Genomic DNA, 115,343 nt, shown 5'->3' with positions numbered 1-115,343 from the left:
CCAATAGCAGCCAAAGCCGTTCCAAGATTAATAGCCGTTGTGGTTTTACCCACACCCCCCTTTTGATTTGCAACCGTGATAACACGGGGGCTTTTGACTTTCGTCGACATAACCCGACTCCTTCATCGCTCACCTTGAGCAAGCTTACTATTGATATTGCTAACTTCTAAAATAATGCCGTCTGATGGAGCCTGCTTAGAGGCCCATACAGAATGTTTTACCAAATTAAAATCCCAGTTGTTAGCTGCTTCTTCAATCTCGGCATCGATATCCCGACCTTTATGAAAATAACAGCGCGCGCCACGGTCAGTTTGAGGCTTTGATAAAGCAAGAAGGCTATCCAATGAAGCAAGAGCACGCGCGGAGATATGCGTTGCTGAGATTTCTTCTCGCTGAACGGCAACCTCTATGCGCTCATTATAAACCTTGGCATGAAGCTCTGCCTCCCTAATGACACTACGCAAGAAAGAAGCTTTTCTCGTATTGCTCTCGACCAAATGAACACAAGGCTCGAAGCTCTCTCCAGCCGATCCAGATTGCAAAATAGCCGTCACCAAGCCAGGAAGTCCAGCGCCGCTGCCCAAATCAAGCCATCGAGCAGGCTCTTGAACAATCATTGAAAGCCTTGCGCTATCACAAATATGTCTAAGCCAAATGGAGTCAATTGTTTCACGTGAAACAAGATTTTGGACTTTTTGCCACTTAATCAAAAGCGACACATAAGCTTTCAGTTTTTCTAAGCAATCATCAGAAACATTTAATTCATCCCGAAGGATAGAAAGACCAAGCGCACTATCACTATTACTCATACTAAGCTGCAAGCGCGTTGCGACGTAGATAGGCAAGCAGTATACCAAGAGCTGCGGGTGTCACACCGTCAATCCGACCAGCCTGCGCAATCGTCGCTGGCTTTATGGCATCAAGCTTTTGTTTCATCTCGTTTGAAAGCCCTTCAATTGCCTGATAATCTATATTATCAGGCAATATAACAGCCTCATCCCTTACCAAAGCAGCAATATCTGCTTTTTGACGATCCAGATAAACAGCATATTTAGCTTCTATGCCCAGTTGCTCTAAGAGAGCTGGATCATCGTGTATAATTTCAGGCCAATGTTCTTGAATATCCGAAACAGCAATATCTGGATAAGATAACAAATCAAATAGCGACCTCTTAACGCCATCCTGATTAAGGGGAAGTCCCTTTTTCCTCGCCTCATTGGGTGTCGTGATAATCGACTTAGCAAGATTGATTAAACGATCCAGTTCAGCTTTTTTAGATGCAAAGGCTTTATTGCGTTCATTCGTGACGCATCCGAATCGGATACCTAGTGGTGTCAATCTTTGGTCCGCATTATCTGATCGAAGCGATAACCGATATTCAGCGCGCGATGTAAACATACGATAAGGTTCACTAATCCCTTTTGTAACAAGATCATCAATCAAAACCCCAATATAGGCTTCTGATCGGGACAAAATAGCAGCATCCGCATCGCCTGACCGTCGCGCGGCATTAAGACCCGCCATCAAACCTTGTGCACCCGCTTCTTCATAACCAGTGGTTCCATTAATCTGACCAGCAAGGAATAATCCTTTGATCTTCTTTGTCTCCAATGAAGGCTTAAGTTCTCTTGGGTCAACATAATCATATTCAATTGCATAACCAGGTTGCAAAATACGAACATTCTCCAGTCCTGGAATTGTTCTTATAAAGGCATCTTGCACATCTTCAGGCAACGATGTTGATATTCCGTTTGGATAAACCGTGTCATCATTCAAACCTTCTGGCTCAAGAAAAATTTGGTGGCGGTCTCTATCTTTAAAACGAACAATCTTATCTTCTATAGAAGGGCAATAACGCGGCCCTACTCCATCAATCTGTCCGGAGTACATCGCAGATTGACCAATATTATCCGCAACAATCTTATGGGTTTCTTTTGTTGTATGCGTAATATGACAAGCAATTTGCGGCACGGTAATTTCATTGTTTAAAAAAGAAAACGGAACAGGTGGATTATCCGCCTCCTGACTTTCTAAAATACCCCAATTTATAGTTTTGCCATCGAGACGCGCCGGCGTACCAGTTTTCAAGCGCCCAAGAGAAAAGCCAACACCCATTAAAGTGTCTGAGAGTGCTATCGACGGCTTATCGCCAACGCGACCAGCAGGGATTTTTTTTGACCCTATATGGATAAGACCTCGCAAAAAAGTACCCGTTGTTAAAACAACGCTACCCGTCTTCAGCACACTTCCATCACCAAGAAGAACGGACTGTATCTCCTCTTCAGTAATATCAAAATCTTGGGCTTCACCCTCAATAAGTGTTAAACCGTCTAAATCTTCAAGCTCACGGCGCATAGCATTCCGATAAAGTTCACGGTCAGCCTGCGCACGCGGACCACGAACTGCTGGTCCTTTTCTGCGATTTAAAACTCGAAACTGAATACCTGATTGATCAATAACCCGACCCATAAGCCCATCAAGCGCATCTATTTCGCGCACAAGATGTCCTTTACCCAATCCACCTATTGCCGGATTACAAGACATCACGCCGATTGTATCGATCTTATGTGTTACAAGCGCAGTATTAGCCCCATAGCGCGCAGCAGCAGCAGCAGCCTCGCAGCCAGCATGCCCACCACCAATAACAACAACATCAAAAAGTCGATCCATAACAATCTTGCCTATATCTAAACTTAGATTTATCTAAGCCATCACACATAGAACAGCAAGAAATACATTCATTCAGAAGCTTAAAGCGACTTATACTGCCTCAAAAGAACAGATGTCAGCGACGTGTTTTGAGCAATGTTTCACGTGAAACACTCAAACACTATTTACCAATACAAAATTCTCGAAAGACGACATCAAGCATATCTTCAACATCAATACGCCCAGTCACCCGCCCAAGAACATCAGCTCCTAATCGCAAATCTTCGGCTCGCAATTCTAAAACTTTTTTGTCAGATAGGCTTTCTTCAATATAATCTAAAGCGCCAACTATCGCTTCGCGATGACGAGACCTAATGGCAATAAGAGAATCTACATCACAAACAAGCTCTTTTGCCATACCTGCAAGAGTTTCTATGAGTATATCAATTCCTGCACCCGTTTTAGTAGAAATCAAAACATCATATCGTTGTCGAATCGAATTAAGTTCATCATCACTGGCTAAATCACTTTTTGTTCCAAGCTTTATCGTGGCATCAGATTTTTCATTATTGAGCGAGCTCGATTCAGTTTCATTTATATCATCAAGAAAAAGAATAATGTCTGCCTCATCAATACGTTCAGTCGCTTTTTTTATACCCATAGATTCAACTTCATCATGGCTATCCCGAAGACCCGCCGTATCCCAAAGCCTTACCGGTACACCTTTTAGATCTAGATGCACTTCAATTACATCCCGCGTCGTGCCAGCCTGAGAACTAACAATCGCAACATCCCGCCCGGCTAATGCGTTTAAAAGACTGGATTTCCCAGCATTAGGAGCGCCAGCCAAGACAACTGAAATACCCTCGCGAATACGCTCAGCCACCTCTACATGTTGGAGAGCAGCTTTCATTTCATCAATGAGCCCTTTGACTTCCAGCCAAACCTGATCAGAGACAGATCCCGGCACATCCTCCTCATCAGGAAAATCTAGTTCAGCCTCTATCAATGCTCTTGCTCTAATCAATCGACTGCGCCAACCGTCATAAATTAAACTAACATCGCCTCTCGTTTGTAGTTGAGCTAGCTTACGCTGCATTTGTGTTTCAGCTGCGATGAGATCAGCTAGACCCTCAACGCCGACGAAATCCATTTTGTTATTTTGAAACGCTTGCCTTGTGAATTCACCGCGCTCAGCCATACGCAATCCATCAAGGCTACTTAACGCTCGCAAAATTGTATCAACGACCGCCCTGCCACCATGACAGTGCAACTCGAGAACATCTTCGCCAGTAAAACTTGAGGGCCCAGGAAACCATAAAACCAAGCCGTCATCCATAATTGAACCATCTTGCGGATCGCAAAAGGAGACATAGCGTGCTTGGCGAGGCTCTAGTTCAGATTTGCATATTGTTTCGATAACGAATCGACATTGTGGGCCAGAAATACGGATTATCGCGACACCTGAAGGAAGCAAACCCGATGAGAGCGCATAAATTGTATCATCACGCATCTTTATCATGAAAACGCCCTCTTAATTGGAAGTCGCGCCAAGCATAATTCATCAACTCATTAGTATCAGCAGCAAGTTAAACTATTAAATGCCAATAATTTCGTAGCCGAATCAAATGCTAGGTATTCATTGATTCAAAGAACTCATCATTGTCTTTAGTCTGTTTCAATTTATCGATCAGGAATTCAACAGCATCCACAGAGCCCATTGGATTCAAAATCCTACGCAGAACATAAATTTTCTTCAGTTGATCCTTGTCGATCAAAAGCTCTTCTTTACGTGTGCCAGAGCGCTGAATATCAATAGCAGGGAAAATTCGCCTATCAGAGGCTTTACGATCAAGGATAATCTCAGAGTTACCAGTCCCTTTGAATTCTTCAAAGATAACCTCGTCCATGCGGCTACCCGTTTCAATCAATGCCGTCGCGATAATCGTCAGCGATCCGCCTTCTTCAATATTACGAGCCGCACCAAAAAATCTTTTTGGTCTTTGTAATGCATTGGCATCAACACCGCCGGTCAAAACCTTACCAGAAGATGGCACCACCGTATTATATGCACGACCTAATCTCGTTATAGAATCCAGTAAGATTACAACATCACGGCCATGTTCAACCAGTCGTTTTGCTTTCTCAATCACCATTTCAGCAACCTGTACATGGCGTACTGCAGGTTCATCAAAGGTTGAGGAAACAACCTCACCTTTTACTGTACGCTGCATATCGGTAACTTCTTCAGGACGCTCATCAATCAAAAGGACAATCAAATAGCATTCTGGATGGTTAGCAGTTATCGATTTTGCAACATTTTGCAAAAACACAGTTTTACCTGTACGTGGCGGAGCGGTAATTAGACCCCGTTGTCCTTTACCTAAAGGAGCTGCAATATCAATCACTCGAGCAGAAAGATCTTTGACGGTTGGATCCGCCACTTCCATCTTCAAGCGCTCTTCAGGATAAAGCGGTGTTAAATTATCAAAATGAACTTTATGTCGAGCTGCTTCCGGGTCTTCGAAATTAATCGTATTAACTTTTAAAAGTGCAAAATACCGCTCACCCTCTTTTGGGCTTCTTATTTCACCCTCAACCGTATCTCCCGTGCGTAGAGAAAATTTGCGAATTTGTGAAGGAGATACATAAATATCATCTGGTCCTGGCAAATAATTGGCATCCGGGGATCGTAAAAAACCAAAACCATCTAAAAGAACCTCAACAACACCCTGCCCGATGATTTCAACATCACGTTCAGCCAGCTCTTTTAAAATAGCGAACATCAATTCTTGCTTGCGCATGATGCTTGCATTTTCAACTTTATGTTCTTCCGCAAAACTAAGGAGTTCTGTTGGAGATTTCTTTTTTAAATCTTGTAGTTTCATCTCGAGCATAAGAGATAATCCATTTTATATTTTAGGAAACGTCAGAACCAAAGCAGGGCAATTCACAATAAGAAGGGGCTAGGAGAACTGAGCATTGAAAGGAAGGACTTATCCGCTAACCCATAGAACCCTAAAATACAAGTAAAAACATGATTAAAACAAATCTATGAAGCAAACCCTTCGCTATTTAAAATGGCTTAACAACCACTAAAATAACAATAAACACCATCAAAACCGTCGGTATTTCATTTACAATACGAAAAAATCGAGCTGTACGAACATTCTTATCTGATGAAAAATCTTTAAGCCATTTTGCACAAAACATATGAAAAGCACTCATTAAAACAACCAAGAATAGTTTTGAATGGAACCAGCCTGTTATGTGATGAGAACCTAATATCATCAACCAAAATCCAAAACCCCATGTTGCTAACATTGCAGGTGTCATTATTGCTTTTAAAAGCCTGCGTTCCATCACTTTAAATGTTTCAGATTGTACTGATCCAGATTCAGCATCTACATGATAAACAAACAGTCTTGGGAGATAAAAGATACCTGCCATCCACGAGATCACAGATATAATATGACCAACTAAAACCCACTCATACATTGAAACCTCCTCACCTATTTGTAGGCACGTACTGTCTCTATCATCAGTTCGACATTTTCAATTGGTGTTGGTGGTGTGATCCCATGACCTAAATTAAAAATATGCGGACCACCTTTTAAAGTTTCACAAATCATCTGCACTTGATCGCGCAGTTTATTACCACCACCAATCAATAATAAAGGATCCAGATTCCCCTGGACACAAGCAATAGGTTGGATTTCATCGCGAATAAAAGCCAAAGGCGTTGTCCAATCAATGCCAATAGCATCAACACCTGTTTCTTGGATATAAGATACAGTCTTTACACCCGCGCCTTTTGGGAAGCCTATAATTTTAACATCAGGATATTGCGCTTTAACCGCTGCTATAATTTTTTTAACAGGCGTAACACAGAAATCTTTGAAATCTTGCTCGCCTAATACACCAGACCAAGTATCAAAAATTTGAAGACAGTCAGCCCCAGCTTTTACTTGTTCAATCAAATATTGGCTCGATGCTTCAACTAATATATCGATTAAACGTTGAAAAGCCTCGGGTTCTTTCATTGAAAACACCCGTGCAGGCGCTTGATCTGGTGTTCCATGACCGGCAATCATATAAGTTGCTACTGTCCATGGTGCACCACAAAAACCAATTAGTGTTTTTTCATCTGAAAGCTCAGAACGAATACCAGAAACAGCCTCAAAAACAGGTTTAAGGTGCTCAAGAAAATGATCGATTTTGAATGTTTTGATTTTTTCTGCATCTACAGGTTCTAAAACAGGGCCTTTGCCTTCTTGAAAATCAACATTTTGTCCTAAGGCATCAGGAATAACTAATATATCAGAGAATAGAATTGCTGCATCAAAATCAAAACGTCGAATAGGCTGCATCGTCACTTCAACAGCCAGTTCAGGTGAATAGCAAAGATCCAGAAAGCTTCCAGCGTCTTTCCTTACTTTTTTATACTCCGGTAAATATCTCCCAGCCTGCCTCATCATCCAAATAGGAGGTGGAAAGGATGATTCACCTTTGAGAGATTTCAGAATTATTTTCATATTAGATACCGAGATAATTTATAAATTTGATTCATTTCACTGCGCTACTATCAACTTGTTTTTCTAAGATTGAAACTAATAAAAAGATTCTTTTTATATGACTATTATTACTATTGGCGTTGATAGTGGTAATTCAATCTCTTCCACAAACACTATCAACGAATGGGCTAAGTTAAATCGTATAGTTTATGAAAAATTCTTATTCTATTATATCCGAAATAATATGATTTAATTCAATTAATACAGTAGCTTATCTGATATTGTGTTGTGTATAACTATCAAGAAAAATACAGTAAAATTAAGAACAATAAATTTTCCCCATAGAATAACCTGTTGGCAATAATAATCCACAGCGGACAAACCTGTTAACCAAATCTTAATGTATTGGGTGTGTTTTAATCGCCCCTTTTCAGAGGGAAAGTTTATAAACATTTAGCCCACAGCCAACGGTGAAATATTAGGGTAATCGAAAAAAATGATTGCCTATTTGTAATTGTACCAATTATCAGCGATATCTTTGGTTTAGTTTTCTATTTAGCTCCTTAAATTGGCGGATTACACTACTATGGCACAGCTTATTTTAGCGTCGCAATCGATGGTGAGAACCATGTTATTGGAAAAGGCGGGCCTTACCTTTTTGAAGAAAAGTGCACAGATTGATGAGCGCGCTATTGAGGCTCCGCTTGTCAACTCGGGCTTTGGTCCAGCAGACATTGCTGATATCTTGGCTGAAGCAAAAGCTGTTGATGTAAGCAATGCGCATCCAGATGCTTATGTCATTGGTGCCGACCAGACGATGAGCTTTGAAAAAAATGGCGTGCTTAATCGAGGTCACAAGCCAGCTAATATGGAAGAGGCTCGCAAGCAACTTCTTGCAATGCGCGGAAAACCTCACACTCTCCATGCTGCAGTTTGCTGTGTAAGGAATGGGGAAACTCTTTTTCGTTATAGCGATAATGCTACTCTAACCATGCGTGACTTTTCACCGGCCTTCGTTGGGCGTTATCTATCATCGGTTGGTGACAAGGTGCTGACGAGTGTGGGTTGCTATCAATTAGAGGGCATGGGCATTCAATTGTTTGATAAAGTGGATGGTAATTATTTCACCATTCTTGGCTTGCCACTCTTGCCACTGCTTGATTTCCTGCGCGAAAAGGGTGTTGTTGAGAAATAAACCCAAAACTAGGGCGCACATATAATGGTAAGTTCCATAAAAACAGGTGTTATCGGATGGCCGATCAATCATTCTCGTTCGCCTCTTATTCATGGTTATTGGCTGAAAACCCATAATATTCACGGGTCATATGAAGCTATTTCTCTGGCCCCAGAAAAGGCGGAACTTTTTTTCAAGGACTTTGCTAAAGGCGATTACATCGGTGCAAATATAACAATCCCCCATAAAGAAGCGGTTATTCCCTACCTCGACGTTATGGAAGACGCTGCTAAAGCAATAGGCGCCGTGAATACGATTTGGGTTGAAGACGGTAAGCTTCATGGCACAAATACAGATTGGCTGGGGTTTTTGGGCAATCTTGATGCCGGCTGTACTGGTTGGGATAAAACGGCCAAAATAGCATTGGTTTTAGGTGCTGGTGGTGCGGCGCGCGGTATAATTTATGCCTTGATACAGCGCGGCTTTCAGCAAATTCATGTAGCAAATCGAACCATTGCACGTGCACAAGAGATGCAAGCTCATTTTGGCAGCGCAGTATTGCCCCATGCGCTAAAGGATGCTGATAAATTAGTGGGTGAATGCGATCTTATCGTCAACACGACAAGTCTTGGAATGGAAAAGAACCCGCCGCTTACTCTGTCGCTTGAAACAATCCGCCCTCATTGTCTGGTGACAGATATTGTATATACGCCGCTCGAAACACCCCTTTTGAAGCGCGCAAAAGATAAAGGCGTCAAAACAGTTGATGGTCTTGGCATGTTATTGCACCAAGCAGCCCCTGGTTTTGAGCGGTGGTTTGGTGTTTACCCCACTGTCGATGATGAATTAAGGCAGCTTATTTTAAAAGATATGAGACGAGCCCAATGATAATATTAGGCCTTACAGGTTCGATCGGTATGGGAAAGTCTACGACTGCCCAGATGTTTCGTGCTTGTGGCGTGCCGGTTTATGATGCGGATCAAACGGTCCATGATCTTTATGAAGGTGAGCTTTTGCCTGTTCTTGAGGCAGCTTTTCCTGGTGTGATTATTGAAGGAAAAATAGAAAGACAGCGGCTATCTGCAAAAGTGGTTGGAAACAGCGCCGCCATGAAAAAATTGGAGAGTATTGTTCATCCAGCGGTTCGGTTAAAAGAGCACGCATTTTTGAAAACTCATAAAGAAGCAAACACTCGCCTAGTTATACTCGATATTCCGCTTTTATTTGAAACGGGCGGTGATGAGCGAGTGGATAAAATCATTGTGGTAACAGCCCCAGCTTCCATTCAGCGAGAGCGAGTATTATCGCGCCCAGATATGACTTTAGAAAAATTTGAAAAAATTCTGTCCCGACAAATGCAAGATGGAGAAAAACGCGAACGTGCAGATTTTATCATTGATACGAGCTTGGGCATGGAAGCGGCACATGAAGCGGTTGTCCAAATTATCGAGACGGTAAAGTCTGCATAACATGCAAATTTTCAAAATTTGCGCAGTTTTATGATGAAAAACGCGCTAAAATTTAATCCAGTTTACATCGATGAGGGTGAACAATGCGCGAGATTATATTTGATACAGAAACGACAGGCTTTGATCCATCAACCGGCGACCGCGTTGTGGAAATTGGCTGTGTTGAAATGGTCAATCAGGTGCTTACGGGTGAAATTTATCATGTATATATCAATCCAGAGCGCGATATGCCGCAATCAGCTTTCGATGTTCATGGTCTTTCATCAGAATTTTTGAGCGATAAGCCAAAATTTGCTGAAATTGCCGAAGATTTTATGAAATTTATTGGCGATGACAGTCAGCTTGTTGCGCATAATGCAAGTTTCGATATGAAATTCGTCAATGCCGAATTATCGCTATTGTCGCACCCCGCCTATCCAACAAGCCGCGTTGTCGACACGTTGATGTTGGCACGGCGGAAACATCCAATGGGGCCAAATAGTTTGGATGCTCTGTGCTCACGCTACAATATTGATAATTCAAAACGCGAAAAGCACGGCGCATTGCTGGATGCAGAACTTCTAGCAGATGTTTATATCGAACTGCTTGGCGGCAAACAGCGCGGGCTAGATTTAAATATGGAAAGCGCCGCAGAACAATCGTCGCGATTAGGCAAGCGTAAAGCTGCTAAAATAAGACCTGCGCCATTGCCATCTCGCCTAAATGAAGCTGATATCGAAGCTCATACAGCTTTCGTTGAAAGCCTTGGTGAAGATACGCAATGGCATAAAATATGGTCAGCAAATAGCAGCCACAAATAAATAAACTAATTAGTTCTTTTTTGCAGCGTCTTTGCCTTGTTGTTCTTGTGCTTCCATCAAGCGTTGACGATAAAGGGCAGTAAAATCAACAGGATCAACCATTAATGGTGGGAAGCCTCCATCACGCGTCGCTTCAGCAATTATTTGTCGTGCAAAAGGGAACAACAGGCGAGGACATTCGATCAAGACAACAGGATGCACGTTTTCTTCGGACACACCAGTAATGCGGAAAATACCAGCATACAAAAGCTCTACATTGAATAAAATGCCATCCGGTACTTTCGCGTTTGCTTCTATCTTAAGTGCAACTTCATATTCAGTTTCACCCAGTGGGGAAGCATTTACATTAATAGCAATGTTAATTTCCGGCTGTTGCTGCTGACCTTGAAGGGACATAGGCGCGCGCGGATTTTCAAAAGAAAGATCTTTGATGTACTGCGCTAAAGTATTGAGAGTGACTTGCGTAGATTCTTCTTTTGTAGCGCCATTTTCTTCGGCCTTGGTAGCCTTAGTTGATTTCTTAGCCATAATATTCCCCATAGGTTTAATCGCGGTCGTGCTAACACGGCCATTGAATAGAGACAAGCTTTGCAAGACACCTATTTTTTATTCCAAGGCGAATTTGGGTCCGTTGGACCAAATTCTGTGGCATCAAGATCAATGGTTGGGCCGCGTCTTTCATCACCTGTTGCTTGATGGGGTGTCTTTGGCGTCAAAACTTCAAAATTCATATTATTCTTGAAAAAGCGCCAAATTGTATCGCGTATTGGCGGAAAAAATAATAAAAATCCGCATGTATCGGTGACAAATCCTGGTGTTAGCAAAAGAATACCTGCAACAAGAAGCATAACGCCATGCACAAGAGCGCGGCCGGGTATTTCACCGGCATCTGTTTTGGTGCGAATCTCTGATAAAAGCTGAAAACCTTGATGGCGTAGAAGCAATGTGCCCAAAAAAGCGGTAACGACAATCATGCCGAGGGTTGGCCAAAGCCCTATTTGGTTTCCTACAACAATAAAAACTGCAATTTCCATAATTGGAATGATTAATAACGCAAATGGTATAAATGCGAGGCGCATTAGGGCTCCATGGACTAATGTTGTGAAAATTTATGCTTTGCTAACTCACAAGCAGATGTCATAAATGTATAGATATGCAATCTAGGCGTTGAATCAACACAATACCAGCGCATATAATGATGATAACAATCTGATTGATGTAAATCAGCCAGCTGATAATATAGCAAAGAATAATTTTACATCAGTCAGAAACCTTAAAACCAGAGAATCTATTTTATGAACCTCGATATATATTCAATCATCGCTATTATCATTTGTATTGTGGTGTTTTTCCAGCTTCGAAGTGTTCTGGGAAAGCGTACAGGAAGTGAGAGGCCACCTTTTGATCCTTATTCTTCAAAAGAAGAAAGTAAGTTGGAAAAAGGTGATGCGGATAATGTTGTTGCTATGCCTAAACGCAATGGTGCTAAAGGAGCGGTATTGAATCCGCATCTTGAGGAAGATGATTCTGTAACGGCGGTTATTGATCGGTTGGCCGAAACTGGAACAGCTTTGAATGATGGGCTGCGAAAAATTGTTGATGTAGATTCTAATTTTGATCCAGATGGTTTTTTGGACGGCGCCCGCTCAGCTTATGAATATATTGTAACCGCATTTGCGGCCGGTGATCGCAACACATTAGAAGGTCTTTTATCTAGTGATGTTTTCGAAGGGTTTGAAGGCGCGATAAAAGATCGTGAAGAGGGCAAAGAAACGATAGATTTCTCCTTTGTTGGCATTAACAAATCTAGTATTGTCAGTGCAGATTTGATCGGATCAATGGCACGCGTTCAAGTGGACTTCAGAAGCGAGCTTATACAGGCTATTATGGATGAAGAAGGTCGCATTGTTGATGGTGATCCTAATGCGATTAATGAGGTTACGGATATTTGGACCTTTGAGCGTGATACAGCGATCAAAGACCCCAATTGGCGGCTTGTTGCAACTGAAACTCCTGATTAATTTTCCAGATCGGATGCATCGTTCATGCTGGGCGATATTTTAAACTATAATCAATTGCCTGGCTGGGATGATGATGATCATGCAGCCGCGCTGTCTGCTTTTTTAAAAAGTGCGCGCGTGATGCTTGAAAAAACACCTAAATCACGTGGCTTATCTATAAGCGGTGAGGCGTTAAGTGATATTTCTGATTGGCTTTTTCACCTTGATGAGGGGATACTTGGTGATGAAGCGCGGATTTTCTTTGAAACCCATTTTGTGCCGCGCGCAATCAAACCCAATGATAATCCAGAGCCGTTAGAGCGTGGATTTGTGACAGGGTATTTTGAGCCAGAAGTTCTTGGATCTCGCCAGAAAAGTGAGAGATTTTCCACACCCTTGTTAAGACGGCCTCTTGATCTTGTGCGCGTTGTGGATGTTGCAGAAGAATTTGTACCAGAAAACTGGGACAAAGAAATTCGCTTTGCCAAACGAGGTGAGGACGGCCATATCGAGCCTTATATGGACCGTGGGGATATCTTGAATGGTGGACTGGATGGTCAGGGACTAGAACTTGTTTTCCTTGAAAGCCCGATTGATGCCTTTTTTATCCATATTCAAGGGTCAGCCCGTATCCGATTAGAAGATAATTCTTTCATGCGCGTGTCCTATGCCGCAAAAACTGGTCATGATTACACGCCGATTGGCCGCCTCCTGATTGAGCGAAATGAGATCTCGCGCGAAGAAATGTCAATGGAGGCTATACGATCATGGCTCACGGAGCATGATGATCAACAAAATGAGGTCATGTCGCATAATAGGTCTTATATCTTTTTTTCTGAAGTGATGGGGCTTAACCCTGAGGATGGACCGGTTGGCGCGGGTGGGGTGCCCTTGAGCGCTCGCCGCAGTCTTGCCGTTGATAGAATTTTGCACACCTTTGGCACGCCAATTTTTATTAATGCTGAATTAGATGAATCTTTTCAGCACCTCATGATTGCTCAAGACACAGGCTCTGCCATTGTTGGTCCTGCACGGGGGGATATATATTTTGGTGGTGGGCCAGACGCGGAACGTGAAGCGGGTGCTATTCAGCATGCGGCGGACTTTTATCTTTTATGGCCAAAACATCAGCCAATTTGAGTGAGCGCGTCAAATCATGGCTAAAAAACCACCTAAAAATATGACATCTGAAGACCGTTATCTTTGGAAAAAAGTGACGGACACGGTCAAGCCACGCAAGAAAAGCTCAGTTGATTCAGCGCTTTTCACAGATGAGGATCTTTTTGCCAACGCGATCAAAAATACCGAAATATTCAAGGGTAGTAAAAGGCTATTTGAAAAAAATAAATCGCTTAAAAAAGCAGTAGCGCCAAAATCATTAGCTATACATCGAGCCCCACCTGAACTCCCACCTGTGCTGCATATGGATCGAAAGGCTAAATCGAGATTGTCGCGTGGCCTTCGTAATATTGATGGGCGCATTGATTTACATGGCATGAGCCAGCAGCAGGCCTATGAGGCATTGATGACATTTATTGGGCGGTCGCGGGCTTCTGGTTGGAAAACTGTGCTGGTGATCACCGGTAAAGGAGCTCAATCCCTTAAGGAAGATCAATCAACCTATTATGAAATGGGTCGTGAAGCGCCGGGGGTTTTGCGTCGTAAGGTGCCGCAGTGGCTATCTCAACCACAAATGAGACAATTTGTTATTGGTTACGACATCGCTGCGCCTAATCATGGTGGTAACGGAGCGTATTATGTCCGAATTAGAAAAAATAAATAAAAATAGGTTGTTAAATCTTTAATCGATCACCACATATTCGCCACATAAAAAAATTATTGAACGACGACTGAATTATTAATATTTTGGGCTGGCCACTAAATGACACCATTTGGTAGTAAATTGCGTCAATTGCGGAAAGCAAAAGGCGTTAAATTAAAAGACATGTCTGAAGGTGTTGGAGTTTCCAGTGCCTATCTATCCGCCCTCGAGCATGGCAAACGAGGTACGCCCACATGGGCTATGGTTCAACGCATCATTTCTTTTTTTAATGTAATTTGGGATGATGCAGAAGAATTGCAGCGTCTAGCGGAAATCTCCGATCCTCGTATTGTTGTTGATACTGCCGGCATGGATCCAAAAGCAACGGAGCTTGCCAACCGGTTAGCGCTGGATATTGGCAAGCTAGATTCAAAATCCCTTGATGAATTATTGATTTCTCTGAGCAGAGCCATAGCAACATCTAAGTGATTATTGCTTAGAGGATATAGCGACTTAAATCGGCATTTTTGGCTAGATCACCGATCTGATTGTGAACAAACTCAGCATTAATAGTGATTGCTTCGCCAGATCGATCTGTTGCTGTAAAGCTGATATCATCAAGGGTGCGTTCAATTACGGTCTGAAGGCGACGCGCGCCGATATTTTCAACACTTGCATTAATAGAAACAGCTAAATCGGCGATAGCGTCTATTGCATCTTCCGTGAACGTAAGCGTTACTTCTTCTGTTCCCATTAAAGCAACTGATTGCTTGATAAGGCTCGCTTCTGTTTCTGTTAAAATTCGGACGAAATCTTCTTTTGTAAGAGCGGATAATTCAACTCGAATAGGCAGGCGCCCTTGTAACTCGGGCAAGAGATCTGATGGCTTGGATACATGAAATGCACCGGAGGCGACGAATAAAATATGGTCTGTTTTGATGGGCCCATATTTTGTCGAAACCGTTGTGCCTTCGACGAGAGGCAGAAGGTCGCGCTGTACGCCTTCGCGTGAAACATCGCCCCCACGCGCACCATCGCGCACCGCAATTTTGTCAATCTCATCAAGAAAAACAATGCCGTTATTTTCGACAGATTCCATAGCCTCAGTGATCACCTGATCATCATCAAGCAATTTGTCAGACTCTTCATTAATCAGCTGGTCATATGAATCTTTTACCGGCAGCTTTTTTGTTTTTGTACGCCCACCCAGAGCTTTACCAAACATATCATTGAGGTTCATAACGCCGATTGAGGCGCCGGGCATGCCTGGAATATCCATATTGGGCATACCGCTGCTGTTATCACTTACCTCGATTTCAATTTCCTTATCGTCCAATTGCCCTTCGCGAAGTTTTTTGCGGAAACTGTCGCGCGTGGCCGGACTGGCAGTGTCACCCACAAGTGCATCAAGCACACGTTCTTCGGCTTGTTGGTGCGCTTTTGCTTGAACATCTTTGCGACGCTTTTCGCGGGTCAAACCAATGCCGACTTCCACGAGATCACGGATCATTTGTTCTACATCGCGGCCCACATAGCCAACTTCGGTAAATTTTGTGGCTTCAACTTTTATGAAGGGCGCACCTGCTAATTTTGCCAAGCGGCGTGCAATCTCGGTTTTGCCAACACCTGTGGGGCCGATCATGAGAATATTTTTCGGCATCACTTCTTCGCGCATGGTGCCTTCAAGCTGCTGTCGGCGCCAACGGTTGCGCAATGCAATGGCGACAGCCCGTTTAGCGTCTTTCTGGCCAATAATATAGCGATCCAGTTCAGAAACGATTTCGCGGGGGGTAAAATTAGTCATGATATTAGGCCTTCAAATCAGATTCAGGAAGCATCGATCCTGCGTAGACCGGCGGTACGCGGTCTATCAGGGCGGTAAAGGGAATAAGCGATATGATAAAACGGCGGATCGGGGACCAACCAAGCCCTAGCAATACGACCAAAAGACCGATGATGCCCATAGGCACATAAAATTTTAAGTCGTCATCAATATTGAGTGCAGTGATAATTTGATAAAATGCAATCGAAAGATAGGCGAGGGACGAAACAAGCACCGCGCGCCGATCGATGATGAGTGCAACCAATGTGATGAAAGCAAAAGCGCTGAAAATAACGATTGGATCGAAGGCTTCATTTTTCGCCAAGGCAGCATGGATCATCATCGGTGCTGCCAGAAGATGAAGCCAGAAACCGCATTCGGAAAAGCGGGTAATACGAAGACGATCACGCATATCAAAATGCATGGCGGCTAGAAAAATAATAAAGCCGAGGGCACCAATAAGAAAGCGAATATTGTTTTCGAAAAACTCAGGTGACAAAGCATTAACAAGGGCTGCCAAGAATCCGGCAAGCGTTGCGGCAATAACAAGCATGATAAAGGGCAAACGATAGCGCAGATAAAAGAAGCTGATGCCGATAAAGGCGCTTAATGAAAAACCAATAGAGACAATATTGATGACATCATTATCTGGCACCTTTTTGAGCAGACCAGTGAGCCCCAAAAGACCAATCCCTAGCACCCCAAACCATGCTGCTGTGATGATGCTTAAATAGAGGCTGGCTAAGGGCAGACGCAGACGTCTGGTGATTATTTCTGCAAGGGTAATGCCTAAAAAGAGAAGTAAAATACTGCCAATTAGGAGGCTAAAAAAGCTTGAAGGAGCGTTACGACCTAAATTATTGAAAGAACTCATGTGTTCTTTAATAAAATACAAAACAATCGCTGTTGCCCCGATGCTTAAAAATATAACGCCAATGGTAATGAAAATATCCCGAAACCCGCGCAGCAACCGGAACGGCTCATCGCGTGTTTCAAATTCTTGTAACAGTGGGTTGTCGTCATTTGAGCGGGTTCGCTTTGAAAAAGCTTTTAACTGTTCCGCCTGACTAGAAGAAAGAATGCCATCGTTCACAGCATTGGCAAGGTCGGTGTTATTTAACATCCAACGTCTCCACGACAAGATTCTCATTAGTGTAAACACAAATATCAGATGCAATTTTCATGGATTTTCTAGCAATTTCTTCCGCGCTCAGTTCCATATCAGCCAAGGCACGGGCTGCTGCCAAGGCATAATTACCACCAGAACCGATAGCAGCAATGCCGCCTTCGGGTTCAAAAACATCACCAGCGCCTGAAATCATCAAGCTTATATCTTTGTCAGCAACTAAAAGCAGGGCTTCTAGATTGCGCAGATATTTATCTGTGCGCCAGTCTTTAGCCAATTCCACGGCTGCGCGCATTAAATTCAGCGGATATTGTTCAAGCTTGGTCTCAAGCCGCTCCAAAAGCGTGAAAGCATCGGCGGTCGAGCCCGCAAAGCCTGCAATTACATCGCCATTGCCGATGCGACGTACCTTGCGGGAGTTAGATTTAACCACGGTATCACCCATAGAGGCCTGCCCGTCGCCAGCAATTACAACCTTGCCATCTTTTTTGATCATCACAATTGTTGTCGCATGTACCGGCCCAAAGCCGTGATGAGGATCTGTTGGCATTTAGTATTCTCCTGCGGTCTCGCTGAAATAAGCAGAGGCGTTAATCTTGCTTCTATTTAATGGTCTCTAGCATTTTTGCAAATTTTGCGTGTTGTGATAATGCCTGTTAAACCGCTCTTCATCAAAATTAGATATAAAGACAGCTCGATAAAGTTGTTAGGATTAAGGTCATGCGTAAGGCGAAGGTCACAAGAACCACAAATGAAACAGATATTTCCGTTGAGATAAACCTCGATGGAACTGGCATTTATGATGTTGAGTCAGGGATTGGGTTTTTCGACCATATGCTTGAGCAGCTTTCTCGCCACTCTTTGATGGACGTGAAAGTGCGGGCCAAAGGAGACTTACACATTGATGCGCACCACACCTCAGAAGATGTTGGTATTGCGCTTGGTCAGGCGTTCAATCAAGCTTTGGGCGATATGAAAGGCATCACGCGCTATGCCTCTATTGATTTACCGATGGATGAAACATTGACGCGCGCGGCAGTTGATGTCTCCGGCCGCCCTTATCTTATTTGGAAAGTTATCTTTACCCGTGACAAAGTCGGTGACTATGACACGGAGCTTTTCCGTGAGTTTTTCTTAGCCTTTGCTCAAAATGCGGGCATCACGCTGCATATTGAAAACCTTTATGGTGAGAACAATCACCACATTGCCGAAACCTGCTTTAAGGCGGTTGCGCGTGCCTTACGGTCGGCGGTCACAGTTGATCCGCGTGCGGCGGATGCTTTGCCGACAACCAAAGGCAAGCTTGGCGGTTGATTTTGATCTTGCACTTTAGCTGAAAATTAGCGACAAGTGCGTGACCTTATCGGCAATAACAAAGGCCCTTTTTAAACATGGCCAGCTATCGTGTTTTCGAGCTTCCCCATGCGCTGCCACAGGAGAGAGCAGCCGGTGAAGACGTGCGCTTTATTCGAGATTGTTTTTTGTTCTCAGCATTGATTTTTCCCGCAGTCTGGTTGTTATGGCATCGTCTTTGGATAAGTTTTGCGGTTTTTATCCTGCTAATGACTTCCTTCATTTTTATCGCGGACACAATAAACCCTGCACTTGTGGTTTTTTTAAATGCACTGGTTGGGCTTTACCTCGGCTTTGAAGGCGCCAATTTGAAAGCAATAAAGCTGAAAAATTCTGGTTGGCATGAAGTGGGTGTTGTTATTGCAAATGATGAGGAAGAAGCTGAAATGCGATTTTTCTCAAAGAGGGCGAATGAGAGCGCGATGGAAGATGTTGTCTCGATCCAGCCCACAAAACCAAAAAGGCCTATTCGTGTGCCCCATACTTCTCAAAAACCGCATCCGATCATTGGTGGGTTTCCAACGCGACCGGCTGGATCACGCTCATGAAAGTTGCTATCATTGATTATGGCTCAGGCAATCTTGCTTCAGCCAGCAAGGCCTTTGAACGCGCCGCCGACGAAAGTGGTTTAAACGCTGAAATTTCTCTGACAAATAAACCTGAAGAAGTGGCTGTTGCTGATCGTGTTGTTCTTCCTGGTGTTGGTGCATTCGCTGATTGTAAACAGGGGCTGGATAATATTGACGGTATGATTGACGCCTTGGAAGAGGCTGTCCGCATAAAGGCGCGCCCGTTTTTAGGCATCTGCGTTGGGCACCAGCTTATGGCGGCACGCGGGCTTGAGAAGGTAACAACCAAGGGCCTTGATTGGATTTCTGGTGACGTGCTGGAAATTAAGCCGCGCGATCCAAACCTCAAAGTTCCGCATATGGGCTGGAATACACTTGATGTGAAAAATAACCATCCGCTTTTTGACAATATTGAAACCGGCGAAAAGGGGTTGCATGCCTATTTTGTGCATTCTTTCCACATGATGCCAGATGATCAAGGCGTAGTACTTGCCAGCTGTGATTATAGTGGCCCAATAACTGCGATGGTTGCAAAAGACAATATGGTGGGCACACAGTTTCACCCAGAAAAGAGCCAGACCCTTGGTCTGGCCTTGATTGCTAATTTTTTGAAATGGACAGCCTGACGATGATTATATTTCCCGCGATCGACCTAAAAGATGGCCAATGTGTGCGCCTGAAACTGGGTGATATGGATCAGGCAACTGTGTTCAATGATGATCCGGGGGCACAGGCGAGGGCCTTTCAGGATCAAGGTTTCGAATGGTTGCACGTGGTTGATCTCAACGGTGCCTTTGCTGGAAAGCCTGTGAATGGCGATGCGGTGGATTCTATTTTAAAGAGCACGACAAACCCCGTGCAATTGGGCGGCGGTATTCGTGATCTCAAGCAAATCGAGACGTGGCTTGATAAAGGCATCAAACGGGTGATCCTCGGCACGGTCGCCGTGCGCAATCCTGAGTTGGTGAAAGAAGCCTGCCGTTTGTTTCCAGATCAAGTGGCCGTCGGCATTGATGCTAAAGGCGGCTATGTAGCGGTCGAAGGATGGGATGAAACGTCAGAACTCACCACGATTGATTTAGCGAAAAAGTTTGAAGATGTAGGTGTCTCAGCGGTGATTTTTACAGATATTGACCGCGATGGAATTCTAAAGGGACTGAACTTTCCCTCCACGATTGCGCTTGCAGAAGCCGTATCCATTCCCGTGATTGCTTCAGGGGGTTTGGCGTCTATTGATGATGTAAAACGCCTGATGCAGCCTGATTGCGCCAAATTAGAAGGCGCTATTTCAGGGCGTGCGCTTTATGACGGGCGGCTTGATCCGGCAGAAGCTATGGCGCTTGTAAAAGGAAAGGCTGCATGACCCTTAAATCCCGCGTCATCCCTTGTCTTGATGTAAAAGACGGCCGCGTTGTCAAAGGTGTCAATTTCGTTGATCTGATTGATGCGGGTGATCCCGTTGAAGCGGCAAAGGCTTATGACGCTGCAGGAGCGGATGAGCTGACCTTTCTTGATATCACCGCCTCATCGGATAATCGTGAGACGATTTTTGATGTGGTGCGTGAGACAGCAGAACATTGTTTCATGCCGCTCACTGTGGGCGGCGGTGTACGCAAAGTGGATGATATCCGCAAACTACTGCTCGCAGGCGCTGATAAAGTGTCTATCAATACCGCAGCAGTGAAAAATCGAGATTTTGTGAATGAAGCAGCTCATAAGTTTGGCAACCAGTGTATCGTGGTTGCGATTGACGCTAAGCGCGTGAGTGGTGAGGGCGAGGTTGATCGTTGGGAAATATTCACCCATGGCGGACGCGAAACTACCGGCATTGATGCGGTTGAATTTGCCAAAGACATGGCGGCGCGTGGGGCAGGGGAAATATTGCTCACCTCCATGGATCGCGATGGAACGAAGTCGGGTTTTGACAATACACTCACCCGGGCAGTCTCAGCAGCCATCCCCATTCCGGTGGTGGCATCAGGCGGTGTTGGCACGCTTGATGATTTTGTTGATGGTGTGAGAGAAGGGGGCGCTAGTGCTGTTTTGGCCGCATCGGTTTTTCATTTTGGCACCTTTTCTATTGGCGAGGTGAAGCGCCATATGGCCAGCGCGGGACTAGACATGCGACTTGACGAGCTTCCATAAAGTGTTCTTAACAAGCAGTACTGAAATTCGAATAGAAACATCATAACTCATGACACAATTTACCCTTGAACAGTTGAATGAAATTATTGAAAGCCGGGCGGCCAGCATTGATGGTTCATCTTATACGGCGAGCCTGATTTCTAAGGGTGTGAATAAATGTGCGGAAAAACTGGGTGAAGAGGCGACCGAGGCAGTTATTGCTGCGGTAAGTGGAAATGGCCCAGAACTCACCAAAGAAGCTGCAGATGTGCTCTATCATTTGCTTGTGCTGTTAAAGGTTTCCGATATATCGCTTAATGATGTTATGAAGGAGCTTGAAAATCGAACAGCGCGTACGGGCTTAGAAGAAAAAGCCTCTCGCAAAACGGGTGATTAAAAAGTTGGATTGTCTTTGGACTTAGCTGTTGATGATAATATAACGCCGCACCGTGTTTTCACCAAGGAGACATGGTCCAAACTGCACGCCGATCAACCATTGCCGCTCTCTCTTCATGACCTTAGAAGATTGCGATCGTTAAATGATCCGATCTCATTGGAAGAGGTTGAGCAAATTTACATGCCAATCTCACGGCTTTTGTCTTTTCACGTGGAAGCAGCAAAAACGCTTTATGAGCGGCGCATGAAGTTCCTCAATTTGCAAGTCGCTGAAAAAACACCCTTTGTCATTGGCATTGCTGGATCGGTTGCTGTAGGCAAATCAACAACAGCGCGCATACTTCAGGCACTTTTGTCTAGGTGGCCGAGCTCACCCAAAGTAGATTTGATCACCACTGATGGTTTTCTTCTAAGCAATCGGGTGCTGGAAGCTGAGAAATTAATGCACCGCAAAGGATTTCCGGAAAGCTATGATTTGCCGCTTTTATTGCGCTTTTTATCAGATATAAAAACTGGCAAACCTAGCGTCGAGGCGCCCGTTTATTCCCATTTCACCTATGACGTTATTCCGAATGAAACAATCGCTGTTGAAAAGCCAGACATTCTCATCCTTGAAGGCCTCAATGTACTTCAAACCCGTGCATTGCCAAAGGATGGCGCAGCGGTCCCTTTTGTTTCGGACTATTTTGATTTTTCCATCTATATAGACGCAGATGAAGAGATGATCTCCCAGTGGTATTTAGAGCGTTTTATGAAATTGCGTGACACATACTTTCAAAATGAAACGTCGTATTTTCATCATGTTTCTAAAATGGATAAAGATGAGGCAGAAACGATGGGTTTGCGTCTTTGGAACACAATAAATCGAGTGAATCTACGCGAGAATATTAGGCCAACGCGACCACGCGCCAACCTCATTCTTCACAAAGGGATGAACCATCTTGTTGATACAGTTAGCTTGAGACGGCTTTAGTTGGCTCTAAAGCAGAAGAAAGATCAAAAGAAGCTTGATTTTTGCAAAGAAAACACAAATATCCGCAACAACACTAATTTTGATCATATGGGGTATCCATGTCTGTAGAGATAACATCACAATCTGACGAGCGAGACAGTCACACAGGAAGTGATCCCGATGAGCTGTTTGATGATCCAGCAGCGGAACTCGATGATGATCATGAAGATGATTATGAAGATGAGGCAAATGAGCGTGAAAAACCACCTCGCGACCCCGCAGAAGTATTACTGGCGTTAAATGAAGAAAACACAGAGCTCAAGAACAAGGTAATGTCTGTTCTTGCTGATATGGAAAATCTGCGTCGCCGCACAGAGCGCGAAGTAAAAGATGCGCGCCAATATGCTGTGGCAAATTTTGCTAGAGATATCTTGAGTGTCAGTGACAATCTTGTGCGCGCTATACAGGCTATTCCCGAGGACGCGCGTGCTGATGCTGATGATGTATTGAAAACCCTTCTTGAGGGTGTTGAGATGACGGATCGGGACCTGCAAAATCAATTAAGCAAAAACGGTGTTCTGAAGCTTGAGCCTGAAGGTGAAAAGTTTGATCCAAATTTCCATCAAGCTATGTTTGAAGTGCCTAATACTGAAATTGTTAATGGGACAGTGGTTCAGGTGATGCAGGCTGGCTATAAAATTGGCGAACGTATGTTGCGCCCTGCGATGGTTGGTGTGTCTAAGGGCGGACCAAAAATTGCTATTGTTCCAGATGAACCTGATATGGGTGAAGCAGCACCAGAACCAGGTGCGACAGTCGATAAATCAGTTTAAATTTAGCCCTTTAATACGAGCGGCAGTCCGGCGGTTATGAGAATAACTTTTTGGGCGGCCTGTGCTATGTGTTGATTGGCAAGTCCTTGAATATCTCGAAACTGTCGGGCAAGTTTATTGTCCGGCACGATGCCAAGACCCACTTCATTCGAGACCATGACAATTTCACCTTTTGCGCCCTTTAAAAGGGAGCATAGTTGCTCTATCGCTTCATCTGTGTTGGCCTCTTTGAGAAGAAGATTGGAGAGCCATAACGTGAGACAGTCGACTAATATAAATTTATCATTGGCCATCTCTGCTGCAAGCACTTGCGTTAGATTTTCTGGTTCTTCAATGGTGCGCCAGTTACTGCCGCGCTGTATTTTATGTTGTTTCACTTTGGTGCGCATTTCATCATCATAAATTTGCGCGGTTGCCAAATATAGTCGCTCTCTATTTGGATGCTCGGCAAGCCATCGATCTGCCTCTTGTTCTGCAAAGCGGCTCTTGCCTGATCGCGCACCACCTAAAACCAACGTTACCATCACTCGGTGTCCGTCGAAGAGGGTGAATTTTGGGCAGGCAAACGCGCGATAAAATGACCACGCATTTCATCTGGCCATTCGCGAAACGGCACTTGGCCGGTTTTGTTTTCGCCATGTTTGTCAAACCACTGAACGATAGCTTCTGCCGCCTCACGCTTGGGCTCAAAGCGGCCTGCAAGATAAGAAAACCGCTTGCTATCTGACATCAATACATTGCAATGATCAGAACAGGCCCATAGGCAATCTTGTTTTTGGATGACTAAATCCTCACGCTCTCCCAACACATCTTCCAGATGTTTGGTGAGAATTTCTCCACCGGCAAGCCCTTCATCATTAAGTTTAGCCTCTTGTGAAAACTTGCAAGTTTGGCAAACAATAATGGTGCGGGTCATGATGGTTCCTTTCCTGATGAAATAGCGTGATACGCCAAACAGCATCAGGATCAAACCAATAATTGTAAAGTTAATAGACTTATTGTGCTTTTGCCTGCTCTTTAGCACGCAGCGCTGCAGAGGCAGTGGAACGGTTTGAAATAACATCGCGCGGTTCTGGCCCAAAATAGCCGCCTTCGTTGATAAAAGGGCGAGGCTGTAAAATAACTGAGCGGATACGCTGGGAAATGGCTTTAGCAGATAAGGGCTTGCTTAACACTTCATGCACCCCTAGCTGTCGAGCCTCCATGATGCGTTTGCGTTCGGCATAGGCTGTTACCATGATCACCGGGACATAGGCCATAGGGTGCTCGGGCTGGCGGATCATGCGCATGACATCGGAGCCATCAAGTACTGGCATCACCCAGTCAAGCAACACAATATCGGGCATCACGCGCTCAATCAGCTCAAGGGCGGCGGCCCCATCTTCAGCTTCATGTATTTTTCGACAACCAAAACCTTGCAGCATGTTTCGAATGATGGTGCGCATATAGGCTCCATCCTCAGCAACGACAAAAGAAAGTTCAGAAAAATCGACATCAGTCACGGTGTTGCGCCTTTACTCATTACATTGGCATTTACACGAGAGTGGCTCCATTAAATGGGAGCTGGCTCTAGGTGATAGTTTATCACCTCAGCCCTAACGAGCCGTTAAGCATGAGCGAATCATATCAATCAAGAATGAGCGTGAATCTATTTTCAAACAGCAGGCAAATAAAAAGCCCCGACAAAGTCGAGGCTTTTCTTTTCAATCGTATGATTGACTTATTTTTTCAGAAGATCACGGATCTCTGTAAGAAGAACTTCCTGTGCAGGCGGAGCTGCTGGTGCTTCTTCTTCTTTCTTCTTGGCTGAATTAACACCCTTGATGACCAAGAATAGAGCAAAGGCAACAATGATGAATTTAATGATCGCATTGATGAAGAGGCCAATGTTCATCGTAGCAACACCGGCTTCTTTTGCCTGATCTATAGTTGCAAATGTACCTTCGCCAAGCACAATAAAGAGATTTGAGAAGTCGAGACCGCCCAATAGCAAGCCAATTACTGGCATGAACACATCATCAACAAGCGATGATATCACAACTCCAAATGCGGCGCCGATGATTATACCGACAGCCATGTCTACCATATTGCCTTTCATGGCAAACTCTTTGAATTCTTTAAGCATTTAATTACTCCCCTATGTCCGACACCATGTTAGGTTCGGTGTTTTTTAATTTGTAAGCACTTCATGTCTACGACAAATACTCAGCTATATAGTGCTACGAGAGATTTTATATCAAAGTTATTTACTTAAAGGAAGATAAACTTTTGCGAGTATCCACTTAAAGTTGCAACTCGTTGCATATCAATTGATAGCCAGTATTAAAATCTATGTTATTCTTATAGAAGGCAGCTATTTGTATCTTACAAAAAATTGCCGGAATAATGATGGAGTTTGTATAGAGTATGGGCGAAATTTTTTCCGCTCTCGGGACAACAATTTGGAATAGCGGGCTTGGTATTGTTGCCATTGCGCTCGTTTATATGGGCTTTTTGTTTGTGGTTGCTACCTATGGCGACCGGCAAGCTGGTTCAGCGCGCTGGATTGCATGGCGGCCAACCGTTTATGCACTTTCAATTGCTGTATACTGCACATCTTGGACATTCTTTGGTTCTGTGGGCGTTGCGGCCCGTTCAGGGTTTGATTTTTTAGCAATCTATATATGCCCTGTTCTTTTGGTCACCATCGGCTATCCCCTGTTGAAGCGGATCATTCGACTTGCCAAAGAAGAGCGTATTACTTCTGTCGCTGACTTTTTGGCGGCCCGTTATGGTAAGCGTCAAACGGTAGCTGTGGTAGCAACGCTGATTGCTGTTATCGGAACCGTTCCTTATATAGCCTTGCAGCTTAAGGCGCTTTCAACATCAGTCACGATTATGGTGGGTGATAATACGTTTCAAAGCGGCAGCAGTTTTCCATTTTTCAGCGACTTACCTTTTTTGATCGCTATCTCAATGGCAGCTTTTGCCATTTTGTTTGGCGCGCGCCACACAGATGCGACAGAGCACCAAAATGGTTTGATGCTGGCCATTGCGGCAGAGTCCGTTATTAAGCTGGTCGCTTTTTTGGTTGTCGGCATCTATGTGACATGGGTGATGTTTGACGGCCCGGTTGATCTTTATACAAAAGGTGAAGCGGCAGGGCTTTTATCAAAATCGCTGTTTCAGGAAAACGGCGATGAGCTTTGGATAAGCTTTGCTATTTTGAGTTTCTTTGCATTTTTTCTATTGCCGCGTCAGTTTCATGTCATGGTGGTGGAAAGCAATGGTGGCAATGAGACGCGCCGTGCAATTTGGCTTTTTCCGCTTTATCTCATTTTGATTAATTTGTTTGTAGCGCCTATCGCTCTTGCCGGACTTTTGTCTTTTGATAGTGGGGTGAGTGAGGATTCTTTTGTTCTCGCTTTGCCTATTTTAGCGGGTGCTGATTTTATATCGTTGATTGCTTTTTTAGGTGGCTTATCAGCGGCTACCGCGATGGTGATTGTGGCAACTGTAGCTCTTGCAATCATGGTTTCAAATGACATCGTAGTGCCGATGTTGGTGCGCCGTTCATCAAAGCGCATTGAGCCTTATACCGACATGTATGGGCTTATATTAAACATCAGGCGTTGCGCCATTTTAGTCATTATTCTGCTGGCTTATGTTTATTATCGTATTGCAGGCGACACGGCGGCACTTGTCTCTATCGGCATTTTATCTTTCGCTGCTGCGGCCCAGCTTGCACCCGCCTTTTTCGGTGGGTTGTTCTGGAAGCGGGCAACCTCCCATGGGGCGGTTGCGGCCATGGCTGTTGGTTTCATCATGTGGTTCTACACATTGATCATACCAACTTTTGTTGATTCAGGCCTGCTTCCTATATCGCTTTTAAGTGAGGGACCTTTTGGTATTGCAGCTCTTAAACCACAGGCGCTTTTAGGCACAGAGTTTTCCTCACTGATGCATGGCACCCTGTGGTCACTAGGAACTAATGCCATCTTGTTCGTGGTTGTGTCTTTAATGACCGAGCAGTCACCGGTGGAACGACTGCAGGCTGATACATTCACAGCGCGCAACTTTACTCCATCTCATGTTTATCGCCGCTGGCATTCACCCGTTAAAGTATCTGTTTTACGCTCAACTGTCGGCAATTATCTTGGCAAGGAGCGTGCTCTACGTTCTTTCGACCGTTATGAGCGTGAGAATGGTTTGAAATTTGAGCAAGAAGGAGTGGCCGATGTTCCTCTTTTGCGCTTTGCTGAACAGCTGCTGGCCTCTGCGATTGGGGCAGCGTCGGCCCGACTTGTGATGACACTGCTTATCCGTCGTCAAGATGCCGCCACAGAAGATACTATTTTGCTTCTTGATGAGGCCACAGCCGCCATCCAATATAATCGGGAATTGCTTCAAGTTGCGATTGATGAAGTGGAGCAGGGGATCGGGGTTTTTGATAGCGATCTTAGATTGACATGCTGGAATCGCAATTTTCGCACGCTACTCGATTTACCAGTAGAACTAGGTGAAGTTGGAATATCTCTTGGCAAAATATTGAGATATATGGCTGAGCGCGGTGAGTTTGGGCTTGGTTCTATTGAATCGGCAATTGCTAACCGCATATCCTCTTACAGTGATAGCTCTGATTTAATCGTTGAACGGTTAGCAATAAGCCGCCGGGCAATGGAAGTACGTACCCGACCCATGCCGGAGGGCGGCTTTGTTTTATCCCTTCATGATATTACAAACCGAATTTTAACGGAGGAAGCACTAACCCGCTCCAATGAAACACTTGAAGCGCGTGTGCGCACGAGAACGGAAGAACTGACATATTTAAACCAGCAGCTTACACAGGCGAAGGCTGAAGCAGATGACGCTAACCTTGGCAAAACGCGTTTTCTCGCGGCCGCTGGGCACGATATTTTGCAGCCTTTGAATGCGGCACGTCTTTATGCAACTACCTTATCAGATAAGGCACATAGCGAAGAAGATCCAGCGACCATACAGTATATTCAAAAAATCAGCATGTCGCTTGAAAGCGTGGAGGATATTCTAGGCGCGGTTCTTGATATTGGTAGGCTTGATGCAGGGGCATTAAAAGCCTGTGTTAGTACTTTTGCGCTGCAAGATGTATTTGACCAGCTGAGTATAGAATTTATGCCTCAAGCGAAAGAAAATGGGTTGGAATTAAAAATCATTCCAACAACGCATTTTGTGATGTCGGATGAGCGTCTTTTACGACGTCTTTTGCAAAACTTATTATCGAATGCGATAAAATATACGAAGTCGGGCAAAGTATTATTTGGAGTGCGCCAAGGGCCTAACGGCCTTCGAGTTGAAGTTCTTGATACTGGACAGGGCATTCCTGAAGCCCGAAAAACTGAGATTTTCCGTGAATTTCATCGCTTAGAAGAAGGCGCGCGTGTTGCATCTGGATTGGGGCTTGGTCTTTCAATTGTGGAGCGTATTTCGCGCGTGTTGCATCATCCAATTCATGTCGAATCTATTCTTGGGAGGGGTTCACGGTTTACCGTTGTAGTTAAGCGCAGTGAGAGACCTAATGTATTATCGCGTCCTGTAAAAGAGGAGACATCATTAGTTTCTACAAATGGTGGATTAACCGGTTTATTGGTTTTATGTGTCGATAATGAACCAGAAATACTGAAAGGGATGGAGGCTATGTTAACTGGTTGGGGCTGCCATGTCTTAACAGCGGCCACCTTGGAGGAGGTGATTGACTTGATAGATAAACAAGGGCGCACTCCCGATGGTATAATTGCTGATTATCATCTTGATAGCGGTACGGGCATTGATGTAATTGAAGAATGCCGAAAACTGTGTAATGCAGATTTACATAGTATAATAGCCACGGCAGATAGATCGCGCTCAGTGCAGACTTTCGCCGAGGAGCGCAACATTCATATTTTGAGAAAACCGCTAAAACCAGCAGCATTGCGTGCACTTCTATCTCAATGGCGCGCCAGACAGGTTGCTGCAGAATAATGCGCATCGCCCATAAGTGGTTCACCGGTTATGGGGTGAAATCTAGGTTGATTTATCGTTCGTCTATATTCGCAATGCGAGAAGCAACAATCACCGCTTGTGTTCTGCTGTTTACGTCGAGCTTTTGTAATATAGCGGAAACATGGGCTTTGACAGTGGCCTCGGAAACAGAGAGTTCATAGGCGATTTGCTTATTCAAAAGCCCTTCTTTCAGCATCATTAAAACGCGCATTTGCTGGGGTGTAAGCGTCGCAAGACGAGAGGCAATTTCGAGTAATTCATCATCTCGCTCAGTGCCATCGAGGACGGCTTTATCGGGAACCCACAGGCCACCATCAAGCACCACTTGAATCGCAGCCTTCATTTCATCAGTACAACTTGATTTTGGAATGAAGCCAGAGGCGCCAAGTGAAATAGAACGACGAATTGTATCGGTGTTATCATTAGCTGAAACGATAACAATGGGTATTGTGGGATATTGTCCACGTAGAAAAATTAAACCAGAAAAGCCCTGAACGCCGGGCATATTCAAATCAAGCAAAACGAGATCCGTATCGGATGATTCTTCTAACGCTGCAATGGTAGAAGTTAAATCACTCGCGGTTACGACTGTTGCGCCGGGAAAACCGTTTGACACGGTACCCTCAAGCGCATCGCGAAATAACGGATGGTCGTCTGCTACTATGATAACAGGTGAATTACTCAAGTCGTCTGCCCCCCAATGGCTCCTCATAGGCACTTTAATTGTATTATAACATAAATCTATCAATCAATCCTGAGAGCTTTATGAGAATTTTCTCATAATTTTCTCAAACCGTATAACAAACCAAAGTGCCGACCAGATATTACCTAGAAAGAACAATGGCACAATCCACATAAAGGCTATGCTACTCTCGCGCTCGATAATGGCTATAAAGATCGCAATCAGAATAAAGCCCAGATATAGATCCAGTAAAGTAACCCAACCCCATAAGTCCTGCGTTATCCTTAAAAAGCTTTCGTTTATTGGGGCCTCAAGGGCTGCAAGTACGACCATAATAGTAAGCACCAAGCCAAGCATGGCAATTAGAATTTGGGCGATTTTCATGCGTTGGTCGCTTTATAGGCCGCTTTGATTTCATCGACCATATCGAACAGACGTTTTGTAACGTTAGCAAAAAAAGTAGAACTATTTGCCTGAAAGTCTGCTGAGAAGAATTTATTAAAATAATATGCCAACGTTTTTACTTGGGGTTTAGAGGTATCAAGTTGTTCTTGTTGAGCTGATGGTTGCTCTCTTGAGGCTGGATCGCAGACAAGTTCATCGCCAAATTTTGTGCAAACAGAAAGAGCACTGGTTTCTTTGTTAAGCAAAATATAGCCATTATCAATTTCGCTTAATGTAAAGTGTGTTTGAGCCGCGGCCATCTGAGCTGAAATGAGCAGAGCGGCAAATAGGGCGGACGTAAAGAGTGATTTTGAATGTGCTATAAACATGATGAAATCAATATAGCGCAATCATGACGCATTGACAAAATTATTACAGTGCGACAAATCACTGTAAATGAGAGAGTGCGATGACGTTAATTTATAAGATTTGCCCAAAATCGTTATGGAGCGATGCAAAAGCCAAGGGTGTTTTTGAAGGCGCGCCTGTCGATATTGCGGATGGCTATATTCATTTTTCCAGCGCTGAGCAATTGAGAGAAACCGCTAATAAGCATTTTGCTGGGCTAGAAGATTTGCTGCTTATCGCGGTTGATAGTTCAAAACTGGGGCCAGCGCTTAAATGGGAGCCTTCGCGTGGCGGTGCTTTATTTCCTCATTTGTATGATGCGTTGGATCTCGCAAATGCCTCCTGGATTAAGCCATTATCGCTTGGTAGTGATGGTGCCCATGAATTTCCACCTTTGGATTAAGTTATGAGTTTTATTGAAAATCTTGCCCGCATTGGTCTGTTAAAATTAGATGCAGAAAAAGCCCATATGGCGGGTATCAAAGCCCTTAAGCGCGGGGCTATTAAGCCGTCAAAGCGGGTTGATAGCCCGTCATTACGTGTTGAGGTGGCCGGGCTTAAGTTTCCCAACCCCTTAGGCATTGCGGCGGGTTTTGATAAAAACGCTGAGGTGCCCGACGCGCTTTTAAAGCGGGGTATGGGGTTTGCAGAGATAGGCACAGTTACCCCGCGTGCCCAAGAAGGAAACCCGAAACCGCGAGTTTTTCGACTGCCAAAAGAAAAAGCAGTTATTAATCGGCTTGGCTTCAATAATGAGGGCCATGATGCAGCTCACCGCCGTCTTGTCATGCGAAGCATGAAGGGTGGCATTGTTGGTGTTAATATTGGCGCGAATAAAGATTCATCAGATTTTATTGCGGACTACGTTGCGGGCATAAAATGTTTTGCGGATGTGGCCACTTATTTTACAGCCAATATTTCATCTCCGAATACGCCTGGTTTGCGTGATCTACAAGGAGTGGATGCATTGCGTGTGTTGTTGGCGGCTGTGCGTGATACGCGTGATGAGGCCGCGATTGAAACAGGTTATAAACCGCCTATCTTCCTTAAAATTGCACCAGATATTTCGACTATTGAGATTGAAAGTATCGCTGGTGAGGTTCTCGATAGTGGTATTGAAGGAATGATTATTTCCAATACGACCGTGTTGCGAGATAAAGTCAAAGATCACCCTCTTGCGGGTGAAGCGGGGGGTCTATCAGGTGCGCCGCTTTTCGATGCGTCAACATTAGTGCTAGCCAGAATGAGAAAACTGGTGGGTCCGAATTTTCCTCTCATTGGTGTTGGCGGTATCACCGATGGCGCCACGGCTCTTGCTAAAATGCGAGCTGGCGCCAATTTATTACAAGTGTATACCGGCTTGATCTATGGCGGCTTTACGTTGATTGACGAGGTGAAGGTCGTGTTGGAGACGGCAGTTCGCAAAGAAAAGGTGAAAGATGTTTCAGGTCTTGTTGGCCTTGATGTTGATCAGCTTTTATCAGCGCGCTAGCTGGTTGATCCTGGCGCAAAAAGATTCTTCTCTCGTTTTTTCAATAAAATATAAAGCGTCAAAGCCCTTAGGCCAAGGAAGATAGAAAGCGCAAGCCACAGCCCGTGATTTCCTATCAAAGGAAAAAAGACATAGTAACACGCGATCATGAGAATAAGCGATGTGAGCATAGAATTGCGCATGTCTTTCGACCATGTGGCGCCAATAAAAATACCGTCCATTTGAAAAGCAGCAACGCCGATCACGGGTGTTAAGGCGGCCCATAACATGAATCCGCGAGCGGTTATACGTATCTCATCGTTAGGGGTCATAAATTCGACCATCCATGTGCCAAAAATAAGAAAGATAATACTTAAAGCTAAGGCTTGCGCAAAGTTCCAAACACTGGTCACACGGATTGCGCGTTGGAAAGTATCTCGACTGCGCGCACCGATCGCTCGACCTATAAATTGCTCTACGGCAACGGCAAAACCGTCGAGAAAATAACCAGCGATCATAAAGAAATGCAATAATATTTCATTGGCAGCTAGGATCGCGTCTGATTGCTGAGCGGATTGGCGTGTGAAAAAAGCAAAGGCAGCAAAAAGGCAGAATGAGCGCATCATGATATCGGAGTTAAGCAGCATCATTCTTTTTAGTTTCGCGGCATTAAATGTGATTGCCACAAGGTGGGGGCGCTGGGCAAGAACAGGCTTTATGACAAAGAAAAGAGTAAGGGCTACAGTTCCAATCTCAGCAATCACAGTGCCCAATGCCGCACCTTTAATGCCCATGTCGAGCATAAGCACTAGATAGTAGCTCAAGATAATATTGGTGATATTTAAAAAGCTTTGCAGCAGAAAGCTTAATATTGGGCGCCCTGTGCCAAGTGCCCAAGCAAAAAATACGAAATTTAAAAGTGTGAAGGGCGCAGCAAGAATGCGAATGAGAAAATAATCACTAGCAGCAGAACTAACTGCATCACTTGGCTGCATTACCCAAAGACCAAAGGATAAAAGCGGTTGGGCAATCAAAATGGTGCAAACGCCAGCAATTACGGCAATCAGGCAAGAGCGTAGTAAAACGCCGACAACATCGACGCTATCGCCGCGACCAACTGCCTGCGCGATGAGGGCAGATGTTGCAAAGCGCAGAAAATTAAGGGTGGTTAAAAGGAGGCCGACAAAGACCGCCGCCACGGCCACACCGCCAATAAGCGATGCGCTGCCAAGCTGGCCTACAATAGCCGTATCGGCAATGCCAACCAGCGGGGTCGTCAAATAGCCAAGCGCCATAGGGATGGCGATGGCCAAAACCGCTTTATTGGTAACTTGCAGGGTGCCTGTATCGCTTTGCATCGATAATCTTTAAGCTGAAATCACATCTTTCGCCTATTGTTTTTTGAGAAAAAGTCGCCTGTGCTGCCAATCATCCATCATCCAGCCTATAATGCCGACATTCCATCGCAACATCGTTTCCCTATGGGAAAATTTGCGGCATTGATGATATATTTGCGTGATATTGGTCTGGCCGTTGATGAAAACACCTTTGAACCGGTGCCGGCGCCTTCGTCTTGGTTGGCGCTCGCTCATGATCAAACCTATGTGGATCAAGTTTTAAACGGGACAGTGCCACAGTGCATTGCGCGCGATATTGGTTTTCCAATGAATCCATCAGTAGCCATGCGTGCCCGTTGCGCCACAGGTGGCACGGTGTTGACAGCGCGTTTGGCGCTGGAACATGGAATAGCTTTGAACACAGCAGGCGGATCGCATCACGCAAGGCGCGCTCATGGGGCCGGCTTTTGTGTGTTCAATGATGTGGCCGTTGCCATCAAGGTGCTGCAGGCTGAGGGGCTTGTAAATCGTGTGTTGGTGGTTGACCTCGATGTTCATCAAGGGGATGGGACGGCCGAGATATTTTCAGGCGATGACAGTGTTTTTACCTTCTCGGTGCATGCAGAGAAAAATTATCCCGATAACAAGCAAAGCTCGAATCTGGATATAGGCTTGCGCGATGGTATGGGCGACAATGAATATCTTGGCGTTGTGCGTGATGCTTTGCCAAAATTGTTAGAGCGCGGCCAGCCTGACATTGTCTTTTATAATGCGGGCGTTGATCCACATGAAGAAGATAGACTTGGCCGTTTGTCACTAACAGATGAAGGATTGCGCGCACGCGATGAATTTGTCATCAATATAGTGCGTCAATATGATATTCCACTCGCTTGTGTCATTGGCGGTGGTTATATGCGTGATATTCCGCGTCTTGCTAAACGCCATTCAGTAATTCATCAAACCGCGATGGATTTTATACATCTTTGCCGAAAACTTTGAGAAGGCGCAAGATCAGCCAGATCGGGACAACAACCGCCGCTCCTAGTGCCAGATAGCGCAGTGCCCATTCGATTGATTCAAACCCAAGCTCATAAATCCGCGTAATTAAATTGCGAATACCGGTGATGATATCAAGCGGGTCAATATTAAGCGCGCTCAAAATAATGCCCACGACAAAGGACATAAGCAAAAGTTTGATGAAAACTTCAAACGGTGAACCACCAAGAAAACGGGTAAGGTTGGACATTGTGTATTATTCTCCGATCGAAAGGGCTAACTTTAAATAAGAGCTTTCGCAAATTTTGGCAAATGCTTATGGAAAGTGCGCTGCCTAACTTGATTTTAGGCCATTTTTCAAATCGGATATTTCTGCGCGCAAAGCCTTCACTTCTGACAAGACTTCTGCGGTTTCATCATGAATGGCTTGCCGGTCGGCGTCGGCGTCGGATTCGTGTTCTTCCTGCATAGCGGAAACAATAACCCCGATAAAAAGATTGAGCACGGTAAAGGTCGTACACAAGATGAAGGGCACAAAAAAGGCCCATGCCCATGGATGTACTTCCATGATCGGGCGCACGATACCCATCGACCAGCTTTCTAGTGTCATGATTTGGAACAGTGAATAGGCTGAGGCACCTAACGAGCCAAACCAATCGGGGAAAGTATCTCTGAAAAGCTTGGTCGCCATTACTGAGAAGACATAGAAAACAAGCCCCATGAGCAGGAATATGGAACCCATGCCAGGCAGAGCCTCAATAAAGGCACCAACAACACGCTTGAGTGCGGGAACAATCGAAACCAACCGCAATACGCGCAAGATTCGAAGTGCGCGCATAACAGACAGGGCGCCGGTGGATGGTAACAGTGCTATCGACACAATGATGAAATCGAAAATGTTCCATGGATCCAGAAAAAAGCGATGGCGGTAGACGATCAGCTTAGCGAGAAGCTCAGCAACAAAGACATAAAGCACCGTCTGATCGATGAAATGGAGCACCCCACCAAATTTTTCCATAGCTGTTTGGCTCGTCTCAATACCAAGCGTGATGGCATTGATGATAATCAAAATGGTAATCACCATTTCAAAGCGGCGGCTTTGTAATATTTTTTTGAGAAATAGTGTCATTACTTCGGCTTCAAGTCTGATGTGTTAGAAAGAGATTTTGTCTCTATGTCGGAAAGCTGCGACGATACGTCAAGCACCTTATTTCAAATAGATCATGCTTCTAGCTTTTAAAATAGGCCAATAAAGCTGCTATGGTCTCTTCTGGTTTTTCTTCTGGGACAAAATGACCGCACTCAAATCCCTCGCCGGAAACAGAAGCATCGCAAACCGCCTCCCATGTGGCGAGCAAATCATAGGATTTGGCCGCAAAGCCCAAAGCACCCCAAAGGCTTAATGTTGGACACTGGATCTTTCGTCCAGCAGTGATGTCTGCACGGGCATGGTCAAGGTCGATGCTTGCGGCGGCGCGATAATCTTCACAGCTTGCATGAATGGTATCTGGGTTGTTGAAAGCGGCAATATATGACGTCATAGCTTCATCGGCAAATGCACTCTCATTTCGCGTCCATGCATTCATTTTGCTGTGTAAATACCACTCAGGGTCGGCCCCAATCAGTTTTTCTGGCAACGGTTCAGGCTGAATGAGAAAAAACCAATGGTAATAAGCCGTGGCAAAAGCCTGATCAGTGCCCTCATACATAGCAAGGGTTGGGGCAATATCTAGAACAACGAGTTTTTCAACCGCGTGGGGGTGATCAACCGCAAGCTGATGTGCCACGCGTCCACCACGGTCATGCCCCGCCAATAAAAACTGCTCATGACCAAGGGCTTTCATGAGCGCCAGCTGGTCAGCGGCCATGGCGCGTTTGGAATAGGGGCTGTGTTTTGCGTCACTTTCAGGCTTGGATGAGGCGCCATATCCACGCAGATCAGGAACAATAACGCGGTATCCAGCCTCAACAAGCTGTGGCGCGACTTTGTTCCAACACATATGGTTTTGTGGGTAACCATGGAGCAGGAGAATAGGATTGCCGCTGCCTGCCACCTTGGCAAAAATAGTAACGCCGCCGCCAACATCCACTTCATGACTTTCAAAGCTTGAAAGTTCCATCAAATATCATCCACAGCTTCTTCATTGACCACCACCGTGATCAACCAGTCGCTATGCTGTCTCACCAGCGTATAGTCGCAATGATAGGCGTGAATCACGTCGCCTATCTCGTCTTGCTGCCGCCATGAAACGGTGGCAAATGCGGCGGCTTTGGTGACATGGGTCGGGCCGATTTCTGCCTCAGAATAGATAACGCCCGCTTTGTCAAAAACTTCGAGCAATGTTTCGATATTATCTTGAAGCTCATCGGCGTCTTCAAACACATAACCACGTCCCAGCTGCCAGATGGTCACTGGATAGGCGAATAGATCAGCCATCGCTTCAGCATCCAGATCATTCATGGCATCGGCATAATCTTGAAAAACAGTGGCAATATCGTTGCTATCGTCGGTCATTGATAACCTTTTGAGTTGTCGTTTCGATTGAGACTATCCTTCTCTATCTTGATAGCCAACAATAATTTATTGGTAGCCTACCGCATCAATGATGCCGCCTTTGCATCCGCGTTTTTTGTGGCGGGCTTGTTTTAACAAAACAGGAAGATTAGCGCTGGCAATATCGCCTTTCAGTCCGATACGGAGTTCTTGTATAAGCGTTCGGCCTTCATCGCGCACACAATGAACCAACACCCGCGCTCCCGCACCTTTGCCAAAAGAAGCGTCAAAAGCTGCACGAATATCATGGGCTGAAATACGCTTACCGATGTTCGACTTAAATAAGTCGCGCACTGATGTTTCATTGATAGCAGTGGCAAGACGCAGGCTATCTGCATAGTAGCGTTCTGGTGTATCGGAATAACAGGTGCCGTGCTTCTTCCATTCGTGCTTGTGCAAGCCTGAAGCCGTGCCTGGCATGATTTTTTGCATGCCTTTCCAAAGTTGATCTGAAACATTGCGGTAAGGTATTTGACTGCAATATTGTCCTTCTGGCCATAAACCATGCAATGCGAAATTAGTTACATCATAGCGTCCGACTTTTTGCGACTTGCATTCACGTTTATGGGGCGAGGTTTCACAAAATGCGGTAGTCCACGATAAGGCGAGCACGACCTCTTGAGTGGTGCCAGTTTTATCGCTGTCCTTGGCATTAGCCACACTTGTTGAGCTGACGGATGGTTCATAGCGATAGCTACTTTCCCCTTTTAGATCAGCAATTAATGTTTCAAAATTTGGTAAATAAGGACGAAGGCCAGGAAAAATTTCAGCCAGCCCCATTGCGCCTGCAAATAAAAAAAGCCCGATGAGTAAAGATGTTAGGCGGTTTTTCATTGTGGCAAATTTCCAGAGTGATGAAGTATTATAAATACTGGCATAATAACATATGTGTTCTGGTGAAGTTTACCTATTTTTAGAATTGAAAACACCAAGCGACTTCATGTGTAGGCTAATCGTCATATAGCACAATGGCTCTTTAATTCGTTTTGTGCTTTGATACATAGCGTTTTGCATCAAGGATGGATTTTGCGAGTTTCACATCTAGCTTGTTATACATGCGTTTCACTACTTCAATGTCCCATGAGAGTTCAGTTTCTTTTTCTCTCAAATCCATGAACATACTGACAAATTCCCAATCTAAATCGACAGCACGCAACAAGGCAATAAAGCTTAAATGTTGCTTATCAAGCATTATTTTTCCCACCAATTCTAATGATAGCCCAGTCATGACTTCAAGGACAACAATCGTGCCATCTATATCGTCATTCTTGATCATCCATTTGAGCTCTCGTAACGACATACGGCTACTAAGTTTTATAGACGAGGCACGTTGTTTAGCGGAGTGGAAATTTCGTGTCTTCATAAAAGTTTTGGCATCTAGAACTGCGCTGGAGCTATCAACGACAGTATCAACGTCAAGATTACGAGCGATCAGTTTTTTTCTAAGTTTGGCTTTTACTTTGTCTGAAGCCAAGCTCACCAGCTGTGTGATGACGGAGTATGGAAGCCCCGGTCGAGCTGCTAATTTTTCTGCCAGCTCCTCGATTAGAGCTGACTTCTCAACCAGCTTATCTACACCTTCCTTTGAAAATTGAGCACTTTCGTTTTCAATAACATTAGCAAGGACAATCTTGGAGCCGCGTACGATCAAGGGTGAGGTGATGTTGGAGGGCAGATCTTCTCGTCTGGATAAATATTGGAGATGGGGGTCGTTGCGTGTTTTAGCTACCTCAAGTAATATGCTTTCTGGAACAGAGGGGTGAAATTCCAATACAGGCCCAGCAATTGGTGCCTCCTTATCGAGCGCAAATTTCTTTAATAGTTTTGGAGGCGCTTGTGTCGTTTGTGATATATTTTGCGATAAAATTTCAAGGGCTGCATTTTCAAGTCCAACCATCAGTGGCTCAAGCACCTTGTCGAAGAAGTCAAGTTGCTCTGGCGAATAAACTTTGTCCTCTTTTGTGAACAGGCCGATGAGTTGGTAGATTTTATCAAGATTGATGTTGGAGGAAGCAACAGCACTATGTATTTCGCTTTTAGCGCCTGACTCTAAGTCATCTTTATCTTTCATCGGTGCCCCATCTTACCGTCGTGAATCAGAAATATAATTATGGACGGTGCTTAATGTATCATTATAAAAACGTATCCGTTAATCGTTAAGGTTTTCTATTGGCCAATAAAATTCTTAAAATTTCAATTCACAAATAGTTTTAATGGCACTTCGTACCATATAAGGCGGCGTTTGGTTTTGACATTTAATTCGTTTTCATATTGTCTCGTTGTGATTAATGCTCTGATGGCATGATGAATTTTAGGAGTATCCTTGAACTGCGATTTTGATATTTTTGTCATTGGCGGCGGCATAAACGGCTGTGGTATTGCGCGTGACGCGGTGGGGCGCGGTTTTTCTGTTTGCCTCGTTGAAATGGATGATCTGGCTAGCGGAACATCTTCTTGGTCTTCCAAGTTGATCCATGGCGGCTTGCGTTATCTTGAACACTACGAATTTGGTTTGGTGCGCAAAGCATTGAGTGAGCGTGAAGTGCTCTTGAAATCTGCCCCACATATTATTTGGCCGATGCGTTTTGTATTACCTCATCATAAAGGACTGCGTCCCGCATGGATTTTGCGTCTTGGCCTTTTCCTTTATGACCACATAGGCAAAAGGGTCTTGCTGCCAGGCACAAGCACAGTGAATTTAAAGACCTCTAATGTAGGGGCACCTCTCAAGCCGATTTTTTCTAAAGGGTTTGAATACTCCGATTGCTGGGTTAATGACGCGCGACTTGTGGTTCTCAATGCCAAAGATGCATCCGAGCGCGGCGCTGTCATTGAAACCCGCACACAGTGCATCAAAGCAGAGCGCGTTGAGGATCATTGGTCTATTGAGACCAAAAATTTAAACACGGGTAAGGTCACCACCCGCACCGCCCGTTTGATTGTGAATGCATCAGGCCCATGGGTTGATGAAGTGCTTGGAGACGCATTTGGCGTGAGCAACGCCAAGAATGTCCGACTGGTACAAGGCAGCCATATTGTGGTGCCGAAGCTCCATGATCATGACCGTGCTTACATTTTCCAAAATGCAGATAATCGCATCATCTTTGCGCTGCCCTATGAGCAAGACTACACTTTGATTGGGACAACGGATCATGATTATGAAGGCAACCCAAGGGATGCGGCGATCAACCCCAGCGAAGTGACCTATCTATGCGATGCAGCAAGTGAATATTTTAAGAAACCGATTGTGGCCGATGACATTGTATGGACCTATGCTGGCGTGCGCTCTTTATACGATGATGGTGCCACCGAGGCCCAAGAGGCCACGAGAAATTATGTGCTGCGGGTTGACGGTGAGGATAACCGGGCAAAAGCGATTAATATTTTTGGCGGGAAAATTACGACATATCGCAAGCTTGCCGAATCGATGCTTGAAAAGATCGAGGCTGTGTTGGGTAAGCGCAAAGAAAAATGGACAGCGCAATCAGTGCTGACAGGGGGGGACTTCGAAGTTGATGACTTCGATAGTCTCGTCAAGAAACTGCAAACAGACTTTTCTTTTATAACCGATGATTTAGCATGGCGATTGGTGCGTTCTTATGGAACGCGCGCATGGCAACTGATGGGGGATGCGAAGAGTGTTTCTGATATGGGGCAACAGTTTGGCGGGTCGCTGACGGGCCGTGAAGTTGATTATCTAATGGAGCAGGAATGGGCTCAAAGCGCTGAGGACGTTGTTTGGCGCCGCACAAAAATCGGTATACGATTAAAGAAAGAAGAAATTGAAACATTGAATAACTGGATGCTGGAACGCTTGAAACAGCTTTCATCTTAAAGATGCATTTATAATGGGGCATCAGCTATTTTCAGAGCGTTTCTTCAAAACGGCAACGAACCCAGTTTATGCTGAACGAATTGCGATAAGGGCGGCGGGGCAATCTTTAACCTATGGCGCGCTTTTGTCACATGTGGTGGCGCGTTGCGATGAATTTCAGACACAGGGCATAGGCGATCATGGTCCAGTAGGCCGAGTAGCCCGAATAGCCTTGCTGCAAACTCGATCTTTGTCTTTGTGTATCGATATTGTTTCATGCATTTGTACGGGAATTTCGGTCACGATCCTTAGTCGAGGAGATGCAACACAGCAATCAATTGATAAGCTGAAGACAATTAGCGCAACACGACTGATCGCAGATGATGACCACAGGCAAGCGGCTGAAGAGATTTCAAAAGTGTTATCTATTCCTCTGGAGATAAGATCTTCGCAACTGCCAATATTGGAAAAAGCCTCATTATCCAAAGTGGTAAAGTTGCCTAAAATCCCAAGCCCAGAGCGTGAGGCATTGGTTATCTTTACGTCAGGATCAACGGGAATGCCCAAGGGCGTTGCCATTAGTCAGGCGAATGTTGCCTCAAATATTTATGGTGTCTCAAGCGAAACAGGGATCATCGGTGAAGACCATTTTCTTCAAGTGATGCCTTTGAGCCATACCAATGGTTTGCAGAATCAATTAATCATGCCGTTGGCGGTGGGTGCGAGCGTTACCCTATGCTCGCATTTTGATGCGCGAAAATTTATCGATCAAATGGTTGAATATCAGCCTACGGTCTTTACCGCTGTACCGACGATGCTGCAACGAATGCTTCCTTTGGAAATTCCAGCGAGAGCGCTTGCCAAGCTTCGAATGATCAGGTCAGGCGCCGCCCAGCTGGCGCCAGAAGTTCAAACCCAGATTGAAAAACATTTTGGTACCAAAGTGGTCGTTTCCTATGGGCAGACCGAAGCAACATGCACCAATACGGCTAATTCATTGAGCGGGCGTAAAATTGGCTCGGTTGGGCGTGCACTTGCGGGGCAAGAAGTGGCGATTATAGGGTTAGATGATGCGGCGCTTTTAAAAGCTGGAGAAGTTGGCGAAGTGTGCATCCGGGGTGCTAATATTGCCATGGGCTTTATCGGTGAGCCTCCCTTTGATCATAGGGAATGGTATCATACTGGAGACTGCGGTTATCTTGACGATGAAGGATATCTTTTTTTGACGGGACGGCTGAAGGATATCATTATTCGTGGCGGCGCGAATTTGTCGCCACGGCAAATAGAAGATGTTCTGCTGCAACATAAAACCATTAATGCCGCTTACGTCTGCGGTGTACCAGATTCTGATTTGGGTGAAGTGCCAGTTGGTTTTGTGGAGGCCGGCGGTGATGCAATTGTCAATTTGGCAGATATAAATCAACATATAGTGGAGTGTTTAGGCCGAAGTCATCAATTGAGCAAAATTTTCAAACTGGAGCAATTGCCAACAAATGAGGTTGGAAAAATTGACTCAAAAGCATTGCGACGATTTACTGAGAAGACTTAGGGTTCTGCGTCCCATATTGTTGACAGAACTAAGTCGTAGAGTGGTGTAAAGGACAAAATGCGGTCATGAAACCAAATGATTTGCCGATAGACTATATCAAGCGCACGTCGGCTTATTATCAAGCACTCGGATATGGCGCGCCTTATGAATGGGCAAGCTTTGATGATGTTCCCTTTGCAGCTTTAACAAAGCCACTTGAAGAATGTACCATCGCAATTGTGACCACTGCTGCGCCCTATCAGCCAGATAAAGGTGATCAGGGGCCAGGAGCGCCTTATAATGCGGGTGCGAAGTTTTATCAGGTCTATGCCATGATGAGCCACACAATGCCTGATTTGCGAATTTCCCATGTGGGCATTGATCGCACTCACACAACGGCAGAAGATATGGGAAGCTATTTTCCTCTCGCCGCTTTAATGAAGGCTTTCCAGGCGGGAAAAATTGGAAAAATTGCCGATCAGTTTTTTGGCCTGCCGACCAATCGATCCAAACGTACGACCGCTGATATTGACGCTCAAGACTTGCTGTCACGCTGTAAAGCAGCAGCCGTGGATGCAGTTATATTAGTTCCAAATTGTCCCGTTTGTCATCAATCCACATCAATTGCTGCGCGGATATTGGAAGAGGCAGGGATTGCCACTGTCGTGATGGGCTGCGCGAAGGACATTGTGGAAAATGTTGGCGTCCCAAGGTTTTTATTCAGCGATTTTCCTTTGGGTAATTCAGCCGGTCTGCCCAATGATCATGACTCGCACCAAGTTACGTTGACTATGGCGCTCGAGTTGTTGGAACAAGCAAAAGGACCACGCACAACATGGCAATCACCCCTAAAATGGAACGGGGCACCAGACTGGAAAGATGATTATTCAAATGTAGCTAAATTATCGCCCGAGGAGATTGCCCAACGGCGGGCGGCATTTGATGCTGCCAAAAACACTGCAAAAAAATTACGTGAGAAGATTGAAGGGTAATTTTATAAATTAACAGGGGGAGAATGATATGACATTGGAGAGGCGGCAAGGGGCAGCAATTGTAGCTGGCACGTTCGATACAAAAGAAGATGAACTGCTTTATATTGCAGAGCAGTTGATGGCAGCTGGTGTGCCGGTGCGCACTGTTGATTTATCAACAAGGCTCCCACAATCGAGCGCAGACGTTAAACCGACAGAGGTCGCCGCATGTCATCCAGATGGCGCAAAAGCCGTTGATACAGGCGATCGGGGATCAGCTGTAGCGGCCATGTCGATTGCTTTTGAAAATTGGGTGCAGGCCAATCTTGATTCAATAGCAGGTATTATTTCAGCGGGTGGTACAGGAGGGACAGCCTTAGCGTCACCTGCGATGCGAAGCCTACCTGTTGGTGTGCCAAAGGTTCTTATTTCGACCGTTGCATCGGGCGATGTTGGCCCCTATGTCGGGCCATCAGATATGACTATGATGTATTCTGTCACCGACGTGCAGGGCCTAAACCCCATCTCAAGACAGGTTTTGGGAAATGGCGCCGCTGCCCTTGCTGGCATGATTTCTTATGCACCGAAGTCTGAGAATGTGAGCGACCATAAGACAGGCCTTGGGTTGACCATGTTTGGCGTCACCACAACGGCAGTGCAGGCAGTTGTAGCTAAACTTGAGAGTGATTATGAGCCTTATGTTTTTCATGCAACCGGTGTTGGTGGCCGCTCGATGGAAAAACTGATCGATAGTGGTTTTATAACAAGGGCAATTGATCTCACGACAACAGAAATCTGTGATCTCTTAATGGGCGGGGTTTTCCAAGCCACAGAGGATCGTTTCGGATCAATCATAAGAACCAAAATACCCTATGTCGGTTCAGTCGGTGCTTTAGACATGGTCAATTTTGGGGCGCCGCCAACGGTGCCGGAAAAATATGCGGGACGATTGTTCTATGAACATAACCCGCAAGTGACGCTCATGCGCACCACACCCGAAGAAAACAAAAGAATGGGCGAATGGATTGTTGCAAAGTTGAATCTGATGGAAGGGCCTGTCCGGTTCTTGTTGCCAGAAGGTGGTTTATCCGCTCTCGACGCCCCTGACATGCCCTTTTGGGATACTGAGGCAAGAACGGCGCTTTATGATGCTATACGATCTGGTTTTAAGGAAACTGAAAACCGCAAATTGATTACCGCGCCACATCACATCAATGACCCAGACTTTGCTGAACTCGTCGTAAATACCTTGCGGGAAATAAACTAAATAGGAAGTCCAAGATGGAAAATTTCAATAAACAGGCACTAGTAGATCAATTTCAAAAAATGAAAGCCGATAAGGTGCCGATCATTGGTGGTGGTGCGGGAACAGGACTATCAGCCAAATGCGAGGAAGCAGGTGGCATCGATCTTATTGTGATCTATAATTCAGGCCGATATCGCATGGCAGGTCGTGGCTCGCTTGCTGGTCTGATGCCTTACGGCGATGCGAATGCAGTTGTGATGGAAATGGCTGGTGAGGTGCTTCCTGTCGTCAAAGATACGCCGGTCCTTGCCGGTGTTTGTGCCTCAGACCCTTTCCGTTTGATGGATAAATTTCTTGATGAAATAAAAGCCGCTGGCTTTTCGGGCGTTCAGAATTTTCCAACCGTTGGTTTGATTGATGGTAATTTTCGAGCCAATTTGGAAGAAACCGGAATGTCCTATCAGTTGGAGGTAGACCTCATCGCTATGGCTCATAAAAAGGGCCTATTGACAACGCCATATGTTTTCTCAAAAGAAGATGCAAAAGCGATGGCTGCTGCTGGTGCTGATATTATTGTTTGTCATTTGGGGCTAACAACAGGTGGTTCAATTGGTGCGGAAACAGGTGTGACGCTTGAGCAATCTCCAGCTCTTGTGGATGCATGGGCCGAAGCTGCTTTGTCAGTGAATCCTGATGCTATTATTCTGGTTCATGGTGGCCCTGTGGCTCAGCCGGAAGACGCAGAATTTGTCCTCAAAAATACAAAGAACTGTCATGGTTTTTATGGGGCGTCATCTATGGAAAGATTGCCAACGGAAATTGCGCTCACCAAACAGACCGCAACATTTAAGGCAATCAAGTTCTAGGGGCCTGACCTTAGTATTTAGTAGCCAACTTTATAGAGGTAAAGCCCGTGCGCTGGCGCAACGGGCGCGCAGCGTGTGCGGTCTTTGGCGTGAAGGGCGTTTTCAAGGTCTGTTTTGGTCCAATGACCATCGCCGACAAAAACCAAACAGCCGGCCAACGAGCGCACTTGGTTGTGCAAGAAGGAGCGTGCTGAAGCGGTGATGAAAATATCATCCCCCTGCCGCATCACATCAAGCTGGTCCAGTGTTTTGATCGGCGATTTTGCCTGACAGTGGACATGGCGGAAGGTGGTGAAGTCATGGTGGCCTATGAGACATTGTGCTGCCTCATGCATGGCTTTTGCGTCAAGCTCGCGCTTCACATGCCACGCCCGTCCGGCATCGAGCGTGAGCGTCGCACGTCGATTGATGATGCGATAACGATAATGACGGCTTTTGGCTGAAAAGCGAGCATCGAAATCATCGGCCGCTTCTTCAACATGCAAAATTGAAACGGGTAGCGGTTTCAGGTGAAAGCTCAAAGCTTCGCGAAGCTTGCCGCTTTCCCACTGCTTCTCAAGGCTTAAATGCGCGACCTGACCCGTGGCATGAACCCCCGCGTCTGTGCGCCCTGCCGAGCCGATGGTTACATCTTCTTGGGTACATTTCAAAACAGCTTGCTCAATGGCGCCTTGAACTGTGGGTTGGTCAGGTTGGCGTTGCCAGCCGTTAAATGGCGCGCCATCATATTCAACAATTAGCTTGTAACGCGGCATGTCTGGCTCACTATTCTCGTTCTGATAAGAAATTCATATCAATGCCGCACCTTTTGTAAGCGCATTGCCGCGCAAGAATTCTGCAGCATCCATCACGCCTTTTCCAGAGCGCTGAACGCTGACAAGGCGTATTGCCCTCGTGCCACAAGCAATCGTCAGCGCATCATCCAAAATAGTACCTGCAGGCCCCTCAAGGTCATCTATTACAATTGATTTTAAAATCTTCAGCCGGTGACGCTTACCTGCCAATTCAAATTCGCACCAAGCCCCAGGAAAAGGAGAGAGGCCGCGAATATGATTATGGACATCGCAGGCTGATTTAGACCAATCGATCCTAGCCTCTTCTTTCGTGAGCTTATGGGCATAGTCGATGCCCGTTGTCTCCTGTTTGCGTGCACTTAAGCCTCCGCGCTCAATGCCACCAAGCGCGCGTACCATCAAGTCACCGCCCAAAACCATCAGTTGATCATGTAATTCACCCGCGGTCATATCGGCTTCGATTGGAAGGTGCTCGACCATGGCGACCGGTCCGGTATCAAGACCTTCTTCCATCTGCATGACCATAATACCAGTCTCTTTATCTCCAGCCATGATCGCTCGGTTGATGGGCGCAGCACCACGCCAGCGCGGCAGCAGAGAAGCGTGGAGATTGAGGCAGCCATGGTGAGGCGCATCAAGAACCGCGCGCGGCAGTAGCAACCCATAAGCGACAACAACAGCAACATCAGCCTCATGGGCGGCAAAGGCGTCAATATCAGCGCCATCTTTGAAATTGAGGGGAGTGAAAATCGGCAAGCCGAATTGTTCGGCTTTTTCATGCACGGGAGATTTTTTCAATTCCATACCGCGGCCCGCCTTGCGTGGTGGCTGCGAATAAACCGCCACGACCTCATGACCTTGTGCGATGATTTCCATCAAAGTTGGTACGGAAAAGTCTGGTGTTCCCATAAAAACAACACGCATAAATAGCTTCTCCCTGCGAAATGCTGATTAAAGCACTTGCGCCTTTTTTATTTTAGCAAATTTCTTTATCACCCTGTCGCGCTTTAGCTTTGACAGGTAATCAATGAACAAAATGCCATCAAGGTGGTCAATTTCATGCTGGACGCAAGTGGCCAAAATACCATCTGCTTTCAGTTCATTCTGTCGCCCATCACGGTCGAGATAACTGACGATCACCTCTGCGGGGCGTTCAACTTCTGCATAATATTCCGGTATTGAAAGACATCCCTCATCATAGAGTGATGGCTCATCTGAGGACCAGACTATTTCAGGGTTGATCATGAAGAGAGGGTTTTTAGGAATGGGCGCATCACTCTCGTCATCCTCTGCCCGCCTGGATACATCGATTGTAATCGCACGACGAAGGACGCCGATTTGTGGTGCTGCCAATCCAATGCCCGGCGCGTCATACATTGTCTCCAACATATTATCGAGAAGTGTGCGCAGTTCATCATCAACCCGCTCAACAGGGTCGCACGCCTGCTTCAGGATTTTATCCGGTATGGTAATGATATCAAGAATACTCATGGGCAGGACATATGAAACATGAAAGCCTTCGTCAATGGCTGGAATAAACTGTTGTTAAACCGAGTCCACTGCCCCTGCTATTTTGCTTGTAGCTTCGAGGTCGAAGGCTGCGGCCATCAGGGTTTTTGTGTAGTCGGTTTTTGGTTCGTCAAAAATTTGCGCTGCAGGGCCATGCTCGACGATCTTGCCAAGCTGCATCACCATCACATGGTTTGATAACGCGCGCACGACCTTTAAATCGTGCGAGATAAACAGATAGGTCAATTGGTGTTTGCGCTGTAGATCACGCAATAAATCGACCACCTGTGCCTGTACGCTCATATCGAGCGCAGAGGTCGGTTCATCCAGCATGACAAATTTGGGCTCCAACACCATGGCGCGTGCAATCGAGATGCGTTGGCGCTGGCCGCCCGAAAATTCATGCGGATAGCGATGGCGGGTAGCCGCATCAAGGCCCACTTCTTCCAGCACGTCACAAATAACTTTTTCCCGCTCAAGAGCACTGAGTGAAGGTTTATGAATGCTGAGACCCTCTTCAATGATACCCTGCACTGATAGGCGTGGGCTAAGCGAGCCAAAGGGATCTTGGAAGACAATCTGCATATCGCGGCGTAGCGGGCGCATTTCTTTGAATGTGAGTTGGTTGATGTCTTTATCGTTAAACTGTATCTGCCCCTTGGAGGATATCAGGCGCATCAGAGCAAGCCCCAATGTGGTTTTGCCGGAACCGGATTCGCCCACCACACCCAATGTCTGGCCCGCTCGCACTTCCACATCAACACCGTCGACGGCCTTAACATGACTGACCGTGCGGCGCATTAAACCCGCCTTAACGGGGAACCAGACTTTAAGGTCGTTCGTGCGCATCACGACAGGGGCCTTTGTGTCTTCGGCAATAGGTTTGCCCTTTGGCTCCGCCGATAAAAGATGCTTGGTATAGTCATGCTGCGGGTTATCAAAAATCTTGGACACATCACCGCGCTCAACAATTTCGCCATTGGTCATGACACAAACTTCGTCTGCAATTTTGCGCACAATGCCCAGATCATGCGTGATGAACAAAAGCCCCATGCTGGTTTCTTCGCGCAGGTTTTTTAAAAGCTCTAAAATTTGCGCCTGCACGGTCACATCAAGCGCAGTGGTTGGCTCATCCGCAATAAGAAGATCAGGTTCATTAGCAAGTGCCATGGCAATCATCACGCGTTGACGCTGGCCACCGGAGAGTTGATGCGGAAAAGATTTCAGTCGGGTTTCTGGGTCACGAATACCAACCTGATTGAGAAGCTCTAACACGCGCACACGCGCCTGCTTATCGCTCATGCCACGATGTAGTTTCAGCACTTCAGCAATCTGGCGCTCAACATTATGAAGCGGGTTCAGCGAGGACATGGGCTCTTGAAAGATAAAAGAAATGCCATTGCCGCGCACTTGGCGCAGCTCTTTATCCGGCGCGTTCAAAAGATCTTTGCCATCATAGAGTATTTCACCGTGTGGGTGATGGGCTGCGGGATAAGGCAGAAGCTTGAGAATGGAAAGCGCGGATACGGATTTTCCAGAACCGGATTCGCCCACTAGCGCCAGTGTTTTGCCTTTGAATAAATCAAACGACACACCGCGTACGGCATCGGTAACTTTGCCGCCTTGGCGAAATTGCACGCCGAGATTTTTAACACTGAGAAGCGGTTGATCACTCATGCCATGGTCTCCAGTTCATCAAGAGACAAGACTTCAACGGGTGAATAGCCTTGCATGTCACGGTCCTCAGAGATGATATAAGCACAGCCCGCAACATGAGCGGTCGCACAGTGAATTGCATCGAGAAGTTCAAGCCCGCATTGAGCAGAAAGACTAGCGGCTTCTCGCATGACATCACGATCCGCGACCACAGCATTGAGCATTTGTGGATTATCAAAAAGCGCCTCATAGCGCTGCGGTAATTGTGTGTCGTTAGCCATCAATGGTTTTACCAAAAGCTCGCCGCGCGTCACCTCGCTTGTGACCAAAAAGACCAATCCTTTTTCAGCCATTTGAAAAAGCTCAAGCGCCACAGAATTAAACGCTTCAATGGCCGCGATGAAAATATTGGTGTCGAGATAAACTTGTTCATGTGTAAGTCGTTTCATATCGCTCCTCACACAAATGTCTTGCGCGGATCGAGCGCATCGCGCACGGCTTCGCCAATGAAAATCAGCAAGCTCAGCATGATTGAAATCACGAAGAAAGCACTGATGCCAAGCCATGGCGCTTGGAGTTCGTCTTTGCCTTGGCGCAAAAGTTCACCCAGTGATGGCGAGCCGGGCGGCAGGCCAAAGCCAAGAAAATCAAGCGAGGTAAGAGTGGTGATCGAGCCGTTCAAAATAAACGGCATGAAGGTGATGGTGGCGACCATGGCATTGGGTAAAAGGTGGCGCCACATGATAATGCTATTGGAAACACCGAGAGCGCGCGCCGCATTTACATATTCCAAATTACGGGCCCGTAAAAATTCTGCACGCACAACACCAACAAGCGATACCCATGAGAATAAAAGTAAAATGCCAAGCAATATCCAGAAACCGGGCGCAATGACAGAGGCAATAATCAGCAGTAAATAAAGCTGTGGTACAGACGACCATATTTCGATGAAACGTTGAAACAAGAGGTCTGTCCAGCCGCCAAAATACCCCTGCACAGCGCCCGCCGCGACACCGATAATGGATGAGAAGATGGTAAGGGTCAGGCCAAAAATCACGGAAATGCGAAACCCATAAATCACACGCGCCACCACATCGCGCCCCTGATTATCGGTGCCAAGAAAGTTGAGGTTTCCCGCAACGCAATTGATGTCATTGATGCCGTCAGGGTATTTTACGCAGGCCTCCGCGCGGGACATCCGCCATGAGGGTGGTGAGGGAGCCGGTTTTGGAATGTCTTTATTGACCGAGCGAAATGAATAGCGAACCAGCGGCCAAATCATCCAGCCATTGGCATCGATCGCTTCTTGAATAAAGGGGTCACGATAGTCTGTAATGGCCAGAAAGCCACCGAATTTTTCTTCAGGGTAATCAACAAGAGTAGGAAAAAGAATTTCCCCATTATAGCGCGCAAGAATAGGCTTGTCGTTTGCGATCACTTCCGCAAACAAGGAGAGGACAAACAGGATAATGAAAATCCACAAAGACCAATAGCCACGCCGATTGGCTTTGAAGTTTTCCCAGCGCCGCCGATTAATCGGTGACAAGCGCTTTTTGGCTGGCGCCTTGGTTTGATCTACAACAGTGTCCACCCTCACACCTCCCGCGCTTCAAAGTCGATGCGAGGATCGATTAGCATATAGGTAACGTCAGAGATCAGGTTCACAATCAAACCCATGAGCGAGAAAATATAGAGCGTTGCAAACACCACGGCATAATCTCGGTTTAAAACAGATTCAAAACCCAATAATCCAAGCCCGTCGAGTGAGAAAATCACCTCAATCAAAAGGGAGCCAGTAAAGAAGGAAGTGATAAAAGCGCCGGGGAAGCCCGCGATGATGATCAGCATCGCATTGCGAAACACATGGCCATAAAGAACGCGGTTTTCACTTAATCCTTTGGCCCGCGCGGTCACCACATATTGTTTTCGGATCTCATCAAGAAACGAGTTCTTGGTGAGAAAGGTGGTGGTGGCAAATGCCGCAAGCGCTAAGGCGGTTATTGGTAGGGCGAGGTGCCAGAAATAGTCGACGATCTTGCCAAAGAAAGATAGTTCATCCCAATTATCCGAAGTCAGGCCTCGCAAGGGAAACCAATCAAAAAACTCGCTGCCTGCAAAAAACACAATCAATAAAATAGCAAACAAAAAGCCCGGTATCGCATAAGCAACCACGACAACCGACGAGCTCCAAACATCAAATTTGCTGCCATCGCTGACGGCTTTTGAGATGCCAAGCGGTATGGAGATGCCATATTGCAGCAGCGTGAGCCACAGACCGAGCGAGATTGAAACCGGCATTTTTTCTAAAATCAGATCGATAATTGTCACGTCACGAAAGTAACTCTCGCCAAAATCAAACCGCACGTAATCCCACACCATAATGAAAAACCGCTCGACAGGCGGCTTATCAAACCCGAATTGGGCTTCCAGTTGTTTGATGAAATCGGGATCAAGCCCCTGAGCGCCACGGTATTTTGAAGTGAGATCATCGGCGGTTAAATCTTGGCTGAAATCATTGGCGCCACCGCTCACACGATCACTAGCGCCACCAGCTGCACCGGTCAGTTCGGCGATGACTCTTTCAACCGGACCGCCAGGGGCAAACTGGATCACGAGAAAAGCAATCGCCATGATGCCGAGCATCGTTGGTATGATAAGCAGAAGTCGCCGTAAGATGTAGGCGGCCATAATGAACCCCGATTAAAACGAATCGTTTTTTACAGTTTGGCTGCTTTTTCCGCGTCGTACCACCATGTTGATAAGAAAGGGAAACCATAATCCGGTTTTTTAACATCCGGAATGCCAAATTTGTTCCAATAAGCTAAACGATGGCCGTCAATATGCCAATTGGGTACTGTATAATAGTGTGCGCGTAAGATGCGATCAAGCGCACGGGCAGCTGTTTCCATCTCATCGCGAGATGTGGCGCTTTCGACCTTATCGATTATTGCATCAACTGCGTTAAGTTTGACGCCAGCTAAGTTGCCTGCGCCGGGCAGGTCAGCGGCTTGTGATGAAAAGGCATTATGAAACCCCTGCAAGGGTGTTGCAGAGAAACGCCGCGCAATACCAACCATGTCAAAATCGTAATTTTTCAATCGGTCTTGAAATTGCGCAGCATCCACTAGTCGCGATGTTGCTTTAATGCCTAATGCATTCAGATTTTGGATGAAGCCGCCAACAACCCGCTCAAAAACTTGAGAACGTAGCAAAAACTCCATCTCAAATTTTGTTCCGTCAGCCTTGGTGAGTACACCTTCTTTGAGCGTCCATCCAGCTTCTTTTAAAAGTTTTGATGCTTTTCGCAAAAGGGCGCGAGAGCGTCCTGTTCCGTCAGTTATAGGCGGAATGATCGCCTCACCAAAAACGCGCGGGTCCAGTTCGTCGCGAAACGGCTCCAAAAGCGCAAGCTCAGTGCCTACAGGTGGACCTTCAGCAGAGAATGTTGATGTTGCAAAATAGGTGGTTGAACGGGTATAGGCGCCGAAAAACTGATTTTCATTCAGCCATTCAAAATCAAAGGCCAGACCAACAGCTTCGCGCGTCTTAATATCGTTGAACTGTGGACGGCGCGAGTTCATAAAGAAAGCCTGCAAGTTTGCAGATTTTTCGCCGGGCACCCGCGTGGTAATCACCTTGCCTTGTTTAACAGCATCAAAATTATATTTGGTGGCCCAGTTGCGGGATATATTTTCAAGGCGAAAATCAATGTCGCCCTTGGTGAAGGCCTGAAAGGCCACCGAGGGGTCGCGGTAGAATTCTATGCGAACAATATCAAAATTTCCCTGACCCACATTAATCGGCAGGTCTTTGCCCCAGTAAGCGTCATTTCGATTGTATTCTATAAATTCACCGGGTTTAAATTTGCCAACCTGATATGCGCCAGAACCAAGTGGCGGCGTCATGGTGTTGGCGGTAAAATCTTGACCGTCATAAAAAGCTTTAGATAAAACCGGTAGGCTGGCGGCAGAGAATGGCTCAAACAGGCTTTGTTCTCCGTTGAATGTAAATTCAACCACACGGTCACCAAGAGCACGGCATCCCGTTAGGTTGCGCAAGGACAAGCCAATGCTGGGGTGGCCTTTTGTTGTGTCAGTTAAAGTTTCAACTGACCAGACCACATCACTGGCCATAACTGGCGTTCCATCTACAAACTGAGCTTCTTTGCGCATGGTGAAGGTGAAGACATTGCCGTCTTCTGAGACACTAATTGTCTCTGCAATCAGGCCATAGACCGAATCCGGTTCATCGGCTACGCCCGTCAAAAGGCTATCAAAGCAAATTTCAATGCCCATTGGCCCATCGCCTTTGGCTGCAAAACCGTTCATCGTATTATAGGTTTGAGGGTTTTGGTTATAGGCCCAGCCGTTTGGGATATAGGTAAATTTACCACCACGCGGGGCATTGGGGTCCGCATATTCTAGGTGCTTAAAATCTGCTGCATATTTAAGGTCACCAAAGATGGAAAGACCATGTAGGTCTTTCTGTCCAGCCGCCCAAGCAAAAGGAGAGACACCACTTGTAAGCGCCAATGCCGTGATGCTTTTGAGAAAAGTTCGTCTAGATGTATCGGTTCTTAGAAAAGCGGGTCTTCTATCAAAATCCATCTGCAGAGTCCTTAATATTACTTGGTCATCTAGTTGTCGCGTTCAAGATAGAATGTAGAGCTTAAAAGTGATAATGACAAAACAGTGTTTTTAAAAGAGGCTTGCCAAGCAAAAACCGCCCGAACATTGCTGCTCGGGCGGTTTTAAAAGTATTTAATTCTGCTTTACTCAGAAGGCAGTGGGGTAGGGTTGTCTGATAAAGTACGCATATAGGCGATCAGATTTGCGCGCGCTTCGATTTTCTTTAACCCACCAAAACCCATAGCGGTGCCTTTGATCCACTTGCTTGGTTTTTCCAAAAACCCGTCAAGTTCATCATAGGTCCATTTTTTGCCTGCGCCATATTCAGCCATAGAACCGGAATAACCAAAATCACTAACGCCAGCGATATCGCGGCCAACCACATCATATAGATAAGGGCCAACTTTGTTTGCCCCGCCTTTTTCAAATGAGTGACAGGCTGTGCAGCGCTTGACGAGTTTTTCTCCCGCGCCGACATCGGCAGATGCAAGCAATGGCCCGATAAGTTCAACGGCTTCTTCTTCTGTGCCTGCAGCACCTTCAGCTTCGGCCACTTCGATGATGTATCCGGGTTTTTCAGGTTTTTCGACGTGGAAGACGAGTTCTGATAAAAAGCTCACTCCCAGTGCTATGAAAATAGTGAACAAAAAGCCCATGGCGATAGTATTGAAGTCTGGTAATTTCATCGCGGTTGCGACTCCTTTTAATCTCGACGGTCTCAATATTTTTTATCTATATCGAAGCACCAATCATATTCAGCCAGAAATTACCCTGTTTGGCGCGAAAATCAACTCGAATAAAACGTGGAGCAGTGATTTTACAACCAATTTCCTATTTTATCTGGTTTATACGTTACAAATAACAACTTTCTTGATCTTGTTTAGGCATAGCGCAGCCGTTAAAACTCAGCGCCACATTATTTAACGCCGGAGTGCTTCGTTGATATGGCCCCTTTGATTCTGATTCCATCACGCATGGCATCGACCCGATTGCCTGGCAAGCCGCTTGCAGATATCAATGGCCTGCCAATGATTGTGCAGGTGGTTAATCGTGCGGTTGAGGCTGATATTGGTCATGTGGTTGTGGCTGCCGATACACAGGAGATTTGTGATGTCGTCTGTGCAGCGGGTGGTGAGGCCATTATGACTCGCGCGGATCATACGAATGGTTCGGATCGTATCTTTGAAGCTTTGGAGTTACTCGATCCTGATGGTGTGGTTGACACAATTATCAATGTTCAAGGTGATCTTCCAACAATTGATGCAGCTTCTATTCGTGCGGCTTATGATTTATTGAAGGATGAGGCGGTTGATATTTCCACCATTGCGGCTGAAATCACGGATAGAGAAGAAAAAAACAACCCCAATGTAGTGAAAGTGGTTGGCGCGCCGCTTGACGACAACAGATTGCGTGCGCTTTATTTTACCCGCGCAACCGCTCCACATGGCGAAGGCCCACTTTATCACCACATCGGCCTTTATGGCTACCAGCGCGATGCCTTGAAACGCTATGTGTCCATGTCGCCGTCCGTTTTAGAGCGCCGTGAAAGTCTCGAACAATTGCGCGCATTAGAAGCGGGGATGCGTATTGATGTAGCGCTCGTTGACACCGTTCCCCTTGGTGTTGATACTCCCGCCGATCTTGATAAAGCCCGCACCTATTTGAGTGGATTATAAAATGCCAGAAAATATTGGCGATAAAAGCCGCAGTAAAATTGCATTTCAGGGAGAGTTTGGAGCGAATTCTGACACGGCCTGTCGCGATATGTTCCCCACTATGGAGCCGCTTCCCTGCGAGACGTTCTTTGATGCTTTTGCCGCACTCAGCGGTGGGGCAGCCGATCTTGCGATGATCCCGATTGATAATTCGCTGGCGGGTCGTGTGGCTGATATCCATCACCTTCTGCCAGAATCAAAACTCCATATCATAGGCGAATATTTTCTGCCTATCCGTTTTCAACTGATGGTTTTGCCGGGCGTAAAAATAGAAGACATCACCCATGTCTACAGCCATATTCATGGGCTTGGGCAATGTCGCAATATTATTCGCGAAAATGGATGGAAAGCTATTGTGTCTGCCGATACAGCAGGTGCGGCTAAATTTATCGCTGAAGAAGGAGACCGCACAGGGGCAGCGCTCGCGCCCGTGCTTGCGGCAAGCCTTTATAAGCTCGATATTGTGGCCGAAAATGTTGAGGATGCCGACCATAACACGACACGCTTTGTGGTGTTGGCGCGTGAACCGCAGCCAATTCCCATGTCAGATGAGCACATTGTCACCTCGTTCATTTTTCGTGTGCGTAATGTGCCGGCAGCTCTCTATAAGGCCATGGGCGGTTTTGCGACAAATGGTGTGAATATGACGAAGCTTGAAAGTTATCAGCTTGATGGCAAATTCACGGCAACTCAATTCTATGCGGAAATTGATGGCCACCCAGATGAAAAGAGCGTGAAATTTGCCATGGAAGATTTGGGATTTTTCTCCGATGAAATTCGCGTACTTGGTACGTATCACGCAAGTCCTTTTCGTCAAAAAATAAAAGGCGAATAGCCGATTATTTATGACTGCTTTTGAGCTATTATATAAATCGGCGCATAGGTGAGAAAAATGCCTTCGTCGTCTTTAAACTGTTTTTCATAGACGCTCTCAAATTCAAGCAGTTTTTGACGCCCCCACGCTTGACCTGCATTACCGTTCACACCCGTTTGTCTCAGGTGTGAAAGCATGGCGTGCACTGTCGGGAAATGGATCTTTATTTCTTCTGTGTGGATATGTTTGATCGCCACATTGTGTGGCATCAAAGATGGCCAGTCCTCGACATTCGTATAGCGCGGTGCTTTGGCTTTTGATCCCATCACTTGCAATTCGGTAAAATGGTTGTCGGTGAAACTACTGAGCGCTAACCAGCCATTTGGCGCGAGCATGCCTGTTAGTTTTTCAAGCAGCGTTGCTGTGTCAAAAATCCATTGCACGGTTGATGACGAGGCAACCAGATCTAGATTTTCAGGTAAATCGATCTCTTCAATTGCGCCGGCTATAAAGCGCCAATTACTGGTGAGTTGATTGAGCTTCGGCGCTATATACTGCTGGCTTTCCTCAATCAAATCATTCGCTGTGAATGCGTCAATCTTTAGCCGGCTTATTAACTGTTCGCTGAGATGCCCTGTTGCGCAGCCAAATTCTAAAACGTGAGAATAGTTCTCACGCTGTGAGGTGGTGAGAAAATGATCAATGAGGGTCTTTGCAATCTCGGCCTGAACAACCGCATTTTGATGATAGTCTTTCAAGCTGCGTTTGAAGCTTTGCAAAACGTTCATGCGTTCGCGTACGGAGGGCTTACTCATCGCAAACCTCATCCCAGCTCTGCCAAAAGCTAAAAGGAACATGGGCCGCATCGATTGTTTTAATCATATCGCTTTGTGGCTCCCAAGCTCGTTCCATATTAGCGAGCGGAAAAATGCGATCTTTGCGGCTAAGCCAGATACGGTCCCACAACTGCGAGGGTGCATCACCGCGCTCAAGGATGGCGATAAGTTCTGCCTTGCGGGCGCTAACATCAATAATCTGTTCTGGTGCCTTGGCATTGTGGGCGCGGCTTAAGAAAACTTGGAAACTGTCCTCGGATAATGTGTCGATGGTTTTTTGCATGGCGAGAGGGGGGATGCCACGCTCGCGATCAACCGGGGTCATTGTGCCATTTATTGCAATTTTACGATCAAAGATATCCGCTCTATTTTCCTGCCAATGACAATAAGAGGCAATGCCAAAAGACCACGCTATAAGCGTGCGCTTTGAATAGGCAGATAGATCAGGCAGGTTATCATTCAGGTCTCTATAATCTGAAATAAACAAGACATCAGAGGCGCCCGCTAATGAAGAAAACACATCGCTTCCAACCGCCCAGCCGCCAAAGACGACAATGACGTGGGTCGCTTCGTTGTTTTGTTTTAACCAGACATGGTTCATGCCTTTGCCTCACTTGATCGCGCGTGCATTTTTTATAAAACCTTTGCCAGATGACACATAGCAGCGCAAACTTTTGAAAGCTCATCTTTGCTGATAATGAACGGAGGCATGCAATAAATATTGTGGCCAAAGGGTCGCAACCAAACGCCAAGCTCTTTGCATAAAGGATGGGCTTTGTCTGCGCTAATTTGGTGATCCATTTCAATCACCCCCATTGCGCCCAATACCCGCACATCTTTGACATGCGGTAACGTACGCGCGGGCGCTAGTTGCTCGGTCATTTGCGTCTCAAGTGTGGCGACATTCGCCGCCCAAGGAGTTTTTGCAAGAAGATCAAGGCTGCTGGATGCCGCCGCACAGGCCAATGGATTTGCCATGAAGGTTGGCCCATGCATGAAAACGCCGGGCTCTCCTTCGCCAATGCTTTGAGCTACCTTGTCGCTTGTCAGTGTTGCGGCAAAAGACAGAGTGCCGCCGGTCAGTGCCTTGCCCAAGCACATGATATCCGGTTCAATGGCGGTATGGTTGGTTGCAAACATTTTGCCAGTTCGGCCAAAGCCTGTGGCTATCTCATCGAAGATCAAAAGAATATTGAATTCATCGCACAAGAGCCGCGCCTGATTGAGATATTCAGGATGATAAAAATTCATACCACCCGCGCCCTGGGCCACAGGTTCTAGGATAAAGGCTGCAATGGTTTTGTGGTGGGCCTCAAAAAGATGCCTGAGCAGTCCAAGCCCATTTTGCTCTGGGTCGCCATTCCATTCCTCACCGAAGTTGATCGGCGGTTGTTCGACAAAGTGTTGAGTACTAAGCGCGCCTTGAAACAGATGATGCATGCCCGTTGTTGGGTCACAAACGCTCATCGCTTTCCACGTATCACCGTGATAGCCAGAACGGATGGTCGCAAATTGAACCTTGTCAGGGGAGCCGCTTGCATAATGATATTGCACGGCCATTTTCATGGCGACTTCAACGGCAACTGACCCGCTATCACAATAAAAAATCCGCTGCATGGAAGGCGGCGTAATAGCGAGTAATTTTTGGCCAAGCTCAATCGCTGGTTCATGGGTAAGCCCACCAAACATGACGTGAGGTAATTGATCGAGTTGTTGTTTGACAGCACCCACAATAGCGGGATGGCCATGGCCATGAATGGCGCTCCACCAAGACGACATAGCGTCAATGAGTTCAGTGCCATCATCAAGCGTGAGGTGCACGCCTTTTGCGCTGCGAACAAGATGTGTCGGGCCGGGCTGCGTAACATTGGTATAGGGGTGCCAGAGATGCTGCGCATCAAATGCCTGTGGGGTCATGTCATAGCCCCGCCAATTGGTGGTGCTTGGGTGAAAAGATTTAAATCAAAACCATCATTAAAGGCAGCTTTCAGCGTTTCTGGTGTCAGCTCATCTAAATGCGCCAGTCGGCCAAGGCGCGACACCTCTCCAAAATCACAAATAGTTTTTTCAACCGCTTCACAAGCCTCGCCGATAAAAGCAACGCCCAGCACTTCGCATCCTGTATCGCGCAGAGCTTTCACAGATAAGAGCGTATGATTGATGGTGCCAAGCGTGGTGCGGGCGCAAAGAACAACGGGTGCATTCCATTTGACGAATAGATCAAGAAACAGTTTCTCGCGGTTAATAGGCACCATAATGCCGCCAGCTCCTTCGACCACCAATGGCGTATCTATAGCTGGCAAAGAAAGTGAGTCTGTCGCAATATTTAGAGCTTCGGCTTCAGCGGCAAGGTGTGGTGAGGCGGGCATGGATAGGCGGTAAGTCTCTTCGAGGACATTGCAATTAGTTAGCCGACTTATAATTTGGCTATCAGTTTCCCCCTCTAGCCCGCATTGGACAGGTTTCCAATATGTGGCTTGAAGCGCTTGTGTCAGCGCTGCAGCAAAGATCGTTTTGCCGATGTTTGTATCTGTTCCTGTGATGATGAATGTCTGGCTCAACCGATCGCCTCCCGTTCGCGGGCAAGGATTGTAAACATTTCGGCGATACTATCAGCGGAGGTATTGAGGGTAATCGAGATACGCAATCGCGCCGTGCCGCGTGGTACAGTCGGTGGGCGAATACCACGCACATCAAAGCCATTATCCTGAAGGCGCGCGGCCAGGGCCATTGTCTTTTTATCGTCGCCAATAATCACCGGAATGATCTGGCTTTGCAGATCGCTTAAACCGCATGTCTCAAAGGCCTGCTGGTGAGCGTGAGCGATCAGATCATGGGCGGCTTTTTGACGGCTTGGATTATCGCGCAAATCATTCAAGCTAGCGCGCACCAGTGCGGCATTGAGAGGCGAGGGCGCGGTTGAAAAAATAAAGCCGCGCGCCTTGTTGATCAATGTTTCAATCAAGGGCGCTGCCCCACAAATCAATGCGCCGGATGCGCCGAGAGATTTGCCGCAGGTATGCAGTGAGATAATATTGCGTTGCCCCGCATAGTCATGAGCAAGCCCACGGCCTAAGTTTCCAAAAAGGCCCGTTGCATGGGCTTCATCAATAACAATGATCGCGTCATGGCGTTCAGCCATGCTCACAAAATCGGCAATCGGCACAAGATCACCATCCATGGAATAGACGCTTTCAACGCTCAACCAAACGCGACCAGTGCCGCCGTTATCGCGCCACTCTTTTATTTTTGCTTCCGCATCACCTGCATCATTATGGTTGAAGGCCACAGTCTGGGCGCGCCCAAGCTTCATGCCGTCATGGGTGCTTGCATGGATCAAGGCATCATAAACGACCAAATCTTCTTGTCGTGGCAATGTGCTAAAGATCGCGGTATTGGCCGCAAATCCGCAACCCATGAAGAGCGCACGCTCAACGCCGAAAAAATCTGCGGCTTCCTTTTCAAGGAGTTCATGTTCATCGGCATTCCCGCGTAAGAGCCGCGAGCCGCCAGAACCCACCCCAACGCCGCGTTCAAGCGCGTCGATCGCCGCAGTGCGCAATGTATCTGAAGCAGCAAGCCCCAAATAGTCATTGGATGAAAAATCATGTCCTGAGCGCGAGATAAGCGAGCGATAACGGCCTCTGGATTTTAGAGAATCCAGTGCGCTGTCATAACTGGCGAACATGCTCATCTGCTGCCGTCACATCCTGCGGCCATGGCTTCGATACCAAGCTTTGTAAAGAGAGCCGCATCTTTATCTTCTTCTGGATTATCGGCTGTTAGAAGCGTGTCGCCCACAAAGATAGAATTGGCACCAGCAAAGAAGCACATCGCCTGCATTTCATCGCTCATATCCGTGCGTCCTGCGGAAAGACGTACATGACATTTTGGCATCAAAATACGGGCGAGTGCGATGGTGCGGACAAATTCAATTGGATCAAGTTTTTCAACCTCAGCCAAAGGCGTGTCGCTCATCGGGATCAGCATATTGATCGGCACGCTGTCGGGGTGCTCTTCCAATGTGGCAAGGGTGAGCAACATATCAACACGGTCCATTTGTTGTTCGCCCATACCAACAATGCCACCGGAACAGACTTTAATGCCCGCTTCGCGCACACGGTTTAATGTGTCAATGCGATCGGCAAAGGTGCGTGTTGTGATAATTTCAGAGTAATAGCGCTCACTGGTGTCGATGTTGTGATTATAATAATCAAGACCAGCTTCTTTCAGACGTATAACCTGATCGACTTCCAGCATGCCAAGCGTCATGCAGGTTTCCATGCCCATGTCTTTGACACCTTGAACCATGGCTTCAATGGTTTGCATATCCCGCTCTTTAGGCGAGCGCCATGCAGCGCCCATGCAATAACGCGTAGCACCAGCCTCTTTGGCTTTGCGTGCTTCTTTGAGCACTTTTTCAACTTCCATCAATTTGGAAGCAGGCAATTGAGAGCCATTGCGCGCGGATTGACTGCAATAGGCACAATCTTCGGCACAGCCGCCGGTTTTGATGCTCAAGAGTTTGCTGCGCTGGACTTGATTAGGGTCGAAATGCTTTCTGTGCACGCTATGTGCTTGAAAAAGCAGGTCATTAAAGGGTTGAGAATAAATTTCGTCCGCTTCTTCGCGCGTCCAATTATTACGTATTTCTAATTTTTTAAGCACCGTAAAGCTCCATAATCTCGTTTTAATTGGTTTTTACAGATTATTTCTCAAAGGGTATAGGTGAATATGTTATTTTATTGATGGAAAGAATCGGAAACAGGATAGCTAAATTGCAATGCCGAGCCCGATTAACAGAATAGCTAATAAAAGCAGTGCTGTCAGCGTTAATGAACGACGGTAAAACTTGAGAGCAATGAAAATATCATCTCTTGTTAGATTGTGGCGCCCATGGCCCATTGTTGCCAGATCAACAATTTTGTTTTCATAAGCGCGCACACCACCCAATGTTATCCCCAGCCCACCTGCCATGGAAGCTTCCGGCCAGCCAGCATTGGGCGAGATGTGATGCGGGGCATCGCGGAACATAGCATTTATCGCCTCTTTGCCATTTCCTTTGCGGCTGAAGGTGGCGCTTGCGGCAAATAAAAGGGCTGTTAGACGAGAGGCAGGATAATTCACTACATCGTCAAGCCGTGCGGCGGCACACCCAAAAGACAGATATTTTTCCGATTTATAGCCAATCATACTGTCAGCGGTATTTATCACTTTATAGATCAAGGCCCCCGGTAATCCAAAAAGCGCCATCCAGAACAAGGGTGCGATCACGCCATCGGATGTATTTTCGGCAAGGCTTTCAATCGCAGCTTTTGCAATCTCACTCTCGTTCAATGCATCTGGGTCACGCCCGACAATGTGCCTTATTGCCTCGCGGCCAGCCTCTAAGCTCACATCAAGCGCATCGGCCACGGCTTTTACAAAGGTATGCAGGGATTTTTGTGCGAGAAGAGAAGAAGCAGCGATAGCCTCGATTAGTGGCCCGCCCGTGAGGGAGCGCGTAAAGCTTGTTAAAATAATGGCCGCAATGAAGGTGATAACGAGCAAGAACAGCAAGGCCAACGCACCATTGAGTTTACGGGCTTCATTTGAAAAAGATGGCCTGTTCAAGAGTTTATCAAGCAGTGAAATGATCCAGCCAAACCACACAACAGGATGACGAATGAGGGTATAAAGCCAGTTTGGATAACCGATCAAGCGCTCAAATAAGAGAGCGATGAAGGCGATCAGCACATTGGTCACAAGATAAGTCATTCACTGCTCACCGCTTTTTGGAGGCGGTTTAAATTGTGGTCACAGTCCACAAGGCCGATGCGCAGCCAATGTGGATTATAATCAAACCGGCGAACATATATTTTATGGCTGAGAAGGCGCATGAATAAAGCGTCTGCATTATCCTCTTCAATCAGGGTGAAAAGGTCTGTGCGACCACAAATTCTAAGCCCGTTATCCTGCAATAGTTTGTTGAACACACTAGACTTGGCCTTCAAAGTTTCGCGTGTTTTTGTTTGCCAATCGACATCTTGAAGCGCTGCTCTGCCAAGGCTAAGTGCCGGGCCAGAGACAGCCCATGTGCCAAGATACGCAGATAGTCGGGCGCAAATATCGGGCCGGGCGATGGCAAAGCCGAGCCTCAAGCCCGCAAGACCGAAAAACTTACCAACTGACTTTAAAATAATCACATTATAATCGCGTGTCAGCGCCGCCGCTGTAAGGTTTGGCTCACAATCCCCAAAGGCCTCATCAACAATCAGCCATCCGCCCGCATTACTATGGCGTGCCGCGAGAGTTTTGAGAGTGTCAGCGTCATAGGTTTTGCCATCAGGATTATTAGGATTGACCAAAACCGTTATGCCGTCTGCCGCGCCCTCATGTGGGGTTTTAATCTGATTGATGTCTTGGCCGTTGCGCGCCCAAGCCGCAGCATGATCACCATAGGTGGGCGAGACAATTGAAACGCTTTTTGCATTTAAGAGCGAAGGCAGCATTTGAATTAAAAGGGCGCTTCCAGGAGCTGCAATCAAATGATTTGCGCTGGGCGCGCCATAATAGCGAGCGGCCGCATCAAGCAATGCGTTCATATGAGACGGCTGTGGTAATTGATGCCAATGCGAGGGTGCAATAGAGGGAAGCGGATAGGGGTGAGGATTGATGCCAGTGGATAGATCAAGCCAGTCTTCGGCCTTGCCTGCATCATAGCCCGCCTTGATGGCAAGCTGCATTGCCTCTTCTATATCGCCGCCATGAATGATTGTCGTCATGATGGTTGGCCTCTTGCAATATCAAGCAGACGGTCAAGCGCGACGTTTTCTTCCAGATGGTTTGCAAGACCATCCAACGTTTCTTCGATGACGTGCGCGTAAGACATGCCACAATTTTTCGACCCCAATGCAGCAAGATAGGCGTGTCTGAAATCATCGCTTGCGAAAATACCGTGCAAATAGGTGCCAGAAATTTGTCCGTCTCTCACACTGGCGCCTTCATAGCGTGCGCTAATACGGGCGAAGGGCCGTGCACAATCAGGCCCTGTTGTTTCTCCCAAGTGCATTTCATAGCCAACCAACTTTTTGTCTGTAGCGTGATGATATGCAGTGCTGATTTCAAGTGATTTTTTCTCCACTAATGTTGTTTCAACATCAAGAAGACCGAGGCCTTTGATACTTCCTGCAGGCCCTTCAATGCCGTTTGGGTCATGGATCATTCGCCCAAGCATTTGATAACCGCCACAAATCCCAAGCACGCGGCCGCCACGTCGAATATGGGCTTTGAGATCAATATCCCAGCCTTGGGTTTGAAAAAACTCCATATCGGCAATGGTTGATTTTGATCCGGGTATTAATATCAAATCCGCATCGGCGGGCAATATCTCACCGGGTTGCACAAAGGTCACCGCCACATTGCTCTCTAGGCGTAAAGGATCAAGATCATCGAAATTAGCAATGCGCGATAATCGCGGCACTGCGATTTTTATGATGCCGTCTTCTTGGGTCATTGTATCAAGGGCTAATGCATCTTCTGCTGGCAGATTTCGAGCTGATGCAAAATGTGGCACAACACCCGCAGACCGCCATCCTGTTTGTTGCTCAATGATGCGCAAGCCTTCATCAAAAAGACTGGTGTCACCGTGAAAGTTATTAATGAGAAAAGCTTTGATTCTCACTGCATCAGCATTGTTTAACACGTGCTTCGTGCCAACGAGCGAGGCAATGACACCGCCGCGATGGATGTCGCCAACGAGCAAGACAGGTAAATCAGCGGCCTGTGCAAAACCCATATTGGCAAGATCAGCCTCGCGCAGATTAACCTCAGCTGGACTGCCAGCCCCTTCCACCAAAACCAGATCAGCTTCTTTTTGAAGATGCTCATAGCTTTTCAGAATTTGGGGCATAAATTGGGCGCGGTTTTTGAAATAATCACGGGCACTCATGGTGGCCACGCGCTTGCCTTGCACAATCACCTGACTGCCAATATCCGTTTCTGGCTTAAGTAGTACTGGGTTCATATGGACGCTTGGTTCAACGCCGCAAGCTTTGGCTTGCAGCGCCTGCGCTCGGCCTATCTCGCCGCCCTCCATGGTGACAGCCGCATTGTTTGACATATTTTGCGGCTTGAAAGGGCGCACGCTCATGCCTCGGTTTTTGAACGCACGGCAAAGCCCAGCGACAATCAATGATTTCCCAACATCCGAGCCAGTGCCCATCACCATCAGCGCGCTCATGCCTCATCACTCCACTCTGCTGCAATGACATGGGCATATGATCCCATGATGCGCCCTTGATGCACCCCCATAGAAACTTCAGTTTCATCAAGTGCATTACTTGCCTGAAACAAGGCTGCTCCGTCTTGACTGGCTGTGAGTGTGGAATAATGAAACTCATGACCGCGCAGTCGTTTTGGCCATGGCAGAGGGCTGTCGTGGGTGAGTTTTCTGTACCCTAAATGTCGCGTGCGGTTTTCAAAACTTGTAGTAACAGGCAATAGACCTGCCATAAAATGTGCGGTTCCATTGGCATCAATCAGTTGATCCCCCATCACCATGAACCCACCACATTCGCCGTAGATAAGAGCTTGTTTGGCGCGGGCTCGCAGACCATCGATAAAGTTGGTGTTCTCGCTCAAGGTGCCAGCATGAAGTTCTGGATAACCGCCCGGTAAAAACACGGTATCGACTGAAGGGTCTGGGGCTTCATTAGCCAAAGGCGAAAATGGTAAAATTTCTGCGCCCGCGTCTCGCCAGCCGTCGAGGAGGTGTTGATAAGTAAAGCTGAAGGCCTCATCTTGAGCAATGGCAATGCGTTGACCGAGTGGTGGGAGAGGTTTTGTTTCATTATGGGATTGAGCGAGAGGATCGCAGATGGATGTCAACATTGCTAAATCGATGTGCTTGGCTACACAATCGGCGGCGCGCTCAATGAGCTCCTCAATATTTGTCTGCTCAGATGCTTGAACAAGACCCAGATGCCGAGATGGCATGACAAGCTGCTCATCGCGGGGCAGGCACCCAAGTACAGGCATCCCAACCTGAGCGGCCGCCTGATTAAGCAGTGCTGAATGGCGCGGGCTGCCGACCCGATTAAAAATAACACCCGCTACCGTGACGTCATGACGGAATGTCTTAAAGCCATGAAGAAGGGCTGCAGCTGAGCTGCTTTGCGCGCGGGCATCAACAATCAAAATCACAGGAAGATCAAGCATGGCGGCAATATCAGCTGTTGAACCCGTGCCATCAATGGCCCCGTCAAAAAGGCCCATAACGCCCTCAACAATAAAAAGACCATCAAGACTTGCGGCGAGGCTTTGAACAAATGCGGGCCCCATTGCCCAACTATCGAGATTAATACACGCTGTGCCACCGGCAAGGGTGTGAAACGCGGGGTCAATATAGTCAGGACCCACTTTGGCGCTTAACACAGCTTGCCCGGCGCGCTTTAATGCCCGCAGAATGCCGAGTGTGATAAGAGTTTTGCCCGCACCGGAGTGGGGGGCAGCAATAACACAGCCTGTTTGTGGTTGAGCGCTCAAAAAGAATCCTACATCTTGACGTTTAAGATTGATGTATAGAACGAGGTTATGATGCACTCAATCAATTATGAAGACGGATAACAAGAAGACGATGGAAAATAAGGGCCGCAAACCTTTGAGAGACGACGGACAGCCACTGAAACGCGGTTGGACAACGGGTGCTTGTGCCACAGCCGCGACCAAATCCGCGCTTCACGCCCTCTTAAACGGGACTTTTGAGGATCCAGTTTCCATCACTTTGCCAAAAGGGGAGCGACCGAGTTTTCCACTGGCGCATGAAAAAAGCGGTGATGGCTATGCTGAAGTTGGTATTATTAAAGATGCAGGCGATGACCCCGATGTCACCCATGGCGCGATGATTATTGCCCGCGTTATGAAAGCACAACCAGGTGCAGGCATTGTTTTTAAGGGAGGCAAGGGCGTGGGGATAGTGACAAAGCCCGGCCTGCCCATTCCTGCCGGACAACCGGCTATAAACCCCGTGCCTCGTGCATTAATGAGCGCGGTTATCACCACACTTTGTGAAGAACATGGGGAGCGAGCAGACATAGAGGTCGAAATTTCTGTGCCAAATGGCGAAGAGCTGGCCGCAAAAACATGGAACCCGCGGCTTGGTATTGTTGGCGGGCTTTCTATTCTTGGCACAACGGGCATTGTACATCCGTTTTCTTGTTCGGCATGGATTCACTCGATTCATCGGGGTATTGATGTAGCCTGCGCCGAAGGCTTGCACCATGTGGTAGGCTCGACTGGTTCAACCTCTGAAAAAGCCGTGCAGGACCATTTTGGTCTGCCTGATCATGCCATGCTGGATATGGGTGATTTTGTTGGCGGTCTATTGAAGTATTTACGCAAACATCCCGTGTCGCGTCTTACCATTGGGGGTGGTTTTGCCAAGCTTACCAAACTTGGTCAAGGTTTTATGGACCTTCATTCAGGGCGCTCGCAGGTGGATTTCAATTGGCTGGCTGCGCGTGCTGTGGAGGCGGGCATTGCTCTTGCTGCCGATGACATTCGTGCTGCGAACACAGCTCAACATGCACGCGAAATTGCGCTTGAAGAGGGTGTTGATCTGGCCCCTGTTATCGCACGTCACGCGCGCGAAAAAGCAAGTGCAATGATGCAAGGCGCACCGGTTGAAATTGATGTTATGGTGGTCGATAAACAAGGTATTATCATCGCGCATGAGGTCATAGATGAGTAAACGACTTCTCATTTTGGGGGGCACAAGCGAGGCCCGTGCTCTGGCAAATCAGCTAAATGAGTTGGAATATGATATCATATCATCACTGGCGGGGCGCACGGATAATCCGCTTTTACCTGATGGATCGACACGGATTGGAGGTTTTGGTGGGGTCGACGGATTGTCTGCCTATTTAAAAGCAGAAAATATTAACCTGCTGATTGATGCAACCCATCCTTTTGCTGCGCGTATTTCCAGCAATGCTGTAGAGGCAGCGCATCGATCAAACATTCAAATTATCCGTTTAGAACGCCCGCCTTGGAGTGCTGAAAAGGGTGACATATGGCATCATGTGCAAAGTTTGGAAGATGCCGTGGCGATCTTGCCGGAAGAGGCAACAGCATTTGTTACAATTGGGCGGCAACAGCTTGGGGCTTTTTTAGAGCGCGATGATCTGCGCATTATAGCGCGCGCCATTGAAGAGCCAAAAATTTCTTTACCTGGAAATTGGAAAGTTTTACTCGACCGTCCACCATTTTCGCTCAAAGACGAGCTCGCTCTTTTTCAAAAATATCAAATTGATGTTTTGGTGACAAAGAATGCAGGGGGGAGCGAAACGCGCGAAAAGCTTTTGGCCGCAAGGCAATTACAAAAGCCAGTCATCATCGTCAACCGCTTACCGAAACCACCGGTTCCCCTGTTTGAAACAGGGGCTGCGGTGGTGGACTATTTGAAGTCTAAGGCCTGATTTTATTTGATTTTTAGGTTTTTAAAGAGATCACCAAAATCAGCGCTATTAATTTCTACCGCATCGCTCTTTTGTGTCGGTGAATTGCCACCAGCGTAGTCTTCTAATGACTGTGAAACAGTGTTTTTCAATGAACCTTCTTGACCAAATGTAAATTCAGCGACTTTAAAATCTGCACTTGCTGTGCCTGCTGAAACCAAAATCATTGCTGCTGTTGCTAAAATAACTTTTTTCATAACGTCTACCCTTTGTGTGTTCGGCAGTTCAGCTGCCTTCTATGACTATAAGGTGGGTAGGGTGGGCTTCACTTACGAATCAATGAAAAGCGATAGAGAGGTAACTTGAACTCACAACAATGAGAGCGCGGGGTGTTATCGCTTTTTCTTTCCTTTGTTGCGCAACACATGTGCAAATGATGCATCATAAAGAGCGCTGTCTTTGAAATTATGCTGTTCAAAAACTCGTCCGACAAATATCAGCGCGGTGCGTGTAATTTTGGCTTTGCGAACCTTGTCGCGGATATCTGATAGTGTGCCGCGGATTATGAGTTGATCTGGCCACGTGGCGCGGTAGATCACAATCACGGGACAATCAGCCCCATAATGCGGTGTGAGTGTTTCTTCGATATGCTTTAAGTTTCGTATAGAAAGATGAATGGCAAGGGTTGCCCCTGAACGACCAAAGGTGTCGAGATCTTCGCCCTCGGGCATACTCGATGCTTTGCCTGAGGTGCGAGTGACAATCACTGATTGTGCAATTTCTGGAAGCGTTAATTCCATTTTCAATTCCGCCGCCGCCGCCGCATAGGCAGCCACACCTGGGACAATCTCAAAGGGAATATCAAGGGCATCAAGTCGCCTAATTTGTTCTGCGAGTGCACCATAAAGCGATGGATCGCCCGAATGAACCCGCGCGATGTCTTCACCTCGCTTATGAGCCGCTTCAATGTCAGCCATGATTTCATCAAGATTCATGGGGGCTGTATCTTTGACGAGGGCATTACTAGGGGCTGCCTCAACAATAGCCTCTGGCACAAGTGAGCCTGCATAAAGACATAAGGGACAGCGCTCAATTAAACGCAATCCGCGAACTGTAATGAGATCTGGGGCACCGGGTCCCGCGCCAATAAAATAAACGGTCATCGTTTTATCCTTCAGATTTCTTTGCGGTCATAGCCGCGCGGCGTGTAGACCCATGTTTTGCCGTCGCCGGTGTTGAGCGTTTTGGAATTCGAAGAACCAACCATCACCAGCGTCAGCATATCCACATCCTCGCTGTTCACCGTATCAAGCGTGAAGACGCGCACGTGCTCTGCGGGGCGACCGAGGTCAGTTGCTAAAATAACTGGCGTATCACCGGGGCGGGAGGTGCGTAAAATATCAAAAGCTTCATCCAGCAAGGTCACACGACGTTTTGAGCGTGGATTATAAAAGGCAATCACAAAGTCACCCTTTGCTGCTGCATGAAGCCGCTTGATGATATCATCGCGTGGGGTCAGCAAATCAGACAGTGATATGCAGCAAAAATCGTGACCAATGGGTGCGCCTATACGTGCGGCGGCGGCTTGAAAAGCGGAAATGCCGGGAGAGACAGTCACCTCCACGCGCCGTGCGCCATCAGATAAGGGGCCTTCGGCAGCGCCTGTATCAATTAGTTCATAGGCAAGTGTCGCCATGGCATAAATGCCTGGGTCACCGGAACACACAACGGCCACGTTCTTGCCAGCGCTTGCAAGTTCCATGGCATGGCGCACGCGTTTTTCCTCTGCGCCGAGAGGAAAGCGGTGTTCTTGTTGGATGCTTTTTAAATCTTGAATGAGATCGAGATAAAGATCATAGCCCACCCAGTCAGATGCTTGACGCAGAAGTTGAGCTGCTTCGCCAGAGCGCCATGACGTGTCGCCTGGCCCTACACCGACAAGAAAAACACGACCTCGGCTTTGCCCAAGAGTGATAGCGGTGGGTGAGGGGGCCTCTCCTATGGCAGCGGTCACTTTCGCGGTCTTTTGTTTGGTAAGGCGCAATTGACCACTTGGACCGACAGCTGCAAGTGCCGCCCCTTCGGCAACACCGGCAACACCCACTTCTGCTTTCACAACCTTCGATGGATTTTCAAGGCGGTGTTCTTGGGTCGCCAGTTTTGGTTTTGAAAAGAAGCAGGCAGGCACATTAAAATGATTGGCGACAGCATGTAGGGCTGCCTCATCGGACTTGATGTCGATTGATGCGATACATGCCAGTGCAAAAGGGGATACTTTCGCATCAGTGAGTATTTTTGTACCAAGCTCAATGGCTTCATGGGCGGGCGCTCCGCGCTCTGACCCCATACCTAGCACCAGTGTTTTGGGGTGATAGACGAGATGATTTTCTGCGCCTTCTAAAAGACTGCTGGTGATGGAAATCTTTAAAGTACCATCGCCATGGATTGGAAGCTGGCTTTTGGTTAGCCATTCTGCGGTGCCTGAAAGCTGAATGCTTTCGCCGGCGAGAACCTGCGCCATAAAAGCTTTGGCGTCATTGGGGTTTGATAAATGATACCCTTGTGGCGGCTGATCGAGGGCAATACCAAAATTCACATCACCTGATGTGGTGATGGCTGGGTGTGTATCCAAATCTTTTGCTATTTTGTGGGCTAAATCATTGGCCCCATGATGACCACCTAAAAGGGGCACCACAGCGTTGCCATCTTCTGCGACGGCGATCACGGGCGGTTCTTGCCACTTGTCACTTAAAATGCCGCCAAGGCATCGGATGAGAATACCACTTGAACAAAGGCCGATGATCGGGCGGGCTTGTTTGAATAACGATTGCAAATGCTCGCCTGTTTTGGTGAAGGAAATATCCCCGCTTGCGCGTTTTGACAAGGCGTGGATTTCTACATCATGCATTGTTGCCTTAAGGCGCTTGGCGGTTGTTTCACCACGTTTTGAAAGCACGATGATTGCGGGATTCTTATTGGCCATCGGTTGCTCCCCAGCGTTCTGCGCCTTTATAGATCAAAATGGTTGAAAAATATGGCTGCTTACCTTCTTCAACCTCATTCAACGGTGTAATTTTTTCGCCCGCACCTGTGGCGTGTTCAATCAGGATAGCCGCATCTGCAAGGCCAAGTTTGCGTAAAATAGTGCGTAGCTTTCCAAAATGTCGCCCCACCTTAATAATTGCTGCTGCTTCGGTATTAGCCAGTTCAACTTCCAGTATGGTTTCGTCCATGGGGGCGGGTAGAATTTTTAGGCGTTCATTACGCGCACTTAACGGCCGCCCACTTGCTGCGGCACAGGCTGTAAGTGAGGTGATGCCGGGTATAATCTCGCACTCAAAACGATTTGAGAGGCGTTCCACAAGATACATGGCCGAGCCATAGAAAAAGGGGTCGCCCTCGCATAAAAGAGCGACATCATTTCCAGCTTGAAGAGTCTCAGCGATATGGCGTGCGGCCACATCATAGGCATCTGACGCGGGCGTGCGTTCAACACGCATGGGCATGGTGAAACCATATTCTTTGGCGCCCACAGGAATATGGGGGGCTGCGATCTCACGGGCAAAACCAGTGCTCTTGTCACCAGTTGCAGGATGGGCAACAGGATAAGCAATCATGGCGCCAGACTGGATCACGCGAACTGCTTTTAAGGTGAGAAGTTCAGGATCACCCGGACCAACACCGATGGCATATAATCGTCCGCTCATGGTTTTGTGACCCGCCATTGCAACACGCTCATGCGCGGTTCAAGCGCGTGCATACGCCCCACATTAGTGAGATGTGATATATCAAGGCGTACAAGATCGCCGCCATAAGTTTTGTGAAGCGATATGGCTTGCGCTTCGCCTTCTAAGGTCACCGTATTGGCAACTAAAATGCCGCCACTGCGCAAGGCGCGCCATGCTGTATCAAACAGGCCATCTGTGGTGATGCCACCGCCAATGAAAATAGCATCTGGCGTGGGTTGATCTTTCAAGCTGTCAGGAGCTTTGCGCGCAACGATGTCAAGCGTGGGAACGCCAAGGGCTGGTGCGTTCTCTGCAATCATAGCAAGGCGGGCTTCGTCGCGTTCAAAGGCAATCGCCTTTGCACCACGCGCTGCGCGCATCCATTCAATCGCAACTGATCCACAGCCTGCGCCTATGTCCCACAAAAGCGCATTGGGATAAGGGGCGAGTGCTGAAAGCGTGGCCGCACGCACCTCGCGTTTGGTGAGTTGGCCGTCATGGATAAAGGCGTCATTTGGCAATCCCGCGATGCGCGGTTGGATAACGGCTTTTTTGCCGGCAATGCATTCAATGGCCAGCATATTGAAATCAGCAAAATTATGCTGTGTTACTTCATCGGCTAAGCAAGATACGACGCGTTCTTCTTTGCCGCCTAAATGTTCAAGCACCGTGATTTTTGATTTTTCAAATCCCCGCCCAATAAGAAGCTGTGCTGCCTCATTAACAGTCTTGCCGCTTGATGTTAGAGCTAAGATTTTATTGTTCGGTTCAATAAAAGCCTGCAAGCGCGAGACGGCGCGGCCATGCAAGGAGATTGTGTCCACATCTTGCATAGCCCAGCCAAGATGATTGGCCGCGAGAGAAAAACCGGATGGGTATGGAATGGTCAAAATTTCATCAGCTGGAATTGTGCGAACCAATGTTGAGGCAATACCGAAATGAAACGGATCACCTGTCGCCAAAATGGTAATAGCCTCACCGCGTCGCTCATGTAAAGAGCGTATTGTTTCATGAATACGACTAGTCCACGGGGTGACCTGTTTGCCTTTAAGCGCCTCGCTCGGAATGCTTTGCAATACCCGTTCAGGCGCAATTAGATTGTTGGCCTGATCAAACAAAAGGCGGGCAGGCGGGGTTAGGCTTTCAAGGCCGTTATCTCCAATGCCGATTATCGTGAGCCATGCAGCATGTGCCATCAGGCGGCAACCTTGTCTCGTGCGAGTTTTGAAATGGCATTCAAGGAGGCTGACGCAATGGCGCTTCCACCACGGCGGCCTGTGAGTGTGATGAAAGGAACCCCGCGAGGATTGGCGGCAAGTTCTGCCTTTGATTCTGCCGCGCCGACAAATCCAACAGGAGAAGCCAGAATAGCGGCTGGTTTTGGAGCGCCCGCATCAATCGCTTCTAACAGGGCAAAAAGGGCTGTGGGCGCATTGCCGATGACAACGATGCTGCCGACAAGTTGTTCGTGCCACAAGCTCACCTGTGCGGCAGAGCGTGTTGTTTTTTGATGGCGCGCAAGACTCGGCACTTGGTCGTGGTTTAAAAAGCACATCACCTCATTTCCTGTTGGCAGGAGTGAAGCAATGATGCCGGAGCGCACCATCTCGCAATCGGTGATAATCGGTGCGCCATTTTGTAACGCGCGTGTGGCAGACGCAACAACATTATCAGAATAAGCGACGTCGGCTGCAAGATCAGTCATGCCGCAGGCATGGATCATCCGTTCCACCACATCACCGATGTCCGTGGGCAGCGCTGTAAAGTCCACTTCATCGCGGATGGTAGCAAATGATTTGGCATAGATGGCGGTTGGGTCTTTTAAATAGTCCATCACGCGCCTCCTTTTTTGTCTGGCGCACTAACTGGTCGCAGAGTTGTCGGACCAAGCGGGTGATCCGCATGAGGGTAGGGATGGTGGGTATGGCTATGGTCATGCTCATGCGTATGCTCGCCATGGTCGTGGTTATGATCGTGTCCATGGTCATGATTGGTTTCTGGTGGCAGAGCCTCGACGCCCCCCTGTCGGCAATAAAAACCATTGCAATCGCCTTTGCAGGGGCAATCTTCAGGCGCGATGGTGCCGATGCCTTCCACATGGTGGTGGTGGCTTTCCTGTGGCAGGCCAACTTGATCTTCAAAACCCAACACCTGGGCCCGATATTTGCACATTGAACAGTTCATGGTGTTTTCGCCGGTATCAATTTGCTCAAGTCGTTCTGCAAAAGTTTCCAGCACCTGCGGGTGATCGTTCAAATATCCGACTTTCAGGAAGTCTATGTCGGCATGGTTTTGCGCGACAAAATCTGTGCTGTCGTAAATGCGCTTGATGAGAACGCCCGTGAAGAGGAAATAAGGAAAAACCAATACCCGCTTGAACCCAAGCCGTGCGACTTTTTCTAGCGCGGGTTCAACAAGCGGGAAGGTGACGCCTGAATAAGCAACTTCGCCCCAGCCGAAACCAAAGCCCTCCCATAACAACCGCATGACCTTGGAAATATTAGAATTGGCATCAGGGTCAGAAGAGCCGCGACCAACCACCACAAGCAGCGTTTCCTCTATCGGTATATCGGAAGGGTTCTCATCGAGCGTTTCTTGAATGCGCGCGGCGGCAGCTTTCATCATTTTAGGGTCAATGCCCAGCTCTTTGCCATAATCAATCTTGATATTATTTTCTGCTGCATATTGATTGAGCACGGAAGGAATATCATTCTTGGCATGACCTGCGGCAAACAACATGCCGGGGACAGCTTTTATCCGCGTCACGCCCTGCTCTCTTAATTTATCAAGACCTGTGCGGATGACGGGCGTTGCAAATTCAAGATAGCCATATTCAACCGGAATGTTCGGATAAAGCGCGCGCAGCCCCTTGGCGACCTTTGCAAATTCATCGACGGCAAATTTATTGCGGCTGCCGTGACCACAGACCATAATGCCGATTTTCTCTGCGCCCAAAGAAGTGTTGTCTTGGATTGTTGCGTCAAGCATGGGTTATCTCACTTTGAAGGAGGCAAACATATTAAGCGGGATTTATTGCGGGTTCTAACTCTGCATCGGCTTGTGCTTTTTCAGCTTCTGGCTCGATTTTCGTGCTTTCTTTTGCGCCCTTGGCAATAAGACCGGCAAGGAGCCCCGCGGCAATTGTTGCGCCGATTACGATGATATGGCCATGTCCGGCCACTTCACCCACATGCCCAATATGGGCAAAAGCCGGTGACGCAAGCACAAAGGTGCACACAATGAATAGGGTGGTTCGCATATTACCTCTCAGTGCCTAATTAAGCCCCCGGATTGGGTCAGCCGCTTTAGGCGTTCGCTCCAGCCGCACTTTGTGTACGGCACTGATTGTCGTTACTATAAACGTCTTTTAGCCCAAGCTTCCAGTATTGTTTAGATAAATTTGCCCGCAATCGAATTTTATTTGCGCTCACGTGTAGAGACGTTGAGGGCTAATCAAAGCGCAGTGCTTAAAGCGGTTTTAAGAGGCCTTTTGTGTCAGCAAGATATTTGAAGTATTAGCAGCCACGGCGGCTGTCTGCGTCTTTGCTGTTTTTGCTTCATGTCGTGCTTTGGCAGCCTCAAATTTCTGGTCCCGCGCTTCTTTGCGGAAACGGCCCTGTTTCATCCAGACGACAAACCCGCCGATTGCCACTCCAATGAAAAGGCTGGCAAAAATAAGCCAAAACAGCGGCAGTGATAATGAAATAGCAGGATCTGTTGCGCTGAATGGATCAAAGGAGAGTGTGACCACATTGCGGTTTGCTACCGAAATTGCAATCAAGAAAATAGCAAGAGGCGCGAAGACCAGAAATTGTATAAGGCGTTTCATATCATAACCAACTTATTTTCAATTTATTACGACGCATTGTCTGAGCGCATAATACTCTAGCGTTCAATGCGCCATTGGTCAAAACGTTGTTCTGTTTATTTTTGCTATGTTTGTGATCAATTATGTGTTCATACGCTCGCGCATTTCTTTGCCAGTCTTGAAAAATGGCGTATATTTTTCCTCAACTTTTACTTGGGCACCAGTGCGCGGGTTCCTGCCAACGCGTGCAGGTCTATGCTTAACAGAGAAAGCCCCAAACCCTCTCAGTTCTACACGATCACCCCGTGCCATGGCTTCGGATATCTCGTCTAATATTGCATTAACAATTGCTTCTACATCGCGATGAAAAAGATGCGGATTCTGATCTGCTAATTTTTGAACTAATTCTGATTTTATCAATTTTTCCCCTCCAAAAAAGATAATCTAAATTATTTTACATCTCTATTGGTCAATCTGCCAAACTGACAAAAACCCGTCAAGGTGAATATTTTGTTGTATTGCAATGTGGTTTTCGCCCAAATCGAACAAAGCAGACAATCCAAAGTTGGATAGAAGACCATTCAATGCGGCTCGTGCTAGAAGGAAGTCCTGCTGCGGTTTGCTCAAAGACCATTCGATAATCTCCAAATCTTTCGATATCTTTTTTTCTTTGATCAACCATTTTATGGCGATGTCCTCGCCGCCGATTGCATCAATGAGTTTGTTATCTAGGGCCTGTTTGCCAGTAAAAACGGACCCGTTCAGCAGATTCCCGGCCTGATTTTCAGAAAACCCACGCCGTTTGCGGACGAGATCTGCAAACCAAGTATATGTATCAAGCAGCATACTCTCCAGCATAACGCGGGCTTCTGGCGGCGTTTCATTGAAAGGTGAAGGCTCGGCTTTAAGCGGAGATGATTTGATCTCCTCCATTTTAACGCCAATTGTATCCAGCAACTTAGTTGCATTTGGATATTGCATGATGACGCCAATAGAACCCACGATTGATGTGCGCGGTGCGACAATATGGTCAGAAGCGATTGCGACCATATATCCAGCTGAGGCAGCCAATGTACCGATACTGGAGACGGTTGGTTTTTTAGTGCCTATTTCACGAAATGCATTATGCAGCGCTTCGCCGCCAACAGTTGTGCCACCGGGTGAATCAACCGCGATGATGACAGCTTTAACATTTTTATCTTCGCGAATTTGCTTTAGTTGTTTCATCGCGTAGCGACTATTGCTTATAAATCCCGATATTGGGACGCGAGCGATATGTGGGCTACTCTTTTTTAGGCTTGTCCCAGATGAAACCGCGATGGCGCCAAAAAAAGCAACCAATGCAACGCCTATTGCAATGAACGATACAAGCCGCCAAACGGTTATTTTACGACGCATCCGGCGTCGGTCCAGAATATAATCAGGGTCAGTATTCATTGCTATCCTCTTATAGATTTAATCGTGCTAACAGTTAGACTCTATTGTCAAGCATCATAAAGGCATGACAAGTCACTGTTTTGATATGAGAAGATAATTTATCCGCATTTTATGCCTTAATGGAACAGCAATCATGACTAAAACGATAGCTTTCATATCTCAGTCCTCAAAAGAAGCTCAAAATGCCTGGCTTGAAGTTGTCAGCAGAGCTTTACCAGAAGAGAATCTCGTCTTTTTTGAGAGTCTGACGATGGCACAGAGAGAAAAAATTGAATTAGCCATCGTTGCTGATCCAAATCCTGATGATCTCAAATCATTGACCTCATTGAAATGGGTGCAATCGCTTTGGGCCGGTGTTGAGAAAATCGCTGGCCAATTGAGCAACGCTCCTTTCAAGGTCGTACGGTTGCAAGATCCTGAAATGGCATTGAAAATGGCGGAAGCAGTGGTCGCTTGGAGCCTTTATCTGCATCGCGATATGCCACTCTATGCTCAACAGCAGCGGCAAAAAATATGGAAAGAACAGGTCCATGCACGAGCAGGTGGTCGTCATATTGGTTTGATTGGGCTTGGTCATCTTGGCTTGGAGGCGGCAAAAGCGCTGAGCCAGCTGCATTTCCAAGTTTCTGGTTGGAGTCGCACAAAAAAGTCGATTGATGGCATCACCTGTTATGCTGGGGAGGGCGGTTTGCTGGATATGCTGTCAAAAGTGGATATAGCAGTTTGTCTCATTCCCTTAACGCCACAAACACGTCATTTGATCAATTCTGAGCGCTTGAATGCCATGCAGTCTGGTGCGCAGATCATCAATTTTGCTCGTGGTGGGATTGTTGACATGGATGCTTTGCTGACAGCTCTTGATCGGGGGCATATCAAACATGCGGTTCTTGATGTCTTTGATGTTGAGCCTTTGCCCTCAACATCCCCTCTTTGGGCGCATCCATCCATTACAGTTTTACCGCATATTTCAGGCCCGACTAACCTTGAGACAGCCTCAAAAATCGTCGCACGAAATATTCGCAATTATCGCAAGACGGGTGAAATTCCTAGAAGCGTGGATATGGGGCGCGGTTATTAGGGCCAAGACCCTAATCTAATCGATGGGTAAAATGCTCCATCTCGTATGCAGGTTGTAGTCCGCGCACAGAATTGCCCAGATAAATAGCGCTGGCGTTGTTCAAGGCATCTTCAGTCAGCAGAGCTTCTTTCGCTTTGCCTGTTTCAAGAAGGTGAGCCCGCAATGTGCCCGGCAAGAGACCGCTAGATAGGGGCGGGGTGAGTAATTCTCCGTCAATTTCAAGGAATATATTGGTGCGGCTTCCTTCACATAGTTCGCCGCGTTCATTGATATAGACGACCTCGCCAGCCTTTTGGGTGTCAGAATAGAGCGCAAATTCTTGATCATAGAGGGCGCGTCTGGTTGTTTTGTGCTTAAGGAAGATATCATCTGCCTTCAATCGCGTTGGCGAGATGATGAATTGCAAACTTTCAGGCGGCACGCTTGGTTCAGTGGGAAGGAGGGCTTTGGTGACAGACAAAGCCCCTTTACGGTCTAGGACAAGACGCACACGTAATCTTTCATGCTTATGACCGCTTGTTTCTTCCTCAAGCAATTGAAGGGCGTCTTTTGTGACAAAAGGAAAATCAAAATGCTCGGCAGATTTTTTCATGCGGGCCATATGATAATCCAAAAGCCAAAACCTGTCTGTTCTATCAAAGAGCATTGTTTCAAAAAGCTGAAAATCATCCATGACGTCGTTTAAAAACCTCATTTTTAAGATGGCTTCGCTATATTCTTTATCCGCGACACTGTCGGCAACTATGCCAGAACCAATTCCGATTTCACCACGTCCATTGGCTTGAATAACAGCGGTTCTGATCGCAACATTAAAGTTCATGTCTCGATTAGGCGAAATATGGCCGATAGAGCCGCAATAAACGCCGCGAGACGCGCTTTCAAGCTCATGGATTAATTCCATCGCTCTGATTTTGGGTGCGCCTGTGATGGAACCTGCTGGAAAGAGCAATGTCATAATATCTGAAAAACTCGTGTTTTCGATCAATGTTCCTTCAACGCCAGATGTCATTTGGTGTAAAGTTGGATAGGTTTCCACGCTGAAAAGGTCGGGTACTTTAACGCTGCCGACTTTGGCAATGCGGCTGATGTCGTTGCGCATTAAATCAACAATCATTAGGTTTTCAGCGCGTTGTTTCCCGTCAAATTTTAATCGATCATGGGCGACTTTATCATCGGTGGGTGTTTGGCCGCGTGATTGCGTCCCTTTCATCGGGCGGGTCGAAATTTTAGTACCTTCACGCTTTAAGAAAAGCTCAGGCGAAAGGGATAGCACCGAAAAATCGGGCGTCTTAATTAAGGCGCCATGGCTGACAGGCTGGGCATCGCGCAAGATACGGTAAAGTGCCGCTGGGTCGCCTTCTATTTCAAAATCTGCATTAAACGTCAGGTTCATCTGATAGATATCACCCGCTTCGATCATTTGTTTTACAACATCAAAACGCTCAACATATGTCTCTTGTGAAATCCTTGGGGTGGGTGGGGTTATAACACTATAATCAGCGCTATTTTTGGCCAACCATTCGGCGGATTGTTCTGCATTTAATGTGCGCGGCTCATTGAAAAGACCAAACCATAAAAGCGGCAAAGGGTTTTGGCTCTTTTGTTTGTCGTTCAGGCGTTGCTCAAAAGCATAACCCAGTTCATATGATAAAAAGCCTGCCGCCCACTGGCCGTCATCAAGGCCTTTTTCTATTTGTTTGAATGAGTCGGCAATATCAGCATGGTCTGCGCCTGCCGTGATAATCTTTTGCGGCGCGCTGAAGAGTAAGGATGTACCATTCAGCACATCATCCATCAAAACATGGATCGTGTTTAAATCTGCGTCATGCATTGTTTTGCCTGAACTAAAGTGCGCTATGCCGCTCTACCATTGGTCAAGCTGTTTCACAATGATGGTTTCATCTAAACAAGAAAAAGCCCAGCCTATTATTAGGCCGGGCTTTCAGTATTTTGTTAAGTCAAAAGGCGAGGCGGTATTTAGCCGTCGTCATCTTGTCCTTTTAAAGCGGCACCCAGAATATCACCGAGTGATGCACCTGAATCAGATGATCCATACTGCTTAACCGCTTCTTTTTCTTCAGCGATTTCAAGCGCTTTGATGGAGACCGATACTTTGCGTGTCTTTTTGTCGAAATTGGTGATGCGTGCATCAACTTTTTCGCCAACGGAGAAACGCTCAGGGCGCTGGCCATCGCGATCGCGGGACAAATCGGCACGGCGAATGAAGGCCTGCAAATCTGTTTCTGCGATCTTAACGTCCAGACCACCGTCTTTGACTTCAAGAATTTCACAGGTAACAACTGCATTCTTGCGAATGTCGCCGGCTTCAGCCGCCTCAGCGAATTTATCACCGGTGAGTTGTTTCACACCAAGTGAAATACGCTCTTTCTCGATATCCACATCAAGTACAACAGCTTTCACCATGTCGCCCTTGTTATAGTCCTCAATGGCTTCTTCGCCAGTGCGGTTCCAGTCAAGATCAGACAAGTGGACCATGCCGTCGACGTCGCCATCAAGACCGATGAAGAGACCGAACTCGGTTTTGTTTTTCACTTCGCCTTCAACTTCTTTGCCAACAGGGAATTGCTCAGAAAAATCTTCCCATGGGTTTGACAATGTCTGTTTGAGGCCCAGAGAAATGCGTCGTTTTGACTGATCAACTTCCAGAACCATCACTTCCACTTCCTGAGAAGTGGCGACGATTTTACCTGGATGAACATTTTTCTTGGTCCATGACATTTCTGAAACGTGGATCAAGCCTTCAATGCCTGCTTCCAGCTCAACAAAAGCACCGTAATCAGTGATGTTTGTCACGCGGCCAGTGAATTTTGCTTCAAGCGGATATTTGCTTTCAATGCCATCCCATGGATCGCTATGCAGCTGTTTCATGCCAAGTGAAATACGGTGTGTTTCTTGATTGATGCGAACGATCTGTACTTTCACAGCCTCACCGATAGTGAGTACTTCTGAAGGATGGTTGATACGACGCCATGCAATGTCAGTGACATGCAGCAGGCCGTCAATACCACCAAGATCAACGAAGGCACCATAATCAGTGATGTTTTTGACAATACCTTCGATAACCTGACCTTCGGCAAGGTTTTGTACAAGCTCTGAACGTTGTTCTGCGCGTGTCTCTTCGAGAACAGAACGACGGGATACAACGATATTACCGCGACGCTTATCCATTTTCAAAATAAGGAACGGCTGTGAGTTGTTCATCAAGGGCGCCACATCACGGATAGGACGGATGTCCACCTGTGAGCGCGGCAAGAAGGCAATCGCGCCATCAAGGTCAACTGTAAAGCCGCCTTTGACAGAATTGAAAATCTGGCCATTCACTTTTTCGCCTTTTTCAAAGGCAACTTCAAGTTTGATCCAGCTTTCTTCGCGGCGCGCTTTTTCACGTGATAGAACAGCTTCACCGAGAGCGTTTTCAACGCGCTCAACATATACTTCCACGGTATCGCCGACGTTCAAATCGCCGTCACGATACATGGAACCAAATTCTTTAACCGGGATACGTCCCTCGGTTTTCAGGCCAACGTCAACGACGGCCAAATCTTTTTCAAACGCAACAATCTTGCCGCGCAATACACTGCCTTCGATGGGAAGGTCTGTTGCCATAGATGCTTCAAAGAGGCTTGCAAAGTCCTCAGTGGATGGATTCAATTCGCTCATAAATGCTCCTAAAGAGCCGAAAGACCGCCATATAACATTGCAATAATATTGTGATGTGGGTCGTATCGACTTAACGCCAGCGGGTTTGTGTTTCAGATCAAGTGCATATCAGCGGTCGATTAAGACCTTGCTTAAAAAGCAGCCAGCGTATTCAGGCTGATAGCACTCAGGTTTTGTTTTCGACGGTTTGCTACTATGTGCGATATCGTTACGCTGATCTTAAGCGCGACTGTTCGACATGGTCACAAGCTGTCTGGAACGCCGTTTCTATATCCATTTTAGTCGTATCAATCAAGTGGGCATCTGCTGTAATCGTCAAAGGAGCGTCTTTGCGGTTTTGATCGCGTTCGTCGCGTTTCATGATATTGGCCAGAATTTCATCAAAAGAAGTCTTGCCGCCTTTGCTTTCAGTTTCAAGAAAACGTCGTTTTGCGCGCACTTCAGCGCTTGCGGTCACAAATAGCTTCACATCGGCGTCGGGACAGATAACAGTGGCAATATCCCGCCCATCCAAAACCGTGCCTGGTTCTTGTTTGGCAAAATTCTGCTGTGCTTCAAAAAGGGCTGCGCGCACCATGGGCATAACGGCAACTTTTGAGGCTGCGTCGCCAACTGCATGGGCTGATAGGGTTTCCCGATCTAGTTTTGAAAGATCAAGGCCATAGGCGACATCTGCGGCGCGTTTTTCATCGTCAAGGCGTGAGCCAAGCGCTAAAAGCTCGGCCGCCGTTGCGCGATATAAAAGACCGGTATCAAGATGGTGGTATTTGTACTTTTCTGAAATCCGTCGCGCCAAGGTACCTTTGCCAGAGGCTGCAGGACCATCAATAGCAATGACAAATGTCATGAAAGCCGCGCCCCAAGGTCACTCATCAGCGTTGCAAAGCTTGGAAAACTGGTTGCAATATGTGTGGTGTCATCAACACGAATAGCTTCATTCGAGGCAAGCCCCATAACAAGAAAAGACATGGCAATGCGGTGATCCATATGGACGGCGACTTGGCCTCCGCCTTTGACTGATCCGCCAGTAACACTCAAAGTATCTTCACCCTCAACGCATTCCACGCCATTGGCCTCAAGCCCGCGCGCGGTCACCGCGAGACGGTCGCATTCTTTGACCCTGAGTTCTTCAAGACCATTCATAATTGTTGTGCCTTGAGCAAAACTCGCGGCAACAGCGAGCACCGGATATTCATCTATCATAAAGGGCGCGCGACTGGCGGGTACGCTGACGCTTTTGAGCGAGGAATATCTCACCCGCACATCGCCTACCGTTTCGCCACCATTTTCGCGTTTGTTGAGAATCTCAATATGAGCACCCATTTCAAGCAGTGTTTCAATAAGCCCTGTTCGGGTTTTATTGAGCAGCATATTTTCAATAGTGACATCAGAACCGGGAACAATAAGGGCAGCAACCAGCGGAAAAGCCGATGAAGAAGGGTCGCCTGGCACATCGATATCTTGGGGCTTCAATTTAGGTTGACCTTGAAGGCGAATGGTTCGGGTTCCATCTTCAGCGGTCTCGACAGTGAGATCCGCGCCAAAGCCTTGCAACATTTTTTCTGTATGATCGCGCGTCATCACAGGTTCAATAACCGTGGTGATGCCTGGTGAACCAAGTCCCGCCAACAGAACTGCGGATTTTACCTGCGCAGACGGCATTGGCACGCGGTATTCAAGTGGCAGTACAATGTCAGGCCCTTTGAGGGTCAAAGGCAGTTTGTCACCAGAGTGAGCAATAACTTGTAAGCCCATTTCTCGCAAAGGGTTTAAGATTCGTCCCATTGGTCGCGACGAGAGTGATGCATCACCAGTGAATGTGCAGGAAATGCCTGAGCCTGCGACCAAACCCATGCAAAGTCGAGAGCCTGTGCCGGCGTTTCCAAAATCAAGCGGCTGATTTGGTTCCAAAAATCCACCAACGCCCAAACCATTCACGCGCCATGTGCCGTCATTATCTCGTATAACTCGGCTGCCTAATGCGCGCATTGCGTCTGCTGTTGCAATCACATCATCTGATTCCAAAAGGCCTTTGATCGTTGTCTCACCAATGGCGAGTGCGCCAAACATGAGCGAGCGGTGGGAAATTGATTTATCTCCAGGCACACGAATGACGCCAGACAACCCTTTGCTGATGGGTGATGAGGTCATAGGGGTGAGTGCATGCGCTGAAACGGCAGCGGCGCCATTTTGAGTGTTCATAGTATTCAACTGAGCAATAAGTGGTTATTTTCGGCCTTCATTTACCACGCAGTTTTAGCAACGTCACTATCTGAGATCGCTTTGAGCTATTATTATTGACTTAGAATCGAAGTATTATGCTTTTTTTCTATTTAATGTCCCTAAACATTGAATTTGACTTTGACAGTCGTGCGCTTGCAGTTTAACTAGCCTCAATTCCATACATTTGGTCATTATTAGATTTAAGAGGTTCCCGTGGCGACACCAGAAGCAGGCACAAAGCGCGTTTGTCCCGAAAGCGGCAAAAAGTTTTACGATCTGAACAAAGACCCCATCATTTCACCCTACACCGGTGAATCCTATCCTCTCTCTTTCTTTGAAGCAGAAAAAGCTGAAGCGACAAAAGCCAGCGAGAAAGATAAACCTGCTGAAAAAGATAAAGCTGAATCCGATGATGATGACGATGATGAAGTTGTCGCAGATGATGCAGTAGAAATCGTCACGCTTGAAGATGCTGATGCGGAAGTGGCTGGTGACAGCGACATTCCAGACCTTGATGACGACGACGAATCTGAAATCAAACTCGCTGATGATGACGATGATACATTTCTTGTCACAGACGACGAGGATGACGATGTCAGTGATTTAATCGTTGATGCTGATGATGAAGACAAAGATGTCTAGCATCATTTGATGTTAAGGCTGCCATAGTGCTTGATTTTGTAATATGGCGGTCATAAGACGGTCATGTTGGTTTTACCAGCATTACGAAGACGCTGGAGCCATGCGGCTCCAGACTTGGTCGGGGCCTTAGCTCAGCTGGGAGAGCGCTTCGCTGGCAGCGAAGAGGTCAGGGGTTCGATTCCCCTAGGCTCCACCAAATTTTCTCCTTAAATATTTAAATAAATTTTCCGTGAAAATTAATAGACTTTCAATTAAGTCAAATTAAATATGGGCGTTAGCAAGAAGAATGAGTTTTGCGTATGAATATGCGTAAAATCATTCTAGGAATTAAACGTTATATTGGAATTTTCATGAAAAAAGCTTCTAAGTTTTATCGAAATATTTCTGGAAATTTCGCAATATTGACCGCTGTCGCCTTTGTTCCTGTAGCCTTTATGATTGGAGGCGCCGTCGATGTTTTTCAATTTACAACGACGAAGACGACATTACAAAATGCCACGGAAGCCGCTGCGCTTGCCGCCGCCTCTCTTAACAATAAACAAAACGCAAACTTAGAGCAAATCGCCAATGAATATGTCGTCGCAAACCTTCCTGAGGGAGACTTTTTTTCTAACGTGGTCACAAACGTTAATGCAGTAACAATCAGTAGTTCTGAAAGAGAAATTGAAATCACTGCAAGTCTAGATCTTGATCTACCATTTTTTAGATTTATCGGGATTAAAGACAGCATAGCAACAGCTGAATCGACTGCTATTCAGGCCGAAACCGGTTTTGAAATCGCACTGTCACTCGACATTTCTCTGTCTATGGATGGCGACAGGATTGCAGCACTCGAAGAAGCTACAAAAGATTTCATTGAGCTAATACTAAAAGGACAGGCTAATACTTCTATTAGCCTCATTCCTTTCGGCGGCAGCGTTAATGTTGGTTCCCAACTTTTCAACGAATACGCCTATGAAAATTCAAACGCGATTGTGGATCCTTCCCAGAGCCAATATTTCATAGAAGAAAATGTCCCTTTTAATGCTTTCCGTTTTAGTGAAGGGGATAATTGCCTTGAATATACACAAGATGATTTTTCTGATGAATTGCTCGCGGCCAATTCTCATTCGCAATTGCCTAATTTCACAGCTTTTAGGTTGCGTGGCCCTTGGTGCCCAGTATCTGATTCAGAAATAATGCTAAACTCAAATGATGCAGCGGCTTTGAGCCAAAGAGTTGCAACCATGGGTAATCAGTTGTCTGCGGGAACAGCAACGGATATTGGTGCCTTGTGGGGAGCGAAAGTTTTGTCTCCAAAGTGGCGCGGCAAGCTTGGCGGTGATTTTCCCAACCGTCCTGCCGAGTATGACGATACCAGCATTACCAAAATTTTTATTCTGATGGCTGATGGAGGGGTTACGGAACAAATCCGCCCTCAAAGCACCATAACGAGCTCGAATGTACAGCTTAATAATGGATCTCGCCCCAGACAAACAATCGTAGAAGAAGGCAACTTAACTGACCCCGCGTCAGATAATACAGCCTTCGGCCACCTCAAGAAAACCTGTGATGAGATGGCAGGAAATGGCGTCAGAATTTATGCGATTGGATTTAAAATCACAAATACTGAGGACATCACCACACTGCAGAATTGCGTTGCTAATGGGGGGGCTTATTTTTCTGTTCAATCTCTAGATTTAGCCCAAGCGTTTGAGGCTATCAGGACATCCATTTCTGCACTTCGCATTTCAGGTTAAGAACATGTTTTTATGCAAATTTAAAAAGAAAACTGAGCCTTTTGTTAAGTCGGAAAGCGGTGTAACTGCGATAGAATTTGCGCTCCTCGCACCTGTGTTTTTTATAATCGTCATATCAATCCTCGAAGTCGGCTATACCTTTAGCAAAGTCGCCATGTTGAATTATTCGGTGTCGGTTGCAACGAAGGATATATACATAGGTAAGGCCTCAAACAACGAAATCACCCATGATAAGATAGAACAAAATATATGTGACAACATGTCTGTATTGGCTGGATCGAATTGTACCGAAAACTTGTTGTTAGAATTGATAACCATTAATGACGTAACAGACCTTCCGAATGATAATGCGCAATGCCGAGATGAAGCACTGAACATTAATCCGGTTGTGCAATTTGATCCTGGGGGGTCGTCTGAAACAGTGTTCATGCGTGTTTGTTTTTTGACAAATGTCTTAGTTCCTGGGATTGGGTTTGGGCTTCAATTGCCCTTAGAAGCATCGGGTAAATATGCAATCATAGCTTCTTCAGCCTTTGTAAATGAACCGTTTTGATTGGCATTTAAGGGGTAGCTAGAATGAAATTCTCAATGTTCAATTCAATTCAAACATGTGCCAAGTGTACAAGTTGGGTTTTGGTTTCTGCCAGCGCTAGGTTTGCAAAAAATGTAAAAGGCGTAGCCGCAGTAGAATTAGCCTTAGTGGCACCAATATTTATACTTTTGTTTCTTGGATCGTTGGTGGTTATCGATGGTGTGCGAGCGCGACAAGCTTACAATGATTCAGCGACCATAGTTGTAGATTTGGTGAGCAGGCAGACGTCGGTGGATAACGGATCAATTGATCTATTTTTTGAAACCGCAAGATCTCTCTTGGGTCGCTATGACAACGCCACAAATTATCGCGTAAGCATCACAAGCATTGAAAATGAATTTGACAGTGATGGTGATCCAGCTTTGTCGGTCTTGTGGAGCAAAACAAGTGATGGACAAGAGGAACTCCGCGATAAAGATTTGCAAAATTTTTCTCTGCCGGCCCTACCCGAAGGTGAAACAGTAATTCTTGTTTCTGTGGTTGGAGACTATGCCCCTTTATTTGGCACAGCTAATTTGAAAATTTTTACTCTTGAAAATAACGCCGTGCGTCGGCCACGGTTTGTGACGCAGGTTGAATTCAACAACAACTAGCGTGTTAACTAAATTAGCGGTTTTGATTTAGTTTAAAAATCAAATTCAAGACCGGTTGATTCACAGCCCAATTAGGCTTTAGAGATTTGGTCGTAATAGGCTCATTTAAACTTGATTTGTAAAAATGGCTGTGTCGTGAGATCGATCCAGGTAGTAAAAAGTTCTGCTTGGAAATAAATATATAAACCAGCTATTATCGGGTCTTTGCTCCAAACCAAAGTTAAAAACAATCCAGTAAAATCATGAAGGGGAAGAAAATGTCTGATGTTCTTGTAAGTGAGGGCGGCCATACAAGTGAGAACACATTTGAGTTTCAAGAAGTTCAGCTTGCGTTCAGAAATCGCGGAATACCGGCAGAGGGACTTCGTATGCCGATTACACCTACAGGCATGCACTATCTCCTTAATCACTGGGATATTCCTGTTGTAGACTCCAGCACATGGCAATTGGACATTGGTGGGCATGTTAATAAGTCGATTAAACTGGACCTTGATGACATCAAGAAACGACCAGCCGTCAAAATGCCAGTGACTTTGGAATGCGCCGGAAATGGCCGCGCTTTCATGAAACCGCGCCCTGTAAACCAGCCTTGGACGCATGACGCTGTGAGTACAGCTTTATGGACTGGCACGCCTCTTAAAGGTATTTTGGAAGAAGCTAGTCTTGCTGATGGCGCTTTAGAGGTGCTGTTTACGGGTGCAGATAGAGGAATACAATCAGGAGAAGACCAATATTATCAACGCTCTCTTACCATTGCTGATGCGATGAACGATGAAGTAATTCTGGCTTATGAAATGAATGGCGCCCCCCTTGAGCCGCAACATGGCTATCCGCTTCGCCTCCTTGTTCCAGGTTGGTATGGAATGACAAGCGTAAAATGGCTTAATCAAATAGAAGTTGTCACTGAGGCCTTCAATGGCATGCAGATGATATTTTATCGCGAAACCAGTGGTGCAGGAGATGCGGGAACTGCGATTGAGACGATTAAAGTGCGCGCATTGATGGCGCCTCCAGGTGTTTCTACATTTCCATCACTTGAGCGTCGTTTAGAGCCTGGCCCTGTCACCTTAACGGGCCGTGCATGGGCTGGGAAAAATCAGATATCGCGCGTCGAAGTAAGTGCAGATGATGGTAAAACTTGGAATGACGCATCGCTGGAAGAACCCATTGGTGAATTTGCATGGCGCGGCTGGAATTATGAATGGCAGGCCACCCCTGGAAAACATACGCTGGTTTCTCGAGCAACGGATTCAAAAGGTAATATACAACCACTTGAGCAAGTCGTTACTTTTTACGGCGTGGGTAATAATGGAGTTGCGCGCGTTGAAGTGAACGTTAAGTAGAGGTTGCATGTTCTTTTTGCCGCAAAGCTATTTTGAGGTTGTTTTTTAAGCTATTGTTTTAAGTAGATATTTTTTGCAGATATTCTCATATAATAATGATTTATAGCTTCGATAATCTAATAGATGGTTTTGATTGTATAATCTGTAGCAGTAGAAGACTTACCTATGTTAAAGTTAGATACTATGAAAATCTTTAGGTGCAGAGATATATTATGATCTTGGTATCTTAGGTTACCATTTGGAGGCAGCTGTCTATTGGTGTCTGTGAGTTCAGGAGCGATCTTGCAGTTTAAATAGATGGATAGCTGAAACATTTAGGAGATGACTTATGCCCGCACGCAATAACAAACAATGGACAGCGGACCCAAAGCTTGAAAAAGGCGAGTGGATCGATAGTCGCGTTTATTCTGATGAGACTATTGCTGAAGAAGAAAATTCGAAAATTTTCAAACAGGTATGGGTGCCGGTCTGCCATGAATCTGAGCTTCCTGAGCCTTATGACTTCCGCACCACAAGTATTGCTAATGAGCCCATCATAATAACACGTGGTCCCGACAAGGTAGTGCGAGCATTCCTCAATGTTTGCCCTCACCGTGGTATGCTTATTGAGCGGCGTCCATCTGGAAGTTTTATGGAAGGTCAGCCATCAGGCAACCCTAAGCGTATGACTTGTATGTTCCATGCTTGGCAGTTCGACATGAAGGGCAATTGTGTCTATGTCTCCAGAGAAGAAGAAGGCTATCAGGATCGTTTGTGTAAAGCCGATGTAGGGCTGCGCAGACTTCGCTGTGAAGTAAAATACGGTGGTTTTGTCTGGGTTAACCTCAGCGATAATCCATCAGTTTCTCTTGAAGACTGGGCAGGCAAACCTTTTGAGTGCTTGCAAAAGTCTCTTGATGAAGAGCCTCTTGAGGTTTTCCATTATCATAAAGCGATAATCGATACGAACTATAAGTTATGGCATGATACTAACAGTGAGTTTTATCACGACTTCATGCACTACCATAATAGGGTAACCGGTTTTAATGATTCCTATTTTGCTCGTAAAAATGAAGCCTTTGACCACGGCCATGTCGTTGTCGGCTCATTTGAAGTTAATTACGAGAATTACGAAGGCTTCGAAAGTCGCGCAGAATTGTCATTCCCGCATTTGCCACCGAACCAGTGGTATATGATTGATCTGTTCCCTGGCTTCAACTTCAACTTGCGCGGATCAGCCTTGCGTACCGATGTGGTTACGCCATTAGGTCCAAATAAAGTGATGATTGAATTCCGTGGGCTTGGTTTAAAAAGTGATTCCGCAGAGGACCGTGCTACCAGAATTAAGCACCACAACTCGATTTGGGGCCCATTCGGTCGCAATCTGCATGAAGACCTGATTGGTGTTACCGGTCAAGGGACAACAATGCGCGAGAAGACGGATAATCGCCGTATTCTCCATGGTCGTCAGGAAAATCAAACCATCCATGATGAAAATGGTATGCGCCATTATTATGATGAATGGGGTCGTTGGATGGACCGTCTGCCAAGTGCGCCGGATCAACCATATTCTCCACCAGCGGCCGCAGCCGAAGCGGAAGCAGCAGAATAATTTAATCAACAATGATGCAAGACCTGTAACCAAAATAGGTTTCTGGTCTTGCGACCATCTGTCATTAAAGCAAGTTTTGCGACGTGACCATTTTTCTTTAAAATGCAGTCATTGGCTGATGAGAAATTGATCAATTATCTTATCAATTGCATGAGAAATGAAAAATATAGCGGATAGCAAACATGTTAAGGCGGGCGGACAAAAAGACCTCGCCATCACTCAGGGAATGATAATAAATGCCAAACAATAATTATGATATTTCTAACTCAGTTCGGGATACGATTTATCGAGCAACCATTGCACTGGATGGTCAGGAATGGCACGACTGGCTCGCATTATGTAGTGAAGATTACTACTATATAATAACCTCTTTCAGCCCAGAGATTAATAAAGACATGATCTATATGGAGGGCGACTTGAAGGAAATGACATCCATCATTGATCTGCTCCCTAAGCACAATACAGATCATTCTCCCTTGCGCCGTCATACATCCGTTTACACAGTTGATGTGGCTGAGGATGGTAAATCTGCCAGTGCAGTGAGTTCGTTTGTTGTTTATCAAAACATGCTTGATGGTAATAATTCTCATATTGATTCAGGTGAAAGCCGCCTGTTTTTGGTTGGCAAATATATTGATGATTTTGTCATTGAAAATGACCAAGTGAAGTTTCTCAAGCGTGAAGTTAAATTAGATAACCGTCGCTTGGACAAAGGGTCTCATTGGCCTATTTAACCAACATCGATTGTATTTAATTTTGATAGATGATGCCAAATTAGCTCGAACTTCTAAGTAATATGCCCTGAATAATAAGGCCTCGAGTGATAAGGCAATGAGTATAAGGATTGGATTAAACCAATGAGCTGGACAAAGATTTGCACCACAGACGAAGTTACTGAAGGCGGCGTCAAAAAGTTTTGGGCAGGCGCTGCGGGAGGAATTCCTGTTCTTGTGGCTCGCCACAAGAATGGTTACACCGTTTTACCGCCTGTGTGTCCTCATATGGAAGAACCTTTGGAAGAATCTGGCGTCATCGCTGGTTGCGTTTTGACGTGCACAAAGCACCTTTGGGCGTGGGATCTGGAAACCTTGGAATTAAAGGGCGAAGCAGAAAAGCCTCTCAAAACCTATGATGCTAAGGTGGAAGATGGTCATGTTATGGCATTTGTCACGGAACAATTGCTCTATGACTTCGAAGAAGAAGATGAGCTAGGCGACGATGACTTTTTCTCCTGATACTCAGCCTATGTAAACCAAGCTTCAAAGGCTGCAATAAAATGACCATCACGCTACAATCCAAATCAGGTGAGTATAAATTTGAGACGGCTGAAGATGAGCCTATTTTATTCGCTGGGTTAAAGGCGGGGCTTAAACTTCCCTATGATTGCGCGACAGGCACCTGTGGTTCTTGTAGGGCCCGCGTTATGGATGGAAATATCGATATGGCATGGACTGACGCACCAGGCATGGCGCGTTACAAAGCTGATAAAGGCGATATACTTATGTGTCAGACGCGCGCAAATGGCGATTGCGTGCTGCGCGTGCCTTCCGATACTCCAGATGACCAAAACAAAAACACATTACCTAAATTGCACCACGGAACAGTGGACGTAGTCAAAAAACTGACGTCAGATGTTATCCATTATGAGATAGCTATGCGCGAGAATCTGTCGTTTCAAGCCGGCCAATTTATGGTTGTGGAAGCGCCAAATCTGACTGGTGGCCGTGCTTACTCTATGGTGAATTATGATTCTTCAACAGATCGCATAAGTTTTGTTGTTAAGCGCAATCCAAATGGTGGATTTTCCGATTGGATTTTTGAAAATGACATTAAAGGCAGCCAGTTAAAACTCTTTGGTCCTCTGGGGAGGGCAACATTCCATCCTGAGGAAGATAAAGACCTTATATGCATCGTCGGCGGTTCTGGCATTGCAGGTATTATGTCTATTTTAGATCATGCAACGCGATCGGGGCATCTTTTAAAGCGAAAAGCAAAGCTGTTTTTTGGTGTTAGAACCTTAATAGATGCATTTTATATGAGCGAGCTTTCATCGATGATGAAAGAAGCAAAGGGTAATCTTGAAGTTACCCTTGTTCTATCTGATGAAGCGCCGAGTGCGTCAGTTCATCCAGATTTTCCGGATATTACGCTGGCGGGCGGGTTTGTCACTGACGTTGCTGCAGGTTGCGTTGATGGTGATAATAGCAATGTGATCGGCTATCTTGCAGGCCCAGCCCCGATGGTTGATGCGGCAACCCGTGTTTTAATTGTGAATGCGGGTCTTTCAGCACAGCAAATTCGTTATGATAAATTTAGCTAAGCAATAGCTCAACAATTGAATAATAAATCGGATGTTCATGACATCCAGATTTTGCTTGAGGATGTGAGAAGATGAAAAATCAGCAGTGGCAATCAATTTTAACGGTTAAGTCAACTGAAATGAAAGCGTCTCGCAGGCAAGCTCAAAATGCTTTGCATTGGATGGCGCGAATAGCCAACAGCTACATAGAGGCGGATGATAAAAATAGTCACATTGAACTGCTGTGGAATTCAAATGCGCGTTCAATCAGAACAAAACAATTTTTGTCTAAATATTCCCTCGAGCTGCGGCTTGAGACACTTGAGCTGCAGTTTTGTGAAAATGATATTCCGGTTCCCCACACACTGTCGTTTCAAGAGCGAACACCGGCTCATGTTGAGGCATGGTTTTTGATAGAGTTGCTGCATCGTGGTGTGGATCGTGAGAAATTTTCAAAAACTCTTCCTTATGTCGGCACAGAACTGATGATGGGTGATAGTGAGGAACACGAAGTCGAGCAATATTCTAATGAGCTCACGGCATTGAACGATTGTTTTTGTGACTCAGCCGAAGTATGCGCAGCTGTTGCGGATAGTCTCAAAAATAATGAAGATGGGTTCCTTGCCTCAACAGATATACCGGTTATTTGCTGGCCGCAGCTATTCCATCTGGGCATAGAGCTCGACTTACAGCCAGGATTTGGCTCACCAGCCATTCGTATGGGCTTGTCAGCTGGCGATGGACTGCGCCCATCCCCCTTCTTTTTTACAGCAACGAAGGATGAGGCTGAGGCAGGTGATTTTGAAGCTTCAAGTCTTTTGCCTGTTGAGCGCATTGCGTCAGACAATATGAGTGATGATGATGTGGTTTTATTTTTGAGCAAAAGCATTCTTAACTGTCGCAAGCGCTTGGCTAATTAGCGGCTTTATGATCGTTGTTTGGGGCCACTGAGAAGACTACGCAGATCGCCTGACTGGTTGAGGTTAGTTGCAATATCAACCATGATATTTGTCATAGGCATAGCCGTTTTACCTTCAATCCAGAATAAGCCGACTTCTTGAGTAACTTCAGGTTCTATCAAGCGTAAAGCCTTCGTACCTTCATGTAGCCCCGGCATGCGGATAAAGTGCGAAGGAATAACGGTGCAAAGTTCGGTAAATTGCACCTGAAACATAAGATGCAAAATTGAAGGCGATTCAATTTTTGGCACAACATCACAACCAGATTTAGCAAATGCCTCTTCCACAAATCGGCGTTCGTGCATATTGGGACTCAACATGGCTAAAGGCAGTTCCGAGGCTTCTTTCCAGGTGATTTCCTCGCGGTTTTCAAACTTGAAAGAATCCGGAACAAGCAGACTGAAGGTCTCTGTATAGATTGGCAATACGTCACATCGACCCAGATCAGCATTATCGACATAGGTAATTGCACTGTCGAGCGTGAAATTACCGAGGCCGACTTTCATCGCGTCATTACCAATAAATTCTACATCAATTTTGATGTCTGGATGAAGATTTCTAATTCTTTGTAAAATCACCGGCAAGATGGGTGACATGGATGGCATAGCGCCAATTCTTAGCGTGCCATTCAAGTTATTTTGCATGGATGCAATTTCATCATACATAGCATCGCAATGTGCGATAATTTGACGGCCCCATTTAGCAACAACTTCGCCCTCTGGGGTCGTGCCATATAATCTTTGTCCACGCCCTCTTTTAAAGAGCGTTACACCGAGTTCTAGTTCTAATTGTTTTATGCCGCTCGACAAACTTGGCTGCGTCACATTGCAATGCGCAGCAGCACGGCCAAAGTGCCCCTCCTTATCGACTGCAATTAAATATTTGAATTGCCTCAAAAACATATTTCACACCTCCCCATGTGAAAAAGCTATGTAAGAAAATAAAAACATAGGCATTTGAAAACAGTTTCTATCTACAATATAGGCACTATATATTAGATAGCATCAATTAGAAATGGCAAATGACCCAATAGATATCGTGATTATAGGCGCAGAGCTGTCACACAATGGAAACAGGCCAGCTATATCGAGCTATATACTGAGTAATTACTAGATTTTCGAGATTACAGAGCGATGCTACATATTGCCCCGTTTTTTGCTCTTCAATTATGAGATTGCTATACTAATAGCCGTTACCAAAATTCTAATAGAGGGCATACATTTTACTATGTTTTGAAACATCACGAATGATGTCTAACAAATTTAATTGGTGTGCTATTTATGCAAAATAGCAAATAGTCTCGGTGAGGCTAAAGTCAATAATTTATTATGAGGGGAGGCCCAATATGGCACAGGCTGCTAAGAGAAAAAAAGTTACTTATAAGACGCTACAAGCGAAAATGAAAAAAGGTGAGCCTATCACGCAGCTTGCTGCATATGATTATAGAACAGCGGTTGTATCGGATCGTTTAGGCATGGACATATTATGTGTGTCAGATACAGGCGGCATGATTTTGTTTGGACACCAAAGCACGGTGTCAGTTAGTTTTGAAGAAGTCATGATGATGGCCCAAGCCATTGATCGTGGTTCTCAATACGGTATGCGTATGGTTGATATGCCTTACTGGAGCTTCCATGTTTCTAAAGAGCAAGCAATCGACAATGCTGGTAAATTCGTACACCAAGCAAATGCTGAAGTGATGAAGTGTGAAGGCAATCGCCATCATGCGCCAAACATTGAAGCAATCGTCAATGCGGGTATTCCGGTACAAGGCCACGTTGGTATTACACCAATGCGTATGCCTCAGCTTGGTGGTTTTGTTGCTCAGGGTAAAACAGCCCAAAGTGCACAGGCAATGGTAGATGATGCAAAAGCGTTTTATGATGCTGGTTGTTTCTCTATTCTTTGCGAAGTGACAACATCTGAAGTTGCTGAATATTTGGCAGAGATTTTGCCAGTGCCCGTTATCAGCCTTGGTGCAGGTAACTGCGCAGATGGTGTACATATTATTTCATCAGATCTCTTCCATCTTTGGGAAGAGCATGTTCCAAAACATTCACGCATATACACCGACCTTATTCCTATTATGGAAGACGTGATTACTCGTTACATGGATGATGTGGTTAATCGGAATTACCCTGGTCCTGAAAACACAATTCATATGCCTGATGAAGAACTTGAAACCTTCGCAAAAGCTATGAAATGGGAGAAAAAACTCGAAGAGATTGGAAAAGCTAAAGGATAATCTTAGTCCAGTTTGTTTCCATAATTCGAAGTAAATTTTCTTAACACTACAATTATTGCAGCTGGCCCAGAAATTGAACCGGCCAGCTGTGATAAATTCTTACGCTCATATTTAGGTTTAAAGATTTTAACGCGACACAATATACACATTTGAGGAAGCTCCATGACCGTTAAGTCAGATATACAGATTGCCCGTGAAGCAAATAAAAAACCAATCCAAGAAATAGGTGCGAAACTCGGAATTGGTAGTGATGACCTTTTACCATTTGGACATGACAAAGCGAAAGTCTCGGAAGACTTTATCAAGTCAGTTCAGGGTAATAAGGACGGCAAGCTTATCCTTGTGACGGCAATTAATCCAACACCTGCGGGTGAAGGTAAGACGACCACAACGGTTGGTCTGGGTGATGGTCTTAATGCCATCGGCAAAAAGACGGCGGTGTGTATACGTGAAGCGTCACTTGGTCCTTGTTTTGGTATGAAGGGCGGCGCTGCAGGTGGCGGCTATGCGCAAGTTGTGCCAATGGAAGAAATGAACCTGCATTTTACAGGTGATTTCCACGCGATTACTTCTGCTCATAATCTTCTATCAGCAATGATCGACAATCATATTTATTGGGGCAATAGCCTTGAAATCGATACGCGTCGCGTTGTTTGGCGTCGTGTCATGGACATGAATGATCGCGCGCTACGTGAGATTACAGCGTCACTAGGCGGTGTCTCCAACGGCTTTCCTCGTGAAGCTGGTTTTGACATCACAGTTGCATCAGAAGTGATGGCCATTTTGTGCCTTTCAAATGACCTTGCAGATCTACAAGAACGGCTTGGCAATATCATTGTCGCTTATCGCCGTGACAAAACGCCTGTTTTTTGTCGTGACATCAAGGCTGATGGTGCGATGACAGTGCTTCTTCAGCAAGCGATGCAGCCGAACCTTGTACAAACATTAGAAAACAATCCTGCCTTCGTACATGGCGGCCCTTTCGCTAACATCGCTCATGGCTGTAACTCTGTTGTTGCAACAAAAACAGCGCTTAAAATTGCTGATTATGTTGTCACAGAAGCAGGCTTTGGTGCTGATTTGGGCGCAGAGAAATTCCTCAACATCAAGTGTCGCAAAGCCGGCATTGCGCCAGACGCAGTTGTCCTCGTTGCAACGGTCCGCGCTATGAAGATGAACGGGGGTGTTGCTAAAGGAGATTTGAACAATGAGAATGTTGATGCGGTGAAGAAGGGCTGTGCAAACCTCGGCCGCCATATTGAAAACATCAAACAGTTCGGCGTTCCCGTTATTGTTGCGATCAACCATTTTATCGCGGATACGGACGCAGAAGTTGAAGCTGTCAAAGCCTATGTTTCAACACAAGGCGCAGAAGCTGTTCTTTGTAAGCATTGGGCGCATGGTTCAAAAGGCACCGAAGATCTTGCAAACAAGGTTGTAAAGATGATCGATAAAGGCAGCGCGCAATTCGCACCTCTTTATCCTGATGACATATCTTTGTTTAAAAAAATGGAGACCATTGCAAAGCGTATTTACCGTGCCGATGAGGTTCTAGCTGACAAGAAGATCCGTAATCAATTGCATCAGTGGGAAGAGGCTGGTTATGGCAACCTGCCAGTCTGTATGGCGAAGACTCAATACTCTTTCTCAACAGATCCAAACTTGCGTGGAGCGCCAACGGGCCATTCATTGCCAATTCGCGAAGTTAGACTTTCAGCCGGTGCAGGGTTCATTGTTGCAATCTGCGGCGAGATCATGACCATGCCGGGCTTGCCGCGTGTCCCATCAGCTGAAGCAATCATGCTTGATGATAATGGCTTTGTAGAAGGGCTCTTCTAGAGGGTTTTTTTACGCCGCCGCGCCCACACCAATGCTGCAAATAGGACGGCTAAAACCGGTCCAGCAATGAAGTTTAAGAAGTTAAGTTTAAACTCTAACTTCTCAACATCTTCGCGCATTCTTTCTCTAATCTCTCTGAGGTTTTGACGAAACGGCAGGATATTCTTTCTCAATTCCTTGATCTGAGATTGCAGATTATCTGGTAATTGCCTGATGTCGGTTGCTCCTGTCAGGCTCATAACTTCTGAAATGCTTGCTTCCAATTTAGCGATCCGGTTGGCGTAATCAGCTTCTTGAGCTACATAACGATCTCGCCCCGCCTGTAGAATGTCGGCTACTGTGGTGAAGGAGTGCCGAGCCCCACCACGTGAGCGAATGCCTACCAATCTCGGGTCGCCTGAAGAAAACTCGATCATATTCAGTATAAAGGCAACATTATCATTTAACGGTCGCCGCACTTCTTGACCGCCGTTATTTACAGTTTGAAAAGCCATTGGATCGAATAACCAGTCGGCATCGGCGATCGCAAACACATTTGCGGATTGTGTTTTCTTCTTGAAGGAAACTTCACCTGAGACTTTATTATCAGCGCCATAAGCACTGGTTGCTTCTCCACGCATCGCCACTGCAATTGTATGACTCATACTTTTATCTTGCGTGAATTGGGCTGCAAGAAAACCCGGTGCTTTTTGCTTGAAATTATCTCTTGGCAAGGTGCCAGAGCTTTCGCCGGTTACAATCAATCGATCAAATTCAGCTCTGGTTTTAGAAATTTTGAAAGATCCTGCTTCAGCGAATAAAAGTTCATTCAAACTCGCTGTCGTCCCGTGTGCCGTTGACATAGAGGGTCGATTTGGGCGCAACCAATAAGGATAGATTAATTGTCTGCCATCTGCCCCAGCAACGGGTGCGCCTAGCTCGCTGTCGCCAATTACAATTGGCCCTTGATAGATTATTCCGTAGGCTGCGAGAATATCTGATATATCGTTTATTTCTTCAGAGGGCTGCGGTGAGGTCTGGGCATTCGCACTGTTGAAGCGAGGGTAAGGGTCAAGAATTGCGATCAACCCACGGTTATTCATGACGTGCTGGTCAATCGATAAGAGCATACTTTTTTTCAAAATTGGCGCATCAACGACAAGCAATACATCTAAGTTTTCTGGTAGTTGATCATGAAAATGCGGGATTATTGTCACATCATATTGCCGTTTAATTTCTTCAAAAATAGCAAAGCCTTCGCGTGGTTTGTCTATGTTGCTAGATGCTAATAAAGGGGTAAGAATGCCGATGCGGGGCGTCTTTTTACGATTGAGCGAATTCATCATCAAAGCAAGATCATATTCTAAAAGTTGAGCGCGCTGCTGGTCAAAATATGAAATAGCGCTTTCACGATCTCCTTGCCGAAAAACCGCACCAAGCATGAACTGATCGCCAGAAGTCATGGGAATGGATCGCACACCAGATATAAGCGCCTGCTCTTCAGAAGAGGAATCCGGTGCGATATAATTTTCAACGATGGTAATCTTACCGTTAGAACGGCCCGCAACCTCATCAAGTAGATTTTTCACCTTCTTGGCATGGTGCCGGATGCTGGCCGGAATAGCGCTTTCATCGCTGCTATAATAAAAGTCGATCTTTGTATTATCTGGAGTTTGCTTTGCTATTTGAATAGTTTCAGGATGCAAAGTGAATATCTTGTCCTTCGTCATATCAAGCGCATAGGGTACATGTGACACAGACGCACCCAGCAAAACGATTACACAAAAGCATAAACCAGTATGTCCTAAGATACCGAATGCTGGATGGAGCGCCCCAGGGCTGTCAATGCGGCGTCCTTTGAGAACCTTAATCGTCAATACAAGGCACAAGCTAATTAGCCCGATAAAATAAATGATGGCCGCCAAATGAATTTGGCCTTGCGACATCTCACCAAGCCAGAACTTCGGGCTTGCCTGAACGAGCGCTGTTATTACCCAATCTGGCAATGTTCCGCCGAGTGTACGTGCGGCCACGTCCCAACCCAAGATCAGCAGCACCGTTAAACCACTAAGGGATAATATATAAGCGACCACCTGATCACGGGTGAGAGAGGCTGCAAAAAGAGCGAGCGCATAAAAGCTGATTAAGAGAAGAGCTGCGCCGATGTATCCAGAAAGAGCTATGCCCCAATCAGGAGACCCAAGATAGGCAACAGTCGCAATAAAGGGCGCAGTCATCGCCAGCGTTATAATTAAGACAATAGCTCCGCCAAGCCATTTGCCGACAACAATCGCCGAATCTGAAACTGGAAATGACATAAGCAATTCAAATCCTCGGTCACCAATATTTTGCGCAAAAGCGCGCATGGCAAGCACTGGAACTAAGACAATCGAAACCCAAGGTAAGAATGTCCATAACAGATCAAAGGTGGCGAGATCGGTCGATAAGAAATCGGCAACAGCGAATATCAATATACTCAAAGCTAGTAAAAACCAGGATTGAAAAATCAATGTAATGGGTGTGTAGACAAGTTGCTGCAATTCCTGCTTGGTCATTGCAAAAACTTGCTCAAACCAGTTTGAAACAAGTGGGCCGCGCATCATTGGTGTGTTGGTCTTTTTATCCTCCATGGAAATATCAGTGCCCCACTTGTGAGGTTGTTAAATCTAGAACAGCTGTTGCTAAACGCCCTTCGCTGTCCAGCAAATCTTGTGTGGGCAGGTTAGCAACTATGCTTCCTTCATTCATCACAATCACTTGCTCGCAAAGGTTTTCCGCTTCCTCAAGAATATGGGTGGACATGATAATGGCGGTTGTCTTTGCGACTTCCTGTAGCAATTTTCGCAGCACGAGTTTTTGATTGGGATCAAGGCCATCGGTTGGCTCATCAAGTATCAAGACGCTGGGATCATGGATGAGCGCCTGCGCCAACCAGACACGTTGCCGCCAGCCTTTAGAGAGTGTGCCAAGTGTCGTTCCTGTGATCGATGACAAATCAAGACGATCAATGACAGCTTCTACGGCGTGTTTGCGGTCTTGTCTTTCTAATGCTTGGGCACTCGCTGCAAACTTGAGAAATTCAAGCGCGGTGACATTTGAAAACCCGCTAGCGGCTTCGGGAAGATAGCCAAGATTACTTTGTGCGGATAGGCGATCGTTGATGATGTCATGACCGACAATACGCACCACACCGCTGTCAGGTTTTAGTATGCCAGCCATCATTCGCATGGTGGTGGATTTCCCAGCACCATTAGAGCCAAGCAAGCCAACAATAGTAGGGTTTTCAATGGAGAAATTTGCGTTGTTGACCGCCATTTGTCCTTTAAAGGATTTATGCAGTCCGCTTACCTCAATCAGCATTTTTTTGCCATCAGTTACACTTAAACTCTCGAACCTAGTAAACTCAATAATAGCAAACAGTGTGATCAAATAACACTTAATATTATTTGTCTTATCATGGTCTCAAATCTGAGACGAAACCAGCGATAATGAAGAGTGCCATACTAACAAACATGACCGAATACCCAGCGACTATAAGCCGCTTTGAGAGCTTTGTAGGCTCTCGCCTCTTCGGCTTACCATTGTTTGGTTGATTGTTCTGTTTGGGATTTGAAAATAAACTGGCCGATGTCACGAGCAATCCACCAAGAATCGCAAGCGTTATGACGACGGGTCTTTGCGATATGAAGATTAAAATATCAATCAATCACACTATCCTTCCCAAAGGTCATAGCATTGTTAAACATTGCATCTTTTGAATAATCTAGGCTCTTAATTATCCAGCGGCCTCATCAGAGCCCGTACCCTTGAAGTTCTTCATTGCTTCTTCATGGAGAATTTCCATTGCTTCACGTTTGATTTCGTAAGCTTCAGGTGAGCTAAGCATTTTATAGTTACGCGGACGGGGTAGATTAACCCGAATAATTTTACGTACCGTCGTGGGTTTATTTGAAAGTATAATCAAATTATCAGCTAGGAAAATTGCCTCATCAATTTCAGAGGTAACAAACAAGTTGGTTCTTTTGTTTTCATCAAACAGTTGCAAGAAGAATTCCTGCATGAGTGAGCGTGACATAGCATCAAGGCCACGAAACGGCTCATCCATAATCATCACGCGTGGCTCATTGATAAGAGCACGCGCCAACTCAGCCCGCCGTTGCATCCCGCCTGAAAGTTGCAACGGGTATTTATGCATAAACTCACCAAGTCCAACTTTGATTAAAAGGTCTTCAGTTCTCTTCTTAAGTTCTGCCCCTTTGATATCGCCACGTAGTTTTGGACCAAAGACGATGTTTTGATAGGTGGTCTGCCAAGGTATGAGTGCTGTTTCTTGAAACACGACCATCCGATCTTTCGCTGGACCTGTTATCTGCTTTTCATCCAGCAGGATGCTACCTTCGTCTGGGCTTTCAAAACCCGCGATAAGATTGACGAGAGTAGATTTGCCGCACCCTGAAGGGCCGACAATAACTGTCATCTCACCCGGGTTCACCATGAGGTCCAGATTTTCTAAAACCTGCTCTGACTCCCATTCATCACCATAGGATTTTGAGAGATTTTTAATTTCGATCTTACTTTGCTTTTCTATGTCACCACTGTTCCTGCGTTCGGCAGGTTCGCGGCAGATTTTTCCATATAGATCGTGCATAATTTCGTTATCTCCAAAAATCTAAACTTAAAATAGCCGGCGCCAAGGCATGCATAAAGTACCCAGTACGCGGATGGCGCTAGAACATAAGTAACCAGCTATACCAATTGAAATCATGCCAACAACGACCTGCTCCAAAGAGCCCCCGATGTAAGAATTCCAGATAAAGAACCCAAGGCCACCACCGCCCTGTGTGCCACCGCCGGAAATCATTTCAGCGGCAAGAACCACTTCCCAAGTAATACCCATGCCAACTGCGGCACCAATAAAGATGGAAGGCAATGTTCCAGGTAGTATAATCTTACTGAATAGATCCCATTGTGAGGCACCCATTGATTGGGCCGCTCGCAAATAGCGAACATCAATTGAACGTGCTCCACCGATCACATTAATCACAATCGTGAAGAAGGCACCCAAGAAGGTCACAAATGCAATCGACATTTCATTGGTTGGCCAAAAGATAAGCGACGCAGGAACCCAAGCCAAAGGCGGGATAGGGCGCAGCACCTCAAAGGGTGGAAAAAAGATATCTCGAAAATACTTATTAACTGCAAGCGCGAGGCCAAAAGGTATTCCAAGGACCATGGCAGCAATAAACCCTGACATAACCCGCTTGGTGCTTTGGAGCCAGCTGTTCCAATATCCAATGTTAGGGATTACTTCGAGGAAGCTGACAAAAACAGCGGAGGGAGGTGGAATCTTTCCAACAAATGGTAATTCCCATCCTGTACCGGTTAATTCACCAAACCGAGATCCTATTTCCCATAGGATCAAAAACGTCACAATTGATATAACACCACGCCAAAATGTTGTGCTTTGGATTAGTTTTTGGAGCTTTGAACGGCGTACCGGTTCTGCTCTCACTGGTTTGTTTTCTACTGTTGCATCGGTCATTATTTTTACTTTCGCCCCTAAGCCATCTCACGTTCGCCAGCCTGAAAGGCTTTAATGGCCTCTTCATGCACAGCTTCATTAACCTCTTCCATCAGCAGACGGAATTCTTCAGAGGATTGAGTCTCGAATGACCGAGGTCGTGGAATATTAACTTCAACAGTCTTCTTTAACTGACATGGACGGGTCGTAACCACATGCACTTTGTCACCGAGGAAAATTGCCTCTTCTAGATCATGCGTGATGAAAAATATGGTCACTTTCGTGCGGTCATAGGTCTCAAGAAGCGCCTCATGCATGATTGACTTAGTGAGAGCATCCATTGCCCGGTAAGGTTCGTCCAGCAACAAGACTTTTGGATCATTGATCAAGGCGCGGACAATCTCGGCCCGACGTGCCATGCCCGAAGAAACTTCACCAGGGTATTTTTCCGTAACGTTCCCAAGGCCTGCTTCCGATAGCATATCGCGCGCTTTTTCCATTGCTTGTGATTTATTTAAAATGCCTTGGACCATAGGGCCATAAGCGACATTTTCAGTAAGCGTTTTCCAAGGGAACAAAGCCCCATGTTGAAACACCACCATACGATCAGCCCCTTGATCGGCCTTTGGCTTTACACCACCACACAGCAATTCTCCGTCCATAAGGATTTGGCCATGGGTGACAGAGTGAAAGCCAGCAATGGCGTTAAGTAATGTGGTTTTGCCACAGCCTGAAGGTCCGACGATCATGCAGACTTCACCTGCGGCGATTTCCATTGAACAGTCATCAACCGCCATTACATTGACCCCTTCAGGGTCATAAATTTTAGTCACATTTTGAATGCTCAAGGCACCCCGTGATCTAGGCTTATCCATTGGTGAACGGCCTTCCTGATTTATTTGTGTTGGTAAAATTCATAAGAAATAAAAACCTTTGTATTCACGCTTTAATACTAGCGACCCTGCTGAGCTAATTCGCGAACATGCCAGTCCATCAATTTATTGCCGACCATCCGAACAATGATAGCTGTAAACCATCCGATAAAGCCCAGCGTAAGCATGCCAATAACCATCGGGACAGTTACATTGTTCATGAAGGAGTCGATGATTAGATAGCCTAGTCCATAGTCACCAGACACCATCTCGGCGGCAACAAGAGAGAACCATGCAACGCCAATTGAAATTTGAAGGCCGGTAAAGATATACGGCAGAGCGCCAGGCACGACGATGTTTGTGAAAATTTGCCATTTGCTAGAGCCTAAACACCCTGCGGCGCGGAAATATTCTTCGTCGATTGAATCAACACCGAGCATTGTATTCAAAACTGTGACGAATAAGGATGCTAGTGTTGCAAGAAAAATGACCGGACCTTCGAAGCCTGCAAACATCAAAATGGCCAAAGGTACCCATGCTAAGATTGGGATTGGGCGAAGAATTTCTAGAATTGGAAAGAGGAAATCGCGAATTTTGCGGGACCACCCCATGAATAATCCAATTGGCACACCAACGCCTGTTGCAATGGCAAATGCAATGGCTATGCGCCGGCAGCTGACAAGAATGTGCTCATAATATTCTGAGGTGAAAACAGAAATGCCTTGGAAAGGTGTTGTTGAAAACCACTCTTTGGCAATCACAACCGGTCCAGGGATTTTATCAAATCGCCAAATACCCAGTGCTTCACAAAGCAACCAGTAGGTGAAAATCCATAAAAATATACCAAAGACAGTGAGGTATGGCTTTGGCGTTTTGAATGATTGCTTCAAACGATAAATGTACATCGCAAAACCGGTAGGCGCCGTAGTCATCGTTTTAGGTGTCGTTTTCACAGATATATCAGTCATTACAATCCTGTTGTCTTTTGTTATTCGCCTCGTGACTAGAGTGCTCAGTATTGGACTAAAATTAACTTTGCCAAGACCCTAGTTTAGTTCACATCTTTTGAGCGCAGTTGCTATCAAGGAGCATCCATCGATTGATCTTGCGGATGGTTCTCAAAATTTAAAATTTCAGAAAACTACATCAAATTTGCCAAGCTAATTTTTATATGGTGGCGATTTTACTGAAGTAAAATCGCCACCATTTTCTCCGACTTATGGAGCTATTTTGATGAAATGACACCTACTGGTGATGTAAGACCACGTTCTGCAAGCACTTCTGCCGCAAAATTAGGCATTACGCCATCTGGGCGAATAGTAGCGGCCGCAGCAGGCTTTTTAGGAAGGCTGTAAAGGAATGCAGTTGCATCTTTCAACAGGCTTTGTGCACGGTCATTGATCTCAAAATCAAGACTCAATTTTGTTGTACCTGACGGGCCTTCAAAAAGAGCGGCTGATAAAACTGATTTATCAATTTGCTCTGTTTGAGCTTCTGCCATGGTCGCGACAGAATCGGCATTGGCAGGATCAGCAATGTAAAGCTGTGCATCAAGCTCAGCATTGAGCCAACCTTTAACAACATCAGGACGCTGTTGAATAAGATCATTCAACATCACCATAAAGGCGCCATCCAATGCATTAAAGTCTTCACCAGTCGCAACGCGTCTCGCCAAGCCAGCTTTTACCATTTTGGTCGCTGTTGGCTCCCAAATCGCAGCAGCGTCAAGTTTGCCGGCACGGAAGTTAGTTGTGATAACCTCAATGTTTTGGTTCAGGTAACGCTTTGGCTTAATGCCAGCCTTATTAAAAGCCAGTTGAGCAAAACGGTCTGTACAAGCACCATGTGGAGCTGATGTTACTTTGCCATCCATCCACTTAACGGCGTCGACACCATTTGCGAATTTTGGAGCGTCATTGCGCACCAAAAAGATGTTGCATTGCTGTTTTGACGTTCCAAGTGTCGCAACAATACGCATGTCAGTGCCGCCACGATCCTTAAGATTACGGAATGTAGAAGCGATTGCAGGCATATCACCCATATAGCCGATATGCTGTTTTTCACCGGTCATTGCGTTCACAATAACGGATCCTTGAAGACCTACTTGAAACTCAGCTGTTGATCCTTCTGGCAGGTGGTTCTTCCAAAACGCCTTGCCATTGTTCACAACACCAGACCAAGATTCAGTGTAATAAGGCTGATAACCGATCACTAGATTAACAGCTTCGCCATCTTTGCCAAAGTCCAATGCCTGACTTGTTGTGGCGGCTCCTAGCATCGTGCCAGCCATGAATACGGCTGCCGATAAAGCTCTTAGTTTCTTATTCATTATGCTTTCTCCTCCCTAGATTGCAAAATTTAAAATGCTAATTCAAAAAGTTAAATTATTGATTTTAAAATAAAAAATAGATCTTTACCCTTCGAATTCCATTCCAATCATGTGCATCATATAGATACACCTGAGTATGTTATGCCATGCCTGATAGACGTTCAAGTAAAATTGCTTTTGTTGATGTTTTGATAACTAACGTCTATTACGCGCCGTTACGTGCAGATAAAATTATAACAATGGTTTATGGTTTTCTTGACTTTAAGATTGAGATGTTACGGGGCGGATCAACTTTGAGGGCACTGATTAAATAACCATAATAACTATCCTGCCATTGAGGCAGCCTCGTTAATCTGCGTAGCCCGCGCGCCCTGTATTAGTGTTGATGCTATGCAAGATTAACGCTTATCGTCCATCTGTGAGAGGCACCATAAACGCCTTAGCTATATCGGTTTGCTCCAATACCAAATCAATAGTACCTTCATGCCTTAATTTTCACATAATTCACAGGGCATACCACCACAGGACAAAATATCTATGCCATATTAGTGAGAATGCAATTGAGACTATCTGGCAATAAGATAGCTTGATCATGAATAACATAATTAAAACAGTTCCATAGCTGTAAAGGAACATAAATGCCGACCATAGCACTCGTTGATGATGACAGGAATATTTTGACCTCGGTTTCTCTCGCGCTGGAATCTGAAGGGTATCATGTTGATACCTATACTGATGGTAATGCCGCCTTGCAGGGGTTCGCTCAAAAAAAACCAGACCTTGGGGTTTTCGATATCAAAATGCCCCGCATGGACGGCATGGAGCTTCTTCGTAAAGTGCGCCAAATTAGCGAAATGCCGGTTATTTTTCTCACTTCCAAAGACGACGAAATAGATGAATTATTCGGCCTCAAGATGGGCGCCGATGATTTCATTACCAAGCCTTTTTCACAACGGCTCTTGGTGGAGCGTGTTAAAACTATATTGCGTCGTGCGCAGCCAAATGACCCCAATGGTGCACTCAAAACGCCCGACCCAAACACAGTACTTGACCGTGGTGGATTGGTGATGGATACGGAACGGCACACCTGTTCATGGAATGGTCAGAATGTTGTTTTGACCGTTACAGAGTTTTTAATCCTCCACGCGCTGGCCCAACGCCCCGGTGTTGTGAAGAGTCGAAATGCACTTATGGATGCCGCTTATGACGACCAAGTTTATGTTGATGATAGAACGATAGATAGCCACATAAAGCGTCTTCGTAAGAAATTCAAAGTGGTAGATGATAGTTTTGAAATGATTGAGACACTTTATGGTGTGGGCTATCGCTTCAAAGAAGCGTAGAAGTCATATAGCAAGATGTGTATTATGTTTATGTCCCAGGGTATAAAGGCTATTTGGTAAGGACATAAATCCTAAATGGTTGTTGAAGTAGATCACACATGCGAAACGAAAGATAAGCCAAGGAAGCGAAGCTTCTTTGACGCATTCTTATTCGCCTTGCCGTCTTTCAAACGATCAAGCAAAAAAGCGTCCAATGTTGATCAAATACACGACCGCAGCGTTCAAAATGCTGACGATGATCAATCAGAAGAACCGCTTCCTCAAAACCGTATACGCGGCGCTTTTAATTGGATTCGGGCAACTGTGTTTTCCAGCTTATTACGCCGGATTGTTGTTCTTAATCTTGTTGCCTTACTCGTGCTTGTTGTTGGCATCCAGCTTTCCAATAAATTACGTAAAGGACTGATTGTTGCGCGGGTTGAAAGTCTGCTTACTCAAGGTAAAATTATAGCAGGTGCCATAACGGCCGAAGCCACGATCGAGCGTGATGCCATAACTTTTGATCCAGATAAATTGTTAGCGCTAGAGGTTGGCGGACCTGGCAGCACTATTTTACCTGACGTGGATACATTGGATTTTCCAATAGATCCACAAAAGGTCGCGCCTCTCCTTACACGCTTGTTCGATCCCAAAAAGCTACGCGCGCGCATTTATGATCGCAATGGAGAACTCATATTAGATTCAAGATTTCTCGTAAATGGAGACCAAATTCATCGATTTGATTTGCCAGTGATCAATCCGCCGACCAAGCCCATTTGGGAGAGGCTTTGGAATGACTTCCACTTATGGTCGCAAAAATCAAACTTTCCAACATATCAAGAGGCTACGAGCAGGAATGGTAGTGCTTATCCAGAGGTAGCTCTGGCGCTGAAAGGCAGTGAACCAAGCGTTGTGCGGGTGCGTGAATCGGGCGAGATTATCGTCTCTGTTGCGGTTCCTGTACAGCGGTTTAGAGCGGTTCTAGGCGTCTTGCTTTTGTCAACGGAGGGCTCTGATATCGACAAGGCAATTCGAGCTGAGCGATTGGCAATTTACCGCGTTTTTCTCGTTGCCTCCCTTGTCACTATCATTTTGTCTATTGTTTTATGGGTTATGATTGCAAGTCCATTGCGGCGGTTGTCTGATGCCGCAGATAGGGTGCGTACGGCGGGCGCAAGAGCATCCAGAGCAAAAATACCGCATTATGAAGGGCGTTCGGATGAAATTGGGCTTTTATCCAAATCATTACGAGATATGACCAATGCTCTTTATGCGCGTATTGATGCAATTGGGAGTTTCGCAGCGGATGTTTCTCACGAGCTTAAAAATCCACTGACATCTCTACGCAGTGCGGTAGAAACTTTGCCTCGTGTTAAAACAGAAGAAAACCGTCAGAAACTTCTCAGAATTATAAATCATGATGTGATGCGATTGGACCGGCTCATTACCGATATTTCTGATGCGTCACGGCTTGACGCAGCACTTGCGCGCGACGATGCAGAATCGGTATCTATCATAAAACTTTTGACGTCTTTAGCGGCTCTCACAAATGAGGTGCACGGCCATAAAGTGCCCCTGTTTCTTGAGCTGCCTAAAGAAGATAAAAACAACCTCTTTGTTCATGGTCATGAAGGTCGGATCAGTCAGGTATTAAACAACCTTTTGGATAATGCTCGTTCCTTTGTTCCCCTTCATGGTGGCGCCATTCGTTTGATTGCCCATCGAAAAGGAAAAGTGGTTGAAATCATTGTGGAAGACAATGGCCCCGGCATTGATCCTGTCGCTTTTGAACGTGTGTTTTTGAGGTTTTACACCGACAGACCTAGCGAAGGAGACGCATTTGGTAGCAACTCAGGGCTTGGTCTTTCTATTTCAAAGCAAATTGTTGAGGCGCATAATGGAACAATTACAGCGGAAAATATTGTCAAACGCACCCATAGCGGCGAGATGAAACGTGTAGGCGCGCGGTTTATTGTTCGCTTGCCATTGATTTGATATGTCAGCAAAAGATTTTATCTCACAAACGTCACACGGGACTGCTTTGCAAATAAATGGCAAAGGCATTTTACTGCGCGGTGCCTCAGGTAGCGGTAAATCATCGATTACGCTGCGCTTGCTCGATGATTGTCTTTTAAATAATACACAAGGCTTTTTGATCGCTGATGATCGTATTTTTCTGGAGCACAAAAATAACGCACTTTATGTCAGCGGCCCCGATAATCTTAGCGGATTGATAGAAATTCGAGGCCTTGGCATTGTCGCCATGAATTATCGCAAAGTCGCGAAGGTGGACCTTGTTGTAGATCTTGTGCCAGTTGATATTTTTGAACGATATCCTGAGCAAGGAGCGCAAACCACAACCGTGAACGGCGTGGACCTTTTGCGCATACATATTGTAGAACGTAATCCGGATGCGGCGGCGATTATACGGATGTTCTTGCATTCAAGAGACGTGCAGAATTACGGTACTCAGATTGAGATTTGATGCTGTGATGAGGCAAAAAACCTCTTAAAATTACTTTTTTGGCTAAAACCGCAGCTAAATTTTCAAGGATATGGCATTTTTGGCTTGCTAATTCATCTCGATGTAGCATGGTTAGAAGTTCGGCTTGGGCCGCGTCATAAGAAGCATATGGATTGGTAATCTAGGTTTAGCGGAGAGGTTTGATGATTGGACTTGTTTTCGTAACCCACGGCAAGCTGGCGGATGAATTTCGCTTAGCCATAGAACATGTTGTCGGGCCACAAGAACAAATGGAGACAGTTTGTATCGATCCTGATGACGATATCGAGCAGCGTCGTGATGACATACTACAAGCAATCAAGACGGTTGATAGTGGCAAGGGCGCCATTCTTTTGACAGATATGTTCGGTGGTACACCTTCTAATCTTGCCATCTCTGTGATGGAACAAGGTCGCATTGAGGTGATTGCTGGCATGAACCTGCCACTATTAATCAAACTTGTGAGCGTGCGCGGCGATCACACAATGAGTGATGCATTAATTGAGGCGCAGGATTCAGGGCGCAAATATATTCATGTAGCAAGCCATGTCCTAGCCGCCGAGTAACGCATTCCCATGAAACAAAATGGTTTATCCTCCGATCCCGCTAATCCTAGTTTTGAAGCCATGCTGGAGATTTGTAACAAACGTGGTTTGCATGCACGCGCATCAGCAAAATTTGTCAAATGTGTCGAGAGCTTCAAAGCCCAAATAGTAGTCACAAAAGACAATCAGACCGTGGGGGGTACTTCAATCATGGGCTTGATGATGTTGGCAGCGGCATCTGGATCTAGCATTCATGTCAAAGCAAGTGGTCCCGAGGCAGAGGAAGCGCTTAGCGCCTTAATTCAATTGGTTGCAGATAAATTCGGCGAAGGTGAATAATATTTTCCAAGAGCGCTCTAAAAGAAGCGCTTGTTGATATAAAGATTTCTTTATATCCTTCTTGTGTAGAGCGCTAACTCCTGTTATTGAACCGTCGAGCTAGGTGGGCTCTATTGATTATGATCTTACCTTATGCGTTTTAAAATCCATATAATTCAGGAATCCAAATATGGCTGACTACTATGTAAAAGACATCGGTCTTGCTGACTTCGGTCGCACAGAACTTGATATTGCGGAAACAGAAATGCCGGGCTTGATGGCTTTGCGCGAACAATATGGAGCATCAAAACCCCTTAAAGGCGCGCGCATTGCAGGTTCCCTGCACATGACAATTCAAACCGCTGTTTTGATTGAAACTCTTGTTGAACTCGGCGCTGAAGTTCGCTGGGTATCTTGCAATATTTTCTCAACACAAGACCATGCTGCTGCTGCTATGGCGGCAAAAGGTATTCCGGTTTTTGCTTTCAAAGGTGAAACGCTAGAAGAATATTGGACGTTTTCCGATAAAATTTGGGAATGGCCAGATGGCTCTTATGCCAATATGATTTTGGATGATGGTGGCGATGCCACAATGCTGATCTTGAATGGCGCTAAGTCTGAAACGGATCCAAGCATTCTTGAAAATCCAGGCAACGAAGAAGAAGAAATCTTCTTTGAAACAATCAAGAAACGTCAAGCAGTCGACCCGACTTTCTATTCTCGTGTGCGTGACAGCATTCGTGGTGTTTCTGAAGAAACCACAACGGGCGTTCTGCGCTTGTATGATCTTGTCAAAAAAGGTGAGCTTCCGTTCCCTGCGATCAATGTGAACGACAGTGTCACCAAGTCAAAATTTGATAACCGCTATGGCTGTCGCGAATCTCTCGTCGATGCGATCCGTCGCGGTACAGATACAATGATGGCCGGTAAGGTTGCTGTTGTTTGTGGATATGGTGATGTGGGCAAAGGTTCTGCTCAGTCTTTGTTGGGCGCTGGTGCGCGCGTGAAGGTAACCGAAATCGATCCTATTTGTGCCCTTCAGGCAGCCATGGATGGCTTTGAAGTTGTCACCATGGAAGATGAAGCACCCAATGCGGATGTTTTCGTTTCAGCCACAGGCAATAAAGATGTCATCAGCGTTGACCATATGCGCGCAATGAAAGACATGGCGATTGTTTGTAACATCGGCCACTTTGATAATGAAATTCAGGTTGCTGGTCTTAAAAACTTCAAATGGTCGAACGTGAAACCTCAGGTTGACCTCATTGAGAAGCCAGATGGCAATCGTATGATCCTTTTATCAGAGGGCCGCCTTGTGAATCTTGGTAATGCTACGGGTCACCCTTCCTTTGTGATGTCTGCATCTTTCACCAATCAGGTTTTGGCACAGATGGAACTATGGGCTGATTCAAATGCAACTGAGAAGAAATATGCAAACGATGTTTATATCTTGCCGAAACATCTGGATGAGAAAGTTGCTGAGCTGCATCTTGCTAAACTCGGCGCTAAACTAACCGTTCTTTCAGACGAACAGTCAGAATACCTCGGCATTTCTCCACAAGGCCCTTATAAATCTGAACACTACAAATATTGATCTGAGCATTCACGGATACAAGATATAGTAACCGCGCGTCTTATTGGCGCGCGGTTTTTATTTTTTGCAAATTTTTATCTAAAATCCCTTCGCGTTGAGTCCTGCGGACAGTATCTTGGTAACGATTCGGTAATATTTAGAGCGAATAGTTCGATTGCGAAGTCTTGGTATCGAGTGACTTTTCAGTACATTTTGATTCTTTGGGGACTTCGAATGCAATTGCATTTAGATAGATGGCTTTCTCGTGGGGTAAAATACCTCCATAAAAGCGCTTTATCGCGTCCGAAAAAATACTTCGCTGCATTGCCTGTTCTGCTTTCATCAACGCTACTCACCTCAACCTCACTCCATGCAGCTTCTCTGGTTGAGAATTATACGACATCCAATATCATTTCCTATGCGGCATTTGTCGCAACGCTTGTCTTTGCGATTGTTGGTTGTGGTGTTTTCATGCGATCTTCCAGCCGCGCTGAACAAGAGCGTGATGTTCTTTCCAATGAACTGGCAGATTTGCGGGCTTATTCTGATCGGTTTGAAACACTCATTCAGGCCGACGATCAGCGTTTTATGATTTGGCAATCAACAAGCCAAACGCCAACCATTATAGGCGACTTACCAGATAATTGTTCAGCACCAACCAGCTTTACAGATTTTACGGCCTTTGGAAAATGGCTCCAAGCGCCCTCCGCCGCTGGTCTTGAGCGCCATATCGCAGCACTGCGCTCTGATGGCACAGCTTTTCAATTAGCCATTGCGACACGTGAGGGTAATTATCTTGATGCTTATGGTCGCAGCATGGGCGGGCAGATTTTTGTGCGCTTTCGCGATCTTTCTGGCGACCAACAAGTTATTTTGGAACTTCGGCGTCAATTATCGGAAAAATCCTCGGAAGCAAAAACATTTCAAGCGCTTCTTGAAGAATTGCCTCAGCCGTCATGGCTTGGCCATCAAAACGAAGCGGGCGAACGCATTATTAAATGGGCCAATAAGGCTTATCACGATGCCGTTGACAGCGCAGCAAACACCAAAGTACTAGCAGAACTACTTGATAAAGAAGCTCGTGATGCAATGACGCAACTACACGAGCAGGGCAGTCCCTTTAAAAAACGGGTAAACGCCATTTCAAATGGAAATCGCTGCACATTTGATGTGGTCTCTGTGCCCACTGAGAGCGGCAGCGCCGGCATTGCAACTGATGTGAGCGACGCGGAAAAGGCTCAAACCGCACTTAATCGAACAATTAAGGCGCATGAGACAACTTTTAACGAGCTGGCCACGGCTGTGGTTATTTTTGATAAATCGCATAAGCTAACTTTCCATAACAAAGCCTATCGCGAACTCTTCGGACTTGAAGAGGTATTTTTGACGAGCGCCCCAAA

General features: G+C 46.2%; 118 protein-coding genes and 1 tRNA gene (2 of these 119 cut by a window edge). 50 read left to right on the top strand and 69 right to left on the bottom strand.

Annotation, left to right across the window (positions count from 1 at the left end; all coding sequences use genetic code 11):
• The 7 genes from ABJ081_03180 to hemE all read right to left on the bottom strand — a co-directional run.
• A protein-coding gene (locus ABJ081_03180; protein ID MEP6355662.1) for a ParA family protein crosses the window boundary here: on the bottom strand, window positions 1-110 show its start. Its footprint begins 703 nt before the window's first position; the window shows 110 of its 813 coding nt (coding positions 1-110); it begins with the start codon at window positions 108-110; its stop codon lies off the left edge, out of view.
• Window positions 111-122: 12 nt separating this feature from the next.
• Entirely contained in the window at window positions 123-809 is a 687-nt protein-coding gene (gene rsmG, locus ABJ081_03175; GenBank protein ID MEP6355661.1) for a 16S rRNA (guanine(527)-N(7))-methyltransferase RsmG, read from the bottom strand.
• Between the two features lies 1 nt (window position 810).
• Entirely contained in the window at window positions 811-2,670 is a 1,860-nt protein-coding gene (mnmG, locus tag ABJ081_03170) for a tRNA uridine-5-carboxymethylaminomethyl(34) synthesis enzyme MnmG (protein ID MEP6355660.1), read from the bottom strand.
• Window positions 2,671-2,830: 160 nt separating this feature from the next.
• On the bottom strand, window positions 2,831-4,171 hold the full coding sequence (gene mnmE / locus ABJ081_03165) for a tRNA uridine-5-carboxymethylaminomethyl(34) synthesis GTPase MnmE (protein MEP6355659.1): 1,341 nt from the start codon (window positions 4,169-4,171) through the stop codon (window positions 2,831-2,833).
• Between the two features lie 109 nt (window positions 4,172-4,280).
• Complete coding sequence (gene rho, locus ABJ081_03160) at window positions 4,281-5,546, bottom strand: transcription termination factor Rho (protein ID MEP6355658.1); 1,266 nt, start codon at window positions 5,544-5,546, stop codon at window positions 4,281-4,283.
• A 178-nt stretch (window positions 5,547-5,724) separates the two neighbouring features.
• On the bottom strand, window positions 5,725-6,147 hold the full coding sequence (gene hemJ, locus ABJ081_03155; GenBank protein ID MEP6355657.1) for a protoporphyrinogen oxidase HemJ: 423 nt from the start codon (window positions 6,145-6,147) through the stop codon (window positions 5,725-5,727).
• 14 nt (window positions 6,148-6,161) lie between these two features.
• Window positions 6,162-7,184: a uroporphyrinogen decarboxylase gene (gene hemE, locus ABJ081_03150; GenBank protein ID MEP6355656.1), complete on the bottom strand. Its 1,023-nt coding sequence runs from the start codon at window positions 7,182-7,184 to the stop codon at window positions 6,162-6,164.
• 565 nt (window positions 7,185-7,749) lie between these two features.
• Between hemE and ABJ081_03145 the strand changes: the two genes are divergently transcribed.
• From ABJ081_03145 to dnaQ, 4 genes are all read left to right on the top strand, one after another.
• The gene (locus ABJ081_03145; GenBank protein MEP6355655.1) at window positions 7,750-8,358 is read left to right on the top strand and encodes a Maf family protein; all 609 of its coding nucleotides are present in this window, start codon (window positions 7,750-7,752) and stop codon (window positions 8,356-8,358) included.
• 24 nt (window positions 8,359-8,382) lie between these two features.
• Entirely contained in the window at window positions 8,383-9,225 is an 843-nt protein-coding gene (locus ABJ081_03140; protein MEP6355654.1) for a shikimate dehydrogenase, read from the top strand.
• On the top strand, window positions 9,222-9,806 hold the full coding sequence (coaE, locus tag ABJ081_03135; protein MEP6355653.1) for a dephospho-CoA kinase: 585 nt from the start codon (window positions 9,222-9,224) through the stop codon (window positions 9,804-9,806). Before ABJ081_03140 ends, coaE begins: the two co-directional genes overlap by 4 nt.
• 83 nt (window positions 9,807-9,889) lie before the next feature.
• A complete protein-coding gene (gene dnaQ / locus ABJ081_03130) occupies window positions 9,890-10,606 on the top strand; it encodes a DNA polymerase III subunit epsilon (GenBank protein MEP6355652.1) in 717 nt (238 codons plus the stop codon).
• 9 nt (window positions 10,607-10,615) lie between these two features.
• Here the strand turns inward: dnaQ and secB are convergent, their stop codons facing one another.
• Together secB and ABJ081_03120 are read right to left on the bottom strand one after the other, a co-directional pair.
• Entirely contained in the window at window positions 10,616-11,134 is a 519-nt protein-coding gene (secB, locus tag ABJ081_03125) for a protein-export chaperone SecB (GenBank protein MEP6355651.1), read from the bottom strand.
• Between the two features lie 71 nt (window positions 11,135-11,205).
• Entirely contained in the window at window positions 11,206-11,685 is a 480-nt protein-coding gene (locus ABJ081_03120; GenBank protein ID MEP6355650.1) for an FxsA family protein, read from the bottom strand.
• A gap of 216 nt (window positions 11,686-11,901) precedes the next feature.
• On the opposite strand from ABJ081_03120, the gene ABJ081_03115 reads away from it, so the two are divergent.
• The 4 genes from ABJ081_03115 to ABJ081_03100 all read left to right on the top strand — a co-directional run bounded on the left by ABJ081_03115 (window position 11,902) and on the right by ABJ081_03100 (window position 14,857).
• A complete protein-coding gene (locus ABJ081_03115; protein MEP6355649.1) occupies window positions 11,902-12,627 on the top strand; it encodes a Tim44/TimA family putative adaptor protein in 726 nt (241 codons plus the stop codon).
• Between the two features lie 24 nt (window positions 12,628-12,651).
• The gene (locus ABJ081_03110) at window positions 12,652-13,746 is read left to right on the top strand and encodes an MltA domain-containing protein (GenBank protein MEP6355648.1); all 1,095 of its coding nucleotides are present in this window, start codon (window positions 12,652-12,654) and stop codon (window positions 13,744-13,746) included.
• A gap of 16 nt (window positions 13,747-13,762) precedes the next feature.
• The gene (locus tag ABJ081_03105) at window positions 13,763-14,389 is read left to right on the top strand and encodes a Smr/MutS family protein (GenBank protein MEP6355647.1); all 627 of its coding nucleotides are present in this window, start codon (window positions 13,763-13,765) and stop codon (window positions 14,387-14,389) included.
• Between the two features lie 99 nt (window positions 14,390-14,488).
• On the top strand, window positions 14,489-14,857 hold the full coding sequence (locus ABJ081_03100; protein ID MEP6355646.1) for a helix-turn-helix transcriptional regulator: 369 nt from the start codon (window positions 14,489-14,491) through the stop codon (window positions 14,855-14,857).
• A gap of 7 nt (window positions 14,858-14,864) precedes the next feature.
• Here ABJ081_03100 and hslU read toward each other — a convergent pair whose 3' ends face one another.
• The 3 genes from hslU to hslV are packed head-to-tail and all read right to left on the bottom strand — an operon-like array spanning window position 14,865 to window position 17,866.
• Window positions 14,865-16,172 (bottom strand): ATP-dependent protease ATPase subunit HslU, encoded by a 1,308-nt coding sequence (gene hslU, locus ABJ081_03095; GenBank protein MEP6355645.1) that lies wholly within the window; start codon window positions 16,170-16,172, stop codon window positions 14,865-14,867.
• A gap of 4 nt (window positions 16,173-16,176) precedes the next feature.
• A complete protein-coding gene (locus tag ABJ081_03090) occupies window positions 16,177-17,313 on the bottom strand; it encodes a hypothetical protein (protein MEP6355644.1) in 1,137 nt (378 codons plus the stop codon).
• Window positions 17,303-17,866: an ATP-dependent protease subunit HslV gene (gene hslV / locus ABJ081_03085; GenBank protein MEP6355643.1), complete on the bottom strand. Its 564-nt coding sequence runs from the start codon at window positions 17,864-17,866 to the stop codon at window positions 17,303-17,305. The genes ABJ081_03090 and hslV overlap by 11 nt, the downstream gene beginning before the upstream one ends.
• 170 nt (window positions 17,867-18,036) lie before the next feature.
• On the opposite strand from hslV, the gene hisB reads away from it, so the two are divergent.
• The 8 genes from hisB to grpE all read left to right on the top strand — a co-directional run bounded on the left by hisB (window position 18,037) and on the right by grpE (window position 23,543).
• Window positions 18,037-18,630, top strand: a complete 594-nt coding sequence (gene hisB / locus ABJ081_03080; GenBank protein MEP6355642.1) for an imidazoleglycerol-phosphate dehydratase HisB — start codon at window positions 18,037-18,039, stop codon at window positions 18,628-18,630.
• Window positions 18,631-18,707: 77 nt separating this feature from the next.
• A complete protein-coding gene (locus ABJ081_03075) occupies window positions 18,708-19,217 on the top strand; it encodes a DUF2628 domain-containing protein (protein MEP6355641.1) in 510 nt (169 codons plus the stop codon).
• Entirely contained in the window at window positions 19,214-19,864 is a 651-nt protein-coding gene (gene hisH / locus ABJ081_03070) for an imidazole glycerol phosphate synthase subunit HisH (GenBank protein MEP6355640.1), read from the top strand. The genes ABJ081_03075 and hisH overlap by 4 nt, the downstream gene beginning before the upstream one ends.
• Before the next feature lie 2 nt (window positions 19,865-19,866).
• Window positions 19,867-20,601, top strand: coding sequence for a 1-(5-phosphoribosyl)-5-[(5-phosphoribosylamino)methylideneamino]imidazole-4-carboxamide isomerase (hisA, locus tag ABJ081_03065; protein MEP6355639.1), 735 nt, complete (start codon window positions 19,867-19,869; stop codon window positions 20,599-20,601).
• Entirely contained in the window at window positions 20,598-21,383 is a 786-nt protein-coding gene (gene hisF / locus ABJ081_03060) for an imidazole glycerol phosphate synthase subunit HisF (GenBank protein ID MEP6355638.1), read from the top strand. Before hisA ends, hisF begins: the two co-directional genes overlap by 4 nt.
• Before the next feature lie 49 nt (window positions 21,384-21,432).
• Window positions 21,433-21,759 (top strand): phosphoribosyl-ATP diphosphatase, encoded by a 327-nt coding sequence (locus ABJ081_03055; protein ID MEP6355637.1) that lies wholly within the window; start codon window positions 21,433-21,435, stop codon window positions 21,757-21,759.
• Window positions 21,760-21,774: 15 nt separating this feature from the next.
• Entirely contained in the window at window positions 21,775-22,731 is a 957-nt protein-coding gene (gene coaA / locus ABJ081_03050) for a type I pantothenate kinase (GenBank protein ID MEP6355636.1), read from the top strand.
• Window positions 22,732-22,829: 98 nt separating this feature from the next.
• Window positions 22,830-23,543: a nucleotide exchange factor GrpE gene (gene grpE / locus ABJ081_03045; GenBank protein ID MEP6355635.1), complete on the top strand. Its 714-nt coding sequence runs from the start codon at window positions 22,830-22,832 to the stop codon at window positions 23,541-23,543.
• Window positions 23,544-23,545: 2 nt separating this feature from the next.
• On the opposite strand, the gene cobU is transcribed toward grpE, so the two are convergent.
• The 4 genes from cobU to mscL all read right to left on the bottom strand — a co-directional run bounded on the left by cobU (window position 23,546) and on the right by mscL (window position 25,668).
• Entirely contained in the window at window positions 23,546-24,067 is a 522-nt protein-coding gene (gene cobU, locus ABJ081_03040; GenBank protein MEP6355634.1) for a bifunctional adenosylcobinamide kinase/adenosylcobinamide-phosphate guanylyltransferase, read from the bottom strand.
• Window positions 24,067-24,459, bottom strand: coding sequence for a DUF1636 domain-containing protein (locus tag ABJ081_03035; GenBank protein MEP6355633.1), 393 nt, complete (start codon window positions 24,457-24,459; stop codon window positions 24,067-24,069). Before ABJ081_03035 ends, cobU begins: the two co-directional genes overlap by 1 nt.
• A 79-nt stretch (window positions 24,460-24,538) precedes the next feature.
• Window positions 24,539-25,045: a response regulator gene (locus ABJ081_03030; GenBank protein MEP6355632.1), complete on the bottom strand. Its 507-nt coding sequence runs from the start codon at window positions 25,043-25,045 to the stop codon at window positions 24,539-24,541.
• 218 nt (window positions 25,046-25,263) lie between these two features.
• Window positions 25,264-25,668 (bottom strand): large conductance mechanosensitive channel protein MscL, encoded by a 405-nt coding sequence (mscL, locus tag ABJ081_03025; GenBank protein ID MEP6355631.1) that lies wholly within the window; start codon window positions 25,666-25,668, stop codon window positions 25,264-25,266.
• Window positions 25,669-25,949: 281 nt separating this feature from the next.
• Here mscL and ABJ081_03020 point away from each other — a divergent pair, with 281 nt between their 5' ends.
• The gene (locus ABJ081_03020) at window positions 25,950-29,519 is read left to right on the top strand and encodes a hybrid sensor histidine kinase/response regulator (GenBank protein ID MEP6355630.1); all 3,570 of its coding nucleotides are present in this window, start codon (window positions 25,950-25,952) and stop codon (window positions 29,517-29,519) included.
• A gap of 52 nt (window positions 29,520-29,571) precedes the next feature.
• Here ABJ081_03020 and ABJ081_03015 read toward each other — a convergent pair whose 3' ends face one another.
• The 3 genes from ABJ081_03015 to ABJ081_03005 form a co-directional block, all read right to left on the bottom strand.
• Window positions 29,572-30,225: a response regulator transcription factor gene (locus ABJ081_03015; GenBank protein ID MEP6355629.1), complete on the bottom strand. Its 654-nt coding sequence runs from the start codon at window positions 30,223-30,225 to the stop codon at window positions 29,572-29,574.
• A 78-nt stretch (window positions 30,226-30,303) separates the two neighbouring features.
• On the bottom strand, window positions 30,304-30,606 hold the full coding sequence (locus ABJ081_03010; GenBank protein ID MEP6355628.1) for a hypothetical protein: 303 nt from the start codon (window positions 30,604-30,606) through the stop codon (window positions 30,304-30,306).
• Window positions 30,603-30,995 (bottom strand): hypothetical protein, encoded by a 393-nt coding sequence (locus ABJ081_03005; protein MEP6355627.1) that lies wholly within the window; start codon window positions 30,993-30,995, stop codon window positions 30,603-30,605. The genes ABJ081_03010 and ABJ081_03005 overlap by 4 nt, the downstream gene beginning before the upstream one ends.
• Window positions 30,996-31,075: 80 nt before the next feature.
• On the opposite strand from ABJ081_03005, the gene ABJ081_03000 reads away from it, so the two are divergent.
• Together ABJ081_03000 and ABJ081_02995 are read left to right on the top strand one after the other, a co-directional pair.
• On the top strand, window positions 31,076-31,417 hold the full coding sequence (locus ABJ081_03000) for a DUF952 domain-containing protein (protein MEP6355626.1): 342 nt from the start codon (window positions 31,076-31,078) through the stop codon (window positions 31,415-31,417).
• Between the two features lie 3 nt (window positions 31,418-31,420).
• Window positions 31,421-32,506, top strand: coding sequence for a quinone-dependent dihydroorotate dehydrogenase (locus tag ABJ081_02995; GenBank protein ID MEP6355625.1), 1,086 nt, complete (start codon window positions 31,421-31,423; stop codon window positions 32,504-32,506).
• Here ABJ081_02995 and ABJ081_02990 read toward each other — a convergent pair.
• Entirely contained in the window at window positions 32,503-33,843 is a 1,341-nt protein-coding gene (locus ABJ081_02990) for an MATE family efflux transporter (protein MEP6355624.1), read from the bottom strand. The genes ABJ081_02995 and ABJ081_02990 overlap by 4 nt on opposite strands.
• Window positions 33,844-33,903: 60 nt before the next feature.
• Here ABJ081_02990 and ABJ081_02985 point away from each other — a divergent pair, with 60 nt between their 5' ends.
• Window positions 33,904-34,821, top strand: coding sequence for a histone deacetylase (locus ABJ081_02985; protein MEP6355623.1), 918 nt, complete (start codon window positions 33,904-33,906; stop codon window positions 34,819-34,821).
• Here ABJ081_02985 and ABJ081_02980 read toward each other — a convergent pair.
• The 6 genes from ABJ081_02980 to ABJ081_02955 all read right to left on the bottom strand — a co-directional run bounded on the left by ABJ081_02980 (window position 34,796) and on the right by ABJ081_02955 (window position 39,443).
• Window positions 34,796-35,068, bottom strand: a complete 273-nt coding sequence (locus ABJ081_02980; GenBank protein MEP6355622.1) for a DUF6460 domain-containing protein — start codon at window positions 35,066-35,068, stop codon at window positions 34,796-34,798. The genes ABJ081_02985 and ABJ081_02980 overlap by 26 nt on opposite strands.
• A gap of 84 nt (window positions 35,069-35,152) precedes the next feature.
• Window positions 35,153-35,947 (bottom strand): ion transporter, encoded by a 795-nt coding sequence (locus ABJ081_02975; protein MEP6355621.1) that lies wholly within the window; start codon window positions 35,945-35,947, stop codon window positions 35,153-35,155.
• 100 nt (window positions 35,948-36,047) lie between these two features.
• The gene (locus ABJ081_02970) at window positions 36,048-36,938 is read right to left on the bottom strand and encodes an alpha/beta hydrolase (GenBank protein ID MEP6355620.1); all 891 of its coding nucleotides are present in this window, start codon (window positions 36,936-36,938) and stop codon (window positions 36,048-36,050) included.
• Window positions 36,938-37,333: a hypothetical protein gene (locus tag ABJ081_02965; GenBank protein MEP6355619.1), complete on the bottom strand. Its 396-nt coding sequence runs from the start codon at window positions 37,331-37,333 to the stop codon at window positions 36,938-36,940. The genes ABJ081_02970 and ABJ081_02965 overlap by 1 nt, the downstream gene beginning before the upstream one ends.
• A 66-nt stretch (window positions 37,334-37,399) precedes the next feature.
• Window positions 37,400-38,206, bottom strand: coding sequence for a ribonuclease T2 (locus ABJ081_02960; protein ID MEP6355618.1), 807 nt, complete (start codon window positions 38,204-38,206; stop codon window positions 37,400-37,402).
• Window positions 38,207-38,348: 142 nt separating this feature from the next.
• Window positions 38,349-39,443 (bottom strand): DUF2336 domain-containing protein, encoded by a 1,095-nt coding sequence (locus ABJ081_02955; protein MEP6355617.1) that lies wholly within the window; start codon window positions 39,441-39,443, stop codon window positions 38,349-38,351.
• A gap of 252 nt (window positions 39,444-39,695) precedes the next feature.
• On the opposite strand from ABJ081_02955, the gene glpD reads away from it, so the two are divergent.
• The 5 genes from glpD (at window position 39,696) to ABJ081_02930 (ending at window position 45,797) form a co-directional block, all read left to right on the top strand.
• Complete coding sequence (gene glpD / locus ABJ081_02950) at window positions 39,696-41,207, top strand: glycerol-3-phosphate dehydrogenase (GenBank protein MEP6355616.1); 1,512 nt, start codon at window positions 39,696-39,698, stop codon at window positions 41,205-41,207.
• Between the two features lie 13 nt (window positions 41,208-41,220).
• Window positions 41,221-42,735 carry a class I adenylate-forming enzyme family protein gene (locus tag ABJ081_02945; GenBank protein MEP6355615.1) on the top strand — a complete coding sequence of 505 codons (1,515 nt, stop codon included), beginning with the start codon at window positions 41,221-41,223 and terminating at the stop codon, window positions 42,733-42,735.
• Window positions 42,736-42,800: 65 nt separating this feature from the next.
• Entirely contained in the window at window positions 42,801-43,706 is a 906-nt protein-coding gene (locus ABJ081_02940; protein MEP6355614.1) for a glycine/sarcosine/betaine reductase selenoprotein B family protein, read from the top strand.
• Between the two features lie 28 nt (window positions 43,707-43,734).
• Window positions 43,735-44,952, top strand: coding sequence for a Tm-1-like ATP-binding domain-containing protein (locus tag ABJ081_02935; GenBank protein MEP6355613.1), 1,218 nt, complete (start codon window positions 43,735-43,737; stop codon window positions 44,950-44,952).
• Between the two features lie 14 nt (window positions 44,953-44,966).
• Entirely contained in the window at window positions 44,967-45,797 is an 831-nt protein-coding gene (locus ABJ081_02930; protein MEP6355612.1) for a phosphoenolpyruvate hydrolase family protein, read from the top strand.
• A gap of 17 nt (window positions 45,798-45,814) precedes the next feature.
• Here ABJ081_02930 and truA read toward each other — a convergent pair whose 3' ends face one another.
• The 9 genes from truA to ABJ081_02885 all read right to left on the bottom strand — a co-directional run bounded on the left by truA (window position 45,815) and on the right by ABJ081_02885 (window position 55,070).
• Window positions 45,815-46,552, bottom strand: coding sequence for a tRNA pseudouridine(38-40) synthase TruA (gene truA / locus ABJ081_02925; protein MEP6355611.1), 738 nt, complete (start codon window positions 46,550-46,552; stop codon window positions 45,815-45,817).
• Window positions 46,553-46,585: 33 nt separating this feature from the next.
• Window positions 46,586-47,515 carry a methionyl-tRNA formyltransferase gene (gene fmt / locus ABJ081_02920; GenBank protein ID MEP6355610.1) on the bottom strand — a complete coding sequence of 310 codons (930 nt, stop codon included), beginning with the start codon at window positions 47,513-47,515 and terminating at the stop codon, window positions 46,586-46,588.
• Window positions 47,516-47,542: 27 nt separating this feature from the next.
• The gene (gene def, locus ABJ081_02915; protein MEP6355609.1) at window positions 47,543-48,082 is read right to left on the bottom strand and encodes a peptide deformylase; all 540 of its coding nucleotides are present in this window, start codon (window positions 48,080-48,082) and stop codon (window positions 47,543-47,545) included.
• Window positions 48,083-48,136: 54 nt separating this feature from the next.
• On the bottom strand, window positions 48,137-49,777 hold the full coding sequence (locus ABJ081_02910; protein ID MEP6355608.1) for an ABC transporter ATP-binding protein: 1,641 nt from the start codon (window positions 49,775-49,777) through the stop codon (window positions 48,137-48,139).
• Window positions 49,774-50,205 carry a type II toxin-antitoxin system VapC family toxin gene (locus tag ABJ081_02905; GenBank protein ID MEP6355607.1) on the bottom strand — a complete coding sequence of 144 codons (432 nt, stop codon included), beginning with the start codon at window positions 50,203-50,205 and terminating at the stop codon, window positions 49,774-49,776. The genes ABJ081_02910 and ABJ081_02905 overlap by 4 nt, the downstream gene beginning before the upstream one ends.
• Window positions 50,206-50,213: 8 nt before the next feature.
• Window positions 50,214-51,347, bottom strand: coding sequence for an ABC transporter permease (locus tag ABJ081_02900; GenBank protein MEP6355606.1), 1,134 nt, complete (start codon window positions 51,345-51,347; stop codon window positions 50,214-50,216).
• 2 nt (window positions 51,348-51,349) lie between these two features.
• Window positions 51,350-52,444, bottom strand: coding sequence for a microcin C ABC transporter permease YejB (locus ABJ081_02895; GenBank protein MEP6355605.1), 1,095 nt, complete (start codon window positions 52,442-52,444; stop codon window positions 51,350-51,352).
• 29 nt (window positions 52,445-52,473) lie between these two features.
• Entirely contained in the window at window positions 52,474-54,363 is a 1,890-nt protein-coding gene (locus ABJ081_02890) for an extracellular solute-binding protein (protein ID MEP6355604.1), read from the bottom strand.
• A gap of 164 nt (window positions 54,364-54,527) precedes the next feature.
• Window positions 54,528-55,070: a cytochrome c family protein gene (locus tag ABJ081_02885; GenBank protein MEP6355603.1), complete on the bottom strand. Its 543-nt coding sequence runs from the start codon at window positions 55,068-55,070 to the stop codon at window positions 54,528-54,530.
• Window positions 55,071-55,328: 258 nt separating this feature from the next.
• On the opposite strand from ABJ081_02885, the gene ABJ081_02880 reads away from it, so the two are divergent.
• Both ABJ081_02880 and ABJ081_02875 read left to right on the top strand, forming a co-directional pair.
• Window positions 55,329-56,060 carry a 3-deoxy-manno-octulosonate cytidylyltransferase gene (locus ABJ081_02880; protein ID MEP6355602.1) on the top strand — a complete coding sequence of 244 codons (732 nt, stop codon included), beginning with the start codon at window positions 55,329-55,331 and terminating at the stop codon, window positions 56,058-56,060.
• 1 nt (window position 56,061) lies between these two features.
• Window positions 56,062-56,934, top strand: a complete 873-nt coding sequence (locus tag ABJ081_02875) for a prephenate dehydratase (GenBank protein MEP6355601.1) — start codon at window positions 56,062-56,064, stop codon at window positions 56,932-56,934.
• Window positions 56,935-56,942: 8 nt separating this feature from the next.
• On the opposite strand, the gene ABJ081_02870 is transcribed toward ABJ081_02875, so the two are convergent.
• From ABJ081_02870 to ABJ081_02825, 10 genes are all read right to left on the bottom strand, one after another.
• Window positions 56,943-57,728, bottom strand: coding sequence for a methyltransferase domain-containing protein (locus tag ABJ081_02870; GenBank protein ID MEP6355600.1), 786 nt, complete (start codon window positions 57,726-57,728; stop codon window positions 56,943-56,945).
• Complete coding sequence (locus tag ABJ081_02865) at window positions 57,721-58,350, bottom strand: pimeloyl-ACP methyl esterase BioG family protein (protein MEP6355599.1); 630 nt, start codon at window positions 58,348-58,350, stop codon at window positions 57,721-57,723. Before ABJ081_02865 ends, ABJ081_02870 begins: the two co-directional genes overlap by 8 nt.
• 32 nt (window positions 58,351-58,382) lie before the next feature.
• The gene (gene bioA / locus ABJ081_02860) at window positions 58,383-59,666 is read right to left on the bottom strand and encodes an adenosylmethionine--8-amino-7-oxononanoate transaminase (GenBank protein ID MEP6355598.1); all 1,284 of its coding nucleotides are present in this window, start codon (window positions 59,664-59,666) and stop codon (window positions 58,383-58,385) included.
• Window positions 59,663-60,310: a dethiobiotin synthase gene (gene bioD, locus ABJ081_02855; GenBank protein MEP6355597.1), complete on the bottom strand. Its 648-nt coding sequence runs from the start codon at window positions 60,308-60,310 to the stop codon at window positions 59,663-59,665. The genes bioA and bioD overlap by 4 nt, the downstream gene beginning before the upstream one ends.
• On the bottom strand, window positions 60,307-61,437 hold the full coding sequence (locus ABJ081_02850) for an 8-amino-7-oxononanoate synthase (protein ID MEP6355596.1): 1,131 nt from the start codon (window positions 61,435-61,437) through the stop codon (window positions 60,307-60,309). The genes bioD and ABJ081_02850 overlap by 4 nt, the downstream gene beginning before the upstream one ends.
• 2 nt (window positions 61,438-61,439) lie before the next feature.
• Entirely contained in the window at window positions 61,440-62,417 is a 978-nt protein-coding gene (gene bioB / locus ABJ081_02845) for a biotin synthase BioB (protein ID MEP6355595.1), read from the bottom strand.
• Between the two features lie 105 nt (window positions 62,418-62,522).
• Entirely contained in the window at window positions 62,523-63,506 is a 984-nt protein-coding gene (gene cbiB / locus ABJ081_02840; protein MEP6355594.1) for an adenosylcobinamide-phosphate synthase CbiB, read from the bottom strand.
• Window positions 63,503-64,513 (bottom strand): threonine-phosphate decarboxylase CobD, encoded by a 1,011-nt coding sequence (gene cobD, locus ABJ081_02835; GenBank protein MEP6355593.1) that lies wholly within the window; start codon window positions 64,511-64,513, stop codon window positions 63,503-63,505. The genes cbiB and cobD overlap by 4 nt, the downstream gene beginning before the upstream one ends.
• The gene (locus ABJ081_02830; protein MEP6355592.1) at window positions 64,510-65,970 is read right to left on the bottom strand and encodes a cobyric acid synthase; all 1,461 of its coding nucleotides are present in this window, start codon (window positions 65,968-65,970) and stop codon (window positions 64,510-64,512) included. The genes cobD and ABJ081_02830 overlap by 4 nt, the downstream gene beginning before the upstream one ends.
• Window positions 65,967-67,274, bottom strand: coding sequence for a cobyrinate a,c-diamide synthase (locus ABJ081_02825; GenBank protein MEP6355591.1), 1,308 nt, complete (start codon window positions 67,272-67,274; stop codon window positions 65,967-65,969). Before ABJ081_02825 ends, ABJ081_02830 begins: the two co-directional genes overlap by 4 nt.
• 91 nt (window positions 67,275-67,365) lie before the next feature.
• Here ABJ081_02825 and ABJ081_02820 point away from each other — a divergent pair, with 91 nt between their 5' ends.
• Entirely contained in the window at window positions 67,366-68,478 is a 1,113-nt protein-coding gene (locus ABJ081_02820) for a cobalt-precorrin-5B (C(1))-methyltransferase (GenBank protein MEP6355590.1), read from the top strand.
• Window positions 68,471-69,205, top strand: coding sequence for a cobalt-precorrin-6A reductase (locus ABJ081_02815; GenBank protein MEP6355589.1), 735 nt, complete (start codon window positions 68,471-68,473; stop codon window positions 69,203-69,205). The genes ABJ081_02820 and ABJ081_02815 overlap by 8 nt, the downstream gene beginning before the upstream one ends.
• 2 nt (window positions 69,206-69,207) lie before the next feature.
• On the opposite strand, the gene ABJ081_02810 is transcribed toward ABJ081_02815, so the two are convergent.
• The 11 genes from ABJ081_02810 to sppA form a co-directional block, all read right to left on the bottom strand.
• Window positions 69,208-69,441: a hypothetical protein gene (locus tag ABJ081_02810; GenBank protein MEP6355588.1), complete on the bottom strand. Its 234-nt coding sequence runs from the start codon at window positions 69,439-69,441 to the stop codon at window positions 69,208-69,210.
• A 135-nt stretch (window positions 69,442-69,576) separates the two neighbouring features.
• A complete protein-coding gene (cobM, locus tag ABJ081_02805; protein ID MEP6355587.1) occupies window positions 69,577-70,347 on the bottom strand; it encodes a precorrin-4 C(11)-methyltransferase in 771 nt (256 codons plus the stop codon).
• A gap of 11 nt (window positions 70,348-70,358) precedes the next feature.
• Window positions 70,359-72,167: a precorrin-3B C(17)-methyltransferase gene (gene cobJ / locus ABJ081_02800; GenBank protein MEP6355586.1), complete on the bottom strand. Its 1,809-nt coding sequence runs from the start codon at window positions 72,165-72,167 to the stop codon at window positions 70,359-70,361.
• Window positions 72,157-72,891, bottom strand: a complete 735-nt coding sequence (cobI, locus tag ABJ081_02795) for a precorrin-2 C(20)-methyltransferase (protein ID MEP6355585.1) — start codon at window positions 72,889-72,891, stop codon at window positions 72,157-72,159. The genes cobJ and cobI overlap by 11 nt, the downstream gene beginning before the upstream one ends.
• A complete protein-coding gene (cbiE, locus tag ABJ081_02790; protein MEP6355584.1) occupies window positions 72,888-74,108 on the bottom strand; it encodes a precorrin-6y C5,15-methyltransferase (decarboxylating) subunit CbiE in 1,221 nt (406 codons plus the stop codon). Before cbiE ends, cobI begins: the two co-directional genes overlap by 4 nt.
• On the bottom strand, window positions 74,108-74,746 hold the full coding sequence (locus ABJ081_02785; protein ID MEP6355583.1) for a precorrin-8X methylmutase: 639 nt from the start codon (window positions 74,744-74,746) through the stop codon (window positions 74,108-74,110). The genes cbiE and ABJ081_02785 overlap by 1 nt, the downstream gene beginning before the upstream one ends.
• Window positions 74,746-75,900, bottom strand: a complete 1,155-nt coding sequence (locus ABJ081_02780) for a sirohydrochlorin chelatase (GenBank protein ID MEP6355582.1) — start codon at window positions 75,898-75,900, stop codon at window positions 74,746-74,748. Before ABJ081_02780 ends, ABJ081_02785 begins: the two co-directional genes overlap by 1 nt.
• Before the next feature lie 31 nt (window positions 75,901-75,931).
• Window positions 75,932-76,171, bottom strand: a complete 240-nt coding sequence (locus tag ABJ081_02775) for a DUF6732 family protein (GenBank protein MEP6355581.1) — start codon at window positions 76,169-76,171, stop codon at window positions 75,932-75,934.
• Window positions 76,172-76,390: 219 nt separating this feature from the next.
• Window positions 76,391-76,741: a lipopolysaccharide assembly protein LapA domain-containing protein gene (locus ABJ081_02770; GenBank protein ID MEP6355580.1), complete on the bottom strand. Its 351-nt coding sequence runs from the start codon at window positions 76,739-76,741 to the stop codon at window positions 76,391-76,393.
• Window positions 76,742-76,861: 120 nt separating this feature from the next.
• Window positions 76,862-77,140, bottom strand: coding sequence for an integration host factor subunit beta (gene ihfB, locus ABJ081_02765; GenBank protein MEP6355579.1), 279 nt, complete (start codon window positions 77,138-77,140; stop codon window positions 76,862-76,864).
• 42 nt (window positions 77,141-77,182) lie between these two features.
• A complete protein-coding gene (gene sppA, locus ABJ081_02760; GenBank protein MEP6355578.1) occupies window positions 77,183-78,157 on the bottom strand; it encodes a signal peptide peptidase SppA in 975 nt (324 codons plus the stop codon).
• 133 nt (window positions 78,158-78,290) lie between these two features.
• Between sppA and ABJ081_02755 the strand changes: the two genes are divergently transcribed.
• The gene (locus ABJ081_02755; protein ID MEP6355577.1) at window positions 78,291-79,235 is read left to right on the top strand and encodes a glyoxylate/hydroxypyruvate reductase A; all 945 of its coding nucleotides are present in this window, start codon (window positions 78,291-78,293) and stop codon (window positions 79,233-79,235) included.
• A 10-nt stretch (window positions 79,236-79,245) separates the two neighbouring features.
• Here the strand turns inward: ABJ081_02755 and pabB are convergent, their stop codons facing one another.
• From pabB to aroA, 4 genes are all read right to left on the bottom strand, one after another.
• Window positions 79,246-81,066: an aminodeoxychorismate synthase component I gene (gene pabB / locus ABJ081_02750; GenBank protein MEP6355576.1), complete on the bottom strand. Its 1,821-nt coding sequence runs from the start codon at window positions 81,064-81,066 to the stop codon at window positions 79,246-79,248.
• A gap of 146 nt (window positions 81,067-81,212) precedes the next feature.
• Window positions 81,213-82,916, bottom strand: a complete 1,704-nt coding sequence (gene rpsA, locus ABJ081_02745) for a 30S ribosomal protein S1 (protein ID MEP6355575.1) — start codon at window positions 82,914-82,916, stop codon at window positions 81,213-81,215.
• A gap of 208 nt (window positions 82,917-83,124) precedes the next feature.
• Window positions 83,125-83,763, bottom strand: a complete 639-nt coding sequence (gene cmk, locus ABJ081_02740) for a (d)CMP kinase (GenBank protein ID MEP6355574.1) — start codon at window positions 83,761-83,763, stop codon at window positions 83,125-83,127.
• The gene (gene aroA / locus ABJ081_02735) at window positions 83,760-85,067 is read right to left on the bottom strand and encodes a 3-phosphoshikimate 1-carboxyvinyltransferase (protein MEP6355573.1); all 1,308 of its coding nucleotides are present in this window, start codon (window positions 85,065-85,067) and stop codon (window positions 83,760-83,762) included. Before aroA ends, cmk begins: the two co-directional genes overlap by 4 nt.
• 285 nt (window positions 85,068-85,352) lie before the next feature.
• Here aroA and ABJ081_02730 point away from each other — a divergent pair, with 285 nt between their 5' ends.
• From ABJ081_02730 to ABJ081_02680, 11 genes are all read left to right on the top strand, one after another.
• Window positions 85,353-85,781, top strand: a complete 429-nt coding sequence (locus ABJ081_02730; protein MEP6355572.1) for a TIGR02300 family protein — start codon at window positions 85,353-85,355, stop codon at window positions 85,779-85,781.
• Window positions 85,782-85,901: 120 nt separating this feature from the next.
• A tRNA-Ala gene (locus tag ABJ081_02725) sits at window positions 85,902-85,977 on the top strand.
• A gap of 103 nt (window positions 85,978-86,080) precedes the next feature.
• A complete protein-coding gene (locus tag ABJ081_02720; protein MEP6355571.1) occupies window positions 86,081-87,520 on the top strand; it encodes a pilus assembly protein TadG-related protein in 1,440 nt (479 codons plus the stop codon).
• Window positions 87,521-87,524: 4 nt separating this feature from the next.
• Window positions 87,525-88,073, top strand: coding sequence for a TadE/TadG family type IV pilus assembly protein (locus ABJ081_02715; protein ID MEP6355570.1), 549 nt, complete (start codon window positions 87,525-87,527; stop codon window positions 88,071-88,073).
• Between the two features lie 269 nt (window positions 88,074-88,342).
• Complete coding sequence (locus ABJ081_02710; protein MEP6355569.1) at window positions 88,343-88,705, top strand: hypothetical protein; 363 nt, start codon at window positions 88,343-88,345, stop codon at window positions 88,703-88,705.
• 257 nt (window positions 88,706-88,962) lie between these two features.
• Window positions 88,963-90,048: a sulfite oxidase gene (locus tag ABJ081_02705; GenBank protein ID MEP6355568.1), complete on the top strand. Its 1,086-nt coding sequence runs from the start codon at window positions 88,963-88,965 to the stop codon at window positions 90,046-90,048.
• Window positions 90,049-90,376: 328 nt separating this feature from the next.
• Window positions 90,377-91,639, top strand: coding sequence for an aromatic ring-hydroxylating dioxygenase subunit alpha (locus ABJ081_02700; protein ID MEP6355567.1), 1,263 nt, complete (start codon window positions 90,377-90,379; stop codon window positions 91,637-91,639).
• A 236-nt stretch (window positions 91,640-91,875) separates the two neighbouring features.
• Entirely contained in the window at window positions 91,876-92,373 is a 498-nt protein-coding gene (locus ABJ081_02695; protein ID MEP6355566.1) for a nuclear transport factor 2 family protein, read from the top strand.
• Between the two features lie 123 nt (window positions 92,374-92,496).
• The gene (locus ABJ081_02690; GenBank protein ID MEP6355565.1) at window positions 92,497-92,874 is read left to right on the top strand and encodes a Rieske 2Fe-2S domain-containing protein; all 378 of its coding nucleotides are present in this window, start codon (window positions 92,497-92,499) and stop codon (window positions 92,872-92,874) included.
• A 41-nt stretch (window positions 92,875-92,915) separates the two neighbouring features.
• Window positions 92,916-93,959: a 2Fe-2S iron-sulfur cluster binding domain-containing protein gene (locus tag ABJ081_02685; protein ID MEP6355564.1), complete on the top strand. Its 1,044-nt coding sequence runs from the start codon at window positions 92,916-92,918 to the stop codon at window positions 93,957-93,959.
• Between the two features lie 71 nt (window positions 93,960-94,030).
• Window positions 94,031-94,858, top strand: a complete 828-nt coding sequence (locus tag ABJ081_02680) for a hypothetical protein (protein MEP6355563.1) — start codon at window positions 94,031-94,033, stop codon at window positions 94,856-94,858.
• Between the two features lie 5 nt (window positions 94,859-94,863).
• On the opposite strand, the gene ABJ081_02675 is transcribed toward ABJ081_02680, so the two are convergent.
• Window positions 94,864-95,799, bottom strand: a complete 936-nt coding sequence (locus tag ABJ081_02675; GenBank protein MEP6355562.1) for a LysR family transcriptional regulator — start codon at window positions 95,797-95,799, stop codon at window positions 94,864-94,866.
• A gap of 443 nt (window positions 95,800-96,242) precedes the next feature.
• Here ABJ081_02675 and ABJ081_02670 point away from each other — a divergent pair, with 443 nt between their 5' ends.
• Window positions 96,243-97,142: a 3-methyl-2-oxobutanoate hydroxymethyltransferase gene (locus ABJ081_02670; protein ID MEP6355561.1), complete on the top strand. Its 900-nt coding sequence runs from the start codon at window positions 96,243-96,245 to the stop codon at window positions 97,140-97,142.
• A gap of 162 nt (window positions 97,143-97,304) precedes the next feature.
• Complete coding sequence (locus ABJ081_02665; protein ID MEP6355560.1) at window positions 97,305-98,981, top strand: formate--tetrahydrofolate ligase; 1,677 nt, start codon at window positions 97,305-97,307, stop codon at window positions 98,979-98,981.
• On the opposite strand, the gene ABJ081_02660 is transcribed toward ABJ081_02665, so the two are convergent.
• The 8 genes from ABJ081_02660 to ABJ081_02625 all read right to left on the bottom strand — a co-directional run bounded on the left by ABJ081_02660 (window position 98,978) and on the right by ABJ081_02625 (window position 107,682).
• A complete protein-coding gene (locus ABJ081_02660) occupies window positions 98,978-101,590 on the bottom strand; it encodes a Gldg family protein (GenBank protein MEP6355559.1) in 2,613 nt (870 codons plus the stop codon). The two genes, ABJ081_02665 and ABJ081_02660, sit on opposite strands and share 4 nt — an antisense overlap.
• Before the next feature lie 7 nt (window positions 101,591-101,597).
• Window positions 101,598-102,320, bottom strand: a complete 723-nt coding sequence (locus ABJ081_02655) for an ABC transporter ATP-binding protein (GenBank protein MEP6355558.1) — start codon at window positions 102,318-102,320, stop codon at window positions 101,598-101,600.
• Window positions 102,321-102,414: 94 nt separating this feature from the next.
• The gene (locus ABJ081_02650) at window positions 102,415-102,666 is read right to left on the bottom strand and encodes a hypothetical protein (protein ID MEP6355557.1); all 252 of its coding nucleotides are present in this window, start codon (window positions 102,664-102,666) and stop codon (window positions 102,415-102,417) included.
• A 69-nt stretch (window positions 102,667-102,735) separates the two neighbouring features.
• Window positions 102,736-103,608, bottom strand: coding sequence for an ABC transporter ATP-binding protein (locus ABJ081_02645; protein MEP6355556.1), 873 nt, complete (start codon window positions 103,606-103,608; stop codon window positions 102,736-102,738).
• 27 nt (window positions 103,609-103,635) lie between these two features.
• Window positions 103,636-104,502 (bottom strand): ABC transporter permease, encoded by an 867-nt coding sequence (locus tag ABJ081_02640; GenBank protein ID MEP6355555.1) that lies wholly within the window; start codon window positions 104,500-104,502, stop codon window positions 103,636-103,638.
• Between the two features lie 17 nt (window positions 104,503-104,519).
• Window positions 104,520-105,356, bottom strand: a complete 837-nt coding sequence (locus tag ABJ081_02635) for an ABC transporter ATP-binding protein (protein ID MEP6355554.1) — start codon at window positions 105,354-105,356, stop codon at window positions 104,520-104,522.
• 77 nt (window positions 105,357-105,433) lie between these two features.
• Entirely contained in the window at window positions 105,434-106,321 is an 888-nt protein-coding gene (locus ABJ081_02630; protein ID MEP6355553.1) for an ABC transporter permease, read from the bottom strand.
• Between the two features lie 257 nt (window positions 106,322-106,578).
• On the bottom strand, window positions 106,579-107,682 hold the full coding sequence (locus tag ABJ081_02625) for an ABC transporter substrate-binding protein (GenBank protein ID MEP6355552.1): 1,104 nt from the start codon (window positions 107,680-107,682) through the stop codon (window positions 106,579-106,581).
• Window positions 107,683-108,320: 638 nt separating this feature from the next.
• Here ABJ081_02625 and ABJ081_02620 point away from each other — a divergent pair.
• The 7 genes from ABJ081_02620 to ABJ081_02590 all read left to right on the top strand — a co-directional run.
• Window positions 108,321-109,025 (top strand): response regulator transcription factor, encoded by a 705-nt coding sequence (locus ABJ081_02620; protein MEP6355551.1) that lies wholly within the window; start codon window positions 108,321-108,323, stop codon window positions 109,023-109,025.
• 75 nt (window positions 109,026-109,100) lie between these two features.
• Complete coding sequence (locus ABJ081_02615) at window positions 109,101-110,999, top strand: stimulus-sensing domain-containing protein (protein MEP6355550.1); 1,899 nt, start codon at window positions 109,101-109,103, stop codon at window positions 110,997-110,999.
• Between the two features lies 1 nt (window position 111,000).
• Window positions 111,001-111,489: an HPr kinase/phosphatase C-terminal domain-containing protein gene (locus tag ABJ081_02610; GenBank protein ID MEP6355549.1), complete on the top strand. Its 489-nt coding sequence runs from the start codon at window positions 111,001-111,003 to the stop codon at window positions 111,487-111,489.
• A gap of 182 nt (window positions 111,490-111,671) precedes the next feature.
• On the top strand, window positions 111,672-112,073 hold the full coding sequence (locus tag ABJ081_02605) for a PTS sugar transporter subunit IIA (protein MEP6355548.1): 402 nt from the start codon (window positions 111,672-111,674) through the stop codon (window positions 112,071-112,073).
• Between the two features lie 60 nt (window positions 112,074-112,133).
• The gene (locus ABJ081_02600) at window positions 112,134-112,391 is read left to right on the top strand and encodes an HPr family phosphocarrier protein (protein MEP6355547.1); all 258 of its coding nucleotides are present in this window, start codon (window positions 112,134-112,136) and stop codon (window positions 112,389-112,391) included.
• A 169-nt stretch (window positions 112,392-112,560) separates the two neighbouring features.
• Entirely contained in the window at window positions 112,561-113,964 is a 1,404-nt protein-coding gene (ahcY, locus tag ABJ081_02595; GenBank protein ID MEP6355546.1) for an adenosylhomocysteinase, read from the top strand.
• A 213-nt stretch (window positions 113,965-114,177) separates the two neighbouring features.
• Window positions 114,178-115,343, top strand: the start of a protein-coding gene (locus tag ABJ081_02590; GenBank protein ID MEP6355545.1) for a PAS-domain containing protein. It continues 1,351 nt past the right edge of the window; the window shows 1,166 of its 2,517 coding nt (coding positions 1-1,166); the start codon lies at window positions 114,178-114,180; its stop codon lies beyond the right edge, outside the window.

It is taken from the genome of Hyphomicrobiales bacterium (assembly GCA_039989895.1).
Classification (GTDB): domain Bacteria; phylum Pseudomonadota; class Alphaproteobacteria; order Rhizobiales; family JACESI01; genus JACESI01.
The sequence above is the reverse complement of the archived record's forward strand: the minus strand, read 5'-3'. Positions and strand labels throughout refer to the sequence as shown.

Coding starts and splice junctions, on each gene's coding strand:
- cbiB (MEP6355594.1), bottom strand. CDS start 63,506: ATGACTTATCTTGTGACCAATGTGCTGATCGCCTTCATCGCTCTCTTA.
- coaE (MEP6355653.1), top strand. CDS start 9,222: ATGATAATATTAGGCCTTACAGGTTCGATCGGTATGGGAAAGTCTACG.
- hisB (MEP6355642.1), top strand. CDS start 18,037: ATGCGTAAGGCGAAGGTCACAAGAACCACAAATGAAACAGATATTTCC.
- ABJ081_03005 (MEP6355627.1), bottom strand. CDS start 30,995: ATGTTTATAGCACATTCAAAATCACTCTTTACGTCCGCCCTATTTGCC.
- mnmG (MEP6355660.1), bottom strand. CDS start 2,670: ATGGATCGACTTTTTGATGTTGTTGTTATTGGTGGTGGGCATGCTGGC.
- ABJ081_02865 (MEP6355599.1), bottom strand. CDS start 58,350: ATGAACCATGTCTGGTTAAAACAAAACAACGAAGCGACCCACGTCATT.
- ABJ081_02830 (MEP6355592.1), bottom strand. CDS start 65,970: ATGAGCGCGCTGATGGTGATGGGCACTGGCTCGGATGTTGGGAAATCA.
- ABJ081_02895 (MEP6355605.1), bottom strand. CDS start 52,444: ATGGCCGCCTACATCTTACGGCGACTTCTGCTTATCATACCAACGATG.
- rho (MEP6355658.1), bottom strand. CDS start 5,546: ATGCTCGAGATGAAACTACAAGATTTAAAAAAGAAATCTCCAACAGAA.
- ABJ081_02810 (MEP6355588.1), bottom strand. CDS start 69,441: ATGAAAAAAGTTATTTTAGCAACAGCAGCAATGATTTTGGTTTCAGCA.
- cobM (MEP6355587.1), bottom strand. CDS start 70,347: ATGACCGTTTATTTTATTGGCGCGGGACCCGGTGCCCCAGATCTCATT.
- rpsA (MEP6355575.1), bottom strand. CDS start 82,916: ATGAGCGAATTGAATCCATCCACTGAGGACTTTGCAAGCCTCTTTGAA.
- ABJ081_02620 (MEP6355551.1), top strand. CDS start 108,321: ATGCCGACCATAGCACTCGTTGATGATGACAGGAATATTTTGACCTCG.
- ABJ081_02975 (MEP6355621.1), bottom strand. CDS start 35,947: ATGACACTATTTCTCAAAAAAATATTACAAAGCCGCCGCTTTGAAATG.
- ABJ081_02605 (MEP6355548.1), top strand. CDS start 111,672: ATGATTGGACTTGTTTTCGTAACCCACGGCAAGCTGGCGGATGAATTT.
- ABJ081_02970 (MEP6355620.1), bottom strand. CDS start 36,938: ATGGAACTTTCAAGCTTTGAAAGTCATGAAGTGGATGTTGGCGGCGGC.
- ABJ081_03100 (MEP6355646.1), top strand. CDS start 14,489: ATGACACCATTTGGTAGTAAATTGCGTCAATTGCGGAAAGCAAAAGGC.
- hisA (MEP6355639.1), top strand. CDS start 19,867: ATGATTATATTTCCCGCGATCGACCTAAAAGATGGCCAATGTGTGCGC.
- ABJ081_03035 (MEP6355633.1), bottom strand. CDS start 24,459: ATGACCCGCACCATTATTGTTTGCCAAACTTGCAAGTTTTCACAAGAG.
- ABJ081_02995 (MEP6355625.1), top strand. CDS start 31,421: ATGAGTTTTATTGAAAATCTTGCCCGCATTGGTCTGTTAAAATTAGAT.
- ABJ081_02850 (MEP6355596.1), bottom strand. CDS start 61,437: ATGTTCGCCAGTTATGACAGCGCACTGGATTCTCTAAAATCCAGAGGC.
- ABJ081_02885 (MEP6355603.1), bottom strand. CDS start 55,070: ATGAAATTACCAGACTTCAATACTATCGCCATGGGCTTTTTGTTCACT.
- ABJ081_02930 (MEP6355612.1), top strand. CDS start 44,967: ATGGAAAATTTCAATAAACAGGCACTAGTAGATCAATTTCAAAAAATG.
- cobI (MEP6355585.1), bottom strand. CDS start 72,891: ATGAGCGGACGATTATATGCCATCGGTGTTGGTCCGGGTGATCCTGAA.
- ABJ081_02775 (MEP6355581.1), bottom strand. CDS start 76,171: ATGCGAACCACCCTATTCATTGTGTGCACCTTTGTGCTTGCGTCACCG.
- ABJ081_02980 (MEP6355622.1), bottom strand. CDS start 35,068: ATGTCCAACCTTACCCGTTTTCTTGGTGGTTCACCGTTTGAAGTTTTC.
- ABJ081_03105 (MEP6355647.1), top strand. CDS start 13,763: ATGGCTAAAAAACCACCTAAAAATATGACATCTGAAGACCGTTATCTT.
- ABJ081_03020 (MEP6355630.1), top strand. CDS start 25,950: ATGGGCGAAATTTTTTCCGCTCTCGGGACAACAATTTGGAATAGCGGG.
- ABJ081_02675 (MEP6355562.1), bottom strand. CDS start 95,799: ATGTTTTTGAGGCAATTCAAATATTTAATTGCAGTCGATAAGGAGGGG.
- ABJ081_02700 (MEP6355567.1), top strand. CDS start 90,377: ATGCCCGCACGCAATAACAAACAATGGACAGCGGACCCAAAGCTTGAA.
- hemJ (MEP6355657.1), bottom strand. CDS start 6,147: ATGTATGAGTGGGTTTTAGTTGGTCATATTATATCTGTGATCTCGTGG.
- secB (MEP6355651.1), bottom strand. CDS start 11,134: ATGGCTAAGAAATCAACTAAGGCTACCAAGGCCGAAGAAAATGGCGCT.
- ABJ081_03010 (MEP6355628.1), bottom strand. CDS start 30,606: ATGAAAATCGCCCAAATTCTAATTGCCATGCTTGGCTTGGTGCTTACT.
- ABJ081_02630 (MEP6355553.1), bottom strand. CDS start 106,321: ATGACTGATATATCTGTGAAAACGACACCTAAAACGATGACTACGGCG.
- ABJ081_02965 (MEP6355619.1), bottom strand. CDS start 37,333: ATGACCGACGATAGCAACGATATTGCCACTGTTTTTCAAGATTATGCC.
- ABJ081_02665 (MEP6355560.1), top strand. CDS start 97,305: ATGACCGTTAAGTCAGATATACAGATTGCCCGTGAAGCAAATAAAAAA.
- ABJ081_03110 (MEP6355648.1), top strand. CDS start 12,652: ATGCTGGGCGATATTTTAAACTATAATCAATTGCCTGGCTGGGATGAT.
- dnaQ (MEP6355652.1), top strand. CDS start 9,890: ATGCGCGAGATTATATTTGATACAGAAACGACAGGCTTTGATCCATCA.
- cobJ (MEP6355586.1), bottom strand. CDS start 72,167: ATGGCCAATAAGAATCCCGCAATCATCGTGCTTTCAAAACGTGGTGAA.
- ABJ081_02880 (MEP6355602.1), top strand. CDS start 55,329: ATGGCCCCTTTGATTCTGATTCCATCACGCATGGCATCGACCCGATTG.
- ABJ081_02685 (MEP6355564.1), top strand. CDS start 92,916: ATGACCATCACGCTACAATCCAAATCAGGTGAGTATAAATTTGAGACG.
- ABJ081_02625 (MEP6355552.1), bottom strand. CDS start 107,682: ATGAATAAGAAACTAAGAGCTTTATCGGCAGCCGTATTCATGGCTGGC.
- ABJ081_02780 (MEP6355582.1), bottom strand. CDS start 75,900: ATGCTTGACGCAACAATCCAAGACAACACTTCTTTGGGCGCAGAGAAA.
- fmt (MEP6355610.1), bottom strand. CDS start 47,515: ATGCGTGTTGTTTTTATGGGAACACCAGACTTTTCCGTACCAACTTTG.
- ABJ081_02640 (MEP6355555.1), bottom strand. CDS start 104,502: ATGACCGATGCAACAGTAGAAAACAAACCAGTGAGAGCAGAACCGGTA.
- ABJ081_03075 (MEP6355641.1), top strand. CDS start 18,708: ATGGCCAGCTATCGTGTTTTCGAGCTTCCCCATGCGCTGCCACAGGAG.
- aroA (MEP6355573.1), bottom strand. CDS start 85,067: ATGACCTCATCACCCATCAGCAAAGGGTTGTCTGGCGTCATTCGTGTG.
- ABJ081_02705 (MEP6355568.1), top strand. CDS start 88,963: ATGTCTGATGTTCTTGTAAGTGAGGGCGGCCATACAAGTGAGAACACA.
- ahcY (MEP6355546.1), top strand. CDS start 112,561: ATGGCTGACTACTATGTAAAAGACATCGGTCTTGCTGACTTCGGTCGC.
- ABJ081_02615 (MEP6355550.1), top strand. CDS start 109,101: ATGGTTGTTGAAGTAGATCACACATGCGAAACGAAAGATAAGCCAAGG.
- ABJ081_02945 (MEP6355615.1), top strand. CDS start 41,221: ATGGGGCATCAGCTATTTTCAGAGCGTTTCTTCAAAACGGCAACGAAC.
- cobU (MEP6355634.1), bottom strand. CDS start 24,067: ATGGTAACGTTGGTTTTAGGTGGTGCGCGATCAGGCAAGAGCCGCTTT.
- ABJ081_02955 (MEP6355617.1), bottom strand. CDS start 39,443: ATGAAAGATAAAGATGACTTAGAGTCAGGCGCTAAAAGCGAAATACAT.
- ABJ081_02905 (MEP6355607.1), bottom strand. CDS start 50,205: ATGAAACGACTTACACATGAACAAGTTTATCTCGACACCAATATTTTC.
- hslU (MEP6355645.1), bottom strand. CDS start 16,172: ATGACTAATTTTACCCCCCGCGAAATCGTTTCTGAACTGGATCGCTAT.
- ABJ081_03140 (MEP6355654.1), top strand. CDS start 8,383: ATGGTAAGTTCCATAAAAACAGGTGTTATCGGATGGCCGATCAATCAT.
- cobD (MEP6355593.1), bottom strand. CDS start 64,513: ATGACGACAATCATTCATGGCGGCGATATAGAAGAGGCAATGCAGCTT.
- ABJ081_02820 (MEP6355590.1), top strand. CDS start 67,366: ATGGAAAATAAGGGCCGCAAACCTTTGAGAGACGACGGACAGCCACTG.
- ABJ081_03145 (MEP6355655.1), top strand. CDS start 7,750: ATGGCACAGCTTATTTTAGCGTCGCAATCGATGGTGAGAACCATGTTA.
- ABJ081_02990 (MEP6355624.1), bottom strand. CDS start 33,843: ATGCAAAGCGATACAGGCACCCTGCAAGTTACCAATAAAGCGGTTTTG.
- ABJ081_02655 (MEP6355558.1), bottom strand. CDS start 102,320: ATGCTGATTGAGGTAAGCGGACTGCATAAATCCTTTAAAGGACAAATG.
- ABJ081_02910 (MEP6355608.1), bottom strand. CDS start 49,777: ATGAGTGATCAACCGCTTCTCAGTGTTAAAAATCTCGGCGTGCAATTT.
- grpE (MEP6355635.1), top strand. CDS start 22,830: ATGTCTGTAGAGATAACATCACAATCTGACGAGCGAGACAGTCACACA.
- ABJ081_02755 (MEP6355577.1), top strand. CDS start 78,291: ATGACTAAAACGATAGCTTTCATATCTCAGTCCTCAAAAGAAGCTCAA.
- ABJ081_02870 (MEP6355600.1), bottom strand. CDS start 57,728: ATGAGTAAGCCCTCCGTACGCGAACGCATGAACGTTTTGCAAAGCTTC.
- rsmG (MEP6355661.1), bottom strand. CDS start 809: ATGAGTAATAGTGATAGTGCGCTTGGTCTTTCTATCCTTCGGGATGAA.
- ABJ081_02875 (MEP6355601.1), top strand. CDS start 56,062: ATGCCAGAAAATATTGGCGATAAAAGCCGCAGTAAAATTGCATTTCAG.
- ABJ081_02960 (MEP6355618.1), bottom strand. CDS start 38,206: ATGAAAAACCGCCTAACATCTTTACTCATCGGGCTTTTTTTATTTGCA.
- ABJ081_02660 (MEP6355559.1), bottom strand. CDS start 101,590: ATGGAGGATAAAAAGACCAACACACCAATGATGCGCGGCCCACTTGTT.
- ABJ081_03090 (MEP6355644.1), bottom strand. CDS start 17,313: ATGTTAAATAACACCGACCTTGCCAATGCTGTGAACGATGGCATTCTT.
- ABJ081_02600 (MEP6355547.1), top strand. CDS start 112,134: ATGCTGGAGATTTGTAACAAACGTGGTTTGCATGCACGCGCATCAGCA.
- hslV (MEP6355643.1), bottom strand. CDS start 17,866: ATGCCAACAGATCCTCATCACGGCTTTGGGCCGGTACATGCGACAACA.
- ABJ081_02940 (MEP6355614.1), top strand. CDS start 42,801: ATGAAACCAAATGATTTGCCGATAGACTATATCAAGCGCACGTCGGCT.
- ABJ081_03000 (MEP6355626.1), top strand. CDS start 31,076: ATGACGTTAATTTATAAGATTTGCCCAAAATCGTTATGGAGCGATGCA.
- ABJ081_02690 (MEP6355565.1), top strand. CDS start 92,497: ATGAGCTGGACAAAGATTTGCACCACAGACGAAGTTACTGAAGGCGGC.
- ABJ081_02670 (MEP6355561.1), top strand. CDS start 96,243: ATGGCACAGGCTGCTAAGAGAAAAAAAGTTACTTATAAGACGCTACAA.
- cmk (MEP6355574.1), bottom strand. CDS start 83,763: ATGACATTTGTCATTGCTATTGATGGTCCTGCAGCCTCTGGCAAAGGT.
- ABJ081_02610 (MEP6355549.1), top strand. CDS start 111,001: ATGTCAGCAAAAGATTTTATCTCACAAACGTCACACGGGACTGCTTTG.
- hemE (MEP6355656.1), bottom strand. CDS start 7,184: ATGAAAATAATTCTGAAATCTCTCAAAGGTGAATCATCCTTTCCACCT.
- cbiE (MEP6355584.1), bottom strand. CDS start 74,108: ATGGCACATGCTGCATGGCTCACGATAATCGGCATTGGAGATAACGGC.
- ABJ081_02890 (MEP6355604.1), bottom strand. CDS start 54,363: ATGGATTTTGATAGAAGACCCGCTTTTCTAAGAACCGATACATCTAGA.
- ABJ081_02720 (MEP6355571.1), top strand. CDS start 86,081: ATGAATATGCGTAAAATCATTCTAGGAATTAAACGTTATATTGGAATT.
- bioA (MEP6355598.1), bottom strand. CDS start 59,666: ATGACCCCACAGGCATTTGATGCGCAGCATCTCTGGCACCCCTATACC.
- ABJ081_02785 (MEP6355583.1), bottom strand. CDS start 74,746: ATGGACTATTTAAAAGACCCAACCGCCATCTATGCCAAATCATTTGCT.
- pabB (MEP6355576.1), bottom strand. CDS start 81,066: ATGCATGACGCAGATTTAAACACGATCCATGTTTTGATGGATGATGTG.
- sppA (MEP6355578.1), bottom strand. CDS start 78,157: ATGAATACTGACCCTGATTATATTCTGGACCGACGCCGGATGCGTCGT.
- hisH (MEP6355640.1), top strand. CDS start 19,214: ATGAAAGTTGCTATCATTGATTATGGCTCAGGCAATCTTGCTTCAGCC.
- ABJ081_02635 (MEP6355554.1), bottom strand. CDS start 105,356: ATGGATAAGCCTAGATCACGGGGTGCCTTGAGCATTCAAAATGTGACT.
- mscL (MEP6355631.1), bottom strand. CDS start 25,668: ATGCTTAAAGAATTCAAAGAGTTTGCCATGAAAGGCAATATGGTAGAC.
- mnmE (MEP6355659.1), bottom strand. CDS start 4,171: ATGATAAAGATGCGTGATGATACAATTTATGCGCTCTCATCGGGTTTG.
- ABJ081_02715 (MEP6355570.1), top strand. CDS start 87,525: ATGTTTTTATGCAAATTTAAAAAGAAAACTGAGCCTTTTGTTAAGTCG.
- ABJ081_02815 (MEP6355589.1), top strand. CDS start 68,471: ATGAGTAAACGACTTCTCATTTTGGGGGGCACAAGCGAGGCCCGTGCT.
- ABJ081_02695 (MEP6355566.1), top strand. CDS start 91,876: ATGCCAAACAATAATTATGATATTTCTAACTCAGTTCGGGATACGATT.
- ABJ081_02680 (MEP6355563.1), top strand. CDS start 94,031: ATGAAAAATCAGCAGTGGCAATCAATTTTAACGGTTAAGTCAACTGAA.
- ABJ081_03055 (MEP6355637.1), top strand. CDS start 21,433: ATGACACAATTTACCCTTGAACAGTTGAATGAAATTATTGAAAGCCGG.
- ABJ081_02770 (MEP6355580.1), bottom strand. CDS start 76,741: ATGAAACGCCTTATACAATTTCTGGTCTTCGCGCCTCTTGCTATTTTC.
- truA (MEP6355611.1), bottom strand. CDS start 46,552: ATGCCGCGTTACAAGCTAATTGTTGAATATGATGGCGCGCCATTTAAC.
- hisF (MEP6355638.1), top strand. CDS start 20,598: ATGACCCTTAAATCCCGCGTCATCCCTTGTCTTGATGTAAAAGACGGC.
- def (MEP6355609.1), bottom strand. CDS start 48,082: ATGAGTATTCTTGATATCATTACCATACCGGATAAAATCCTGAAGCAG.
- ABJ081_03115 (MEP6355649.1), top strand. CDS start 11,902: ATGAACCTCGATATATATTCAATCATCGCTATTATCATTTGTATTGTG.
- ABJ081_02935 (MEP6355613.1), top strand. CDS start 43,735: ATGACATTGGAGAGGCGGCAAGGGGCAGCAATTGTAGCTGGCACGTTC.
- ABJ081_03120 (MEP6355650.1), bottom strand. CDS start 11,685: ATGCGCCTCGCATTTATACCATTTGCGTTATTAATCATTCCAATTATG.
- ABJ081_02645 (MEP6355556.1), bottom strand. CDS start 103,608: ATGCACGATCTATATGGAAAAATCTGCCGCGAACCTGCCGAACGCAGG.